Origin of the sequence: Hydrogenophaga sp. (genome assembly GCF_030373245.1) — a bacterium.
Classification (GTDB): domain Bacteria; phylum Pseudomonadota; class Gammaproteobacteria; order Burkholderiales; family Burkholderiaceae_C; genus Hydrogenophaga.
Genome location: NZ_JAUCZF010000009.1, coordinates 1 through 112,631, shown reverse-complemented (window position 1 = coordinate 112,631; position 112,631 = coordinate 1). Strand labels below are relative to the sequence as shown.

The window sequence follows — 112,631 nt, the reverse complement described above, 5'->3', positions numbered from 1 at the left end:
GACCACACTCGGTGAGCACGGCGCTCAGGGTATCGACGTTGGCGATGTCGCGCTCCTGGGTCCAGACGGCTGCCCCCACCGCACCTGTGAGGCGCATGGCCGCAGCGGTGCCGTGGTCCATGTCGGTGGCCACAATGAGCCGCGCGGCCAGATCGGCCGCCACCGGGAAAAAGCGCGGCTGCACCACCAGGGGCAGGCCGAGGGCCTCGCCAAAACGCTGGAGCTCCAGCAACCTGTAGGCCTGGCGTTGCGGCGCGCGCTTGGGCAGCGGCAGGCCGCCCGAAATGGGAAATATCTTGCCGAGGTCCATCGGCAGCACGCGCACGCTGGCGCCCGCCTCCTCGGCCATGCGGGCGAACCGCGCGTGGCCGAGGTAGGTCCAGGGGCTGTTGGGCGCAAAGTAGTAGTCGACTGCGTGACGCATGGGTGTCTCCTCGTGTTGGTCTAATGGTGCGACAACCGGTTGTACCCGGGACCGAACATTTTGGCAGGAGAAAGCCCATGAACACATCGTCTGCAGGTGCGTTGCTGGTCACCGGTGGCAGCCGGGGCATTGGTGCCGCCACCGCCCGGCTGGCCGCCCAGCAAGGCTGGCAGGTGGCGGTGAACTACGCAGCCAACTCGCTGGCAGCCGACGAGGTGGTGCGCGCCATCCGCGCGGCTGGCGGTACCGCGATGGCGGTCAAGGCCGATGTGGCCGACGAGGCGCAGGTGATGGCCATGGTCGGTCAGATCGACGCCAAGTTCGGCCCGTTGCGGGGGTTGGTGAACAACGCCGGCGTGGTCGACGTGACGGCGCGCGTGGACGAGATGAGCGTGGCGCGCTGGCGCCGCATGTTCGACATCAACGTGATGGGCTCGATGCTGTGCGCACGCGAGGCGGTGCGCCGAATGAGCACGCGACACGGCGGGGCAGGCGGGAGCATCGTGAACATCTCCAGCGCGGCGGCGCGCCTGGGCGCTCCGGGGCAGTACGTGGACTACGCCGCTTCCAAGGGCGCCATTGATGCGTTCACGATCGGTCTGGCCAAGGAGGTTGCGGCCGAGGGTGTGCGCGTCAACGCGGTGCGCCCTGGCCTGATCGACACCGAGATCCACGCTTCGGGCGGTCTGCCCGACCGCGTGCAACAGCTGCAGCACCTGGTGCCGATGCAGCGCGGTGGCAGCGCCGACGAAGTGGCCCAGGCCATCGTCTGGCTGCTGTCTGACGCTGCGAGCTACACCACCATGAGCCTGCTCGACGTCTCTGGAGGGCGCTGACATGAAGACCCCCACGCCCCTCCGCTTTGCGGGTTGCTGCCCCCCTAGGGGGATTGTTTCACCTTGGGGCGGCCCGGCGGCGAAACCATGACCGCCACCACCCCCGAACAAAGCCCGCACATCAAAATCTGGTGGGAAGACCTGGCGGTTGGTCAGGTGAAAGACCTGGGCAGCCTGTCGCCCACCGCAGACGAAATCGTGGCCTTTGCACGCCAGTTCGACCCCCAGCCATTTCACCTCGACCCCGAAGCGGCCAAGGCATCGGTGTTCGGCGGCCTGTGCGCCAGTGGCTGGCACACCTGCAGCCTGGCGATGCGCCTGATGGTGACGAACTTCTTGCATGAGTCTTCCAGTCTGGGCTCACCGGGCCTGGAAAACATCAAGTGGCTCAAGCCCGTGTTTCCGGGTGACACCCTGCGACTGCAGCACACCATCACCGAAAAACGGGTCATGGGCAAGCGCCCCGACGTGGGCCTGGTGCGCACCATCTGGGAGATGTTCAACCAGCATGGCGACAAGGTGTTGCACATGGAGGGCTACGGTATGTTCCGGCTGCGCAGCCCTGAGAGATAGCCCCCGCGCTCCGCCGCTGCGCGGGTCGCTGCCCCCGAGGGGGCTGGGCCCGCCTTGGGGGCGGCCCGGCGGCAGGCCCTTTGCCCCCTTGCATCCCACGCCCTTCAGACGTGCTCTGCCGCTCCACCGCTGCGCGGGTCGCTGCCCCCCGAGGGGGCTGAGCCCGCCTTGGGGGCAGCCCGGCGGCGGGCTTATGGCCCCGTCGGACTGGCGCAGTTCATGCGTCAGTAGCTCGCCGAATGCGCCACTGTCCCCCACAATCTCGGCCATGGATTTCAAACCCCTCGTGACCCTGCTGGCCATCGTCAACCCGCTGGCCATCGTGCCGTTCTTCATTCACTACACCCAGGGATTCACCAGCAAACAGCGCCAGCGCACCGTGCTGATCGCCTCGTTCAGCGCGTTCGCCGTGATCGCCATCTGCGCTGTCGTTGGCTTGCAGATCCTGGAATTCTTCAACATCTCGCTGGCCAGCTTCCAGGTCGGCGGCGGCCTGTTGCTGATGACTTCGGCACTGTCGATGCTCAACGCCCAGCCGGCCGAGGCCAAGGCCACGCAGAACGAGATCGATGACACCTCCGCACGCGCCTCGATCGCAGTCGTGCCCCTGACCATCCCCCTGCTCACCGGCCCGGCCACCATGTCCACTGTGGTGATCTACGCCGATCAGGCCAAGACTTTCTTCCAACACGCTGCGCTGGTGGGCTACGGCGTGGTGATCGCGCTGGCCACTGCGGTGTGCTTCACGCTCGCCAAGCCCATCGCCCGCTTCCTTGGCCAGACAGGCATCAACGTGATGACGCGGCTGATGGGCCTGATTCTGGCCGCCCTGTCGGTGGAGGTCATGGCGGCTGGGCTGGTGAAGCTGTTTCCGGCGCTGGCGGGCTGAGCAGGTTCGATCCCTGCTTAACTGCCTCACTCAGGGTAAAGCCCCAGCGTCTGCGCCTGCAAACGGCTCAGGCCGAGCAGCGCGTCGGTGAACGGCGTGGCCACGCCGGTGAGCTGACCCAGCTCGCGCACCGAGGTCACCAGTGCGTCGAGCTCGACCGGTTTTCCAGCGGCCACGTCCTGCAGCATCGAGGTCTTGAAGGCACCGAGCTTGCGCGTGACCGCATGGCGGTCTTCGGGTTGCTGGTCGATGGGGATGCCGATCCGTTCGCCAATCGCCTTGGCTTCCAGCATCACGCTGGAGACGAAGCCCACCACCAGCGGATCGCCCAGGATGCGATCGGTGGTGGCACCGGTCAGCGCACTGATGGGATTGACCGTCATGTTGCCCCAGAGCTTGTACCAGATGTCTTTCTGAATCTGCGGCGACACGGTGGCCTCGAACCCCGCGCTTTGCAGTCGGCTGGCGACAGCCCGCGCCCGTTCCCCGATACCGCCTGCAGGCTCGCCGATGATCAGGCCGTTGCCAAAGTGGTGGCGCACGACACCCGGCGCGTCGACCGAGCAGCTCGCGTGCACCACACAGCCCATCACCTGCTGCGACGGAATGGCCTCGGCCACGGTGCCATCCGGATCCACCGACTTCAAACGACTGCCCGCGAACTCGCCGCCAACCCCATCCAGGAACCACCAAGGCACACCGTTCATGGCGGTCAGGATGATGGTGGTCGGTCCGATCAGTGGCCCGATCTGGCGAGCCACGTCGGCCAGCGCCGGGGCCTTGACCGCGACCACCACCAGGTCTTGCACACCGAGCTGCGAGGCTTCGGCGGTGGCTCGCACCGGCACCACCAGGCGTTCACCGGCCTGGTGCAACTGAAGTCCATCGGTCTGCAGCACCCGCAGCGTATCGCCACGCGCCAGCACGCTGACCTCACCTCCGGCTTGCGCCAGCCTGGCGCCGAGCCAGCCACCGATGGCGCCCGCACCCACAATCGCCACGCGTTTCAACACCGTTTCATTCACGCGTCTGCCCCCTCATGGCACCGGTAGTCGTCGTCGATTCGATCCACCTGGCGCACCAGCGCATCGAACACGTCGCGACCCGCGCCGTGGTTTGGGTTGAACTGCAGTGCATCCCGCGTGCACTTGGCCGCGATCGCCTCGGGAACGGGAATCACCGCGTCCGCACCACCCATCGAAAAAGTGGCCAGCTGGATTTCGCAGGCGCGCTGCAGGGTCCACAGAACGGCAAAGGTCTGCGGCAACGTCTGGCCCCAGGCCAGCAGACCATGGTTGCGCAGAATCACCGCCTGTCTTTTTCCGATGCTGTCGAGCACACGTGGCCCTTCTTCCGCGTGGATGGTGATGCCTTCGAAGTCGTGGTACGCCACCATATCGTGCAATTGCGCACTGTAGAAATTGGTCTGCTGCAAACCACCTTTCAGACAGGCGACCGCCACACCTGCGGTGGTATGGGTGTGCATGACGCAGTGGGCGCCCTCGATGCCGGCGTGGATGGCGGCGTGCACCACAAAGCCCGCCGGGTTGACTGGGCCAACCGATCCGCCCTGCACCTCCCCCTGCAGATTGATCTTCACCAGATTGCGCGCCGTGACTTCGCTGTAGTGCAGCCCAAAGGGGTTGATCAGGAACTGCTTCTCTCCACCCGTCACGCTGTCGGGCAGGCGCAGCGTGATGTGGTTGTAAATCATCTCGGTCCAGCCAAGCATGGCGAAGATGCGGTAGCAGGCCGCGAGCTCGACGCGCGCGGTCCACTCGTCAGGGTGGATCGAGGGTGGCGCCGTCGCGGCAGCGGGCAAATGAGCATTCATGCCGTTTTCTCCCATCAGGTTCAGTACACGCTGCCCTTGGAACGCGCAGGCGCTGGCCCATCGCCTTTGAAGCGAGCGGCCAGCGCACTGGTCTGGCTAGTCAGCATCTGGGTGTCAAGGCCTACCGCCACAAACACCGCGCCCAAAGACAGGTAGTGCCTGGCCTGCGCCTCGTCGGTGGTCAGGATTCCAGGGGCTTTGCCGGCCCGCAGGATGCGGCCGATGGCGTCTTCGATCGCTCGCTGCACGTCTGGATGAGCAGGATCACCCACGTGCCCCAGAGAAGCCGACAAGTCGGCCGGCCCGATGAACACGCCGTGCACGCCGGGTGTAGCCGCGATCGCATCGAGGTTCTTCAGTGCTTCGCGCGTCTCGGCCTGCACCAACAGGCAGACCTGCTCGTTGGCTTCCTTTGCGTACTGGGGATAGCGCCCCCAGCGCGAAGCGCGTGCACCCGCCATGCCGCGAATGCCGCCATCGCCATCATCTTGCGGGTAGCGGGTCGCGCGCACCAGAGCGCTCGCCTGCTCAGCCGTGTCAACCATGGGAACCAGCAGCGTCTGCAAACCCAGGTCGAGGTACTGCTTGATGAGCACGGCGTCGCCCACTGGCACGCGCGCAATGGCATGGGAAGCTGGGTAGGCGGCGATGGCCTGCGCCTGAGACAGCAGGTCCTGCAAGCCGTTGGGCGAGTGTTCGCCGTCGAGCAGCAGCCAGTCGAAGCCGGCACCGGCACAGATTTCAGCGCTGTAGGCGTTGGCAAGACCGAGCCAGAAGCCGATCTGGGGGCGGCGTTTCTGAAGCGCGAGCTTGAAGGCGTTGGTGGGTGTTTTCATGTGGGCACCTGTGGGTTCAGACAAAAGAGAATTTCAGACAACCCAGCGGACCATAGGCGGCCTCGAACCGGTCGCCTGCCTGCGCTGCCACGGGTCGCGTGAACGATCCGGCCAGCACGATCTCGCCCGCTTCGAGGCGCTCGCCCCAGGGCGCGAGCTTGTTGGCCAGCCAGGCAATACCGATCGCTGGATCGCCCTGCACGCCGGCGGCCAGGCCCGTCTCTTCGACCGCGCCGTTCTGCCGCAGGATGGCGCCGCACCAAGGGCGGTTGGTCGCGCGCGGGTCGGCTTTGAAAGCCGGGTCGCCCGCGCCGATGACGATCCCGGCGTTGGCCGCGTTGTCGCTGATAGTGTCGTAGACCTTGCGCATGGCCTTGGTGTGGCGGTCAAACTGTTCGATCCGCGCATCGATGATTTCGATGGCGGGGGTGATGTATTCCGTGGCGGCCAGCACGTCTTCCACCGTCACGTTCGGGCCAGCCAGCGGCGCCTTGAGCACGAAGGCCAGCTCGACCTCCACACGCGGGGCGATGAAGTTTTTCACCGGAATTTCCAGTACCTCATCCGCCTTCGCGACATACAGCATGTCGTCCAGCAGCGTGCCGTAGTCGGGCTCGTCGATCTGGCTGCTGATCTGCATGGCCCGGCTGGTCAGGCCAATCTTGTGGCCAATCACTTTTCGGCCGCGTGCCTTCTGCAGATCCACCCAGGCGCGGCCGATGCGGTAGCCGTCTTCGACGGTCATGCCGGGGTGGCGTTTCGAAAAATGCTCGACCTGGGTTCGGGTCTGCTGGGATTGCTGCAGCTCGGCGGCGAGCTGCTGGATGAGGGCGTCTTCAAACATGGTCTGTTTCTGGTTGTTCAGGGCTTCTGAAACAGGGGGTGCAGAGAACTGTTTTTTGCGTCAAACACCTCGTGGCCCTCGTCCACCTGCACGGTGATGCCGATGGGACGCTTCGCGAGTTGCTCGGCGAAGCGCTCTTTCACGCAGGCGTTCAGCGCCTCGCCCACGCGCTGGTGCACGACTGCGCTGCGACCCTTGGCCATGCGCACGTTCATGTAAACAAAGGCGCAGTCACCGCCCAAGCCCGAGGCGATGCCGGCCGCGCCGCCGTCGGCGATGGCGCTGTGCGCGGCGGGGTAAGCCAGCACGCGCGTACCCCCCGTGGGGAAAACCTGTTTGTCCTGCTCGTCGCGCACCGCGAGCATGGCGTCGCACAGGGCGCGGCACAGGCCAGCCATGTCCACACCGCCCTGCGCGGCGGGTTTGTCGAGGTTGGGGGTGTAAAGAACGACGAGGTGGGGCATGGAGGTTCTTTCGTTCAGAGGCGTGTGGCGACCGAGGTGTAGCCGTCGGCGCGGGAAGCCACGGGCGGCGGAACGGCCGCGCCACTGACCGGCAACACCGGGAACAGCGCGTTGATCTGGCCGGTGCCGCTGGCACCGAAATACGGCGTGATGACCTCGGCCTGGCCGGTGTATTCGCTCCAGCCAAGCACGCCGAGCATCATGGCGGTGTCGTGCATGAAACCTTCGCCGTGGCCCTTGGCGGCGTACTCGGGCAGCATCTCGCAGAAGTCCTTCCACTCGCCGGCCTTCCACATGCGCACCACCTCGTCGTCCAGGTGCTGCAGGAAGGGACTCCAGACCTTGAACGCGAACTCGGGCGCGAGGCCGTTTTGCGCGAAGCGGTGGCTCAGCGAGCCGCTGGCGAGGAAGGCGACGGTACCGTCGTAGTGGTCTTCGACCGCACGGCGCATGGCCCAGCCCAGGCGCGCGCTGTCGTTCAGGTAGTGCGAGGTGCAGAGCGCCGAGACCGAGACCGCCTGGAAGTGCTGGTCGGCGTTCATGTAGCGCATGGGCACGAGGGTGCCGTACTCGGGGCCGAGCGTGGTGGCGTGGTGGGCCAGGGTTTCGACGCCGTGTTCGTTCGCCGCCTTCGCCAGCAGTTGCCCCAGTTCACAGTTGCCAGGAATGGCATAGGGCATGTTGCTGATGAAGTGTGGCAGTTCGTTGCTGGTGTAGGTACCTTTCCAATGCGGGGCGCAGTTGAGGTGGTAGTTGGCGTTGACCAGCCAGTGGGTGTCGAAGACGACGATGGTGTCGACGCCGAGCGCTTTGCAGCGGCGGGCGATTTCCTTGTGGCCGTCGATGGCGTCCTGGCGAGTGCCTTTGCGGGGGCCGTCGAGTTCGCTGAGGTACATCGAGGGGACGTGGGTGATCTTGCCGACCAGTGCTACTTTGCCCATTTGTCTTGTCTCCTGTTGCTTTCTTCTCGGCTGACGTGTTGGGTAGAAGGTGGCGACGCGGGCCTGCCTCCGCGAATGTCCCCCGGTCTTTGCTGCGCAAAGCCCTCCTCCTTTATTTCGCTGCGGCAAACCCGTATCACCGCCTTCTCGCTGCGCATCGGCTCTCTGACATGGCTCGCCACCATCGCTTCTGGATGGCGAGTGTGGGGTGCACGACGCAGCGAAATAAAGGAGGAGAAATGGGCGCAGCCCATTTCGGGGGACATTCGCGGAGTCGTGTACCCCGCGATCGCCATTCCGCACAAACGTCTGAGCGAAACAGGGGAAAGCAAATCACAACCCCCAGTGAGGAATGTGGTGCGAACCCATGGAGACAGCGACGTTCTTGGGCTCCAGGAACACCTCGTAACTCCAGGTCCCGCCCTCGCGCCCAGTGCCCGAGGCCTTGGTACCCCCAAACGGCTGCCGCAGATCCCGCACGTTCTGCGAGTTCACGAAACACATGCCCGCTTCCACCGCAGCGGCCACGCGGTGCGCCTTGCCGATGTTCTCCGACCAGATATAGCTGCTCAGACCGTAGGCGATGTCGTTCGCCAGCTCGATGGCGTGCGCTTCGTCGCGGAACGGAATCAGGCAGGCCACCGGGCCGAAGATCTCTTCCTGCGCGATCCGCATACGGTTGTCCACGTCGGCGAACACGGTGGGCCAGACGTAGTTTCCAGCCGCTACGTGCGAAGGCAATTCCGCTGCATACGAAGGCCGATCCAGCCCGCCGCACAGCATCGTCGCGCCTTCCTTCGGGCCCAGGTCGATGTAGCTGCGCACCTTGGCCAGATGGTCCTTGGAAATCATCGGGCCGATGGTGGTCTTCTCGTCCAGCGGGTCGCCCACCACGATGCGCTTCGCGCGCTCGGCGAACTTGGCGGCGAAGTCGGCGTAGATGCTCTGCTGCACCAGGATGCGCGAGCCGGCGGTGCAGCGCTCGCCGTTGTTGCTGAAGATCATGAAGATCGCGGCGTCGAGCGCGCGGTCCAGATCGGCGTCGTCGAAGACTACGAACGGGCTCTTGCCGCCCAGCTCCATGCTGAACTTCTTCAGGCCCGCGGTCTTGACGATGCGGTTGCCCGTGGCCGTGGAGCCGGTGAAGCTGATGGCGCGCACGTCGGGGTGCGCGCACAGCGGCTCGCCGGCTTCCTTGCCGAAGCCGTGCACCACGTTCAGCACGCCGGCGGGAATACCGGCCTCCAGCGCCAGCTCGCCCAGGCGCGCCGCGGTCATGGGCGAGAGTTCGCTCATCTTCAGCACCGCGGTGTTGCCGAACGCCAGCGCGGGCGCGACCTTCCAGGTGGCGGTCATGAAGGGCACGTTCCACGGGCTGATGAGCGCGCACACACCGACGGGGTGAAACAGGGTGTAGTTCAGGTGCGTGGGCGTGGGGTAGGTGTGGCCGTCCACGCGGGTGCACATCTCGGCGAAGTAATAGAAGTTGTCCGACGCGCGCGGGATGAGCTGCTTGCCGGTCTGCGCGATCACCTGGCCGGTGTCCTTGGTCTCGGTCTGCGCAATCTCGGGCACGTGCTTCGCGATCAGGTCGCCCAGCGCGCGGATCTTCTTCGCGCGCTCGGTGGCGGGCAGGCCGGCCCAGGCGGGGAAGGCATCTTGTGCTGCCTGCACAGCAGCGTTCACTTCGGCCTCGGTGCCCGAGGCAACTTCGGCCAGGACGCCTTGCGTGGCCGGGTTGACGGTTTGAAAGTAGTCGGTGCCGGCGACGGTCTTGCCGTTGATGAGGTGGTCGATTTTCATAAGTGTCCTTCTTCGGCCAGACCGCGAAGGGCGTCAGAGCCTGATGTCGTTCAACGTGGTTTTGATCTGGGGAGGTCACTGTCCTGAATCAGGACCTGACCCCCTTCGCTCTGCGGTGATGTTGTTCGTGAGGGCGCCGATACCGTCGATCTCGGTGATGACCACGTCACCTGGCTGGCAGTCGACCACGCCGTCGGGCGTGCCGGTCAGGATCAAGTCGCCAGGCATGAGCGTCATGAAAGCGCTGAAGTATTCGATCAGCGTGGCCACGTCGAAGATCATGTCGCTGGTGTGGCCCTGCTGGGTGAGTTGCCCGTTGACCGTCGTGCGCAAGGCCAGCGCCTGCGGGTCGGGCACGTCGGCCGCGTCCACCAGCCAGGGGCCGATGGGCGTGCAGGTGTCGCGGTTCTTCACCTTGAGGTTGGGGCGGTACCAGTTCTCCAGGTAGTCACGAATCGCGTAATCGTTGGCCACGGTGTAGCCCGCCACGAAGGACAGCGCATCAGCCTTCTTGACTCGCTTTGCGGGCTGACCGATCACCACCGCGAGTTCACATTCGTAGTGCATGAAGTTCACGCCGTCAGGCCGCACGGTGAAACCGCGGTGACCGATCAGCGAGGCCTGGCCCTTGACGAAGGCCAGAGGTTCTTCGGGGGCCTTGAAGGCGAGTTCCTTCGCGTGATCGGCATAGTTCAGGCCCAGCGCCAGCACGGTGCGAGCGCGTCCCTGCGGCGACAGCGCCGACGAAAACGGCGGTAGCCACACCACCTCGTCATGACCCACGCGGCGCCCCTGAAATGCCGGCGTGAGCAGCTCCAGTTGGCCATCGACCTCGATCGCGTCGTGAAGCCCACCGGCCCAGGCAATGCGCGCTCTTTTCATGCGGATTCCCGGATGAAGTGGTTGACGAGCGGGCTCAGCCCTTGAGTCGTGATCTCCACCGCATCGCCTGCGTGCACGAGCACCCTGGCGCCGTCCCCCAGGCAGTCCGTGCCCAGCATCAGCACATCGCCCGGCTGCAGCGACTGGAAGCCATTCACCTCGGCCCACAGCGCTGCCGCATCGCGCACCAGCTCAGCAAGCGGGCTGCGCTGCCGCATCACGCCATTGACCCGCAACTCCAGCACCAGCGCAGACAGCGCTTCCAGGCCACCCAGCTCGGCCAAGGTTCGCAGGGCATCACCCACGCCCAAGAAGCCGTCGACGCAGCGAAATTTCACGGGGGGACGGTAGTAGCTTTTGTGGGGAACGGTGACATCGTTGAGCAGCACGCAGCTCTCTGGCAGGCCTCCATCGCCCGCCACCAGTCCCAACGTGGCGTTGACTTCGGCCGCTTCGACGCCATCCGGCAGCGCGATTGCATGCCCATGCGGGGTGAAGGTGTTGGCGGTCTTGATGTAGAGCACTGGCGCCTTGGGCGGCGCCTGATAGGGCGCCTCGTTCATGCGCGGTGCCCACAGCGTGTGCTCGCGCTGGAAGTTCAGCAGCGTGCCGTACACCGTGCCCATAGGTCGATAAGGGTTGTGCTTCATGGCATGGGGGCTCATGCATCGGTGCCGTCGGAGGTCACCCCGGCGGGCGCTTCCAGCGCGATCACCTCATCCAGCAAGGCATAGAGCTGGGCCAATCGAGCGGTACCGAGTCGGGACTCGAGCCATTGGTAATGCGCCTCGATCGTTTGTGACAAGGTGCCAACCAGCTTGAGGCCGGCACGCGTGGCGCGCACCACCGTTCGCCGCGCGTCCTGCGGGCAGCGCTCGCGGGCGATCAGACCGTCTCGCTCCATTCGACCGAGCACGCCGGTCAGGCTGGGGCCCAGCAACAGCGCTTCGCGCGCCACGCGGCCGGTCTCCACGCCAGCCGGGTTGTCTGCGTGCTCGCCGAGCACCCGCAGCACGCGCCACTGCTGGTCAGACAGTCCGTGCTCGCGCAAGCTGGGCCGGGTGTGCTGCATCACCGCCTCCCGCGCTTCGAGCAAGAGGCGCGGCAGGTTGCGATGGATGAAGGGGGTGGCGAGGCTCATTTATTTAATATGTTAAATGATTGACCCCGCGCCCGACCCAGGGTTTTCCCGCAAATCGAACGGCGTGTTCACAATCAACCTGTGCAAAACGCTCTGACCACCCTGCTCGGCACCGAGCACCCCTTGATCCAGGCGCCGATGGCCGGTGTGCAAGGCGCATCGCTGGCCGTGGCTGTGTCCAACGCTGGCGCGCTGGGCTCGCTTCCTTGCGCCATGCTCACACCCGAGGCGCTGCAGCGCGAACTCAAGGCGCTCCACGCGGGCACGACGCACCCGGTCAACCTAAATTTTTTTTGCCATGTGCCGCCGCAACCTGACGCAGCGCGTGAGGCGGCGTGGCGCCATGCGCTGGCGCCCTACTACGCCGAAGCCGGGCTCGACATCGCTGCCGTGCCCGCTGGTGCCGGCCGGGTGCCGTTCAGCCACGACACGGCCAACCAGATCGAGGCGTTTCGGCCACCCGTGCTGAGCTTCCACTTTGGACTTCCGGCGCCGGACCTGCTGGCGCGGGTGAAGCGCTGGGGCAGCGTGGTGCTGTCCAGCGCGACCACGGTGGCTGAGGCGCGCTGGCTGGCCGCCCACGGGGCCGACGCCATCATCGCCCAGGGCCTGGAGGCTGGTGGCCATCGCGGCATGTTCCAAAGCGACGACCTGAACAGCCAGATGGGCACGATGGCCTTGCTCCCGCAGCTGGTCGCGGCGGTGAACGTGCCGGTCATCGCTGCTGGCGGCATCGCCGACGCGGCGGGGGTGGCCGCCGCGATGGCGCTGGGGGCTGCGGGTGTGCAGGTGGGCACGACCTACCTGTGCAGCCACGAGGCCACCACCAGCACCCCGCACCGCACCGCCCTGCAAAGCGAGGCCGCACAACTCACAGCGCTGACCACCCTGTTTTCGGGTCGGCCGGCACGCAGCATCGTCAACCGCGTGATGCGCGAACTGGGTCCGCTGAATCCGGCTGCTCCTGCGTTCCCCCTCGCCACGGCGGCCATGGCGCCGCTGCGCGCGCACTGGGAAGCGCTGGGCAGTGGCGACTTTTCGCCGTTGTGGGCGGGACAGAACACGCGCGGCTGCCAGAACCTGCCAGCGGCCGACATCACCCGACAACTCGTCAAAGGGTTTTCACTGGATCTCTAGGATCCTGTCCACACCCGTTTTTGAGCGCGAACTCTGAGCGCGAACAGGACCTAGACAGCGAGTTGTTGTATCACCGCAGCCTGCGCCCTGAGCCAGCGCTTGAAGCCGGCGTCGGTCTGCGCGAGGCGGGCATCTGCCCGCATCAGCTCCAGCACTTGCGCCAGCTTCCAGACCTGTTCCAGCAACACCGATTGCAGCGTCCCGGGTGTGACGCCCATACCCGGCGGCACCTGAAACTCCTGCGCCAGCGCGTCTTGCCGGCCAGCTCGCTCGCGTTCCAGGTCGGCTACCCGCTGTTTGAGCAGCGCCGTCATGGCCGCCAGCTGGCTTTCACCCCACAGGCTTTCGTCCAGCGGGTCGTCCAGCTCGGCGTCTTGCTGCAGCTGCAACAGCGCCAGCAGGTCGCGCCGCGCATGGGCTGCATTGGCTTCGCTCATGAGCGTGGTCTTGCGCTCACGCGCCGCGGGGTCGCTCTCGCGGTCGGGGTGCAGGGCGCTGGCGAGCCGGCGAAAGAGGCTGCGCAACAAGGCACTTCCCTCTGGCAGATCGCCAGCCTGCTGACCTGCTGGGATTTTGGGCGGCTTCTGCTTTTTTGCACGCCGGCGCTCCGCTCGCGCCCGCTTGTCTTCGTCCGCTTGCGCCCGTTGCTCGCGCAGGCGGGCCATGCCCGCGGCCAGGATCTGCTCAGCGTTGGCCTCAAGAGGCAAGTCGCGCATCGGCTGGCCCAGCGCCGCCTCGATGTCGGCACGCATGGCCTCGCTGCGCGCTCGCGCCTGGTCGGCCAGGCTGGTCGGGCTGTGGCGATCGTGAAGCTCCGCCATGGCTTTGTCGCCTTCGCGCGCCAGCGTAGCCGCCATGCCGCACAAGATGGTCACAGCCGCCCGACGCTGCGGCGCCGCCAGCATTTTTCCCTGCAAGCGCTCGTCGATCAGCAGCACCATGGCGCGCAGCTGCTGGCGGTGTTCGATCTGCAAGGGATGGACCTGCTGCTGCAAGGCCTGGCGGTGCGTCTGCGCCAGCGCGTCGAGCTCCAGGAGCTGCTGCTGCAGCTTCTGGATGCGCTTGAGCTGCAGCTGGTAGCCGCGCGATGCGCCCGGCGCTTTGGAGCCGGACGCGCGGGGTTGGGGTACCACCACCACGCCAGCGCCATCGGAGGGGCGGCGAAAACGAGGATCAAAAGCATTCATGGGTCACGGTATTCTCCCTGGATGGCCAAAGAGAAAACCACCTATGCCTGCAACGAGTGCGGCGGCACCAGCCCGAAGTGGCTGGGCAAGTGCCCGCATTGCGGCGCCTGGAACACCCTGGTGGAGTCGATCGCCGAGTCCACCGCCCCAGCCAAGAACCGCTTTGCCTCGCTGGCCAAGACCGCCGAGGTGGCGGTGCTCTCCGACATCGACGCCACCGACGTGCAGCGCACCCCCACCGGCCACGACGAGCTGGACCGGGTGCTGGGCGGCGGCATTGTGGAAGGCGGCGTGGTGCTGATCGGTGGCGACCCGGGCATTGGCAAATCCACCCTGCTGCTGCAGGCGCTGGACTCGCTGCAGCGCGCCGGACTCAAAACGCTCTATGTAACGGGTGAAGAAAGTGGCGCCCAGGTGGCCCTTCGCTCGCGCAGGTTGGGGCTGGACCACTCGCAGGTCAGCGTGCTGGCCGAGATCCAGCTGGAAAAAATGCTGGCCACACTGGAGGCGACCCGCCCGGCCATCGCCGTCATCGACTCGATTCAGACCGTGTATTCCGAGCAGCTCACCAGCGCGCCCGGATCGGTGGCGCAGGTGCGCGAATGCGCGGCGCACCTGACGCGCGCCGCCAAGGCCAGCGGTACGGCCATCGTGCTGGTGGGCCACGTGACCAAGGAAGGCGCGCTGGCCGGCCCGCGCGTGCTGGAACACATGGTGGACACGGTGCTGTACTTCGAAGGCGACACACACAGCAGCTTTCGCCTGATCCGCGCCATCAAGAACCGCTTTGGCGCGGTCAACGAGATCGGCGTATTCGCCATGACCGAGCGCGGCCTCAAAGGCGTGAGCAACCCGAGCGCGATCTTTCTGAGCCAACACAGCGAGCCGGTGCCGGGCAGCTGCGTCATGGTCACGCTGGAAGGCACGCGGCCGATGCTGGTGGAGATTCAGGCGCTGGTGGACAGCGGCGGACCGTCGCCGCGGCGCCTGTCGGTCGGCCTGGACCGCGACCGGCTGGCCATGCTGCTGGCGGTGCTGCACCGCCACGCCGGCGTGGCCTGCATGGACCAGGATGTGTTCGTCAACGCGGTGGGCGGCGTTCGCATCAGTGAGCCGGCGGCAGATCTGGCGGTGATGTTGGCGATCACTTCAAGTCTTCGCGGCAAGGCGCTGCCCAAGGGCTTCATCGCCTTTGGCGAGGTGGGCCTGGCAGGCGAGGTGCGCCCAGCACCACGTGGGCAGGAGCGGCTGAAAGAGGCGGCCAAGCTGGGCTTCAGCGTGGCGGTGGTGCCCAAGGCCAACGCGCCGAAGAAAAACGACAAGGCTTTTGAGGGGCTCACCATCCACCCGGTGGAGCGCATTGAAGAAGCCATGAACCTGGTGCGGGGGCTTTGAGCATGTTCCAACTGCCGCCGATGGTGCGCCGCCTGCTGTTCCCGGCCATGGCCGCTGCCCTGGCTTATGCCGCCTGGCGCAGCTACAGCTGGCCTGGCCTGATCCTGGCGCTGCTCATGCTCAGCTTCTGGCTGCTGCTGCACTTCACCAAGCTCATGCGCTTGCTGCGCACCGTGGCCAACCGACCTTTGGGTCGGGTGCGCGACGCCGGTGCGTTGGCGCAACGCCTCAAACCCGGCATGCCACTGGTCGATGTGATGCGCCTGACGCTGAGCATTGGCGCGCTGCGCAGCGTCCCGGACGCCGATCCAGAAGTGCGCACCTGGTCAGATGACACAGGACACACCGCCATCTGCAGTTTTGAGCAGGGCCGCCTGGTGTCTTTCCGCGTGGAGGCAACACCCCAGCTCGAGCCGCCCGACACACCGGACCTGGCACCGTAAAATCGCGGTTTGTTCACGGCTGGGTCGCCAGGCGATCAGGCTCAGACTTCACCAAACATCCCCACGAGGTACAGCGCATGGCACCGATTCCTTCAATGTCCGACCGCGACGGCAAGATCTGGATGGACGGCCAGCTGGTGGACTGGCGCGACGCCAAGATCCACGTGCTCACGCACACGCTGCACTACGGGTGCGGCGCTTTCGAGGGTGTGCGCGCCTACAAGACCGCCGATGGCGGAACCAGCATCTTCCGCCTGGAAGAACACACCGAGCGCCTGTTCAACAGCGCCAAGATCCTGCGAATGACGATCCCGTTTTCCAAGGCCGAGGTGATGGAAGCGCAGAAGGCCGCTGTGCGCGAAAACAAGCTGGAGAGCGCCTACATCCGACCGCTGACCTGGATCGGCGACAAGAAGCTGGGCGTTTCTCCCAAAGGCAACACCATCCATTTGATGGTGGCAGCGTGGTCCTGGGGCGCCTATCTGGGGGAAGAGGGCCTGAAGCGCGGCATCCGCGTCAAGACCAGCAGCTACACCCGCCACCATGTGAACATCACCATGACGCAGGCCAAGGCGGTGAGCAACTACACCAATTCCATCCTGGCCAACATGGAAGTGACCGACGAAGGCTACGACGAAGCCTTGCTGCTCGACAGCTCGGGCTTCGTGAGCGAAGGCGCGGGCGAAAACATCTTTGTCATCAAGAACGGCGTGATCTACACCCCCGACCTGTCGGCCGGTGCACTCAACGGCATCACGCGCAACACCGTGTTCCACATTGCCAAGGACCTGGGGCTGGAGATCGTGCAAAAGCGCATCACCCGCGACGAGGTCTACATCGCCGACGAAGCCTTCTTCACCGGCACCGCGGCCGAGGTGACCCCCATCCGCGAACTCGACCGCATCGAACTGGGCGCTGGCAGCCGCGGCCCAATCACCGAAAAAATCCAGAGCGCGTTCTTCGACATTGTGGGCGGCAAGAACCCCCAATATGCACACTGGCTCTCGAAGGTCTGAGGCGATCATGAGCAACGCCGTCATCGAACTCGCTGCCAAAGACCTCAACGCCCACGGCGGCGTCTTCTGCCCCAGCCCCAAAGCGCACATGAAACTCTGGAACAGCCACCCCAAAGTGTACCTGGACGTGGCGAAGACAGGTGAAGTGCGCTGCCCGTATTGCGGCACGGTGTACCGGCTGAAGGCGGGCGAGACGGTTTCACACAGTCATTGATGTACTCAGTTTCGGACCACATGCGGCCGCAGCCAACACGACAATCGGCGCAATGACGCCCACCAGAGCGGTCCGGCAGACTTCAGCACAGGAATTCACATGATTTTGGTCACAGGCGGCGCCGGCTTCATCGGTGCGAATTTTGTACTCGACTGGCTGGCCCAGTGCGACGAGCCTGTGGTCAACCTGGACAAGCTCACCTACGCGGGCAATCTGGAGAACCTGACCAGCCTGCAAGGGGATGCACGCCATGTGTTCGTGCAAGGCGACATTGGCGACGCCTCACTGGTCGCGCAGTTGCTGACGCAGCACCGCCCACGCGCGGTGATCAATTTCGCCGCCGAGAGCCATGTGGACCGCTCCATCCACGGCCCGGGAGACTTCATCCAGACCAATATCGTCGGCACCTTCCACCTGCTCGAAGCTGTGCGCGCCTACTGGGGCGGTCTGCAAGGCGCACAGAAAGATGCTTTTCGCCTGCTGCATGTGTCCACGGATGAGGTCTACGGCAGTCTCGGCCCGGGCGATGCGGCGTTCACCGAAACCCACCGCGTCGAACCCAACAGCCCGTATTCGGCGAGCAAGGCCGCCAGCGACCACCTGGTGCGCGCCTACCACCACACCTACGGCCTGCCGGTGCTCACCACCAACTGCAGCAACAACTACGGCCCGTTCCACTTTCCCGAGAAGCTGATTCCGCTGATGATCGTCAACGCGCTGGCCGGCAAGCCGCTGCCGGTGTACGGCGACGGCATGCAGATCCGCGACTGGCTGTACGTGAAAGACCACTGCAGCGCGATCCGCCGCGTGCTCGAAGGCGGTCGGCTGGGTGAGATCTACAACGTAGGCGGCTGGAATGAAAAGCCCAACATCGAAATCGTCAACACCGTCTGTGCACTGCTCGACGAACTGCGACCTCGCGCCGATGGTCAGCCTTATGCGAGTCAGATCAGCTACGTGAAAGACCGTCCGGGCCACGACCGGCGCTACGCCATCGATGCGAGAAAGCTGGAAGCCGAACTGGGCTGGAAGCCAGCCGAGACCTTTGAGAGCGGTATCCGCAAGACCGTGATGTGGTACCTCGATCATGCCGACTGGGTCGAGCATGTGCAAAGCGGGGCCTACCGGGAATGGGTCGGTCTGCAATACGCCAGCCCGAGCGCATGAAAATCCTGCTGCTGGGCAAGAACGGGCAGGTCGGCTGGGAGCTGCAGCGCAGCCTGAGCCCGCTCGGCGAGCTGATGGCACTGGATCGACGCAGCACCGAGGCCGACGGCGGATGCGGTGACCTGACCCAGCCTGAAGCACTGCGCCAGACCGTGATGCGCGTGCGCCCGGATGTGATCGTGAACGCAGCAGCCTACACGGCCGTCGACAAGGCCGAAAGCGAACCTGAACTGGCGCGCACCATCAATGCGGAGGCGCCTGGCGCACTGGCCGAAGCCGCTCACACCCTGGGTGCGTTGCTCGTTCACTACTCCACCGACTACGTGTTTGACGGCCAGGGCAATCAGCCGTGGCGTGAAGACGCAGCCACCGGGCCCCTGAACGTGTATGGGCAGACCAAGCTGGAGGGCGAGCAGCGCATCGCCGCCAGCGGCGCGCGCCACCTGATTTTTCGCACCAGCTGGGTCTATGCCGCACGCGGCGGCAACTTCGCCAAGACCATGCTGCGCCTGGCTGCCGAACGCGAACGCCTGACCGTGATCAACGACCAGCACGGGGCACCGACAGGCGCCGAGCTGATCGCCGACGTCAGCGCCCACACCATCCGGCAGGTGCTTCGCCAGCCACAGGATGCAGGTGTGTACCACCTGGCCGCCGCAGGCGAAGCCACCTGGAACAGCTACGCCCGATTCGTCATCGAGACCGCGCGCGAACTCCGCCCCGAGCTGGTACTCGCTTGCAAAGAGGTGGCGCCCGTGCCCACCAGCGCCTTCCCCACCCCCGCACGCCGCCCGCTGAACTCTCGCCTGGACACGGCGCGCCTGCGCCAGACCTTCGGCCTCACCCTGCCGCCTTGGCAGCTGGGCGTGCGCCGCATGCTGAGCGAAACGCTTTAATCCACAGGGAACTTCCATGACCCAACGCAAAGGCATCATCCTCGCAGGCGGCTCCGGCACCCGGCTGCACCCCGCCACGCTGGCGATCAGCAAACAGCTGCTGCCGGTGTACGACAAGCCGATGATCTACTACCCGCTGAGCACGCTGATGCTGGCGGGCATTCGCGATGTGCTGATCATCAGCACGCCGCAGGACACGCCGCGCTTCCAGCAGCTGCTGGGCGACGGCAGCGCCTGGGGCATGAACCTGCAGTACGCGGTGCAACCCAGCCCGGACGGCCTGGCGCAAGCCTTCCTCATCGGCGCCGACTTTGTGGGCAACCAGCCCAGCGCCCTGGTGTTGGGCGACAACATCTACTACGGCCACGACTTCACCACCCTGCTGTCCGACGCCGATGCCCAGACCGGCGGCGCCACCGTGTTCGCCTACCACGTGCACGACCCCGAGCGCTACGGTGTGGTGGCTTTTGACACAACGGGCAAGGCCAGCAGCATCGAAGAAAAGCCGCTCAAACCCAAGAGCAACTACGCGGTGACTGGCCTGTACTTCTACGACAACCAGGTGGTGGACATCGCGCGCGCCGTTAAGCCCAGCGCCCGCGGCGAACTGGAGATCACCGCAGTCAATCAGGCCTACCTGGACCGAGGCGCACTCAACGTGCAGATCATGCAGCGCGGCTACGCGTGGCTCGACACCGGCACCCACGAAAGCCTGCTCGAAGCCAGCCAATTCATCGCCACGCTGGAACACCGCCAGGGCCTGAAGATCGCCTGCCCGGAAGAAATCGCCTGGCGCCACGGCTGGATCGACAGCGCCGCGCTGGACAAGCTGGCCCAGCCCCTGCTCAAGAATGGCTACGGCCAGTACCTCAAGCGCATCCTGAGCGAGAAGGTGTTTCCGTGAAGGTGACCCCGACCGGCATCCCCGACGTGATGGTCATCGAACCCAAGGTGTTCGGCGATGCGCGTGGCTTCTTCTTCGAGAGCTTCAACCAGAAAGCCTTCAACGACGCCACCGGGCTGGACCTGAACTTTGTGCAGGACAACCACAGCCGCAGTGCCAAGGGCGTGCTGCGCGGCCTGCACTACCAGGTGCAGCAGCCCCAGGGCAAGCTGGTTCGGGTCGTGCGTGGGGCCGTGTTCGACGTGGCGGTGGACATCCGGCCGGGCTCGCCCACGCTGGGGCACTGGGTTGGCGTTGAGCTCACCGAGGACAACCACCGCCAGCTGTGGGTGCCCGCCGGGCTTGCCCACGGCTTTCTGGTGCTCAGCGACACCGCCGACTTCCTCTACAAGACCACCGACTATTACGCGCCCGAGCACGAGCGCTGCATTGCCTGGAACGACCCGCAGCTCGGTATCGAGTGGCCCGACATCGGCATGCCCCCGACCCTGTCGGCCAAGGACCAGGCTGGCGCTTCCTGGTCGGATATCGCTGCAGCATCAGGGCACTGATGCCTCGCCGACCAAAAAAAAGCCACCTTGCGGTGGCTTTGTAAAAGTCCTCGAAAGGACGTCGTTGGGAGACCGGTTGTGAGCGCCGCTTTCGGCGCCTGCCAATGAGGGCTCTGTACTTTTCTTCGTGGTGTTGTGACAGCAACAGCGAAATTGTGCGCTGCCGCACAAAGTTGCACCATCCCCTGTTTGGGGGAATTGCGATGTGAGCTTGGGTAATAAGCCCCAAAACACCTGCGTCACCGTCAGGCAACGGACAGGATGCCCGCCTTATCGACAGTCAAATCGGAAGTTCCACCACGAAGCGGGCGCCGCCGCCCTCGCGAGATTCGCAGCGCACCGAACCACCGTGTCGCTCGACGATGCTGCGCACCAGCGACAGGCCCAGCCCCACACCGCCTTCGCGCTCGCTGGCGCCTGGTAGCCGGTAAAAGGGTTCGAAGATGCGATCACGCAGCTCGTGAGGTACGCCGGGCCCCCGGTCTTCCACCGTGATCAAGGCTGTGGTCGACGTGAACGGGCCAGATCGCGCGGTGGGGCTCTGACGCAGGCCGAGCGTCAGTTGCACCTCCGGCACGGCAGGCCCATCTGAACCGGCCGGCGCCACAGGCTTGCCGTACCGCCGTGCGTTCTCAAGCAGGTTGCGCACCACGCGACGCAGCAGCTTGGCGTGCCCTTGAGCCATCAACGGCGAGGCACCGGGCAGCACATCCAGGTCAGCGCCGGTGCGGGCGCATTCTTCAGCGGCGAGCCCGATCAGGTCCACCTCTTCGGTCGGACCGAGCACGGAGACATCGTTGGCGTCGCGTGCGTCGAGCCGGCTCGCCAGCAGAATTTCGTCGATGAGCTGGTCCAGCTCATCGATGCTTCGAGCCATCTCCTGACGCTGCGCACCGCTCGCGCCGTCGCGGCCGATCAACTCCAGCCCCATGCGGATACGGGCCAACGGTGAACGCAGCTCGTGAGAAGCGTTGGCCAGCAGAGCCTTGTGCGACAGCACCAGGCTCTGCACCCGTTCGGCGGCGGTGTTGAAGCGGGTCGCGAGGAACGCCACTTCGTCTTCACCCTGCACCGGCAAACGCGCCGAGAGGTCACCCTCGCCCCAGCGCTCCACGCCTTTTTGCAAGCCCTCCAGCCGTTTGGTGAGTCGGCGCACGATGGGGTAGGCGCCCAGCGCCACCGCCAGGGCCACCAGGCCAAGCAACCAGGCAAAACCCATCGGCGACTGCAGCCAGGATTGCGTTCGGCGCGTCGGGAGTGTGTCCGAGGACGGGCGATTGCGACGTGGCAGGTTGATGTAGAGCGTCTGCCCGTCTTTCATCGTCACCTGAAACTCCAGCCCCTCACCCGGCAGCCGCACGGCTCGGGCTGGGGCCTGGCCCACCACCTCGCCTGCGCTGTTGCGCAGCACGATTTCGCGTTCGGTGCGGTTGTTGGCCTGCTCGCGCTGCGTGTCCAGCGCCACCTGCCACAACCATCCCACCACCAGCGCCAGCAAACCCACAGCCGCCACGATCGCCAGCCAGATGCGCAGGTACAGGCGCTGACCGAGCAGGCTTTTCATGCGGGCACCTCGGCACCACAACACGTCGAAAAAAGCAGGTCCCCCAGGAATGTCCCTCGCGAGGCATCGTCCCGCGCGAGGTGTCTCACCCCAGGGCGCCGCGGAACCGGCTTTGCCGGGCCGCCGGTGCCGCACCCCCGGGGAGGTGACGCGCTGAAAGCGCGGCGCGGGAGGGAGCCGTCAATCCTGCTGTTTCGCAAACACATACCCCACCCCACGCACCGTGAGGATGCGCTTGGGTTCCTTGCTGTCGGCCTCAATGGCGTTGCGGATGCGACCGATGTGCACGTCGATGCTGCGGTCAAACGCCTCCAGCTCGCGCCCGCGCACCGCCTCCATGATCTGGTCGCGCGTGAGGACGCGCCCGGCGCGCTCGGCCATGGCCACCAGCAAATCAAATTGGTAGGACGTGAGCTCACAGGCCTGCTCGCCCACCTGCACCGTGCGGGCATCGCGGTCGATTTCCAGCGAGCCAAAACGCAGCACCGGCGTGCTGCGGCTCACCGAGGTCGAGCTGATCTCGCCGCGGCGGCGCAAAACAGCGCGAACGCGCGCCAGCAATTCTCGTGGTTCAAACGGTTTGGGCAGGTAATCATCGGCGCCCAATTCAAGGCCGATGATGCGATCCATCGGGTCGCCCTTGGCGGTGAGCATGATGACCGGCACGCGGCCCAGGCTGCCCGGCAGCGCGCGGATGCGCCGGCACACCTCCAGCCCGTCGATGCCAGGCATCATCAGGTCCAGCACCACCAGCTCGGGCATCACCAGCTGCAGCTGTTCCAGCCCTTGCTCGCCGTCTGCTGCGTGCGTCACCGCAAAACCAGATTGCCCCAGGTACTCGACCACCATCTGGGCCAGGCGGCTGTCGTCTTCGATCATCAGCAGGGGTGATGGGGCAGAGCTCATGGTTTCAGTGTAGCGGTCTGTGGACAAGCGGCCCATCGTGACAGTCGCCGATGAACCGGGCTTGTGTTGCACGTAAAGTTGGGTGAAGTGCTCACCTCACCTGTTTCATGACCATGCGCGCCGCACCTCCCACTGCCATCAGTTTCGACGCTGTGCTAACCCATCTGGCTGCGGTGCACCCTGACAAGCCCCTGCTGTGCTGGGCGGACGCGCCAGCCACGCCGTCTGACTGGGCGGCGCTCACCGGCACCAACCTGCAGCAGCGTGTGAGCCAGGTGCAGCACTGGCTGGCACACAGCGCGGGTGTGGTGCCCGGCGCACGGGTGGCGTGGCTGGGCTTGAACCACCCGGCGCAGGTCGTGCTGTTGTTGGCACTCGCGAGGCTGGGCGCCATGCTGGTGCCGCTGAACCATCGGCTCTCGCCCGCCGAATGGGCCAGCGTGCTGCGCGACTGCAGCCCGAAGACCTTGCTTCACGACGCGCATTTTGGCGAACAAAGCCAAGCCTTGGCGCGGACGTTGGATCAGGAAGCCGACCTGAAACTTCGGGTCTGTTCGGTCAGTGCCCTGCTCGACAAGCCTGCGCCAGGCTGGTCGGCCGAGCACCCCATCGTCAACACCAGCCCCGACACGCCGCTGCTGCTGGTCTACACCTCCGGCACCACCGGCGAGCCCAAGGGCGCGGTACACACCCAGGCCCATCTGCTGGCCAACATGGCGATCGCCGCGGCCGCGCAGCGGCTGGGGCCGGAGGATCGCGTGCTCACCGTATTGCCGCTGTTCCATGTGGGGGGCCTGTGCATCCAGACGCTGCCCGCCCTCGGCGTGGGAGCAACGGTGCTTCTGTGCAGCCGGTTCGATGCCAGCGCCACGCTGGCCAGCATCGCCCGCGAGCGCATCACCCTCACCCTGCAGGTGCCGACCACGCTGCAGGCGCTGACGCAACATGCCGACTGGCCGCGCGCCGATCTGTCCAGCCTGCGCGCCATCTGGGCCGGCTCCAGCCTGCTGCCCGCGCCCCTGCTGGAGGCGGTGCATGCGCGCGGCGTGCCGGTGTGCAACGTGTATGGCAGCACCGAGACGGGTCCGTTTTCCATCGCCTTGTCGCCAGAGCATGCACGCAGCCACCTGGGCTCGTGCGGCTGGCCAGCGCCGGGCGTCAGCGTGAGGCTTTGCGATGCGCTCGGCGACGTGGTGGCATCGGGCCAGGTGGGCGAGCTCTGTGTTCGCGCGCCCAATGTGGTGCAACGCTACTGGCCAGACCGGTCAGCGGTGGACGCCGACGGCTTCTTTCATTCGGGGGACCTTGCTCGCCAGGCGGCCGACGGCAGTTTCACCATCGTCGGACGCGCCAAAGACATGATCATCTCCGGCGGCGAGAACATCTACCCCGCCGAAATTGAAAACACGCTGCTCCAACACCCCTGGGTTCGAGAGTGCGCCGTGATCGCTCAGGACGATTCGCGCTGGGGTGAGGTGGCGGTGGCCGTGGTGGTGCTGGATGCCGCGGCTGGCGATGCCTGGGAGCAAACGCTGCAAGCCCATTTGCAAGACCGCCTCGCGCGCTACAAATGGCCACGGCGCTGGCAGCGGCTGCACAGCCTGCCCCGCACCGCGCTGGGCAAGGTGCAGAAAGCCGCGCTCAAGACTCAGCTGGCGGCTGGGCCGCCGCCGATCCCGCCGGACGATTTGCCTCGGGCGTGAGCCGGGTCGCAAGCCACACCAGCAGCAACACGGGCAGTCCGAGGAATGCGGTGACGGTGAAGAAGGTGGCGTAATCGTAAGCGTCAACAAATGCGCCCGAGAAACCCGCCAGCCACTTGGGTGCCAGCAGCATCATGGAGCTGAACAGCGCGTACTGGGTGGCCGAGTACTTCACGTTGGTCAGGCTGGAGAGGTAGGCGATGAACGCGGCCGACGCCACACCCGCGCTGAGGTTGTCGGCGGAAATCACCGCGATCAGCGCGGTCACATCGTGGCCATGCCCGGCCAGCCACGCAAACAGCAGGTTGCTCCCAGCCGACAACACCGCGCCCAGCATCAGCACCCGCATCACGCCCCAGCGCAGCGACAGGGCACCGCCCAGAAAAGCGCCCACCAGGGTCATCACGATGCCGTAAACCTTGGTCACTGCGGCCACTTCATCTTTGGTATAGCCCATGTCCACATAAAACGGGTTGGCCATGATGCCCATCACCACGTCGCTGATGCGGTACACGCCGATGAGCGCAAGGATCAGCAGCGCCTGTTTGCCATAGCGCTTCAGAAAATCGGCGAAGGGTTCGACCAGTGCGCTCTTCAGCCACTCAGCGGCATCGCGAGCGGGTGGCAGCTCCACCCGGGCCGGCTCGCGCGTGAACAGCACCGTGAGCACACCCACCAGCATGCTCGCCGCCATCACCAGGTAGGCCGTGGTCCACGCCGCCTGCTGGTACAGCGCGCCCGGCGCCGCGCCGCTGGCAGGCACCACAGGCCCGATCTCGGCCCGCGCCGCGATCCAGAGTACGCCTGCGCCAGCCCAGATCATGGCCACGCGGTAGCCGGTCTGGTAGGTTGCGGCCAGTGCACCCTGGTGTCGCACGTCGGCCGACTCGATGCGAAAAGCGTCCAGCGCGATGTCTTGCGTGGCCGACGCAAACGCCACCGCCAGCGCACACCACACCACCAGGGTCAGCTCGGTGCGCGGATCGGCCAACGCCATGCCGACCAACGCCGCCATGATGGCGAACTGCGACATCAGCAACCAGCTGCGCCGCCGCCCGAGTGCGCGGGTCAGCAGCGGAATGGGCAAACGGTCCACCAGCGGCGCCCAGCACCATTTGAAGCCATAAGCCAGCCCGACCCAGCTCAGATAGCCGATGGTCGCGCGGTCCAGCCCCGCTTCGCGCAGCCGGAAACTCAGCGTGCCCAGCACCAGCAGCAGCGGCAAGCCGGCCGAAAAGCCCAGCGCCAGCATGCGCAGACTGGCTGGCTCCAGGTACACCCGCAGCGTTTCCCCCCAGCTCGGACGCTGGGAAGAGGTTTCTGGATGCGGAGTCGCGGCGGAAGTATCAGGCGGCATGGCGGTGGTGGTTTGCGCCGAGGCGTGCAGCGCACGGCGGCTTTGTCTATTATTCCCGCATGTGTCTGCTCTGCGATTTCAAAGCCTCCGCGGTGTTCGCGCCCGCGCCCCGCGAAGGTGTGTGGCAAGCGCGGCGTGCGTTTGTACTGGCCGGCGCCGCCACGGCGGGTGTTGCCGCACTGCCCGCCACGGCTCAGGTCGACGTGGGCAACTCGTCATCGCTGCGCAGACTGGTACCTGCAAGCGAGCTGGAGGGTGCCGCCGCCCAGCAATACGATCAGATGATGGCCGAGGCGCGCCAGCAGCGTGTGCTCATGGCCGACGGTCACCCGCAGGTGCGCCGCTTGCGCGCCATGGCCAATAAGCTGATCCCCCACACCACGCCGTGGAACGACCGCGCGCGCGGCTGGCGCTGGGAGGTCAACCTGATCAACAGCCCGCAAATCAACGCCTTCTGCATGCCGGGCGGCAAGATTGCCTTCTACACCGGCATTCTCGACAAGCTCCAGCTCGACGACGATGAGGCCGGCATGATCATGGGCCATGAGATGGCCCACGCGCTGCGCGAACACGCCCGCGAGCGGCTGGCCAAAACCCAGGCCACCGGCATGGGGCTGGGCATCCTCTCGCAGTTGCTGGGCCTGGGCGATCTGGGCAACGTGGCCGCCAACCTAGGCACCCAGCTGCTGAGCCTGCGCTTCAGCCGCGAGGACGAAACCGAAGCCGACTTGGTAGGGCTGGAACTCGCCGCGCGCGCAGCCTACCGGCCGGCCGCCAGCGTGAGCCTCTGGCAAAAAATGGCCCAGGCCGGTGGTGGTCGCGGGCCCAGCTTTCTCTCCACCCACCCCACCGGCCCAGACCGCATCCGCCAGCTGCAGGCGAATGTGCCCAAGGTGCAGGGTTTGTACGAGCAAGCTCGACGCGGCTAAGGCTCGGTTGGGCCTCAGGTCCCGCGCACGTACGGATTGCTCCGCCGCTCTTCGCCAAACGTGCTCTCCGGCCCATGCCCGGGAATGAACACGGTGTCGTCGCCCATGGGCCACAGGCGTTCCTTGATGCTGCTGATGAGCTGCGCGTGGTTGCCTTGCGGGAAGTCGGTGCGGCCGATGCTGCCGGCGAACAGCACGTCGCCCACAAACGCGCGCTTGGCTTGCGGTGAATGGAACACCACATGGCCGGGCGTGTGTCCTGGGCAGTGGCGCACCTGCAGCGTGCAGTGTCCGATTCTCACCGTGTCACCATCAGCGAGCCAGCGCGTGGGCGTGAAATGGCCGGCGGGCGGGAAGCCGAACATGGCGCTTTGCTGCGGCAGGCCATCGATCCAGAACTGGTCGCCCGGGTGCGGGCCGATGATGGGCAAGCTCAATTTCTCGGCCAGCTCTGCCGTGCCACCCGCGTGGTCGATGTGAGCGTGGGTGAGCCAGATGGCCTTGAGGTTCAACCCCAGTTGTTTCACCTCGGCGAGCAGCCGGTCCAGATCGCCGCCGGGGTCGATGATGGCGGCGTCGAGGGTCTCGTCGCACCAGACGATGGAACAGTTCTGAGCGAAGGCGGTGACGGGAACGGTGAGGTACTGCAGCATGGCGGGCATTGTTTGTTGCTAACAAAGATTGAAATTGGCTAACAAAGAATGAGCAAGTGCTAACAAGGATTGAACGGTATTCTCGCGCGAGAATGGGGAAACCTGCGTAGACAACAGGTCACGTCGGAGTTGGATTGAGGCACCAGATTGAGCGGCCGCCCAAGACGCCGTTTGCTCTGTACAAATGTCTTGCGGGACGATTGTGTTGATCGCCGCACGTAACAGTGCACAGTTGCTGGAATGGGTTGCAGATGAGCGCCCTAAGTCGATTTTTTGCGGTCGCGAATTTGGACCGACTTGCTGCTGCAAAGCAGCGGAAGCAGTCTTTCGCGTTGGTCGTTGAAATTGAGAGTTGTCAAGCCAAAGTGCGCTATGCTAATTAGCGACGTTTATCAGCTGCTGGGGGGCGTTTATGGTTTCGAGGAGCTTTCCAACGCGGCAGATAAACACTATCGTTAGGCCGCATGACAGATGCTCCTGCGTTCTCTAGGCACCACCCGGAACTGATCAGGAGACAAAAATGAACTGGCCTACGCAAATGCAGCTGTCTGCGCTCTCCCCTCTTCCGACGGGGTATAGCTACGAGCTTCTTACTGAAAGTTCTATCTCCGAGTTGACCCAAGCGATGACCGCATGGCATCAGTCCTTTTCTGTCGGAGCCGCAAGTGCATATCTGCGGGAGAGCTTTTACCGTGAGAACGCTTATCTCGGAGGATCCGAGCAGAAGAACATTGTTGTGATACTCATCCGCAAGGACTCCGACCTCGCAGGAATGTTCTCGGCAGAGTGTGACCCCGACACCCTGTCACTCTATGCGCGGCTGGCTGTCGTATCGCCTGAGCATCGTGGCGCAGGAATCATGGTGCCAACATCCAAACTTCTCGAACCGATGGCCAAGTCCATGGGGCTGGAGTTCGTTTATGCAATGGCAACGCTGAAGATTCCGCACGTCCAAATGACATTTGAGCGCTTAGGTTACCGTTTGCTCGGGTTTGTTCCCGGATATGACCGGGAAGAGGTGTCTCCCGGGAACATCAAACGCGTGTGTGAAGCCGTTTACGGAAAGGTGCTCGTGCCACCTGACGCGCTACTGCAACCCGACGCAGCGAACCTCACCCCAACCGCGAAGGCCTTGTTTGACATTGTTTTTCCCAAGGGCCTCGGCTCCTGAACTAGGCTTACTAACTCAAACGTTAACTGCCACACATTTTGACTGACTGCTCTCGAAAAATATGTAATACCGCTTACAGCCCTTTCCTGCTATCCCCGTGAGCGACCGCTTTGGAGCGCAAGGAATGTCTCTTAACAGCCTTGAGCTGACCTTGGGCGCGACTGAGTGATCTAAAGCCCTTGGCCGACACCAGTTGGATACGACCGGCGAATGCCTACCAGGTCGCTGCATTCGGACAAACTCGTCGCCCAGCATTTGATGTTGGTCCTTCGGGGTGCACCAGCCTCCCACAACGGTCCAAGGACACGTCGACTGTCCCAGGTCGAATAAACGACGTCGTTTATTTTTCGCGCAACACCTGCGGCCTCGATCACTTGCCTCCTCCTGTTTCCTGCTGCATCATTTCACTTATGTCGCAGCACTTCTCCCTGAAGGCCACCCGTCCCACCGCGTGCATATGCACCCGCTGGGGTGTGCCTCTGCGACCGCGCCTCTAGCGGTCTTGCGTTCGGCCCACCTTGTCACTCACCCAGTGAATCAACAAGGAGCCAGGGCAGAACACACAGCACCGGCCGGGCTCCGCCAAGGAGTCCGACATGCGCAAGTACATTCCCCGCGTCCCGCCCTCTTACGACAAGAAGTTTCCTGACTTCGCCCTCCGGGACGTCGAGTATTTCAACGATGGCGCCGCACGCAGCTTCAAGCTCCTCCTGCCTGCCACCGAGCAGGTGGACCAACTGCTGCTTCAATGCGCTTCGGATGCACGCAACCGGGAGGCCGAATTCGCTGAGGAACGGGCTCGGAAGATCGACGAGGAACGGGCGGCCAGACACGCGAGCAAGCCAGAACCCTCACCGTTCATCTCCCCCCGCAAGAAGGACGCTGACCAGTACGGCGTCATTGATGCCCGCGCCGAGCTGAGGCTTCAGTTCGACTTCCAGCGTGAGCAGGCTGCCGACGCCGAACAGGGCGGAAGCGGCAAGGTACAGGTCTATGCGTGGGACGAGCCGGTCAAGCTTCTGGCGCAGGCGAGTTCAAACCCCGATCGACAGCTTCGTGACCGTGACCGTGTCCTGTTTGATCAGCTGAAGGCGCTGGGGGCCTTCCGGCAGGTGAGCCGATCTCAGGATCTGCAACTCGCGCGGGATAGTCTCAAGGCCCTGCGGGACACGCAGCCGCACTTTGGCGAAGTGATCGACCTGATCGAGGGCCAGGTCCACCTGGCGTTGGAGCTGGGTCATCCGTTGCGCATCCCGCCCATCCTGATCGCCGGGGCACCCGGTGTCGGCAAGACCCACTTCACGCTGGAACTGGCCCGTTGTCTGGCGCGACCCATCCACCGGCACAGCTTCGATGCCGCCCACACGAGCGATGCCCTGACGGGCTCGGACAGGCACTGGGCCAACACGGAAGTGGGTCTGGTCTTCAGGGGTGTCTGCCTGGGCAAGCGCGCCGATCCCGTCATCCTGATGGACGAGATCGACAAGACCAGCAACTACCGCAGCACCAACCCGCTGGCGCCGCTGCACAGCTTGCTGGAGCCGGTCACGGCCTGCGCGGTGGTGGACATCTCCTCCGGCATTCAGTTCGACGCCAGCCATGTGCTGTGGGTGGCCACGGCCAACGACCTGGCCGGGGTGCCCGAGCCCATTCAGTCACGGTTCCGGATCTTCCACATCCAATCTCCCTCGGCGGAACAGGCGATCGTGCTGGCGCAGAACGTGGCCAGTTCCGTTCACCGCCGTTATCCAGGATTCGAGGCCCCGCCCCGGCGCCTCTTCGTGCTGCTGGCCCATGCCACGCCCCGGGAGCAGATCCAGGCGCTGGAGCAGGCTTATGCAAGAGCACTGGTGAATGGGCGCAGGCATCTGACCCGCCAGGACCTGCCAATGGACGTGCTGGGCGGAGATCCTGGCGAGACGTCCGATGACCGCTGTCTGCACTGACCGGGAGGCAATCGCGATGAAGCCCGCACCGATCGTGTTCCTGGACTTCGACGGGGTGACCCACCCCGAGCTGTGCAGGACGGATCAGCTGTTCACCTGTCTGCCGCTGATCGAGTCGGTGCTGCGCTGCCATGCGCCAGCTGAGGTCGTGATCAGCAGTTCCTGGCGCGAGCACCATCCCTTCAAAGAGCTGCGCGAGTTTTTCTCGGAGGACATCGCACCCCGGATGGTGGGCTGCACGCCAGTGGTCCACCACCATCCGGACCTGCCTGCGTCAGCGGGCTTGCGGGAGATCGAGTGTCGGACCTGGCTCGCGGCGAACCGTCCCGACCAACCCTGGATAGCGATCGATGACGTGCCCTGGCTCTTCAGCCCGGGCTGTCCGAACCTGCTGCTGACCCATCACCGCGTTGGCTTCGCACCAGCGAACGCGGCCCACTTTCATTCCATTCTCGAAAGACTTTCATCATGAACAACCCCAAAGAACTCAAGTCCCGCTTCCCTTACCAGTTCGAAATCGAGGCCATCAGCATGAGCCACTCGCGCGGCTGGTTCCGGCTCTTCTCTCGGCTCTGCTCTGACATCGACCAGGCACTGGGTGAAGACAAGCGCGGGTTTCACTGGCTCCAGGTCAAGGAGAAGTTCGGCGCCGCCCGGATGTACTTCCGGCTGCATGAGGGCGTTTACGAACAGGAGCCAGATCTCATGAAGCGGCTGATGGACCTCAAGTTTGCGGCCGAGGCGGCCAGTCAGGACGTGTGCGCGGCATGCGGCCGTCCCGGACGGATTGACCATCGAGCGGGCTACATGCTCGCGCTGTGTGACAAGCACCACCGAGAGCGGCTGGATGACACGCTGGGTTCGGTCTGGTTTGAGGAGGATGAGCTTTGAGTGTCTGGACGAAGGATCGACGGCAGGTCACGCCCGGTGGCAGGGAGTCCAGCGCCTACTGACCTGCCTGCCGTTCCCCTCGTCTCCAGTCCCACGGCGCGACCGGCGCTGGCTCTCGCCAAAGACCTACCCGGCCTGCGCGCGCGTCTTCTTCGGCGCTTGCGTACAGGAGCCTGTCTGAGGGCGCCTGCTCTGTCTGGTACTTCTTGTAGTGCCAGGCCATGCCGGAGGTGACCATGGCCAGGTTGGCATCTCGGCCGTCGATCAGCACCTTGCCGATCTGGCGTCCGTACCGGTCGACCTTCTCGGTTTCGACCTGGACGGTCTTGCCGAACACCAGATCTGAAAGCTGCTCTTTGGCGCGCTGGCCAAATGGCTGCTTTCGCTCGGGTGCATCGATGCCAGCGAGGCGGATCTTGTGCTGGACCTTGGAGTCGTCGAGCACGGTGATCGTGTCTCCATCGGCCACGGACACAACCTTGCCGAAAACATCCGCCGCGAGGGAAGGCAAGGAAAGAAGCAGGAAAACGATTCCAAGCAGAGCAGTTTTGGTGAATGGCATGGGGCGCAGAAGGTCTAGGTACGGCGCAAGATATCATCCGTCGAAACTCTTCTACAGAGATGAGAGGCCAATGCCGTGAGTGCCTTTGTACCCTCTGCGCTTGTCGCTGATCGCCTGGTCGTTCTTGGCCAGCACATTCGGACAGTGCGAACAGACAAAAACATTTCGCTCGCTGACTTGGAGACTAGGTCAGGGGTTAGCCGCGGTGCACTCAAGGCCATCGAGCTCGGTCGCTCGAGTACCCCAGTAGGAGCATATTTCACGGTTCTTTGGGCGCTGGGCTTAGGGCAGACCCTGGACGAGATTTTGAGCCGATACGCTCAATCCTCAGACCGCATCGGATTTGATGGGCCGAGCGCGGCAGATGCGCAGGAGTGATTGGGGTACGAGGGCCGTTGCGATCTCCACGGGTAGCTGATTTCGATGCAGGTCACGAGGGCGCACTGACCGCTGAAGGCTGGTTGCGGTCACTCAATTTCGACGGCGGAGTCTAAAGGCGGCACTGCAACCAGTCGTTCACCGGACAGGATCTCAAACGACCGCTCGACCACCTGGACCGGTCGTTCGGCAGGGACGACAGGTGCAAAGCTCGGGAATAGCCGGTCACGTTGCGGACGAACTGGTGCTCTCGACCCGTTGCAGCCGGTCGGTCTTCAACCGCTGAAGGCCGCTTCTCTCGGGTAGCAGACTTCCAAGTCCCCTTGAAAATTCCAGATCTAAGTCTGCAGCTGTCTCTGCAGCGGTGTCACTTATTGAAGGTGCCCGAGGGTCACCCACTCAGACGACCAAGTGGTGCATTTCCAGCTCGGTGAAAAAAACACTACGCTATCGCCATGCCAAGCACCGCCTCCCTCTCCACCAAGCTCATGCGCATCGGCGCGGGGCTGCTACTGCTGGCGCTCGCATCCATCGGGCTCACGCTGTGGGTGACCTGGCAGCTCGAAGGCGGCGCGGCGGCGGTCAACGAGGCTGGGCGCATGCGCATGCAGACCTGGCGCCTGACCAGCGCGGTGCAGGCGCAGCTGCCGCCGGAGCACATCGCCGCGCTGGTCAACCAGTTCGACCAGAGCCTGGGCCTGCTCCGCAGCGGCGACCCGAGCCGACCGCTCTTCGTGCCCTGGGACGACCAGGTACGTAGCGAATTTGTGGCGGTGGATACCCTATGGCAGCAGGAGCGCAGCCAGTGGATGCAAGGCGGTCGGCTCGACCCGGTCGAAACGCAGCGCATGGCGGGCGAGTTCGTTGATGCCACGAATCGATTCGTGCTGTCGATCGAAAGACAGCTGGCCGGCTACACCGCCGTCCTCAACCTGTTCCAGTTCGTGATGATGGCACTGGCCATCCTGGGGGCGGTGATCATGCTCTACACCGGCTACATGTACGTGATCAATCCGCTGGGCCTCCTGCGGCGTGGTCTGGAGCGCGTCGAGGCGGGCGAGTTCGGTACCCGGGTGGAGGTCGACACACAGGACGAGTTCGGCCAGGTGGCCGCGGGCTTCAACCGCATGGCCGCCACCCTGCAGTCGCTCTACACCGGGCTGGAAGCAAAGGTGAAGGCCAAGACGCAGCGCATCGAGGCCCAGCGCGCGCGGCTTGAGGCGCTGTACGAGGTGAGCGCTTTTCTGGCTCGCGCCAACACCATCGAAGAACTGTCGAGCGGCTTCTCCCAGCGGGTGCGCGCGGTGATGAAGGCCGACGCGGTGGCGGTGCGCTGGTCCGACGAAGCCAACCAGCGCTACCTGATGCTCGCTTCCGACTGCTTTCCGCATGACATGCAGGAAGACGAACGCAGCCTGATCGCGGGTGCCTGCGCCTGCGGCAACCTGCAACCCGATGCGCGCACCCGAGTCATCCCCATCCACAGCATCGATGCCGCGCCCATGAAGCACTGCGCGCGCGTGGGCTATCAGAGCCTGGTGAGCGTGCCGGTTCGCCTGCAGCAGCGGCTGATCGGCGAGATCGATCTGTTTTTCCGCATCGACGTGCATCTGAGCGCCGATGAAACAGAGCTGCTCGATGCCCTGGCCAGCCACTTGGCCAGTTCGCTGGAAGGGCTGCGCGCGGAGGCGCTGGAGCGCGAGGCGGCAGTGGGTGAGGAGCGCGCCCTGCTGGCGCGTGAGCTGCACGATTCCATCGCCCAGTCGCTGTCGTTCCTTAAAATTCAGGCGCAGCTGCTGCGCACCGCCGTCCAGCGCCAGCAGCCCGACAAGGTGCAGAGCACACTGGATGAGCTGGATGAGGGCTTGCGCGAAAGTATTGGTGATGTGCGCGAGCTGCTGGTGCATTTCCGCACCCGGGCCAATGGCGAGGCCATTGACGACGCGCTGCAGGAAACGCTCCAGAAGTTCCAGCACCAGTCAGGCGTGCCCGCCCGCCTGCAGCTGCACGGCGAAGGCTTGCCACTGCCGGCCGACGTGCAGGTGCAGGTGTTGCACGTGGTGCAGGAAGCCTTGTCCAACGTGCGCAAACACGCGCAGGCCAGCCATGTCAGCCTGGAGGTGGAGCGCGGCAAGCGCTGGCGTTTCACCGTGCGCGACAACGGCGTGGGTTTCGACACCCAGGCGCGCCATGGCGAAACTCATGTCGGCATGAAGATCATGCGCGAGCGCGCCGAGAGCATCGGCGGCACCGTCACCCTGAGGTCTGCCCCTCAGCAGGGCACCACCGTCACCCTCGAACTGCCACCTCACCCGGTGGCGGGCATCCCGACCGGCTTGGCTCAGGCAGCCGATTTGAGCCTGCCAGTCGCTCTCTCCACCGCCGACACCCCATGAGTCCTGTCCCCTCTCCCCGCGTCCAGCTGCTGCTGGTGGACGACCACAGTCTGTTTCGCCGCGGTCTGCGTGCCCTGCTGGAGCAGGACGATCGCTTCGAGGTCTGCGGCGAGGCGGGTGACGTGGGCGAGGCCTTGCGCGAACTGGACCGGTTGTCGCCCGACGTGATCCTGCTTGACAACCATCTGCCGGGCGTGCGCGGGGTGGACGCCCTGCCCAGTGTGAAAGACGCCGCCCCGCGTGCGCGCGTGCTGATGCTGACCGTGAGCGAAGACGCGCAGGATCTGGCTGCGGCGCTGCAGGCCGGTGCCGACGGCTACCTGCTCAAGACGGTGGAATCGGACCAGCTGTGCGACGCCATTGTCAAGGTGCTGGACGGCGATTCGGTGGTCAGCCCCGAGATGATGACCAAGCTGGTCTCGGCCTTTCGCACCCTGCCCGCAACCGAGAGCGCGCCCGCGCCCCTGGCCCCGGCGAGCCAGGTTTCCCGCGCTGCGAGCGCGGAGTCGCGCGGTGGTGAATCGCTGCAGACGCTTTCTCCGCGAGAACGCGAGATCCTCGCGCTGATCGCGCGAGGCGACAGCAACAAGCTGATCGCGCGCACGCTGGACATTGCCGAGACCACGGTGAAGATCCATGTGCAGCACATCCTGCGCAAGCTGGAGTTGAGCTCTCGGGTGCAGGCGGCCGTGTACGCCGTCCATAACGGACTCATGAACGGCACCCGCTGAGCGCCAGGGCGGCGCAGGCCGGTCTGGCGCTGGCGGGCTCCAGCTCGCTTGCCCCATATAGTTCTTTTGCCGAAGTTCGCCGCCGCCGTCATCGTTCTTTCGGCGCAGCTCCTGCGTTCCTCGGAAGGATGGGCACCAGGGCCGGGCTGACTCACAGTGCATGGGTGACCTTGGCCGTTGTCTGGCCAGGGCGAATGGAGTCCTCCCATGGAAATCATGCTTGCCTACGACCACTCCCGCAATTCTCGCATTGCGCTTGAAGCCGTCAAACGGCTGTTTGGTCATGAAAAACCCACTGTCATTCTGATTTCGGTCATCGAGGAGCCAGGCAGCGCGACCAGCGCTGGCGACGAGATGTTCCAGGAGCAGTACGACCAGCAAAAGGCCGGCGTCGAGGCGGCCGCCGCCGAGCTGGTGGCAGATGGCTTCACCGCCAAGGTCCTCGTGGCCGAGGGCGACGCCCGCAAGATGATTCTGCGAGCCACCGAAGAGCGCCGACCCGACGTGCTTGTCATGGCGCGCCACTCCTACAAGCCCGACGGCAACTTCATCACCCGCCGGCTCGATGCCCTGGTGGAAGAGTTCGACCACATGACCTTCGGTTCGGTCAGCGCCTTTCTCGCCCGCCGCGTCATGTGCCCCCTGCTCATCGTGCCGACCCATTCGGAATGACACGGCTCCCTTTTTCGACCGAGGTACAACATGCAAGTCAGTGACCTGTTCCGGTTCAAAAACCGGGAAATCAAGGCGCTTCACCTCACGTGGATCGCTTTCTTCATCTGCTTCTACGTCTGGTTCAACATGGCGCCGCTGGCGTCGTCCATTCTGCGCAGCGCAGATTGGCTGACCAAGGACGACCTGCGGCTGTTCGCCATCGCCAACGTGGCGCTCACCATCCCGGCCCGCATCCTGGTGGGCATGGCGCTGGACCGTTTCGGACCACGTCGGGTGTTCTCCCTGCTGATGGTCACCATGGCAGTGCCGACGCTGTTCTTCGCCTTTGGCGACACCAAGGAACAACTGTTCGTCTCGCGCCTGGTGCTCAGTTCCGTGGGCGCCAGCTTTGTGGTCGGCATCCACATGACCGCACTGTGGTTCAAGCCACGCGACATCGGATTTGCCGAGGGCTTCTACGCCGGCTGGGGCAACTTCGGTTCGGCCGCTGCCGCCATGACCATTCCCACCATCGCGCTGACGATCTTCGGCGGCGACAACGGCTGGCGCTATGCGGTCGCCCTGTCGGGCGTGATCATGGGCCTCTATGGCGTCTTCTATTGGTTCGCCATCACCGACGGCCCCACCGCTGACACCCACAAGAAGCCCCGCAAGTCGTCTGCGCTCGAAGTGTCGAGCTATGGCGACCTGATTCTGCTGCTGCTGTTCACGGTGCCGCTGGTGGGCATTCTTTCGGTGCTGGTGTGGCGTGTTGAGCGAACGGGCTTCATAGACCCGCTCACCGCCTGGATCTGCTACGGCTCGATCGGTGTGGTGATCGCCTACCAGCTGGTGCAGGTGCTGCGGGTCAACCTGCCCATCTTGAAGCGCGGCGTGCCTGAAGACGACCGCTACCCCTTCAAGTCGGTGGCGGCGCTCAACACCACCTACTTCGCCAACTTCGGCGCCGAGCTGGCAGTGGTGTCGATGCTGCCCATGTTTTTCGAAGAAACCTGGGGCCTGTCTGCCGCGGTGGCGGGCATGATCGCCGCCTCGTTCGCGATCGTGAACCTGTTTGCCCGCCCCATGGGCGGTCTGGTGTCAGACCGTTTCGGCAACCGCCGCTTCGTGATGCTGGCCTACATGCTGGGCATTGCCATCGGCTTTGCGCTCATGGGGCTGATGAACAGCAGGTGGCCGCTGGTGATCGCGGTGGCCATCACCATTGGCTGCTCTTTCTTCGTGCAGGGTGCCGAGGGCGCCACCTTCGGCATCATCCCGTCGATCAAGCGCCGCCTGACTGGGCAGATCTCCGGCATGGCCGGGGCCTACGGCAACGTGGGCGCGGTGTTCTACCTGTTCCTCTTCATGTACGTCGACTCGTCGCAGTTCTTCCTGATCATTGCTGCAGGTGCCTTGCTGAGCTGGGTCGCCTGCTTCGCCTGGCTCAAGGAGCCCGAAGGCGGCTTCGGTGACGAGTACTTGGTGTCCTCGGTGGACGAGGCGATTGCCCGCGAAACGCACGAGCGCCGTGAAGCCCAGGCCCAGCTGGCCCTGGTGTTCAAGGGCAGCGGGCGGGTGGAGCTGGCCGAGCGTGGTGACGGGCTCACGCTCACCGCCAACTTCGGCAGCCTGGATGAACTCAAGCAGCTGGTCCAACGTTTCGAGCAGCAAGGGCTGATCAACAAGCCGAGCTGAAGCCGCACGCCGCTCCCCCAAGGCCGCACCCGTTGCGGCCTTTTTCTCGTCTGGTGCGCGCCTCGGGATAAACACATGCCTAGTACTTTCGGATGATGGCCGGCGCGTGGGGCATCGGTCGTTCAGCGCCTCAGCCGCGTTCCTCTGAAGGATGTTCAGCTCGCCGGGCACCGCGCAAAGTCAAGGCACTGCTCCGCAATCCCTGACGATGTCCGAAACCCTCCATCACCAACGCCAGGCTTGGTCCACGCTGATCGTGACCACGCTGGCCTTCACCGTGTGCTTCATGGTGTGGATGATGTTTGCCGTCATCGGCGTCCCGCTGAAGCAGACCCTGGGCCTGAACGCCACCGAGTTTGGTCTGCTGACCGCCATGCCGGTGCTCTCCGGCTCGCTGGTGCGGGTGCCGCTGGGCATCTGGACCGACAAGTACGGTGGCCGCATCGTGATGGCCCTGCTGCTGGCCACCACCGTGCCGGCCATCTGGCTCATGGCCTACGCCACGGCCTACTGGCATTTCCTCACAATCGGTCTGGTGCTGGGCCTGGCCGGTGGCTCGTTTTCGGTCGGCACACCATATGTGGCGCGCTGGTTCCCCCAACACCGCCAGGGCATGGCCATGGGCGTGTTTGGCGCGGGCAACGCGGGCGCTGCGGTCAACAAGCTTGTCGCGCCTGCCTTGCTGGTGGCCTTCGGCTGGACCATGGTCCCCAAGGTCTACGCGGCCATCATGCTCGGCACGCTGGTGCTTTTCTGGTTTGGCAGCGCCTCTGACCCCAAGCACCTGGTGCCGTCCAGCACCCGTTTCGTCGACCAGCTCAAGATGCTGAAGGACCCGAAGGTGCTCAGGTACTGCCAGTACTACAGCATCGTGTTCGGCGGCTATGTGGCGCTGTCGCTCTGGATGGTGCAGTACTACGTGGGCGAGTACGGGCTCGACATCCGCATCGCCGCGCTGCTCGCAGCCTGCTTTTCCTTGCCAGGCGGCGTGTTGCGCGCAGCCGGCGGAATCATGTCCGACAAGTGGGGCGCCCACAGCGTGACCTGGTGGGTGATGTGGGTCTGCTGGATCTGCCTGTTCCTGCTGTCCTACCCGCAGACGCAGTTCACCGTGATGACGGTCGACGGCTCCTCCACCTTTCACATCGGCCTGAACGTCTACGCCTTCACGGTGCTGATGTTCACCCTGGGCATCGCGATGGCGTTCGGCAAGGCCAGCGTCTTCAAGTACATCGCCAACGACTACCCCCAGCACATCGGCACCGTCAGCGGCATCGTCGGTCTGGCCGGCGGCCTGGGCGGCTTCGTGCTGCCGATCCTGTTCGGCGTGCTGATGGACCTCACCGGCGTGCGATCCAGCGCCTTCATGTTGATGTACGGCGTGGTCTGGGTCTCGCTGATCTGGATGTACTGGACCGAAGTGCGCCGCTCGCCGGTGCTCGGCTCTGCCAGCCCCCGTTTCTGAATCCGTTTTTTTCACAGGAGATCCTGTTATGGCCACCACCACCCACCACCGCCCGGACAAATCCCCGGCACCAGCTGTGCAGACGCACTCGAGCGCCGACATCACGGACTGGCGCCCCGAAGACGAAGCCTTCTGGGCTTCCACCGGCAAGGGCATCGCCAACCGCAACCTCTGGATCTCGATCCCCAACCTGCTGGTCGCCTTCGCGGTCTGGCTGATGTGGGGAATGATCACGGTGCAGATGCTCAATCTGGGCTTTCCCTTCAAGCCGGCCGAGCTGTTCACGCTGACCGCCATCGCCGGCCTGATGGGTGCCACCTTCCGCATCCCGGCTTCGTTCTTCATCCGCCTGGCGGGTGGCCGCAACACGGTCTTCCTGACCAGCGCACTGCTCATCATCCCCGCGGTGTGGACCGGCATTGCGCTGCAGGACAAGACCACGCCGCTGTGGGTGTTCCAGGCCTGCGCGTTTCTCTCCGGCATCGGCGGCGGCAACTTCTCCGCCTCCATGAGCAACATCAACACCTTCTTCCCGAAGAAACAGCAAGGCCTGGCCCTGGGCCTGAACGCCGGTCTGGGCAACTTCGGCGTCACCACCATGCAGGTCGTGATCCCGCTGGTGATGACCGTGGGCATGTTCGGTGCCTTCGGCGGCGATGCAATGACGCTGACCAAAGACTCGGGCTGGCTGTTCGGCAAGATCGTCGCCGGCACCCCGACCTACATCCAGAACGCCGGCTTCATCTGGGCCGCGGTGCTGATTCCGCTGGTCGTGCTGGCCTGGTTCCGCATGAACAACCTCATGACCATCTCGCCCACCTACGGCGGCACGCTCGCGGCCTTCGGCAAGATTCTTTATCTCTGGGCGATTGCCGGCGGTGTCGGTCTGCTCGGCCTCTACCTCTATCTGCCTGCGCCGGTGGGCCTGGGCCTGCTCAACATGTGGGTGGCCCTGCCGCTGATCATCGTGCTGTGCGTGCTGCTGATCAAAGTCGCCGCCTTCGGTGAGATGAAGGGCAACATCGCTGCGCAGTTTGCGATCTTCAAGAACAAGCACACGTGGTCCATGACCGCGCTGTACATCGTCACCTTCGGCTCGTTCATTGGCTTTTCGATGGCGCTGCCGCTGTCGATCACCGTCATCTTCGGCTTCCAGCACGTGATCGATCCGGCCACTGGCCTGATGGGTCACACCCTGAAGAACCCGAACGCACCATCGGCCCTGACCTACGCCTGGATCGGCCCCTTCGTTGGCGCCCTGATCCGCCCCGTGGGCGGCTGGATTTCCGACAAGGTCGGTGGCTCTATCGTCACGCAGTGGATTTCTGCGGTGATGGTGGTGGCCTCTGCTGCGGTCGGCTACGTGATGTTGCTGGCCTACGGCTCGGCCACGCCGGAGCAGTACTTCATGCCCTTCATGCTGCTCTTCATCTTACTGTTCGCCGCCAGCGGCATTGGCAATGGCTCGACCTTCCGCACCGTCGGCATCATCTTCGACCGTCTGCAAGCCGGCCCCGTGTTGGGCTGGACCGCTGCGGTGGCCGCATACGGCGCCTTCATCGCCCCCGTGGTGATCGGCCAGCAGATCAAGGCCGGCACACCGCAGTACGCCATGTACGGCTTTGCCATCTTCTACGCCGTGTGCCTGGTCATCAACTGGTGGTTCTACCTGCGGGCTGACGCCGAGATCAAGAACCCCTGACCGCCGACGCCTGCGAACCCCTATCTCTGGAGCCCACTCATGAGCCACTTTCTTGACCGCCTCACTCACTTCAGCCTCCCAAAAGAGGCCTTCTCGGGCAACCATGGCCTGACGACCAACGAAGATCGCACCTGGGAAGACGCCTACCGCAACCGCTGGGCCCACGACAAGATCGTGCGCTCCACCCACGGTGTGAACTGCACGGGCAGCTGCTCCTGGAAGATCTACGTCAAGGGCGGCATCGTGACCTGGGAAACTCAGCAGACCGACTACCCGCGTACCCGTTGGGACATGCCCAACCACGAGCCGCGCGGCTGTGCCCGCGGCGCCTCCTACAGCTGGTACCTCTACAGCGCCAACCGGGTCAAGTACCCCATGGTGCGGGGTCGCCTCCTGGAGCGCTGGCGCGCGGCGCTCAAGGTCAGCAAGACACCGGTGGACGCCTGGGCGCTGATCCAGCAGGACGAGGCAGCCCGCCGTGACTACCAGCAAGTGCGCGGCATGGGCGGTTTTGTGCGCTCCAACTGGGACGAGGTCAACCAGCTGATTGCTGCGGCCAACGTCTACACCATCAAGCAGCACGGCGCCGACCGCGTGATCGGCTTCTCCCCCATCCCGGCCATGTCCATGGTCAGCTACGCTGCGGGCAGCCGCTACCTGTCGCTGATTGGCGGCGTGTGCATGAGCTTTTACGACTGGTACTGCGACCTGCCACCGGCCAGCCCGCAAATCTGGGGCGAGCAGACCGACGTGCCCGAGTCGGCCGACTGGTACAACAGCTCGTTCATCATCGCCTGGGGCTCCAACGTGCCACAGACGCGCACCCCCGACGCCCACTTCTTCACCGAGGTGCGCTACAAGGGCGCCAAGACGGTGGCCGTCACGCCCGACTACTCCGAGGTGGCCAAGCTCTCCGATCTCTGGCTGCACCCCAAGCAGGGCACCGATGCCGCGCTGGCCATGGCCATGGGCCATGTGGCGCTCAAGGAGTTCTATTTCCCCGACGGTGACAAGCCGCGCAGCAGCTACTTCGACAACTATGCGCGTCGCTACACCGACCTGCCGTTGCTGGTGATGCTCAAGGAGCACCAGCTGCCCGACGGCACCACTACCCTGGTGCCTGACCGCTACCTGCGCGCCAGCGACTTCAACGGCAAGATGGGTCAGAAGAGCAACCCCGAGTGGAAGACCATTGCGTTCGACACCGATGGCAAGGCGGTTCTGCCCAATGGCTCCATCGGTTTCCGCTGGGGCGAGGCCGGTCGCGAAGACGAAGGCAAGTGGAACCTGGAAGCCAAAGAGGCGCGCAGCAACGAAGAAGTCAAGCTCAAGCTATCGGTGATCGAAGACGGCGAGCAGGAGCATGAGGTGGTCGATGTGGCGCTGCCGTATTTCGGTGGTGTCGAAGCGCCCCACTTCCCAGCCAACGCCCAGACCGGCGACATCAACCACGTGAAGGTGCCAGCCGTGAAGCTGCGCCTGGGCAAGGCCGGCGATGAGCGGTACGCCATGGTGGCCACCGTGTTTGACCTGCAGGTGGCGCAATACGGTATCGACCGCGGTCTGGGCAGTGGTGCCAAGAACTTCGACGACAACGCCGCCTACACCCCGGCCTGGCAGGAAAGCATCACGGGTGTGCCGCGCGACCAGGTCATCACCGTGGCGCGCCAGTTTGCCGACAACGCCGACAAGACCCATGGCAAGTCCATGATCATCATCGGCGCGGCGATGAACCACTGGTACCACGCCGACATGAACTACCGCGGCGTGATCAACCTGTTGATGATGTGCGGTTGCATCGGCCAGAGCGGCGGTGGCTGGGCGCACTACGTGGGTCAGGAAAAACTGCGTCCGCAGACCGGCTGGACCGCGCTGGCCTTCGCGCTGGACTGGATCCGCCCACCGCGTCAGATGAACAGCACCAGCTTCTTTTACGCCCACACCGACCAGTGGCGCTACGAAAAGCTGGGTATGTCCGAAATCGTGTCGCCTACCTTGAGCGAAGCCGACAAGGCGGCCTTCGGCGGCCACATGATCGACTTCAACGTGCGCGCTGAACGCATGGGTTGGTTGCCCAGCGCGCCGCAGCTCAAGACCAACCCGATGCAGGTGGTGAAGGACGCCGCAGCGGCTGGCATGGAGCCCAAGGACTACGTGGTCAAGGCGTTGAAAGACGGAACGCTGTCGATGAGTTGCGAAGACCCGGATGCGCCGCAGAATTGGCCGCGCAACATGTTCGTGTGGCGCTCCAACCTTCTGGGCTCCAGCGGCAAGGGACACGAGTATTTCTGCAAGCACTTGCTGGGCACCGAAAACGGTGTCCAGGGCAAGGACCTCGGCAAAGACGACGCCAAGCCGACCGAAGTGGTGTGGCACAAGAGCGCGCCGCAAGGCAAGCTCGACCTGCTGGTCACGCTCGACTTTCGCATGAGCACCACCTGCATGTACTCCGACATCGTGTTACCCACAGCCAGCTGGTACGAGAAGAACGACCTCAACACCAGCGACATGCATCCCTTCATCCACCCGCTGTCTGCGGCGGTGGACCCGGTGTGGCAGAGCCGCTCCGACTGGGAGATCTACAAAGGCTTTGCCAAGGCCTTCAGCGAGGTCTGTGTTGGCCACTTGGGTGTGGAAAAGGAAGTGGTGCTGACCCCGCTGATGCACGACTCACCGGCCGAACTGGCCCAGCCCTTCGACGTGCAAGAGTGGAAAAAGGGCCAGTGCGAACTGATTCCGGGCAAGACAGCGCCACAGATCGCGGTGGTCGAGCGCGACTACCCGAACGTGTTCAAGCGCTTCACCGCGCTCGGCCCGCTGATGGACAAAATCGGCAACGGCGGCAAAGGCATTGGCTGGAAAACCGGCACCGAAGTCGAACAGCTCGGCCAGCTCAACGGTAAGACGCTGGAAGCTGGTGTCACGCAGGGCATGCCGAGGATCGTGACTGACATCGATGCCTGCGAAGTCATCCTGCAGCTCGCCCCCGAGACCAACGGTCATGTGGCCGTCAAGGCCTGGGAGGCCTTGAGCAAACAGACCGGGCGCGACCACACGCACCTGGCGATACACCGCGAAGATGAAAAGATCCGCTTCCGCGATATTCAGGCACAGCCGCGCAAGATCATCAGCTCGCCCACGTGGAGCGGTATCGAGTCTGAGACGGTGAGCTACAACGCCGGCTACACCAATGTGCATGAGCTGATCCCATGGCGCACCCTCACCGGTCGCCAGCAGTTCTATCAGGATCACCCATGGATGCGCGCTTATGGTGAGGGCTTCAGCAGCTACCGCCCGCCGGTGGACCTGAAGGCCACGTCGGGCATTCACAACATCAAGCCCAACGGCAACAAAGAGATCCAGCTGAACTTCATCACGCCGCACCAGAAGTGGGGCATTCACTCCACTTACAGCGACAACCTGATGATGCTCACGCTGAACCGGGGCGGCACGGTGGTCTGGCTCAGCGAAGACGACGCGAAGTCGGCGGACATTCAAGACAACGACTGGGTCGAGCTGTTCAACATCAACGGCGCGGTGGCGGCGCGCGCGGTGGTGAGCCAGCGCGTGAAAAACGGCATGGTGATGATGTACCACTCTCAGGAGAAGATCATCAACACCCCGGGCTCGGAGATCACCGGCGTGCGCGGCGGTATCCACAACTCGGTGACCCGCATCGTCACCAAACCGACCCACATGATCGGCGGCTACGCGCAGCTGTCCTATGGCTTCAACTACTACGGGACGATCGGCACCAACCGCGACGAGTTCGTGGTGGTTCGCAAGATGGACAAGGTGGACTGGCTCGACACACCAGCTGATGACCATCTGATCCGGGCCTATCAGGCACAGGGCGAGAACCCATGAGCCCGTTACCCAGCCCCGCCGCGCTTTGCGCGACCCACTCAAGGGTGCAACACCATCGGCCCGGCCAAGCCGGTTCCGTGGTTTTCGCTGAGTCAAACCCTTCGCGCCGAAACGTCGGCTGATTAGGACACATCATCATGAAAATACGCGCACAAATCGGCATGGTGCTCAACCTGGACAAGTGCATCGGTTGCCACACGTGTTCGGTCACTTGCAAGAATGTCTGGACCAGCCGGCCCGGCGTGGAATACGCCTGGTTCAACAACGTCGAGTCCAAGCCTGGCATCGGTTACCCCAAGGAATGGGAGAACCAGGACAAGTGGAAGGGCGGCTGGATTCGCAAGGCCGACGGCTCCATCGTGCCCAAGCAGGGTGGTAAATGGTCGCTGCTGATGAAGATCTTCAGCAACCCCAACCTGCCGCAGATCGACGACTACTACGAGCCCTTCACCTTCGACTACGACCACCTGCAGTCGGCGCCCGAAATGAAGCACGCGCCCACCGCGCGCCCACGCTCGCTGATTACCGGCAAGCGCATGGAGAAGATCGAATGGGGTCCGAACTGGGAAGAGATCCTGGGCGGCGAGTTCAGCAAGCGCAGCAAGGACGCCAACCTGGACGGTTTCGAGCAGGCCCAGAAAGACATGATGGGTCAGTTCGAAAACACCTTCATGATGTACCTGCCTCGCCTGTGCGAGCACTGCCTGAATCCGGCCTGTGTCGCCTCTTGCCCGTCGGGCTCGATCTACAAGCGCGAAGAAGACGGCATCGTGCTGATCGATCAGGACAAGTGCCGCGGCTGGCGCATGTGCGTGAGCGGCTGCCCCTACAAGAAGATCTACTACAACTGGAAGAGCGGTAAGGCCGAGAAGTGCACCTTCTGCTATCCGCGCATCGAGGCCGGCCAGCCGACCGTGTGCTCGGAGACCTGCGTCGGTCGCATCCGCTACCTCGGCGTGCTGTTGTACGACGCCGATCGCATTGCGGAAGCCGCCAGCACACCCAACGAGATCGACCTCTACCAGGCGCAGCTCGACATCTTCCTCGACCCCAACGACCCCAAAGTGATCGAGCAGGCGCGCATCGACGGCATCCCCGATGCCTGGATGGTGGCCGCTCGCCAGAGCCCGGTCTACAAGATGGCGGTGGAGTGGAAGGTGGCGCTGCCCCTGCACCCCGAGTACCGCACCCTGCCCATGGTCTGGTACGTGCCACCCCTTTCGCCTATCACGGCGGTGGCCAACACCGGTGCGCTGAGCAGCAACGGCGAAATCCCGGACGTGTCGCAGCTGCGTATCCCCGTGAAGTACCTGGCCAACCTGCTGACCGCCGGCGACACCGGTCCGGTCGTGCGCGCACTCGAACGCATGCTGGCCATGCGCGCCTACCAGCGTGCCAAGCATGTGGACGGAGTGATCAACCAGAACGTGCTGGAGCAAGTGGGTCTCTCCGCGGCCGAGGTCGAGGACATGTACCGCTACATGGCGATCGCCAACTACGAAGACCGTTTCGTGGTCCCCACGACCCACCGTGAATACGCGGAAAACACCTTCAACGTGCGCGGCGGTTGCGGCTTCACATTTGGCAACGGCTGCTCGGAAGGACAGACCGAAACCAGCCTGTTCGGCAGCGAAAAGAAGCGCACCATCCCTATCAAAGTGGAGTCATGACATGAGCCTGTTCACCACCACTCCCCCAGAGGCGCGATACACGCTGCGCGTGTTGGCCCACCTGCTGCGTTATCCCGATGCCGCGTTCCGTGCCCATATTCCCGAGATGCAGGCCGCGCTCAAAGCCGAGGCCGTGCTGGCACCCATGCGGCAGGCCGAGCTGCAGGCCCTGCTGCAACACCTGGCCAAATCGCCTGCGCTGGAGGTCGAGAGCGAGTACGTCGAACTGTTCGACCGCGGGCGGCGCACCGCGCTGCACCTGTTCGAACATGTGCACGGCGATTCGCGCGACCGCGGCCCGGCCATGATCGACCTGATCCAGACCTTTGAGAAGGGCGGCCTGTTCCTCGGCCCCGAAGAGCTGCCGGATCACCTGCCGGTGCTGCTGGAATTCGCCTCGACCCAGCCAGCTCGCGAGACGCGTGATTTTCTGGGCGAGGTCGCCCACATCGTGCGCAACATCTTCAGCGCCCTGCAGGGTCGCAACAGCCCCTACGCCAGTGTGCTGGCCGCCGTGCTGGAGCTGGCAGGCGAAAAGGCCGCCACGGTGGCGGTCGCGCCTGAGCCAACTATGGACGAGAGCTGGGCCGAGCCCGAGGTCTTCGGTGGCTGCTCCACCGAGGGCCAGGCCAGGCCCGGCCAGCCGCAATCCATCCAGATCGTCAGAAAGATCAACCACCCCACCCAAGGAGCGCAGGCATGACCACGCTGCACAACTTTTTCTTCAACGTCTATCCCTACATCTGCCTGGCGGTCTTTTTCATGGGCAGTCTGGCGCGCTTCGACCGCGATCAGTACACGTGGAAAAGCGACTCGTCGCAGCTGCTTCGCAAAGGCCAGCAGCGCTGGGGCAGCAACCTGTTCCACATCGGCATCCTGTTTCTGCTGGGTGGCCACTCGGTGGGTCTGCTCACGCCGCATTTCGTCTATGAAGCATTCATCACCGCGGAAACCAAGCAGCTGGTGGCGGTGACCGCCGGCGGCATCGCCGGGGTGGTGTGTTTCATTGGCCTGTCGCTGCTGCTGCACCGGCGCATCTTTGATGAGCGCATCCGCCTCACCAGCCACCGCACCGATCTGGGCATCCTGATCATCCTGTGGGTGCAGCTGGTGCTGGGCCTGGTCACCTTGCCCTACTCCTACGGCCATCAGGATGCGAGCGTGATGCTGGCCCTGTCTGACTGGGCGCAGCGCATCGTGACATTCCGGCCCGATGCCGCCGGCCTGGTCGCGATCGACTGGCCCTACAAGGTGCACCTGGTGCTGGGCATGACCATCTTCCTGCTCTTCCCCTTCTCGCGCCTGGTCCATGTCTGGAGCGGTTTCGGCACCCTGGCCTATGTGTTTCGCCCTTACCAGGTGGTGCGCAGCCGCAAGCTCGGCCTCACACCCAACGAGCCGCGCCAGCCCGGCGCCTGATCACTGGACCACCCAAGGACTCACCTCATGAACACCGCTTCAACCATGGGCTGCGGCAGCAGCACCTGCGCCTGCGCAGGCCTGACCAGCCCCAAGCTGGCCAGCGTCAACGGCATCACCCTGCACGAGCCCGGTGAGGAACTCGATGAGCAGACCCTGCGCGAGCGCGCTTTCACCGAACTGCTGCGCCAGGAGGCGTTGAAAACAGGGCGCTTGCCGCGCTTTGCTGGTCTGACCTACCGCGAACCCGATGACGCCCATCGCCAGATCATCGAGGTCATGGTGGACGAGGCCGTGACTTCGCCCGCCCCGACCGAAGACGAGTGCCGGCGCCACTACGAGGCGCAGAAAAACCGGCTGATCGTCGGCCAGGCGCTTCAGGTGCGGCACATCCTGTTTGCGGTGACGCCTGGTGTCAACGTGCATGCGCTCTCGCAGCACGCCGAGGCCGCACTGCTGGAGCTCTCGCGCAAGGACGTGGCGCCTGGGCGCTTCGAGCAGCTGGCCTCCGAGCTGTCCAACTGCCCGTCCAGCGCCCAGGGTGGTGATCTGGGCTGGCTGGCGCCGGAAGACTGCGCCCCCGAGCTGGCCAACGAGCTGTTTTTCCAGAGCGATTCGCGCTGGGGCATGGGGGTTCACCCGCGCCTGGTGCACACCCGCTTCGGCCTGCACATCATCGAGGTGCTGGGCCGGAAAAAGGGCACTTTGCCGCCTTATGAGCAGGTGCGCGAGCAGATCGCGGCTCGCCTGACGCTGCAGTCCAGAAGTACCGCGATGCGGCAGTACATGCAGCTGCTTGTGGGGCAGGCGCTGGTGGAGGGTGTGGAGCTGGAGGGAGCCGACACGCCGCTGGTGCAGTAGGCCCACCCCCGCACCGCACCTTCAGCGCGTCACCCCCCCCAAAGCGGGTAGCACCGGCGGAAAGATGGAGCCAGATCTTTGGCGCTCTGTGTTTGGCGCAATCATTTCATGCTGCACCTATTTGAATCGAAAGACTAGACATGGACACACTTCCGAAAAAAGACGAGCTCTTGCTTCGATTGCGCGATTTCCATTCGGACTATTTCCCTCTTCACCAGCAGCGCTTCGAGGATTCAGTCGCTCATCGGCAGCACCCTAAAACACTGTTCATCGGCTGCTCCGATTCACGTCTAGTGCCCTACTTGTTAATCGGTTCTGCACCTGGTGAGCTGTTCTTGGTCCGCAATGTGGGCGCGTTTGTTCCTCCCTACGACGGGTCCCATGGCCTGCATGGCACCATAGCGGCGATCGAGTTCGGCGCGCTGAGCCTCAAGGTAGAGCGCATCATTATTTGTGGTCACAGCCATTGTGACGCCATCATGACCGCCTATGACGGAGCCCCGGAGGAGGCTGTGGCGCTAAGGTCTTGGCTCAAACTGGTGGACGAGGCGTTGCTGCCAATGCAACCCGGGGCAGAAGTATTGAGGCGTACAGAGCAGCGTGCTGTGGTTTTGCAACTTGAACGGCTGATGGACTATCCATTTGTGAGACGCTCTGTTGAGGCAGGCCTGCTGTCGCTGCACGATTGGCACCATGTTATCGATGATGGAGAGGTTCACGTCTTCGATTCAAAAGATGGCACATTCGTGTCTGCATCGTTGGCTTCGCACAGTGGCACTGGTCCCTATCAGCCGTATGTTGAGCACGATGGAAGACTCAATGTCGAGTGAGTCGAACGTGGCTTTGCATCAGCGTCCTTCATCCTTTGAAATTGATGAAGCGTTCATTGATCGTTCGCGGGTGGTTGGCGATGTCATTCAGACGCGTCAGACCGTGCGACCCAAACGTTTGGCAAGACCTGCTCCGGATGCAATCCAACTTCACAACATTTTGACTGCAGCAGGAGCCGCGCCCGACCATGGTCAATTGCTGCCGTGGCGATTTGTCATCGTTCCAGAATCGCAGCGAGCAGAACTTGCAGATACGTTTGTGCAATCTTTGATCGAACGGGATCATTCGGCCACAAATGAACATGTGACCCGTGCACGCGAGAAGGCGTACCGATCACCATTGCTGATATTGGTGGTGGTGGATGTTCAGCGTGGCGATAGTGAGATTGACCTTTTTGAACGTACGCTTTCTGCGGGCTGCGCGGTGCAAAACATGCTGCTAATGGCGACCGCCTTGGGGTTTGGGTCGGCTCTCACCAGCGGTAAGGCGTTGAAAGCAGAAGCACTTAGAGAATTGTTTGGGCTTCAAGATGGTGAGCATGCCCTGTGCTTTATCAATATCGGAACGGTTACATCGCCCACCGTCAGGCGCCGCCGCCCAAGTTTGATCGACTATGTCAGTGTGCTTGGCAAAGCTGTGGACACCACTGAGACGCTGTTGTCCAAACTAACCACGAGGAACGAAATCCCATGAATATTTCCAGCTTTGATGACCTCTTGAGCGTTGCGCGCGCTCAAACACAACGTCAACGTCTGATGTTTGTCTTTGCCGCGATTGAGTTGCCGGATGACGCCAGCCCTGCTGAGCGTGCCGGATTCACCTGCGGCGAGGGCGGGGCGCTAGTTCCACAAATGTGCGTGGACAAGAGCCTTGATGAAGTTGGAAGTTTTCAGCAGTTCACGGATGAAGCTCGCGAAATGGGAAAAGAGTGGGGTATGCTTTTTGCGGCCGCCCTGTCGGGTAGTGCAGACCGCGAACCGACCAGCGAGGAAGCGACAAAGCCTCTCGAAAACATGATCGAGGCCATACGCCTCGGCCGGCCAGAAAATTTCGCCGTGTTCAACAGACAGGGCATCGCCGTACGTCTCGGTACTGAGTCGCTCTGATTATCAAGGAGGAGTGTGGGCTCAAGTTCCAACAGCCGCTTTGTTGGGAGGCTGGTCCACCCCGGAGGACCAACATCAAATGCTGGGCGAAAAATTTGCTCGAATGTCGCTATCTGGTGGGCATGCGCCAGTCGTTTCCAACTGGTATCGGCCAAGAAATCCTGATCTGTCAGTCGCGACCAAGGTCGCATCAAGGCTGACTGCAGCCGGTGGGATTTTTAGGGCGCAGTCAAAGCCGACGCCCGTGACCTGCCATTCCTTGCCGGACTGGCGAACGACAGCTTGACCCCCAGCAGCGGCCGCTCAACAGCGATGAGGCTTTCCATGTCGGTCGAGCGACTGCTACTAGCCAAGGCGACCGGCTCTTCGCGGCCCTATCCGGTCATTTGCGTATGCCGTTCGATTGACTGCTTCGCAGCCCTGACAAGCGGGATCGCCCTTAGCGGAGCCGCCGTTTCACTATCGCCTCCGTATCCTCGCGCCGGGCATCGTGCTCATACGTCCTCACCAAGCCCATGAGTAACTTTGACGCGACGTAAGGGTGGGAGTACTGGAGTGCCTCTGCCCAGCCTCGGTACTTGTCGGCAAGTTCGCGCTCTTGCGCACCGCCTTCTCCTCTCCAGTGGGCGCCGCGAGCGTTGAACTGGCCAGTGTGGACGCCTCGCATCATTGCCTCGGAATGGATTTCGTCGAGCACATCCCGAACGGGCTCGCAGGGCCACACTCCGTCTGTGCCCGTTGGCGCATGAGCGAGGAGTTCCCCAATGCTGACGTCCGCGACTTCGAGACGCCCCAGTCCCTCACAGGCGTCTCGCACGGCCTTTACCCAAGCACGCAGGCGTTCTGTCGCTAGATGTCCTTGTTCATCGCGCCCCGGGAGTGTTTCAATGCCACTCAAGAGCTTGTATCCCTGCTCAGCGAACTTAGGGATCTGTTCATCGGGCACCGAGAACTCAGCCGGGTCTGAGCCGCCGTCCTTTCTCTTGTATACATACACGATCGCCTGCACATAGAGCTCGGGATGGGCTGCAACGTACATCGCTAGATTGGGTATGCCGTACTTGCCACCACGCACGTGCGGCTTCGCAAGAGCATCGATATACAAGTACTCCAGCCCGGCTTTCTGGTCGAGTGTTAACGCCGTACTTTCGTTGATCCGCTCAAACGTTTCTTCGATGTAGTGCTGTTGGAGACGGAACTGACCTTCGGGCTCCTCACTGTCTTTCGCAATCGCGGTCATGAGGTTAAAGAGCAACTCAGGATCGAACTTTTCAAGGTTGAAATGGGCAGCGTGAAAGGCGGCCCGCGGTCGCTTCGCCGCAATCAAGCGGTCAAGCGCCTCCGCAGCCTCTTCTGCGTTCTCGCGAACCCAATCAGGAAACACCTCAGTCCAGTATGTCCGCTGAGTTTGCTCTCGCAGTGCATCGACGCGGAGCCACGTTGAACGCCGGAACGGCGCACTGAGTAGGACGCGCACGAAATCCTCTTCGGAAAGATCGGATGAGAGTCGATCTAGAAGGACCTCGCGCCCAAGTGGATCGCTGCAGCCGTTGATGAGACCGGCAATGAGCAAGCGCCGAGCGTTCGCCATGCTCGGGCGCTCGTGCGCCAGTGCGGCGCGGATCGCGTCACTAACAGCTTGCTGCTCTAGAACACGCTCCGCATACAGGTAGCCAACGACATAGTGCGCGTCCCCGAGATCTGCAAGTTCGGCGACGCCGTAAGGTCCACGCGCGTGATGCACCTCGCGAAGCGCGTCGGTCCTTAGTGCAGCCACCCTTTCATCGCGCTTCTGGTAGTCATACCTGTCATCCGCGAGTTCCTCGGCGGACTCTTCAACCCAGTGACTTCGAAACAACCACTCGTGCTTCTGCAGAAGATCGGTGGGTTCGAGTGCTTCTCGGGCTCGCTTTGCCGAGGCTGTGAGGACTACTAAGTCGTCATTGTTTGCTTGTTGCTTTGCGCGTCGGGTGAGCAGCCGCTTGCGAAGCTGTTCGCGGACGATTGCCTTGTCACTGTCCGACGCACTCGCGCTCCACCCATCAATGATCGTCCAGACGCGCTCACGATCTGCGGTTGCCAAGCTAGGAAGGCAGTTCACCAGGTCACAGGCCATGCTGGTGGTGTAACTATGTTTCCAGCCGAGTACCAACTCGACCATTTCGCGCACGAACTTGATGATCGGGCCCCAAGTAGGCAAGGGTTCGCCGTACCCGTGACCATCGTTCCGCCACTTGGGCTTGTGGCTATAGCTACCGTGCTGAGTCCGTGTACCTACTTGATTGACGCACAACTTCCAAGCGACCTCTGGGAAACGAACTGCAAGTCGCTGCATAACTCTGAGGCGTACGTCATGGCTGGCTGCCGTCTGCGGCATCCAAGACCGAAAGATTGCTTCGAGCGAGTTGATGGGTCGGTTCACCCAGTTGTCATCGATCTCAATCTGTGAGAGCTGAGCAAGGATGAAAGCTGCTCGCGGCATCGTCGCTGGGCTCCACGATAGCCCTTCAAGAGCCCAAAGAAGACCCGTACGCGGACACCTGCCTCCGAACAAGCCCGCGCCTGCCGGGCGCATAAGCCCGTATGTTTCCGGGCGAGCTTGCCGTAGGTCAGCCTCGATGATGTCTAGGAACTCCTCCGGGGCAGCCTCGGCGTACGCCGTGAGATCGTTGTCGTTCGCCTCCAGCAGGCGAGTGTTGAGCGGTGTGAGGAGATCTCGGACGAGCTTTCGCACCGCGACCTCACAGTCAAAGCCAAGACGATCGAAGAACAGGTGGTGTCCGTGAATTGAGAGCAGCACTAGCGTCTCAGCAATGCTTCCCCTGAGCGTTCCCGAGAACTCTCGCGACTTTCCGTGAATCGCGGCTGCCCACTGCTCTTCGTCAGGCAGATCGAGTTTCGGATCATCTTCACCGAGCACAATGTGTGCGACGGTGAAGAATCGCTCTAGGTCTGCTCGTGTCACTGCCCCTGCGATCGCGAACAGCGTGTCAATCTTTGATGCAACGCCGCGGTAGTGGCCTGCCGACCACATCGCAGGGTCATTGCCCTGCGCGAGCCGCTGACATGTCCGCTCAAGGGGCTCATACGGTACATCGCCGGCGAGAAGCGAGAGTACTGTCTGATCGGGGGGGCGGGTCGCGTTCCATGCGCCGACAAGAAGAAAGGGGACGAGCGATGACGCGGTCTGCGCATCTGATGCCCATTCTGGTAGCCTAACGCCGGGCGTCCTCGCAAGTCGACGCCGGAGGACCGTGAGTGAGCGTCCGGATTCGTTGTCGAGCCGATTTACTTCATCTCGCGTGTACCCAACCGCTTCGAGCGGAGCCTTGAAATGCTCGGAATTCAATGGTTCAAGTACGACATGAGGCTCGATGTTCGCCGCATTCCGAGGGTGCACAACGATGCACCTAACCGTCTGCGTTAGCGATGCGAGGTCGCGCTCGACGGCTCGACTGTGCACGACAGCGACAAATTGCGAGGTGCCCTGTGCCAGTTTCTTCGCGGTGCCGGGCTCGTCGAACACTAGCACGCGGTCACGGAGCTTGACGACCCTTGGGTCATCTACTGTCTCGAAGAAGTGCGCAACGAAGGCGAGTGCTTCGTCGGTCGAATCGGCCATTACCACGACCGGGTCACCAGAGTCTTGCGCAAGGCGTGCCAGCAGATTCTTCTTTGCTCCTTCGATTGCGTGCGAAAAAAGGGAACCCGGCAATGGGGGCTCCGCGACGTTGGCCCAGTCGGTCCAGCATTGCGGCAGTGTTCGGACACCTTGGGTATGGAGCCCCACTTCGTGCGCAAACCACACCTGCGCAGCGATCGACTGTTCGATCCACTGCTCCAGGTCGCTTGAGTCGTAGGCTCGAACGTCGCGCCACTCGCGTTTGCCTCGCTTCAGGACAGACCACTCGTTCTTGCCCGGCCAAGCTCGGGGCGTCACGAACACGAACGTGAGTGCAGCGCGATCCTCCTTGCTTGTCGCCTTCGTGCTCTTCGCATAGTCGCCCCCCGCCTTCGCCTTCGGGTCTTCGTTTGTTCCGAACTCCCAGCCCGATAAGCCGGCTGGAATCCACGGTGTCGCCTCATTGGCCTCAAGCCGGCCATCCCACCCAGGGCGCTCAGCATCGTCATTACCCGGGAAATCAATGCTCGTGATGCCACGTCCGGTTGAGTTCACCAGTGTCCGAAGAAGGACTGCAAAGCGGCTTCGCGCTGGGATGTTTCTAGAAGCCCATGCTTCGATGTCTCGCGCTTTGATACCGAGGAACGGAACTGCGTACGGAGTCACCCCCGCCGCGACGTTCGCGGTACTTGTGGTCGCCGCATCAAATACGGCTTGCATGTCCAGGAGCCTAGCCGCAGGGAGCCCGAACGCCGCTTCGATGCGAGTTGCCATTTCGGACGTAGTCGCAACATGCCCATTGAGGAAGTTGTTCAGCGCTGGGCGACCGATCCCCACGAGCTTTGCTGCACGGACGACGCTCAAGCCTCTGGGCTTCAGTACTTCTGTACGTACGAACTCGCCGGGGTGAATGGGCGATGGTTCATGCCTACCGGCGGCGTCGAACTCGGTGCGAGATGGCTTCCTCATTTGGATAGCGTAGCGTGTCGCGCTACACAGCACAAATCCAGAGCCATACATGGGGCGAAGCCGGACGTTACGTGCCAATCTCGAGCCGCCATTCCGCAATGTCTCCGCCAACAGCCGCTTCTGGCCGAGTCCGGATGTGCAAGGGGAAGCCGCAAGCCGACGTTGGCCGGGAGGGTCATCGTGTCGATGGTCCGCGCCTAGAAGGCACACGAGCTCACTCTGTCGGCCAGGAGCTGCCCTTGCTCAGCAGGTACCGCTGTCGCTCGAACGAAGGCCCCACTCGGTATTGATGACTCGCAAGTTCGGATAACAGCTCAAACCTACCAGGCCTATCAACGGGTACTGGACCCAAATCTTGGAAATGGCTCGTATGGATTTCAAATAGTAGGTTCGACGCGGTCGGAAGCTTTCGTGCGACCGGCAACTGAGCCTTGATTTAGCTTTGCCTCGATGTTCCTTACTGCTTGCCTAAGGTCAACCAAGATCAAAGCTGGACCTGTGAACATGGCCAAGACCAAGAAAGTGAAAACTGAAAAAACTAGGGCTCCCAGTAGCCGCCATCCGAGTTCGGGGGTGGCAACTGCACCGGCTGCACTTATGGCTGGAATCGTGACCAAATACCCCACAACCGCTGACGCGACAATCGTGATCCATAGAGCGGCCTCAACGAGCCAGACATAAGATGAGACGATTAGTCTAGTCAGCATATTTACTCCTGAGCATAAGATCGGGTGATTGCTTCGCAAGACCTACCGTTTGAGCTAACCGGCACATTGTGGTGAGACGGCATTTGACCCAGAATGAAATGGCGGGGCAAATAACGGTACGCCGCAATGTGTCCAATTGAGCTGATAGTTAGCCATCGGCTATTTGTCGTGCCCGAGTCATGACATCTTTAAAGATATCGTCGTATGAGACATCAAATATTTGATCTTGTACAATCAATTTGCCTTTAGCCTTTAGTCTGTTTAGCAGCTTTACTGCCAGCTCTTGTGATAGCGGTAAAGGTAGACGACCAGCATCATCTAATGTCGCCGCCAAACCTAACCCTGCAACATAGTCTGGCAATATCAGTGCTGGCTCTGCAATGTCAGTGGTAACGACGACCGACTCAGTGACCATTTCAAATCCGAACGCAGCCAAGCGCCTCTTCGGAATATTTTGTTCACTCCAAAATGAAGTGAAAACTTCAAGGTTCTCCTCACCTTCAACTTCCTGATCGCAAATGACATTGGTCTCGATCAATTGAAGCCCTTTCGCACTTACTATTCGCCTTCGTCTATCACTGCCAAGTGCATGGCCAGTTGCCGCTGCGCATGCTGAGCTAAGCAGAAGAAACTTCAGGATATTCGCCGGCTTTGCCCAACCCGCGATTTTCCTTGATGTTTTAATAATTGCTTCGTGAAATACAAGTGCGTCTTTTTCGAAACGTCTCCAAAAATCGGTGTCACGATCGACGCTTACTACTGCCACTGCAATTGCTTGCGATCCCAAAATATCTACTACGTGTTCAGCCGTATCGTAGTCACAAGACCCCCATTTCGGTAGTCCTCGCATTTCGAGACGAACCCCGTTTAGTTGGGTTGAATCGACGGTTACCGCTCCGCCTACGGTTCTTGGGCTTCCTGTCGTTGACAGCATTGCTCTTCCGGAAATGTCAGCGAGTATGCAGAGGCGGTTCATCCGATGGCTAACGTAATGTATCCCGCAGAACCTGCAGGATATTCTGGACGGTGAGGGATATTCTGGACACGTCAATCTCCCAAAAATGCAATCAGATCAAAGGGTTGGACGACCAAGACCTGATTTTTATACAGGTATAAGTAAACCACGAAACCCGGCACCCACTGCTACCCAGTGACCGCTTTGCCTTGGGTCCGTGTAGGACCGCTACGGGTCGGAACCGCCAGTCCAAGTGAAACAGAAGCGGTCGGTAAAGCTGCGCAAGCCATGTTGCGGAGGTCCTATTGACTGGAGTACCTCTCACAGCTGCCACTTGGCCCAACGTACTTCGCCAAACTGTACAGCCGCTTCGTGTGAACCAGCGTGAGCCTCCTTGGCTGCGTCCACCGACGGCTGTCGCTGCAAAGGCGAAATCGGAAACTTGAAGGTCGCTTCAGGCTGACTGCAGCCGGTCAGGTTTTGCAGCCCAATGACAGCCGCCGCCGGAACCTCCCATTCGTCAGCCTGCGAGGCGGCCGACCGCTGTACCTTCAGCAGCGGCCACTCAACAGCGATGGGCCACGCGAGGTGCCGAGCTTCTCCTACACGCCAAGGCGACCGGCTCTTCGCGACCCGTTGCAGACATCAGGCCATGTGGGTTGATAGCGGCCATCGCAGTTGTACTAGTCGGTAGGCTGGTTGGTGCCAGCCGGGAAGGCCAACGTAGACTCTTTAACGAATGGAGGAAGTGTTATCCGCCGCTTTGCGGGATAAATGACAAGTTGGGTCGCACAATGGATCTACACACGGGCACACGAACTAAGGAGGCGAAAAGTGGCTGACCAAGATGGACCGCGAAAGACAGCGCTGGCAATCATCGCTGCCTACCCCGATACCGACAGGCATCTGCTCCTGTACTGGGCACAGCAGGTGTTGGCCGTGCGGACTCTTCCTATTTCAGTCTCACGAAAGTTGCTGCGCATAGCGCGCATTACCAAAGAACTAGGAATCAGCAAGTCCCTGGTCACACACGTTGCGGCCGAGATCAAGAGGGTCGGTTGGACCGAGCGCAGCAAGCCTATGCGCGGTGTGATCGGAGGAGCGGGTATCGGTTTGCTCGCGTCGGTAGCTTCGCCGATGGCGGGTGTTGCAGCTTTCGGCGGAGCTATTGCCGTACCAGTCATCCTTCTTGGCGCTGGAGCAGGCGCAGTACTCATGGCGCTGGTGGATGAACTCGACAAGAAGGAATGAGCGTGCTCCGGCCTGCTGAGGACTACAAGGAGCTATCCACGTTCTCTGAGGCTGCTGAAGCCGCCAAGCAGGCGTCAGCTGCGCTTTGCGAAGAAGTGGCGGTCAAGCCTTCGGCTCACGGATGGCTGGTGTTGCTTCCTCCCGGTGGACGCTATGAACTTAGTCGAATAGCAGCATCAACAGACTTGCCAGCACCCTATGTGCCGGACCTCGAGACATTGACATCAGAGTTCTCAAGTGATCAAGACGACTATCACTCACCGCTCAGATGAAGATGGATGGTTCTACGAAGACTGAGCGACTCATCGCCAGTGCGCCCTCTCGCCCCGCATCACCTCGAACGTTGAGCGACCGCTTCACCGGCTCGACCTGGAGCGGATCTGCGCGCGGGTTGCAACCGCAATTTGCGATTGCATACTTGAGCAAACTAAATTAGGGTTTTTCCTTTGAAATTACCTCCCGATCTGTCACCAATCGATGCGTGACTGAATAAAATCAGTCCATGCCTCCCAGCCGCCATGAAAGCACCCATACGGTCCTTCGCACGGGATCCCAGGCGCTTGCTGACTTCAGAAGCAATGGCCAAGTGATCTCAAGATCGGCGCGCTCCAGAGGCTTCAACCCGCGCCTCGTTTATCAGGTGTTGACTAGAAACTGGATATGCCTACGCGGCGAGTCCTTTGAGATTGCAAAAGCCCTAGGTATGAAGTACCCCGATACCTTCATGCCGTCTGGTGGGTGCACGTGGCCCACAAGAACAGAAGCCGCAACGACTGCAATCGCGCGGCTTTGTCTCTCTGCCTGCATTGAGCAAGTTTCGGTATCACAAGCGCGATGTTCCTATCTCCATGGGAGATGGGTCAAGGCTTGCTCTGTGCATTCTTGTAGACAACTCAACAGCGTAGATCTGCCAAGCCGTGCAGATCACGCAATGCACAGGGGACCCCATGTCCGACCCGGAGTACTTCTGTCGTCGTGGTGATTCGCCCGATGTGAATTCAGTCTACGTTTCTCAACTTGCCGACTCACTCTTTCGATCACCCTCGCGCTTCGAAAACACGACAACAATCGGGCCTTGGTGGAGACGACCGCTTTGCTCTCGCCGGGGTTGCAGTGTTTGCTGGATCGCGACAGCGGCACATTGCACCCCGAACTATCGGCCAACTACACACGGTCCTCAAGAGGTCCTCCCGACATCTCGTCATGGGAGATTTGCATGGCGGGAGTGATGACGGAGAAGAAGCTGGCCAAGGCGATCGCGGAGGGATACGGATCAGGGCGCGACGAGCGCTACCAATCGTGGATTCGAATACGCAGGAACTTGCATTCACCGGTCTCCAACCTGCATTCGCTTTGTGTACCTTTGTACCATCGTCCCTTGCAGCTGCTATCGGGCTTGGAGTTCGGTGCCGCCAATGTCGCGCTTTGGCTCGGCGCTGCCGAGATTCGGGAACAGCACCCACTATGGCCTTTTACACACGACCACCCCGCAAAAGGCCGACACCCTGATCTTGATCGCAGCCTTGGGCGGGCGCCAGGGTTGCTTGAGATTGCCAAACACGGCGGGATAGATCATGGGGTCTACCCCGGGACGCAGATTCCCTTCGTGGCGACGATCGACTTCACTCTAAGCATCCCACCTTGGCATCGCGCCCCTTTGGTTCACTGGAGCTGTAAACCAAGGGCGCTTCTGGACTCAGCACACAACCGCTCGCGCATGCAAGAGCGCATTCAAATGGAACGCCTATACAGTGCGGCCGTCGGCGCGTCCCATGTGCTTATCGACGGCACGCAGTTCACCTCACTGCTCGTATCGAACCTCGACTGGCTCCGACCCTTGCGTAGCGAGCTACAGACCTTGAGCAGAGCACGCCTACAGGACTTTGGGGGATATCTGATGGAGGAGGCAGAGACCGATTCACTCGGTCATGCAGTGGATCACGCTGGTCGCTTGGTCCGATTGAATTCAGATGGCGCGAACCGCCACTTTCGCGCAGCGGCTTGGCTCGGGATCATTGACATCGATCCATCCAGTCATATCGTGATGAGCAAGCCGCTCAAAAGGGACTCCGCAGGACTAAGGCTGCGCTTACAAAGAGAGCTACTTGGAGAACCGAGATGACCAAACAGCTGGTAGGAAAGGTGCTGCGTTATCACACCGTGCAAGGCTACGTCGATAGTGCCCGTATCGTGCATCAAAGTCGTGACGGCCACTACGTATGGATCGTCCCGTTGCCTGGTGACAATCCAAAAGGCAAAGGCGGCAAGGTGTTTCACATCAAAGCACCGCGCCGCCGTGTAACCGCTGAGATCGAAGATCAGGAAGATAGGTGCACGCTCTCGCTGGTGGAGTTCGTGCCACCAACATCTTGGCTTCTCCCCGATCATGAGCTCGAAGAAGGCGCTACAGCCTCAGACCTGGGCCGAACAGTACGCAAGAACCTGGCGCGTTGGTTCCAGCAACGAGAAGAGCAGAAGTCATGGATTGAACCCATCCTGGATGAGGTTGGCCCACGCGAGCTCCTGGAATGCGGCCGTCTCAATGAATTGGTGCGTGCGCGAGCCAAGGCCCTTGGCCACAAGGGAAATCAGAAGGTTGCCCGTGCCATGCGCCTTTACTTGTTGGGATGTGGAAATCCCAACGCGCTGTTGCCCGCGTGGGGGAACAGCGGCGCAAGAGGACAGTCGAAGTTCGCCTCCAAAAAGGCAGGGCGCCCGCGTCGAGAAGTGGCGCGAGGAAATTCGCTCGATACGGGTTTCATCTGCACAAAAGAAGATCGACAAAAGCTCACTGACGGTTGGCGCAAGTACAAGAAGCGACGAGACTCGGTGTACGACGCCTACCTACTTACTTGCAACGAGTACTGGCCTGGTGAATGCAGGGTCAAATCGAAATCCGGAGTCGTCGCAACTCTCCTTCCTCCGAATGAGAGACCTACGCTCGCGCAGTTTAAGTGGGCCGCCAAGGTGTCCGCCCTGTCGGCGTCCAGGGTGAACATGGGCGAACGCGTCCACGAATTGAGCAGGCGCGCCTTGCGAGGACTCGCCACCGATGGCGTCGTAGCAGTCGGTCAGCTGGGACTGATAGACAGCACGAGCGAGGATCAGACGCCGGTTTCATCCATATCCAGATTGAAGGTCCTGCCCTCGTCGTGGCGCTCTGTGCTCCTGGAAGTGAAAACGGGATACATCCTGGGCCTTCATTGCGGATTCGAGTGTCCAAGCGCCCTCACTTCCTTGCTCTGCATTCTCAGCAGTGCCTCATCAAAGGTCGAGCTGTGCGCGCGATATGGAGTCGTCATTGAAGAAGATGAATGGCACCACCGCATGTGCAAACGCATCCGCGGGGACAACGGAGAGACCAAGAACGAACTAAACCTTAAAACCATGTGCGCCTCGGAAGTCTCCTTGGAGTTTGTTCGCTCCTACCGGGGAGACCTCAAGGGACAGGTCGAAGGGAGCCATCACAGCGTGCATCGTAGAGCCGATCACAAGAGCGCAGGTTCGACCAAAGGGGAGCAGCGAAAGCGTGGCGAAGTGCGTCGAGAAGATGACGCCTGTAGAACGCTCGGGGAGAACATGAAGTTCGTCATAAAAGCCATCCTCCGACACAACAACGAAGAGCCGGTAGAAGACCTGCTCACATTGGACATGCGGAGAGATGGGGTCAAGCCAACGCGCAAGGAAGTCTATGAGTGGTACCTGAAAAACGGCTACGTTGCCAGCGAACCGTGGAACCTCGACTTGCTGCGCGCGCAATGTCTTCCCCGTCTTGCAGCCAAGATCCACAGAGATGGGATCCACATATTTGATCCGCTTGATGCGACCCGACTGATACCCAATCTTAGGTACGCGAGTGATTGGTTGTTTGAGTCCGGTCTGTGCGAGAAGGCCGGTCGGTCCAGTATCGATTGCGAAGTTCAGCTGGATCCAAACGACCTTAGCCACTGCTATTTTCTGTATGACGGCCTCAAGCGGCTTGAGCGAAAAACATCAGACCCCCTTGCCAACGAAATCTCGCTGTGCGAGCACCTTGAGATGACTTACGACGACAAGGAGAGGGCGGAGTCTACTCGCGCAGACTGTGAATCCAATGATGCTGCCACTTTGGTAGCCAACAGAAAGATGAACAAGGAGGCGCGTGCTGCCAAGCGGGCAGAACAGGCCTCTGAAAAGAATTGCTCCTCAGAAGCGAACAAGAAGGGCTACGGCAAACGGCAAAACAAACGGGACGAGCTCAAGATAGAACAACTCAGGAAACTGGGCTTGCCTCTCGAACGAGAGCTGCAACACAGCGACAAGATTATCGCAAGTGAAATGGCGGCTCCATGCGCGTCACCTTCCCTCACAGCGACTGAAGCGCTGATGCAAAAGCTTCGGCAAGCCAGGGAGGCTCAATGAACGAAACGATGGACCTTTTCGCTTGGGATGTAGGTAATCCTCTCCTTGTCAAATTACCTGAGGAGAAGAGCTTTCTGGAATGGGGAGCCAGCCTTCGCTACGACCCCAGAGAGAAGTGGCGAAGAAGCCGCCAGGTTCCCAGAGAGAGTCATTTCCACACCATTGAGGAAGTAAACATACCCACTGAACGCTCGATCAGATTCTCACTATCGGCCTATTCCATGCTCTTGGTTTCGCTGCGTCGCCGAGATCCCAGGCTGCCACAGAACCGACGGCGCATTTACGAGCTTGCAGAGTTGAACCGGGAGAGGCTTGGAAAAGAGTTGGAGTCGATGGTGTGGTTTTCGGATGGCGCGACGGGCCTGATCCTTCAAGGGCCAACAGGCTGCTCGAAGTCTCACTCGCTCGATGCATTTCTTCGCTTACTTCCACAAGTCGTTGAACACGGGCCCAACCCGGACTGTGGATGGATGGCGCTCAAACAGCTCGTCTATCTGAAGATTCCAATGCCGCCTGATGCGAGTCGCAGCACCTTGCTATACACGATGGTCAAGGAGATTGATCGCTTGCTAGAGACAAGCTATGCAGCTGACGTCGCCAAAAGAAAAACTGTGGGGGAAAAGATAGTTGACGTGCTCCAGATTCTCATGGTCCACCGGTGTGGAATGCTCATCCTGGAGGAGGTCCAGGTTCGCAACGTGGCACCTGTTGTTCTGGGCTCGGATTTCGTCGCACTTTTTCTGCGCATCTTGAACTGCGGCATCCCGTTGGTTCTGGTTGGAAACCCTATCGCCTTTGGGCACGTACTTGATTTCTCGCAGGACCTGCGTCGACTGACATCGGCTGGCATGTTCAACTTCGGTCCCGTTTTCGATGAAGAAGATCCTGAGTGGAAGAGCGACCTTGTGCCAGGAATATGGAGCTGGACCTTGCTTCCAAAGGAGGATGAATACATCCCCGACTTGGAGAGTCTTCTCTATCAGCGCACAGGCGGTGCTCATGACTTTCTCGTTAAGTACAGAAGAGAGAGTCTCATCGAGGCGCACCGGTCTGGCGCTGACAGCGTTTCACTGGCTCACATGAACGCAGCCTTCTATTCCCCCTCAATGATTGGCCTGCACAAGCTCATTGCTTGCTACGTCAACAAGGACGACGCTTTGCTCAGCTCGATCAGCGATCAACCAGTTGGCTATCTGGCAGACATGTGGGCTCGTGAACGAGCGAGAAGGGTCGCTACAGCCGATCAAAAAAGAAATCAAACACCATAAGGGCAAGACAATGAGCGGCGTCCGTCAGATCCAACGCCCATGCCGCTTGCCGTTTGTTGACGCTTGGCTGGAAGACGAGTCCCTATATTCATGGTGTAGTAGACACCATAGGTTGACACCACATGTGACGAGATCGACAGGGATGGCACTGTTCGGAGTGCCTAGTGCCGCAAAGAGCAAGTACACCATCGCAAACCTCCCTTACTTTGAGAAAGTGACGGACGGCCGACTTGGAACCAGTCACGAGATATTGCGCACCCGGACACCGATGGGGGCGTATATGTCGCTGATTGAGCGATCGTCAAATTGGCGCGAGTCGGGTAGGCTGCCCTTTTCAAGATGGGCCGGGATGAAGATTGGGGCGCTTTGCTCGCTCAGATACTGCGAGGCCTGTCATCGCCAACACAGAAGCATGTTTGGCACGGGCCTTTGGCGTATGGCGCATCAACTACCCGGTGTAGCTGTCTGCGGAGAGCACTTTGTCGGCTTGCGTGAAGTGACGCATCATGGCCAGACTTGGGTACTTCCTGGCGACTGCCCTGACACAGGTTTGCATGTCACGAAATCACGAGAGCTGGAAGTACTGACGGGAGTGGCAACCGCAGCGACATTGATTTTCCAAAGTGCCCACCTCGACGTCGAGTTTCTCAAGGTGCGCGCCACGGCCGTCTTGTGTGATGTGTATGGAGCCATTGATGCGAAGCACCTAGATCCTGTCAGAGTGCAGAAGGACTGGGAGTCATCGAATTTAGCGGGTTGGCTAAACAGAGAGGCGCCACGCTTGATTTGCTGTGCCCGTGGATGGATATTGGACATGCTGCGAGGACGAAGCTCTGTCAGCAACCCGATGCGCTGGGCTCTCCTGGCTGGCTACTTGAAAGAGCTCGGCTTTGCGGCCCCCGACACTTTGTTCTCACCTCCCGAGGAACTCGCAGGACAGATGGACTTCTGGGACGACATCGAGCAAATCCCCCCAAAGGTGGTCCAAGCGTTTGTTTGTTCCGGAAGCTGCATCGAGGTCGCGCATCGACTCGGAGTTGCTGCCATAACTGTGCGGCGGTGGAAACGAAGAAGGCCGGCTCTAGCGTTACTTTGCAAGAGCTGGACTCGTGCCTCCTCAACGCCACCGGCGCAAATAGTCAAAGCGCTCGAGACACCAGGTGACCGCTCGCAAATGTCTTGCATCTCTCCTGCATCTCCGACCTAGCAGTACGCGCACCAGCATGGTTCCCTTCGCCCCACCGGGAGTTTGCATAGGCTCCATCAGTCACATCATGCGCCTGCTAAGTGTCGGCCGATACTCTGAGCAAGTACGACGCGACACGTCTGTGCGCATGGCGCTCGGTCAACATGCGACCCGTGTGGCAGCGAGCGTTAGAGCTTGCTTTCCCGTAGATGCAATTCTGAAGGATCATTCAGTAGCGCCCTTGATTTGCGCTCTGCTTGATCATGAGACGGTGTCCGATCTGTCCACGCGAATTCGTTCCGGTGCTCCATACGAAAATCTTAAGAAGTACGTCGGCAGAGGCACCATAGTTGCGCGGTGCATCCGACGCTGTCCTATTTGTGTGGTGGAGGATGAGGCCAAGTACGGAGTCGCGTTTTGGCGCGTTGCGCATCAACTTTTCCCCATCCACTACTGCTCCAAGCACCACGTCATCCTGGAAGAGATGTGTGGCAACTGCGGTATGCCATACGCCGTGCGATCGACTGCTGCCCGAACGTCGCTCGTGCGCTGTAGTCGTTGCGGATCTTCCACAGGTATGGCCCCACCCGATTGGTCAAAGAAGCGGCCTGCGGCATATCAATCCTTCGAGTCTCTTGTGGAAAGGTCTCTGCGCGGTGAAACACAAGAGCTGCGACCACCCAATCGGCTCGCGATCATAACGGCGGCCGTCAAATCCTCCGATGGCTCAATCGCCCAACTAATCGATCTGTTCTGCAGGTGGTGGGACGTCGACCGACCAGAAGAGCTGCGTAGCTGGTTTGGAGCTTCGGTTACGCAAGAGATCCTGAGCGAAATTCTTCTCGGGCGCAGATGGGTTGATCCGCCCTTTGCCGTGATTGCAGTGATTTCGTTCGCACAAGAGTGGTTGCGTCAGAGGAACACTGAAGTTCAAGAACCGCTGCAATTTTCAGCGGCAACCCTCTGCGGGGAATCAGGCCTTGATACCGACGTTGAGTCGCAGCTTTTGGAGCGTGCAACGGTGGCCGGCATCCCCGAGTGGCAAGCCCTACAAATTGCCGCCGGAAATGCTATCAGGGTGCAAGGGATACGCCGAGCTGAAGGTATTGACATACGGCGCTTCCTTGACTCCCTTCCGCAAGCGTTGCGCGAAGCGGTTGCCGAGCGACACGCGCTTGCACGAGCAAAACGGAAAAGCTCAGTGCCTGGGGAGTTCGATGCAGACAGATGGACACTAGTGAAACACCGTCGTGCCGCTGTTCTAGATCTGCTTAGCTCGGGTTCAATGACAAGAAATGAGCTGTGGCGAAATCATGGTTCATTGATGACTTGGGTCACTCGCCATGACAGGACCTGGCTACAAGCACATCTTCCTGATCGACTGTTCCGCCCGCATCTTTGGAAAGACAAAGAGGTAGCCCGGGCGGAGTTCTTGTCGACCATCGATGCACTTTTGGCTCGCTGCCCGAGTGCGGGCCTCATGGACTTGATTCGTTCAAACGTGCAGCTTCATGCCTTCCTAGAGCGCCACGATCCTGCATGGCTTAAGACCCAGAAGGAGACATTCAACCAGACTAACGGTACGAAAAGGCGTCTCAATAACGTATCACAACGACGTACCGAGTTTCTTGCAGCTGTGCACGATCCCTCTCTAGCGTCAACCGCGCTTTCTTTACGCGCACCAGCTGCACATGCTTGGCTTAGGCTTAACGACCGAGCATGGTTGAGAGAACAGACACGACATATTGAGGAGCAGAAGCAAGATCAAAAGACTCGGGAGAAGCGTGATGCCGTCATCCACTACATTGAACAGGGCATTCGAAGTCGCGGAGATTTTGCAAAAGCCCACTGGGGTCTGTACTACTGGATGTTGAAGAACGACCGGAAGTGGTTCGATACAAATCTACCCTCGTCGCAGGCGTTCGTTCGTAAGCGTGCGGTCATCCCACCCTTGAGGGCGGCGGCGTAAGCGGCAACGATGGTGTCCACCAAACGAGATAGGTGGACACCATGACCGAAGCCAAGACCAAGACCCGTCGGCGGCACAGCGCCGAGCGTGAGCAGCAGATCCTGGCCGAGTGCACCAGCCCGACGCCTCGGTGGCCAGCGTGGCGCTCTCGCACGGCATCAACGCCAACGTCGTGCATAAGTGCCGCCGCCTGGCCCATGCCCCCAGCACAGATGTGCAAGTCCCGACCTTCGTGCCTGTGGCGCTGCCTGCACCCAACTGCGTACCGGCCCCAGACATCCGCATAGAGCTTCGCCGTGGCGCCACCAGCGTGTCGCTGACCTGGCCGGTTTCGGCCGCCGAGCACTGCGCGGCCTGGATGCGGGACTTGCTCAAGTGATCCGCATCGACGCCCTGTGGCTGGCTACCGAGCCGCTGGACATGCGTGCCGGCACAGACACCGCGCTGGCCCGCGTGGTGGCCGTCTTCGGTGCTGCACGCCCGCACACGCCTACCTGTTTGCCAACCGGCGGGCCAACCGCATGAAGGTGCTGGTGCACGACGGCATTGGGGTGTGGCTGGCGGCGCGCCGCCTGAACAGCGGCAAGTTCGTCTGGCCGCGTGAGGGCGTCGCCTCGGCTGGCTCAGTCGCCCACAGTTCGATGCACTGGTGCTGGGCCTGCCCTGGCAGCACCTGGGCAATGGTGGCGTCATTACCGTGCTCTGAATCTGATCGCAGACATGCTGCCTGCCAATCGGTGCTAACGCGACAGTACCCATCGAAGCTGATGTTCTCAGGTAAAGGCTACTACGCGGTCTTCAGCCCCGCAAGCACAGCTTGAAAGCTCAAAACACCTGTTCAATCTTTGTTAGAGAGCTTGAAAACATCCGAGCTTCGTTGAATCTTTGCAGCGAACGAACGATCAACCAACAGCACCGAAAGCCACGTCTGCCGACGTCGATCGTTCAGTCTTTGTTAGCAAGAAACAGGCATCCGGACCGCCGAACTGTAACCCAGCCACCGGCCTTCCCGGCCACCGAGCGCCTCAGGCGGCGCGCGCCATCGGCCAGTCGTTCATCGGGCGCAGCATCTGACGCTGCAATCCCCAATGTTCTACAACGGCGTTGAGCACCAGGGACTCACCGTCCGCCACCTCGCCATCGGCCTCGGCGATCTGCACGCAGATCTGCAGCACGCGCTGGCGCAAGACAGGCTGGGTGATCTGCGCCATGAGCTGAGTCACCTCACGCTCGTCCAGCGGACAGTCGTGAGACCAGGCAGAGGGCGGGCTGCTGAGTGCTTCACGGCAGAAATCGCGCATCACATCGAACATCTCGTCGCGCGCGAGGTCGAGCTGTTCGTGCACGTTCATGCTGTCGAGCAGCGCGAGTTCATCGTGACCGATCTCGCCGTCTGCCACCAGAGCCAATGCCACCACCTGCGCGGCAGCTTGCGGGCTGTTGATCTCAAAGCTCTGCATGAATGTCTCCTGAAAAGTCCTCACCAGGGAGGACGGTCTGCACATGACGAGGCGGGCCATGTTTGCTCGCTGCGCCGCGGATCGCTTAGCGCTTTGCACCTTAGGTGCCCCCCAGGAGCCAGCCAAGCAGGCAGACGCGAAAAGTGACATCGAAAAACCGGGATCGATGTGCTTTCATCGCCCTGGAAAACAAGAGATTGACGAAATATTTATGCAGTCTTTTTCGATGTGTAAATTCGCAATTGGCTGCTTTTTAAAGAACATGGTGTCGCGCACATTGCATCTTCCGAGACACAACCTGGAGTTCACATGGACATGCATTTCCGCTCCCCCGATCCTGAAGGCGCACTCTGGCATCAGCGCTCCCTGGCGCGCATGCGCCGGGCGCTTCGCCGTTTGCACGGCTCTGTGGCGCAGGTGCGCGTTCAGCTGGAGGACATCAACGGGCCCGATGGCGGCGTGGACAAACGCTGCCGGGTCGAAGTCGCGGTGCCTGGTCAAGAGCCAGTGGCCGTGACAGCCACCGCGCGTTCGTGGCAGGCCTCCATCGAAGCCGCTGCCACGGTGCTGCGCCAGCGCCTGATCAGTCGCAGCGCACGGGCGGAGAACACTTCACCCATCACGGCGCGTCAACGCTCAGACAGGGCCAAACGCGCACCGTTGCACCTTCAGCCAGCAGGCTGATCGCGTCGGAAACGGCAGCGCTTCGCCATGGATATCGCTCTCTGGATGCTTGCGGGTGCCAGCGTTCTGCTCGGCCTGGCCGGGCTGGTGCTGCCGCTGCTGCCGGGTACGCCATTGCTGCTGGGTGGTTTGTGGCTGGCCGCCTGGCTGGGTGACTACACGCAGGTGAGCGTCTCGGTTTTGCTGGTGCTGGCGCTGATGGCGGCACTGGCCTGGCCAGTGGACTACCTCGCGGCGTTGATCGGGGTGAGGCGCGCAGGCGCGAGCGGGCAGGCTGTGGCTGGCGCGGGCGCCGGGGCGGTGCTGGGTCTGTTCGGGGGGCTCCCCGGCCTGCTGCTGGGGCCGATTGCGGGCGCCATGACCGGCGAATGGGTGGCCAAGCGCGACCGTGCTCAAGCCGCCCGCGCGGGTCTCGCGGCCGGCCTGGGCTTCCTGATCGCGGCGGTGGTGAAGCTCGGGATCGGTCTGTCCATGGTGCTGGTGTTTGGCGTGGCGTACCTGGTCTGAACTGCTGAGCGCTTTCTTCGCCGGGGCGCGCCCACGTCGAGACATCAACCGCGCCGCAACACCTCAGCCTCGGGCCGCTGCAGCAACGCCTTGAGCCAGGGCGGCTCGAAATGGCGCTGCACCGTGATGGCATAAAAACTCTCTTGAAGGTCGGGCACCACCGCGTATTCGACCAGCGCCCCGCTCTTCAGTTCGTCCTGAACCACCACCGTGGGCAACAGGGCCACACCACCCGAGTCCCGTGCCAGCAGGCGCAACAGCGCCATGTCATCCACCTCTGCGCGCAGCGTGTAGCGAATACCAAGCTGATCACACAACAGATCAAAGCTGGCTCGGATGTCGCTCGCTGGGCCGGGCAACAGCAGCGGAACCGATGCCAGGTCGGCGGGAAACCGGAAGGCGCGGCGGCTCTTGCGCGGCGGCCCGACCAGGCTGATGGGCTGACGCGCGATGCGTCGGCAGCGCCAGGGGTCGTCGGCGCTGCTGTGCACCCGCTGGTTGGACAGCACGATATCCAGCGTGTGCACCCGCAAGCGCGACAGCAGTTCGGAGAGGCTGCCTGACTGCAGCACCAGCTCGACATCGCTGCGAGCCAGGAGAGGTGTCAGAAAGTTCTCCTGGAAGTTGCGCGACAGCGTGGCGACCGCGCCGATGCGCATCACCTCGCGCTCCAGGCGGCGTCCGTCGCGAAGCAGCGCCATGAGCTCGGTGCCAGAGGTGAAGATGGATTCGGCGTAGCTCAGTGCAAGCTGGCCAGCAGCGGTCAGCACGAGTGCACGACCATGGCGTTCGAACAGCGCCTGGCCGAGCTGATCTTCGAGCTGCTTGATCTGGGTCGAGAGCGCCGATTGCGACACGTGAAGGCGCGCGGCGGCGCGGGTGAGGTTGCCTTCCTTGGCAACCGCCCAGAAGTAGTGAAGGTGGTGGTAGTTGAGGCGTTGCACGGCTTGATCGTTCTTTATTAAAGAACATTTTGTCAACAACAATGAATTTTACGGAAAGCAAGAACCTGGGCACAGTCTGGCTGTTGCGTTTTCTTGCCTGCCCAGTGGGCCGACTGCCCCGCCTGCAGGCATCCACCACCAAGCTGCCCACCATGACCTCAGATATTCTGCCGACGCTGCCCATCTCACAGGCTTTTCTGCTGCTGGCCCCGATTGCCACGCTGATGCTGGCGGCCCTTGTAGCGAACCGCCGTGCGTCACCCGCCTGGAGCCTGGCGCGCGGCGCCAGCTCGGCCGCGCTGCTGCTCAGCCTGGCCAATGCGCTGATGTTGCTGTTTGCACCAGCCGGGCAGGCCTGGGGCCTGCGCATCGACGCTATCGGTGCCACCGTGCTGCTGCTCGTGAGCTTTGTCGGCTGGTGCATCGTGCGCTACTCGCAGACCTACCTGAACGCCGAGCGCGGCGAAGCGCGTTACGTGGCCTGGCTGCTGGCCACGCTGGCCGCGGTGCAGGTGGTCGTCACCAGCAACCATCTGCTGCTGGCCCTGGCCTGGCTGGCAACCAGCTTCGCCCTGCACCGCCTGCTCACCTTTTTTGCAGCACGGCCCGCTGCCCAGGTGGCGGCCCACAAGAAGTTCATCGTTGGTCGGGCGGCCGATGCGTGCATGTTGGCCGCCGCCGGCCTGCTGTATGCCGCCTTTGGCACCCTGCAGATCGACCAGTTGCTGCGAGCCGCCACCCAGGCCCCGACACTGCCGGTGACCGCGCAGATCGCCACGCTGTTGGTGGTGGTCGCGGTGCTGCTCAAGACCGCCCAGCTGCCGTTTCACGGCTGGTTGATCCAGGTGATGGAGGCACCGACACCGGTGTCCGCCCTGCTGCACGCTGGCGTGGTCAACCTGGGCGGCTATGTGCTGATCCGGCTCTCGCCGCTGGTCGCCGAGATGCCGCTGGCCATGGGCTTGATGGTGCTCGCTGGCACGCTCACCGCGGTAGTCGCCGCGCTGGTGATGACCACGCGCATCAGCATCAAGGTGATGCTGGCCTGGTCCACCACTGCGCAAATGGGGTTCATGGTGATGCAGTGTGGTCTGGGACTGTGGGAGATGGCGCTGCTGCACCTGGTCGCGCACTCGCTCTACAAAGCCCACTGCTTCCTGGCTGCGGGTGGCACCGTGCGCCAGAACCAGGTGCGCCAGCTGGCGCCCGCCGGCGTACCGCCCAGCGCCTCAAACTTGTTGTTGGGCGCATTCGCCAGCTTCGTGATGACAGGAGCTGCGGCGCTCGCCTTGCAGGCCGGGGGCGTGCAAGGCACCGAAACTCCTGCCCTCTGGGTGATGGGCGGCATCCTCACGCTGGCGCTGGTGCCGCTGCTGCAATCCACCGCCCAGGGTACCGCAGGTGTGTTGAAGGTGGCTGGCGGCGCGTTCGCACTCGCAGTCATCTACTTCGGTCTGCACGCCTGGCTGGTCACCTGGGCCAGTCCCCCCGCGCAAGCGCCTGGCCCGATCGGCGCGGTTTTCGTGGCCACCGCGTTCGCCGCGCTGTTCGGACTGCAATGTGCGCTGACCACGCAGCCCCAGGGTGCGCTCGCTACGCGGCTCTACCCGGCGTTTTATGGCGGCCTTTTCCTGGACGAACGGTTCAGCCGCGCCGTGTTCCGCCTCTGGCCGCTGCGCCCTGCCGAGACTCGACCATCGCCCACGTCCCCGCCGCTTGCCACCGCCCGCTCCTGAAACCCCATCTCGAATCTCATCATGAATGCCCCCGTGGACCTTCCCCTGAACACCATCTCGGTCTCCAACGCCATCGCCCAGGCCTGCGACCGCATCGCACCCACCTGGCCGCTCGACCAGTTCATTGCGGTCAACCCCTACTGGGGCTGGCTCAGCAGCCCCGCGCCCCAGGCAGCGGCAGCGCTCGGCGCCCTCGCCGGCACCCGCCTCACGCACTCACGCGCCGACTTCAAGCGGTACTGGGCCGCCGGCCATCTGACCGTTGACCACCTGCATGCCGCGATCACTCGCCAGGGTAGCCAGGCCACAGCCGACGAACTCATCCGTGCCATGCAATCGCCCGAGCCGTCTCTGCGCGCGCTGCCACTGCTCACCGAGCGCATGCAGTCGCTGCTGCCCGCCTCGCCACTGCCCTGGCGCGACCTCGTGACCCAACAGATCAGCCAGCACTGCGCCGCGTTTTTCGATGCCGGCCAGGCCCGCTGGGGAATGGACCGGCGCGCCGGCCTGCTCGCCACCTGGCAGCGGCAGATCGCCGCCGACCGCGGTCTGCCCTGGCACCAGGCGCATCGCGACGCAGCCGTGCACATCAGGGCCCTGCCCAGCAATCCGCTGGCACTGATCACCCATGCACTTGACGCCCTGGAGGTGCCCGCGAGCGCCCACGTCCACTACCTCAGCGCGTTGCTGCTGAGCATCAACGGCTGGGCCGCCTGGTGCGCCTTCGAGCGCTGGCAGGCGCGTCTGGGTGGCCGTGATGATGACCAGATCGTGCACCTGCTGGCCATCCGGCTGGCGTGGGAACTGCTGCTGCGCGACGACGCCGCGGTGGCGGGCGTGCCCGCACCCACAGGCGACGGCTGGGTCAAACAATGGGCACATGCCGACGCCGAAATCGCCCGACACCACGCAGAGCAAAGCACCGACTGGCTGCTGCAAACCGCGCTGGAAATCGCCTATCAGCAGCCGCTGAGCGATGGCCTGCTGGCCGCTCTGCAGCGGCCAGCGCCGGCAGCGCCCAAGCCCGAGGTGCAGGCGGTCTTCTGCATCGACGTGCGCTCCGAGGTGTTTCGCCGCGCCCTCGAATCTGCCTCTCCTGGCATCGACACGCGCGGTTTCGCAGGCTTCTTTGGTCTGCCCATCGCCTACCGCCCGGCCGGCAGCGCGCTGACCCGGCCTCAGCTGCCTGGTCTGCTCGCGCCCGCCATCACGGTCAGCGAGCACCTCACCGAAGAAAAAGGCCTCGGGCAGGCGCTGACCGAGCGGCGCCAGGGCGCGCTCGCCTGGCGCCAGCGCTGGGCCGATCTGCGCGCAGCCGCTGCTTCGGGCTTCAGTTTCGTGGAGACCTGCGGCCTCGCCTACGGCCCCAAGCTGCTGAAAGACACCTTGCCCAGCGAAGGCCAGCCCGCCCGCTGGGAAGACGCAGGTCTCGACACCACCGAATCTGCTCACCGCCCACGCCTGCCGCAGGCCTGCACCGACCCGGCCGCCGCCGCCAGCCTGGCGGCCGGCATCCTCAATGCCATGGGCATCGTGAAAGACTTTGCTCCGCTGGTGATGCTGGTCGGCCACGGCAGCCAGACCACCAACAACCCGCACGCCGCGAGTCTGGACTGCGGCGCCTGCGGTGGCCAGACCGGCGAAGTCAACGCCCGCGCGCTGGCCGATCTGCTCAACACACCGGCAGTGCGCGCCGAGCTCGCCGCGCTGGGCGTGTTCATTCCCGAGGCGACCCACTTCCTGCCCGCGCTGCACAACACCACGACCGACGAGGTGCAGCTTTTCGACACCGACGCCGTGCCGCCCGGCCTGCACAACGCGCTCGCCGCGTTGCGCACCGCATTGCAAACCGCTGGTCAGCGCGCCCGCGCCGAACGTGCGCCCGCGCTCGGCCTGGCGCATCTGGCCGGCGACGCGCCGGGTCTGGAACGCTCGCTGCGCGAACGCGCCAACGACTGGGCCCAGGTGCGACCCGAGTGGGGCCTGGCCGACAACGCCGCCTTCATCGTAGCGCCGCGCGCACGCACGAAGGGCATGAACCTGGGTGGCCGCAGTTTTCTGCACGACTACGACTGGCGGCAGGACAAGGGCTTTGGCGTGCTCACGCTGATCATGACCGCACCCATGGTGGTCACCAACTGGATCAACCTGCAGTACCACGCCAGCGCGCTGGACCAGCGGCGTTACGGCAGCGGCAACAAGTTGCTGCACAACGTGGTGGGCGCTCGCCTGGGCGTGTTCGAGGGCAACGGCGGGGACCTGCGCATCGGCCTGCCCCTGCAATCGCTGCACGACGGCGACCGCCTGCGCCACACACCGCTGCGCCTCTCGGTCTTCATTGAAGCGCCGCGCGCCGCCATCGACGCCATCATCGAGCAGCACGCGGTGGTGCGCGATCTGGTCGGCAACGGCTGGCTGCACCTGTTTCGGCTCGATGGCGAGCAGCCTGCGGTGGAGCGTCGCGCTGGCGGCGGCTGGCAAGCGGTGCACTGATCGGTGAGGCAGCGGCGCACCTTGCCGCTGTCACCCATGCACGAGCCGAGAGAGTCCAGGGCGTTCAGAATGTTTCAAGTGCCGCCGACTGCGGCGCCGAAAATATGCCCAGAACTCGGAGACTAGCCATGGAACACCGCGCCACCTTCACCCGCATGGAAGACAGCACCGCCGCCGACTGGCAAACCATTGGCGGAGAGTTCATGCGGTTCGCAGCCCAGCTGCCCGACCGCATCATCACCCACCTGCGCCTGCTGGAAAACGACTACGGCGGCTTTCCGGTGGACCGCTACACCCACTGCCTGCAGACCGCCACGCGCGCGCTCAAGGACGGCCGTGACGAGGAGTACGTGGTTTGCGCACTGCTGCACGACATCGGCGACACCCTGGGCAGCCACAACCACGCCGACATCGGTGCCGCCATCCTCCAGCCTTTTGTGAGCGAGGAAAACCACTGGATGGTCAAGCACCACGCGATCTTTCAAGGCTATTACTTCTTCCAGCACATCGGCCTGAACCGAGACCTGCGCGACAACTTCAAGGCCCATCTGGCCTACGAGCGCACCGCCGAGTTCTGCGCGCTGTACGACAACCCGGCGTTTGACCCGAAGGGCGAGACACTGCCGCTGGCCGAGTTTGAGCCCCTGCTGCGCCGCGTGATGGCAAGTCCCAAGCAGTCGATCTACAAGTCGGCTTCGGTGCTGCAAACGGCCTGAGTGGTCGACAACCGCGCCGCGCACGCCACCATGGACACCCCTGCTCATCGCGCTGCACAGTTGCTGTGGCAACACCGCTGCGCCGGTACCACGGTGGGCAGCCTGCCCGAAGTCCTGCGACCCGAGCATGCGGCGCAAGGTCATGCGGTCCAGGCCGCGTGGCCAGTAGTCAGCGGGCAGGCGGTGGTCGGCTGGAAGATCGCTGCGACCAGCGCCGCCGGGCAGGCGCACATCAACGTCGGCGGTCCTTTGCCGGGGCGCATCCTGGCGAGCTATGTGCATGCAACCGGAGATACCGTGTCTTTGACGGGCAATCGCATGCGGGTGGTCGAGCCCGAATTCGCGTTCCGGCTCGGGGCCGATCTCGCGCCGCGCGCCACACCGCGCAGCCAGCCCGAGGTACTGGCCGCGCTGGCATCACTGCACCCCGCCTTTGAGGTGCCCGATTCGCGCTACACCGACTTCACCGCGGCGGGCGAAGCGCAGCTGCTGGCCGACAACGCCTGCTGCGGCCCATTCGTATTCGGCGCGGCGGCGGCCGTTGGCTGGCGCGAGCACGACCTGCGCCAGACCCAGGTACACGCCACCGTCTTCGATGCGGCTGGCGAACCGCGCTTCAAGCGCGTCGGCGACGGGCGGGCCGCGCTGGGCGACCCCTACACGGCACTGACCTGGCTGGTCAACGAGCTGTCGTCGCGCGGCGTCGCGCTGCAGGCGGGCCAGTATGTGTCAACCGGCACCTGCATGGTGCCGCTTTCGGTCGAGCCAGGTGACCGGGTCTGCGCGGATTTCGGACCTTTCGGGGCGCTGGAGGTGCGGCTCGCGGCTTGACCCCAGGCGCGACGCGGTAGCGGCTGTCTGCTGGGCCAGGCCGTGCGATGCCTGCCGAAGCAAATCGATGCCAGCCCCGGCATGACCGGCCAGTGTTCAGAGTTTGAAGCTGTATTCGATCGTCAGCGGCGCATGGTCGCTGAACTTTTCTTCCTTGTAGACCGCTTCGCGCTTCGCCTGTGCGGCCAGCGTTGGCGTGGCCAGGTGGTAATCCAGCCGCCACCCCACGTTGTTGGCGTAGGCCTGGCCGCGGTTGCTCCACCAGGTGTAGGCAGTCTCGGTGGCCTCGGGCTGCAGCTGGCGGTACACGTCGACCAGGCCGCCATCGGTCAGCAGCGTGGTCATCCAGGCTCGCTCTTCGGGCAGGAAGCCGCTGTTCTTCTGGTTGCTGCGCCAGTTTTTCAGGTCGATGTTCTGGTGAGCGATATTGATGTCGCCACACAGGATGAATTCGCGCTGCTGCCTCAAGGCCTTGAGGTGTGGGGCCATCAGGTCCAGGAATCGGTACTTGGCGAGCTGGCGCTCTTCGCCCGACGAACCGCTGGGAAAGTAGGCGCTGATGAGCGAGAGCTTTCGCTGGGGCGTGTCAAAACGCAGTTCAACCCAACGGCCTTCGGCATCGAACTCGCCCCCGTCAAAACCGGCGACCACCTCGCTCGGCTCGTGGCGGGTGTAGACGCCCACACCCGAGTAGCCTTTCTTCTCAGCAAAGTGGAAGTGCCCCTGAAGACCGGCCAGCGCCTCGAAGCGGCCGCTCACATCGGGAGCCTGGGCCTTGACCTCCTGCACGCAAATACAATCGGGCCGGTGTGTGGCCAGCCAGCCCTCCAGCCCCTTGCTGGTGGCGGAGCGGATGCCGTTGAGGTTGAGGCTGGTCAGTTTGAACAAGGAATTTCCCATGGTGTTGGAGACGGGCACGGCCCAAGGCGGTGCCGAAGGCGGCGTGCTGGCGCAGGACTTTGTGCAGTTCTGCGTGGACGCCGGCGTGTTGCGCTTTGGCGAATTCAAGACCAAGGCCGGGCGGCTGTCGCCGTATTTCTTCAACGCCGGCCTGTTCGACGACGGCGCCAAGCTCGGGCGCCTTGCCCAATTTTATGCACAGGCCCTCATCGCCCACGGGGTCCAGTTCGACATGGTCTTCGGCCCGGCCTACAAGGGCATTCCGCTGGGCGCTGCGGTGGTGATCGAGCTCGCGCGGCTGGGCCGCAATGTGCCGTTTGCCTACAACCGCAAGGAGGCGAAGGACCACGGCGAGGGCGGCTCGCTGGTCGGTGCGCCGCTCCGGGGCCGCGTGCTGATCGTGGACGATGTGATGTCGGCCGGTACCGCGGTGCGCGAGTCGATCGCGCTGATCCGGGCCGCCGGTGCGACGCCCCACGCGGTGGCAATTGCGCTGGACCGCCAGGAAAAGGCCACCGAGGCCGGCCCCGATGGCGTGATGCGGGATGTGGATCACAGTGCGGTGCAGTACGTGAAACGCGAGCTGGGTCTGCAGGTCTGTGCCATTGCGACGCTGGACGATTTGCTGCAGTATCTGAACTTACACGCCAACCAGGCGCTCCAAAGCGAGCGAGACCGGGTGCTGGCCTACCGCCTGCGCTACGGTGTGGCATGAGGAATTGTCTGTGCTGAGAGTTTTTCCGGTTTCACGATCCACCCCTTGCGCGGCGCTCGGAGCCTTGATGGCTTGTGCCCTCGCTGGCGGCGCCTGGGCTCAGGCCGGACAAGGCATCTACACCTGCATCGACAGCAAGGGCCGGCGCATCACGTCGGATCGCCCCATCATGGAGTGCCTGGACCGCGAACAGCGCGAGTTGGGCCGCACCGGCGTCACCAAGCGGGTACTGCCACCGAGCTACACGGCCGACGAGCGCGCCAAGCTGGACGCCCAGCGCCGCGCCGAAGAAGAGGTGCAGGCGCGCATCGCTGAAGAAAAGCGCCGCGACCGGGCGCTGCTGATCCGTTACCCCAATCAGAGCGTGCACGACAAGGAGCGCGCCGAGGCCTTGGTGCAGATCGACGAGGTGGTCAACGCGGTGAAGCGGCGGGTGGACTCGCTGGCCAAACAGCGCAAGGAAGTCGACACCGAGCTGGAGTTTTACCAGGGCGACATCAACAAGGCGCCGAGCTGGCTCAAGCGCAAGCTGGAAGACAACGAAAGCCAGGCCTTGGTGCAGAAGCGATTTCTCGACGAGCAGGCGCTGGAAAAGGCCCGCATCAACGCCCGCTTTGACGAAGAACTGGTCAAGCTGCGCCAGCTCTGGCGCGGCCTGACCACTGGCGGCTCGGCCATCACCACTCGCTGAGCTGGCCCCGCAGCGCACGAGCGCTGCACACCTTCACTGAAGTTTCTGCTTCAGCACGTCATTGACCTGCTGCGGGTTCGCCTTGCCTTTGCTGGCTTTCATGACCAGGCCCACCAGGGCGTTGAAGGCCTTGTCCTTGCCGGCGCGGTACTGCTCGACCATGGGTACGTTGTCCGCCATCACCTTGTCGATGATTTTCTCCAGCGCGCCGCTGTCGTTCATCTGCTTGAGGCCTTTGGCCTCGATGATGGCGTCGACCTCATGACCCTCGCCCGCCCAAAGCGCATCCATCACCTGCTTAGCGGCGTTGTTGGACAACGTACCGTCGGCGATGCGCCGGAGCAGCGCAGCGAGCGTGTCGGCACTCACAGGCACCTGTGTGATGTCCTTGTCTTCGTTGTTCAGGCGGCGCGATACCTCGCCCATGATCCAGTTGCTGGCCATCTTGGGCTGCTCACTGAGGCGTGTGACGTCCAAGAAGTACTTGGAAACCGCCTGGCTCTGGGTGAGTTGCGATGCGTCGTACTCAGGGAGCCCATATTGGTTAACGAAGGTGTCCGCTAGCACGCGAGGAAGAACCGGCATCGTCGCCTTCACCTCTTCCACCCAGCTGCGCGAAACCACCAGCGGCGGCAGATCCGGGTCGGGGAAGTAGCGGTAGTCGGCCGCGTCTTCCTTGGTGCGCATGGCGCGCGTCTCGCCCGTGTCGGGGTCGAACAGCACCGTGGCCTGCTGGATGTCGTGGCCGTCTTCGATCTGCTCGATCTGCCAGCGAATCTCGTAGTCGATCGCCTGCTGCATGAACTTGAAGCTGTTCAAATTCTTGATTTCGCGGCGCGTGCCCAGCGGCGCACCCGGCTTGCGCACCGACACGTTGGCGTCGCAGCGGAACGAACCTTCCTGCATGTTGCCGTCGCAGACGCCAATCCAGGTCACGATCTTGTGCAGCTCCTTCGCGTAGGCCACAGCCTCAGCGGTCGAGCGCATGTCGGGTTCGGTCACGATTTCCAACAATGGCGTACCCGCGCGGTTGAGGTCGATGCCGCTCATGCCGTGGAATTCTTCGTGCAGCGATTTGCCTGCGTCCTCTTCCAGGTGGGCGCGCACCAGGCGCACCGTCTTCTTCTCGTCACCCAGCAGGAACGACACTTCGCCGCCCTGCACCACCGGGATCTCGAACTGGCTGATCTGGTAGCCCTTGGGAAGGTCTGGGTAGAAGTAGTTTTTGCGCGCAAAGACGCTCTGCTCGGCGATGTGTGAGCCCAGCGCCAGACCCAGGCGAATCGCATGCGCCACCGCTTCGCGGTTCATCACCGGCAGCGTGCCCGGCAGGGCCAGGTCCACCGCGCAGGCCTGCGTGTTGGGCTCAGCACCAAAGGCGATCGGCGCGCGGCTGAAGATCTTGGATTGCGTGGCGAGCTGGGCGTGCGTCTCGAAGCCGATCACGACTTCATAGCCACGCACGAGGAGCGGGTTTGAGGAACTCATGGTCAGAAGCCCTGCGCGGTGCGCAAGTGCCAGTCGGTGGCCTGCTGGAAGGCGTATGCGGTCTGCAACAGCTCACCCTCCTTGAAGTAATTGCCCACGAGCTGCAGACCCACGGGCATGCCGCCCGCGCCGAACCCGGCCGGCACGCTCATGCCGGGCAGGCCCGCCAGCGAGGTGGAGAGGGTGTAGATATCAGCCAGGTAGTTGGCCAGCGGGTCTTCGCTCTTTTCGCCGATTTTCCACGCCACGGTCGGCGCCACCGGACCAGCGATCACATCGCATTGCGTGAAGGCCTGCTGGAAATCTTGCGCGATCAGGCGGCGGATCTGCTGCGCCTTGAGGTAATACGCGTCGTAGTAGCCGTGGCTCAGCACATAGGTACCGATCATGATGCGGCGCTGCACCTCGGGGCCAAAGCCCTCGCTGCGCGTTTTCTGGTACATGTCGGCCAGATCCGTGTACTGCGCAGCACGGTGACCAAACTTCACGCCATCAAAGCGGCTGAGGTTGCTTGAGGCTTCGGCCGGCGCGATGATGTAGTAGACAGGAATGGACAGCTCGGTTCTCGGCAGCGAGATGTCGACCAAGGTGGCGCCAAGTTTCTGGTATTCGGCAAGCGCGGCGCGCACAGCATTGATCACGTCCGGCGCGCAGCCGGCGCCAAAAAACTCAGTCGGCAAGCCGATGCGCAAACCCTTGAGCGGCTGGCTGGCGGTGGCGCCTTCGCGCGGCTGGTTCAGCGCAGCGGTGTAGTCTTCTGCCGGGTGGTCCAGGCTGGTGGAATCGCGGTCGATGTCCGGCCCAGCCATGGTGGAGAGCAGGACAGCGCAGTCGGCTGCGCTGCGAGCCATGGGGCCAGCCTGGTCGAGGCTGGAGGCGAAGGCCACCATGCCGTAACGCGAACAGCGTCCGTAGGTCGGCTTGATGCCGGTGATGCCGGTGAAGCTCGCGGGCTGGCGGATCGACCCGCCGGTGTCGGTGCCGGTGGCTGCCGGCACCAGGCGCGCGGCCACGGCGGCCGCGCTGCCACCCGAGGAGCCGCCAGGCACTCGGCTCACGTCCCAAGGATTGTGAGCAGGCGCGTAGGCCGAGTTGTCGTTGCCCGAGCCCATGGCGAACTCGTCGCAATTGAGCTTGCCCAGGCTCACCGCACCGGCATCGGCCAGGCGCTGCACCACGGTGGCGTTGAACGGGCTCTGGTAACCCTGCAGCATCTTCGAGCCGGCGGTGGTGGGGAAATCGGTGGTGACGAAGATGTCTTTGTGCGCCAGCGGTACGCCCAGCAGCGGGCCGCGCTCGCCAGCAGCGAGTCGCGCATCGGCCGCACGCGCCTGCGCCAGGGTCGCGTCTTTGTTGAACGCGAGGTATGCGCCGAGTCCTTCGTGCTGCCGGGCGCGGACCAGGAGATGCTGCGCGGCTTCCACGGCGGAGGTCTGCCTGGCGGCGATGGCGGCAGCCAGCTCGGTCACGCCCATGTCGTGAAGATCCCTCATTCGATCACCCTGGGCACAAGGAACAGGCCTCGCTCGACCGCGGGTGCACTCTTCTGGTTCGCCTCGCGGTTATTCGGTTCGCTGGCGACATCGGGACGCAGCCGCAGGCTCACGTGGTCGATCACGGCCGTGGGGTGGGCCAGGGGCTCGACGCCGGTGGTATCGACTGCATTCATCTGCTCGACGATGTCGAAAAAGCCGTTGAGTTGGCCCAGCAAGCGTTCGCTGTGCTGGCCATCGAGCTCCAGGCGCGCCAGCTTGGCGATGCGCCCGATATCGGTAAGGGTCAGGGACATGACGGATTGAAAAAAACAAAAGACACCGGCCCGGGGTGCGAAAACACCCCTGAAACGGGTTGTAACTGGGCGGCTGACCCCCTCGGAACGCAGCGGTTGTGCACAGGGGATACGGTATTATCCAAGGTTTGGTGGCAAAACTCGGCATGCTGCGCTTTTTGCCATGGAATCAAACACTTAGAACCGACTGCCGGCCTGCTTGCCGGCCCACACCCGGGCGATGGGCGCAAACGGCTGCGCGCGTGCCCCACAGGACTTTTGCGTATGTTTGAAGCGTTCCGTCGGCAATTCTCGACCGACCTGGCCATCGACCTGGGTACGGCCAACACACTGATCTATGTGCGCGGCAAGGGGATTGTGCTCGACGAACCCTCGGTGGTGTCGATCCGCCACGAAGGCGGTCCCCAGGGCAAAAAGACCATCCAGGCGGTGGGCCACGAAGCCAAGGCCATGCTGGGCAAAGTGCCTGGCAACATCGAGGCGATCCGCCCGATGAAAGACGGCGTGATCGCCGACTTCACTGTCACCGAGCAGATGCTCAAGCAGTTCATCAAGATGGTGCACCCGCGCTCGATGTTCAAGCCGAGCCCGCGCATCATCATCTGCGTGCCCTGCGGTTCGACCCAGGTCGAGCGCCGGGCCATCCGCGAGTCGGCCCTGGGCGCTGGCGCCTCCGAGGTGTACCTGATCGAAGAACCGATGGCCGCAGCCATCGGAGCCGGACTGCCGGTGTCCGACGCATCCGGCTCCATGGTGGTGGACATTGGCGGCGGCACCACCGAGGTCGGCGTGATTTCGCTCGGCGGCATGGTCTACAAGGGCAGTGTGCGTGTGGGCGGTGACCGCTTCGACGACGCCATCATTGCCTACATCCGCCGCAACTACGGCATGCTGATCGGAGAACCCACGGCCGAGGCGATCAAGAAGCACATCGGCTCGGCCTTCCCGGGCAGCGAAGTCAAAGAGATGGAAGTCAAAGGTCGCAACCTGTCCGAAGGCGTTCCGCGCAGCTTCACCATCTCCAGCAACGAGATCCTCGAAGCCCTGACCGATCCGCTGAACAACATAGTCTCGGCGGTCAAGATGGGACTGGAGCACACGCCGCCCGAGCTGGGTGCAGACATTGCCGAGCGCGGCATGATGCTGACCGGCGGTGGCGCGCTGCTGCGAGACCTGGACCGCCTGCTGGCCGAAGAAACCGGCCTGCCGGTGCTGGTGGCCGAAGAGCCGCTGACCTGCGTGGTGCGCGGTTGTGGCATGGCCCTGGAGCGCATGGAGCGCCTGGGCACCATCTTCACCAGCGAATAAGCGCTGCGGGCGTTTGCCAGCCCGCTCCCGACCAGCGCACGCGCCCACCCCGACATGCCACTGGGCACCCTCGACCGGACACCGCCTCCCTTCTTCAAGCAGGGTCCGTCGGCCCTGTCGAAACTGGTGGTGTTCAGCGCCCTGGCGCTGCTCCTGATGGTGGCCGACGTGCGCTTCAAGCTCACCGCGCCGATCCGCGCAGCCATTGCCACGGTGCTGTATCCGGTCCAGTGGCTGGTCCTGCAGCCGGTGAACGCTGCTGGCGAGGTCGGCCACTACTTCCACTCGCTGCACGCTGCCCAGACCGGCGAGGCCGAGGCCTTGCGGCGGCTCGCGGTGCAGGCTGAGCGCAGCCTGCAAGTGGAACAGCTGGACCTCGAAAACCGGCGCCTGCGCGAGCTGCTGGCCATGCGAGAGCGCATCACCACGCCCGCCACCGGCGCGCAAGTGCTCTACGACTCGGCTGATCCCTATTCGCGCAAGGTGGTGATCGACCGCGGCCAGACCCACGGCATCGTGCCAGGCTCTCCCGTGATCGATGAAAGCGGTGTGCTGGGCCAGGTGACGCGGGTCTACCCGCTGTTATCCGAAGTCACGCTGCTGATCGACCGCGACCAGGCGATTCCGGTGCTCAACGCACGCACGGGCGTGCGCGGCGTGGCCTACGGACAGCCATCGGCCAGCGGCGACGGCCTGGAGCTGCGCTACACGCTGGCCAATGCCGACATCAACCCAGGCGATCTGCTGACCACCAGTGGCGTGGATGGCGTGTACCCGCCGGGCCTGCCGGTGGCCCAGGTGCGCGAGGTCGAGCGCCGCGCCGAGTCGTCATTCAACCGCATTGGCTGCGCGCCGCTGGCTCGCGTCCAGGGTGCGCTGCACGTGCTCGTGCTGGCGCCCGTTGGGGCGACACTGCCGCCCTCACCGCTGCCCACAACACCAGCGCGCGGACAGCGGTCCGCCTCCGATGCGCCCGCTGGCCCCAGGAGCGCGCCATGATCATGCGCCCTGGTCAGCAGCTGCTGCTGCCTGCCAACCCGGCCTTCATCTGGTTCAGCCTGATGGCGGCGCTGGTGATCAACATGACCATGAACATGGGCCTGTGGGGTCGATCGGCCTGGGTGCCCGATCTGCTGGCGGTGGTGCTGGTGTTCTGGGGCGTGCACCAGCCTCTGCGCGTCGGCGTGGGCGTGGCGTTCTTCTTTGGTCTCATGATGGACCTGCACCAGGGCGCCCTGCTTGGCCAGCATGCGATGGCGTACACCATGTTGGGCTTTTTTGCGGTCTCCATGCACCGGCGACTGCTCTGGTTTCCGGTACCGACCCAGGCGGTGCAGATCTTCCCGCTGCTGCTGGCCATGCACCTGCTGCAGCTCGCGGTGCGCATGATTGCGGGCGGCACGCTGCCGGGATGGTCTTACTTGCTCTCACCGGTGATCGAGGCCATGCTGTGGCCGGTGGTCAGCGTGCTGCTGCTCGCCCCGCAACGCCGTGCACCCAATCCGGATGACAACAGACCGCTCTAGATATGCCCCCCCGCGCAGGCTGCGCGGGGGAGGGGCAAGATCATGACCGAAATTCGCAACGTCGAAGCCGAGCTGAGCCATTTCCGCACCCGCGTGCTGGTGGCGGGGCTGCTGGTGCTCATTGCGTTTGGGCTGGTGGCGGCGCGCATGGTGTACCTGCAGGTGCTGCGGCATGACGATCTGCTGGCTCAGGCAGAGAGCAATCGCACGGCGGTGCTGCCGGTGGTGCCCAACCGAGGTCAGATCCTGGACCGCAAGGGCCGGGTGCTGGCCACCAACTTCTCCGCTTACACACTCGAAATCACGCCCTCCCAGGTGGACGATCTCGACACCACTATCGACGAGCTGACCCAGGTGGTGGAAATCCACCCGCGTGACAAGCGCCGTTTTCGCAAGCTGCTGGAAGAGTCGCGCAGCTTCGACTCGCTGCCCATCCGCACCCGGCTCAGTGACGACGAAGTGGCGCGTTTTGCTGCGCAGCGCTACCGATTCCCCGGAGTCGACGTGCGTGCCCGCCTGATCCGCCACTACCCCAACGGCGATGTTGCCAGCCACGTGGTGGGCTACATTGGCCGCATCAACCAGCGCGAGAAAGAGGCCATCGAAGACTGGCCCGAAGAAGAGCAGGCCAACTACCGCGGCACCGACCACATCGGCAAGCTCGGCGCAGAGCAGCAGTACGAGCGGGAGCTGCACGGTGTGACCGGCTTCGAGCAGGTCGAGACGTCAGCCGGTGGTCGTGCGGTGCGCTCGCTGGCCAACACACCGGCCTCGCCCGGCAACACGGTGGTGCTGGCCATCGATGTCCAGCTGCAAAAGCTCGTCGAGGACATGTTTGGCCAGCGCCGGGGCGCACTGGTGGCGATCGATCCACGCAGCGGCGAGGTGCTGGCTTTTGTGAGCAAGCCCACCTTCGACCCCAACCTGTTCGTCGAAGGCATCGACGTGGAAAACTGGAAAGCGCTCAACGAGTCGCTGGATAAGCCACTGCTCAACCGCGCGCTGCGTGGCACCTACCCGCCGGGCTCGACCTACAAGCCGTTCATGGCGCTGGCCGCACTGGAAACCGGCACCCGCACCGCCAGCACCGTCATCAACGACCCGGGGTTCTGGATGTTCGGCAACCACCGTTTCCGCAGCCACGGCGACGGCGGGCTGGGGCCAGTCGACATGGCGCGCAGCATCATCAAGTCAAGCAACGTGTACTACTACTCGCTGGCCAACGAGATGGGCGTGGAAGCCATGCACGACTTCATGGCGCCGCTGGGCTTCGGACAGATCACCGGTATCGACCTACGCGGCGAGTTGCGCGGCGTGCTGCCCAACCAGGAATGGAAGCGCAACGCCTTCAAACGCCCCGAGCAGAAGAAGTGGTACGCCGGTGAAACCATTTCGCTGGGCATCGGCCAGGGCTACAACACCTTCACCATGCTGCAAGTGGCCCACGCCATGGCCACCCTGGCCAATGGTGGCTACAAGTACACGCCACAACTCACGCTGGCCACGGAAAATGTGTTGACACGCGAACGCACGCTGCAAGTCGACCAGACGCCGGTGAATCTGGGCTACAAGCCCGAGCATGTGAAAACCATTTTGCAGGCGATGCACGGCGTGACCACCGAGGGCACGGCGGCGCGCGTGTTTTCGGGCGCGGGCTACCTCAGCGGCGGCAAGACCGGCACCGCCCAGGCGGTGACCATCGGCCAGAAAGACAAGTACGATGCCCGCAAGCTCGAGGAACACCAGCGCGACCATTCGCTTTACGTGGCCTTCGCACCGCTGGACCAGCCGCGCGTGGCGCTGGCGGTGGTGGTGGAAAACGCCGGCTTCGGCTCCGCCCACGCCGCGCCCATCGCGCGCCGAGTGTTCGACTTCCTGCTGATGGATCAGTACCCCAACGCACAAGACCTGGCCGCGGTGCAAAAGGGCGAGGCAGCAGCACCCATCGGGACACCGCTCAAAGCCAGCGAGATGCCCTGGCCGCCAGAGGAGCCGGCGATCCCCGCCGCGCTGCGCGCAGCGCCTTGACGGCACCCCCCCGCGCCGCCTGCGGCGTCACCCCCAGGGGGCGGCACTGGCGGCCCGGCAAAGCCGGTCCCGCGGTGCCCTGGAACGACTTCCCCTCCGGCGTGCAATGCCTTCACTCAGGATACCGCGGAACTGGCTTTGCCAGGCCGCAGGCATCGCCCCCTGGGGGGGTGACGCCGCAGGCGGCGCGGGGGGAGAACATCACACCCAGGCGTCGTAACCCGTCTTCAGAATCAACGCGCCGACCACGATGATGAAGGCCCCACGCACGAAGCCGCTGCCATGCTTGAGCGCCAGCCGCGTGCCAATCAGGCTGCCCACCACGTTGGCCACCGCCATCGCCAGCGCCAGGTGCCACCACACATGGCCCTTGGCGGCGAACAGCAGCAAGGCTGCCAGGTTGGACGTGGTGTTGAGCAGCTTGGCGCTGGCACTGGCGTGCAGAAAGTCGTAGCCCAGCCAGCGCACGAACAGGAAGACGAAAAAGCTGCCGGTGCCAGGGCCGAAAAAGCCGTCGTAAAACCCGATGGTCACACCCAGCGTGGCAGCCGCCATGGCCTCGCGGCGCCCGGCGAAGCGCGGCGCGTGGTTGCGCCCCATGTCTTTGCGCGCCAGCGTGTAGATCAACACGCCGAGCAGGATCAGCGGCAGCAGGCGGCGCAGGAAATCGGGCGAAATCTGGGTGACCGTCCAGGCGCCGAACATGGAGCCGGCAAAACACACGATCGCCGCAGGCCACAGCGCGCGCCAAGGCATTTGCACCCGGCGGGCATATTGCACTGTGGCGGCTGCAGTGCCCCAGATGGAGGCGCTCTTGTTCACGCCGAACAGCGTGGCCGGGTGCGCATTGGGAAAGACCGCGAACAGCGCGGGCACCAGAATGAGCCCGCCACCGCCGACGATGGAATCGACAAAGCCGGCAAAAAACGAGGCGGTGGAGACCAGCAGCAATTCCATGCGTTGAATTGTCGCCGCGCAATAGGCTCGCAACCGGCGTGACTGTCACCCCCGGGCGTACCGCCCAAAACAAAACCGACCCTTGTGGGGTCGGTCGTGGTGGTTTGCATCTCTTGGGACGCGGCGGCTGGGGTGGCGCCTGGACAGGGTTGTCTCCTCGGTCCTCCCGCGGTCGTCAGCGCGGTGCGCTGGTGCGAGTCCTGCTCAATGTAACGGCGCGCACCAGGCTTGTGCACCCGGGCTTTCCCTTGGTGAACGGTGGTTCGCCAGCGATGAGCGGCGGGTTCGAGGGGGCGCCTGTCAGCGGCCTTCCACCATCCAGCGCGCCGCCTTCTCCGCAATCATCAACGTGGGGCTGTTGGTGTTGCCGCTGGTGATGGTGGGCATGACGCCGGCATCGACCACGCGCAGCCCCGCCACGCCGCGGACCTTCAGGTGGCTGTCCACCACGGCCATCGGGTCATCCGCACGGCCCATTTTTGTGGTGCCCACCGGGTGGAAGATGGTGCTGGCGATGTCACCCGCCAGACGGGCCAGTTCCTCGTCGGTCTGGAACTGCACGCCAGGTTTGAATTCTTCCGGTTGGTATTTCGCCAGCGCCGGCTGGGCCACGATGCGCCGCGTCACGCGCAGGCTGTCGGCCGCGACCTGCCGATCCTCCGGCGTGCTCAGGTACTGCGGCGCGATCGCAGGCGGATGTTCAAAACTCGGGCTCTGGATGCGCACATGGCCGCGGCTGGTCGGATTGAGGTTGCACACGCTGGCAGTGAAGGCGGGGAAGCTGTGCAGCGGCTCGCCAAACGCATCCAGGCTCAGCGGCTGCACGTGGTATTCGATGTTCGGATGCGGCTGGTCCGGGCTGCTGCGAGTGAACGCGCCGAGCTGGCTGGGCGCCATGCTCATGGGGCCGGTCCGCTTGAGTGCGTACTCCAGCCCGATCATCGCCTTGCCCCAAAGCGAGTTCGCCAGCGTGTTGAGCGTCTTGGCCCCGGTCACCTTGAACACGGTGCGGATCTGCAAATGGTCTTGCAGGTTTTCACCCACGCCCGGCAGATCGTGCTGAACGTCGACACCGTGTTGGCGCAGCAGGCTCGCCGGGCCAATGCCCGAGAGCTGCAGAATCTGCGGCGAGTTCACGCTGCCCGCGCTCAACACCAGCTCGCGCGCACAGGATACAGTGACGTTTTGCCCGCCGCGCACCAGCTCGGCCCCGGTGCAGCGCAGCGCACCCGCGCCATCGCGCGCCAGCGTCAGCCGCTTCACGCGAGTCTGTGTCCACACCGTCAGGTTGGACCGCTGCGCAATCGGGCGCAGAAACGCCTTGCTTGCGTTCCAGCGCCAGCCTGACTTCTGGTTCACTTCGAAGTAGCCCACACCTTCGTTGTCGCCGGTGTTGAAGTCGCTGCTCGCGGGCAAGCCGGCTTGCTGCGCGGCCTGTGCAAAAGCCTCGAGCACGTCCCAGCGCAGGCGCTGCTTTTCGATGCGCCATTCACCTGTGCTGCCGCGTCGGCCGTTACCGTGCAGCGCGGCGAAAGCTGGATCGGCCTGGGCATCGAGCCGGTGGTGGTCTTCGTGGGCTTTGAAGTCGGGCAATGCGTTGGCCCAGGTCCAGGCTTCGTCGCCGGTGAGCTGTGCCCAGCCGTCGTAGTCGCGCGCCTGGCCGCGCATGTAAATCATGCCGTTGATGCTGGAGCAGCCGCCCAGCCCCAGGCCTCGCGGGTAGCGCAGGCGCCGACCGTTGAGCCCGGCATCGGGCTCGGTCTGGTAGAGCCAGTCGGTGCGCGGGTTGCCGATGCAATACAGATAGCCCACGGGGATGTGGATCCAGTGGTAGTCGTCCCGGCGGCCGGCCTCGATCAGCAACACGCGTTGGCTGGGGTTGGCGCTGAGCCGGTTGGCCAGCAGGCAGCCTGCGGTGCCAGCGCCGACCACGATGAAGTCAAACGTGAGGTCGTTCGTGGCGGTGGTCATTCATGCACCTCGTCTTCGCTCAGCCCATAGTCGCCGCGCTCGAAAGCCGCCAGCACCTGCTTGCCCTGGTCCATGCGCTGCTCCGGCACCTGGACCCGCACCGGAATCGCCGGCGCGAGCAGGCCATGGGCTTGCACCAGGTGCGCATCGGCCACCGAAGCCGGCACACCAGCCGCTTGCAGCACCCCGCGCAACAGGTAGGCCTCGGTGGGGCTGAACACAGTGATCAGCGTTTTCCAGTCACCCAAATCAGGGTCATACGCGCTGTTGCCATCGGTCACGGCGCTACTCAATCAGCCCAACGCTGAACGCCAGCATGAAGGCACCCGCCAGCGCTGCTGCCAAGCCCATCAGCGGGGAGGCCGACAAGAAGCCTCCGAATCGGTTGCGCAGATACACCCGCCCGTCCTGATTTGCCTCATTAGGTAGGGCAGATGGCAGTCCGATCACAGCGTCCTGCTGATCCACGGGGAGACGCTTCCACCAGTTGCCTCCTCGAAAGGTATCCCAGCCGATCCAGACCAACAGGGCACCCAGCCCGCCCCAAAACAAATTGGCAAACATGATCACTTCGCCGTCGGCATCACGAACTCGGCGCCCTTCGCGATCGATTCCGGCCAGCGCTGCATGATCGATTTCTGCTTGGTGTAGAAGCGCACACCCTCTTCGCCATAGGCGTGCATGTCGCCGAACAGGCTCTTCTTCCAGCCACCAAAACCCTGCCAGGCCATGGGCACGGGGATGGGCACGTTGATGCCGACCATGCCCACCTGGATGCGGCGGGCGAACTCGCGCGCCACGTTGCCGTCGCGGGTGAAGCAGCTGGTGCCGTTGCCGAACTCGTGGTCGTTGATGAGCTGCACCGCTTCAGCAAAGTCTTTGGCTCGCACGCAGCTCAGCACAGGGCCAAAGATTTCTTCCTTGTAGATTTTCATGTCGGCCGTCACGTGGTCGAACAGCGTGCCGCCCATCCAGAAGCCGGCCTCACATCCCGCACCGGCGGCCTTGCCCTGGAAGCTCCGGCCATCGACCAGCAGCTTCGCCCCTTCCTTCTCCCCGGCTTCGATGTAGCCAGTGATGCGCTCGTAAGCCACACGGGTCACGATGGGGCCCATCTCGGCGTCGAGCTCCAGACCATTCTTGATCTTGAGCGCCTCGGCCCGCTTCTTGAGCATCGGCATGATCTTGTCGCCCACGTCGCCCACCAGCACCGCCACCGAGATCGCCATGCAGCGCTCGCCGGCCGAGCCGTAGGCCGCGCCGATCAGTGCGTCCACGGCCTGGTCGAGGTCGGCATCGGGCATCACGACCATGTGGTTCTTGGCGCCGCCCAGCGCCTGCACGCGCTTGCCATGGTGGGCGCCGGTCTCGTAGATGTAGTTGGCAATCGGCGTGGAGCCGACGAAGCTGATGGCCTTCACATCGGGGTGCACCAGCAGCGCGTCCACCGCTTCCTTGTCGCCCTGCACCACGTTGTAGACGCCATCGGGCAGCCCGGCCTGCTTCAGCAGCTCGCCCATGAAGAGCGAGGGTGAAGGATCGATCGGGCTGGGTTTCAGCACAAAGCTGTTGCCCGCAGCGATCGCCACCGGGAACATCCACATGGGCACCATCACCGGAAAGTTGAACGGCGTGATGCCGGCCACCACGCCCAGCGGCTGGCGGATGGTCCAGTTGTCCATGCCGGTGGAGACCTGGTCGGTGAAGTCGCCCTTGAGAAGCTGTGGGATGCCGCAGGCGAATTCGATGATGTCGATGCCGCGCGCCACCTCTCCCTGCGCATCGGTGAACACCTTGCCGTGCTCCAGCGTGATCAGGCGCGCCAGCTCGTCCTTGTGCTGGTTGACCAGTTCGAGAAACTTGAACATGACCCGCGCACGGCGGATGGGTGGCGTGTCGGCCCAGGCGGGAAACGCCGCCTGCGCAGCGGCCACCGCCGCGTCGACATCGGCGGCGTTGGCCAGCGCCACGCGCGCGCTGACGGCCCCGGTGGCGGGGTTGAAAACGTCCTGGGCGCGCTGGGCGCTGCCCGCCGCGGTCTGGCCGTTGATGAAGTGGTGAATATTTGAAACGCTCATGAGGAATCTCCGTACTAACCGCCAGTGTGCGCAAATTTTGAGCAGAAATCCAATCAAATGCTGCAAAACGCCGTATAAGCTGCGCAAATATGAAACCTGCCGTCCTCACCACCTTGCCCGCCCGCATCGATCCGCAAACCCTGCGCGCCTTCGCGGCGGTGGCGCGCGAAGGCAGCGTGTCACGGGCTGCAGCCCGGCTGCACCTGAGCCAGCCTGCGGTCAGCCTGCAGCTCAAGACCCTGGCTGAAGCCACCGGTCTGCCGCTCTTCACGCGCACCCCACAAGGCATGGCGCTCACCGCCGATGGTGCAGCCCTGCTGCCACTGGCCGACAAGGCGCTCAGTGCCCTCGCCGACTTTGGCCACGCCGCTGCGGGCCTGCACACCACGGTTCGCGGCACGCTGCGCATCGGCACCATCCTCGACCCCGAGTTCATCCGCCTGGGCGCATTTCTCAAGCAGCTGGTCGAGACCAGCCCGCAGGTGGGCACTGAACTGCGCCAGGGCATGAGCGGCAACGTGCTGGCGCAAATTGACCGCGGAGACCTGGACGTGGGCTTTTTCCTCGACCTGCCGCAAGACCCGATCCACGCCGCGCCGGGAGCCACGCACCGGCTGCGCCCACTCACCCGTTTCACCTACCGCGTGCTCGCCCCGGCAGGCTGGGGTCCGCAGGTGAGAGGCAAGGACTGGAAAGCGCTGGCCGCGCTGCCCTGGCTGGCCACGCCGGCAGCCAGTGCGCACCATCGCCTGCAGCGGCGGCTGTTCGGACCGGGCTCGCTCACCGGGGTCGAGCCGCGGCGGGTGGCGCTGGTCGACCAGGAAGCTTCGATGCTCGACCTGGTGCGAAGCGGCGTGGGCCTGTCGCTGGTGCGCGATTCGATCGCGATCCGAGAAGCGCAGGCCCGCGGGCTGGTGATTGCCGATCAGGTGGCGCTGGAGTGCGACTTGAGCTTCGTCTGTCTCGCCTCACGCGCCGAAGAGCCGGTGGTGGCTCGCGCCTGGGACGCGCTCGATGCCGTGTGGGGCTGATACCTCGCCCGCCAGCGCGCTGTTTCGAGAGAAACCCGAGGCTCCGCCCAGTCTGTTCAGTTGGGCAGAATGATTGGCTTGGAATTTCACCGAAAGGCCCCCGTGAGCGCCAGCGTCCCCTACCGTGTGCTTTTTGTCTGCATGGGAAACATCTGTCGCAGCCCGACCGCGCAAGGCGTGTTCGAAGCGCAGGTGCGCGCGGCGGGGTTGAGCGAGCTGGTGCAGGTGGACTCGGCTGGCACCCACGGCTTTCATGTCGGCCACCCGCCCGACACGCGCACCCAGGCCCACGCGCTGCAACGCGGCTACGACCTCTCGGCTCAGCGCTCACGCCAGCTCACCGCGCAGGACTTTGCCGACTTCGACCTCGTGCTGGCGATGGATTGGGACAACCTCGCCCTGGCCGGGCAGCTGTGCCCACCACCTCACCAGCGCAAGCTGCGCCGCCTGGCCGAGTTTTTCCAGCAGCACGACAGCCCCGTGGTACCCGATCCCTACCAGGGCGGCGCGAGCGGGTTCGAAGTGGTGCTGGACCTGGTGGAAGACGGCTGTGCAGGGCTCCTGCAGCACGTGCAGCAGCGGCTGAGCCGCCGCCACTGAGTCGGCTCACGCCGACCGCTCACCAGGCGTCGGGAAAATCGTAGTTCGGGTCCAGTACGCGCGCAGCCATGGTGGGCAGCATATGGGCCAGAAAGACTTCGCCCACCCACTGGCGCAATGCAGCGGGATCGGTGGCGTTGAGATTGAGGCTGCTGAAATGGGTGATGCCGGCGTCAGCGCTCAGGCCCTCAGGCACAAACGCCGTGGCCTGCAGACCATCGGCACGCACCGCGGTCTCCAGTTGCCAGGCGCTCAGAAACCGTTCGAAGGAACCCACCGTGCCCTCACGCCAGACTTCGGCCACATACACGGACCACCCGTCGTCGGACTCGGTGACAAAGCCCCAGGGAAACTCGTAAACAGTGTCGGGCGGGTCGGCGAACACCCCGATCGCCTGCACGTCCTGGCGTGCTGCGTACTCCGCGTAAAGCGGCCCCGGGCCGCTGGGGACGCCGTCGACAAAGCGGCGGATGTCGACAACGTCGGCCTGGTACAGCGGCGCGGGCTCGCGCCAGGCAGGCTTGACGCGGTTGAGCAACCGGGCGGTGGCGTCCGCGCTTTTCTGCGCGTGGATGCACCAGTCCATGAACAGCTGGCGGCCCTCTGGCGTGGCCACCTGGATCAGCAGTTTGTCGAACGCAGCGTCTTCTTGTAGGTATCCATCTTCCCGCAAGCGCAGGATGAGGTCGAGCATGGCACTGCGCGAGGTGTGCTCGATGCTGTAGGCGAGGTCGCCGCCTTCGAAGTCGGCCATGGCGCGCTCGAGCCAGGCCACGGACTCTTCACTGGAGAGCCCCTGCGGTGGGCGCGGCAGGTCGCCAAAAAGGGCACGCAAAGTGCGCACCGTGTCCAGATCGCTCGCCATGAATTCGGGTGTCTGCAGGTGGGGTGGTGAAGGGGCTGGGCCTGCGGCGCAGGCCATGGGTTTTTGAGCATAGTGGGGAATTCCCCGCCTGGGGGGATTTCGCTGGGATTGCGGCTGCGCCTGGCGTGAGCAAGTTGGCGGACTTGACCTGCATCAGTGCCTTTTCCCGTTCGCGCAATAGCATGGATTGAGGTGGCCCCTGATTGGCGGGCCGCCGTTGTCCAAACCAAAGGAGATCCCCATGCGCCAAGCTTTGCTCACCCTCGCCCTGGCCACCGCCCTGCCTGTGATGGCCCAGACCCAGGCTCCGACCTTCCAGATCAAGACCCTCACGCCAGAGACCGCGCTGATCGCTGCCCAGGCCGCGCTGGCAAGCTGCCGCGCCCAGGGTTTTCAGATCGGCGTGGCGGTGGTTGATCGCTCCGGCCTGACCCAGGTGTTCCTGCGCGACCGGTTCGCTGGCGCACACACATTGCAGGTGGCCACCGACAAAGCCTGGACCGCCGCGAGCTTTCGCACCTCGACCCTGGACCTGGCCAACGAAACCCAGGCTGGCAAGCCCATGAGCGGCATCCGCAACACGCCGCGCATGCTGGCCATCGGCGGTGGGGTGGTGATCGAGGGCGGCGGCTCCATTTTTGGTGCGATTGGCGTTTCAGGCGCACCGGGTGGCGAGGCCGACGATGCCTGTGCCCGAGCTGGCATCAAAGCGATTGCCGACAAGATCGAGTTCTGATCGGTGGCTCACGGCCGATGCGGCCAGCAGCCAACAAAAAAGGCGCCCAAGGGCGCCTTTTTTCTTGTGCCTGCCAGACGGGCAGGCGAAGCATCAGACCTTGGCGGCCTTCTTGCCCATGGCGGCGGCCTGCTTGGACGCTGCCGCGAAATTGGCTTGTGCCGACTCGGCGGCCTTCTTGATCGTGGCCTGGGCCGACTCGATCGCCTTCTGGCTGTTGCTCAGCGCGCTCTGGAAAGCGGCCACAGCGGCTTCGGAGCCAGCCGGTGCGTTTTTGGCCATCTGGTCCACAGAAGCGCCAAACGCCTTCTGGGCTTCTGCCAGGTTGGCTTCGACCTGCTGCGTGAAGCCGGCGCTGCCCTCGGTGGCGATGCTCTGCACGTGCTGGAAGTAGGCGACCGACTTTTCAGCCAGTGGCTGGAAGAAGCCGGTTTGCAGCGTCATGAATTCCTGGGGTGTCTTGACCGACATCACGGCCTTGGCGTGGCCAAAGGACTCGCCCAGGGCAGCCTTGGTGGCGGCCATGTTGAGCTCGACCAGCTTTTCCATGCCAGCGTATGCCTGACCGAGGGCGCCTTCAAAGGCTTCCATGTTGGCCTTGTTGGTGGCGACGAATTGTTCAGCGGGGTTTTTCATTTCGGTTTCCTTAAAGGGTTTGCAGAAGGGTGGGGACAGAAGAACTGCCCGGGCAACAAGCATCAGATCGATGATCTATGTTGCAGTGCAGCATGGTTGGATTCTACGGGTAATCGCCAACTTGGCAAGGCTTTTTGTTGCGGTGCAACAAATCTAGGGAGCTGCCCCCAACAGCCCGGCTGGGTAGGCACTGCATCAGGCGAATGACAGGCGCGCGAGTTCGGCGAGCAGGCGCGATCGAACCGCTGTCATGCCCCGGTAGGCCACCACGGCCTCGCTCATGGATTCGAGCGCGGCCAGCATTTCGGAGGCACGGTCTGGCGTCACCCTCAGCGTTTCGGTCAGCGGCGCCACCATCACCCGGATCAGGAAAACCGCGCGCTGATACTGGGGCAGCGGCAGCGTGGTGTGGCGCTCCACGCGGAAGAACACCTGGTCAATCAGGTCACCGCCTCTTGCGTCGGCCTGCCGCAACGCGTCGTCCCAGCGCAAGCGGCGGGTCTGGGGATGCTGTGCCAGGTCGCCGCTGGGGGTGAGCAGCCAGACATGACGCAGCATCGGCGCCTGGCGAAAGGCCAAGTGCACAATGCCGCGCGCACCGGCTTGCAGCAGCACGTTGTCGGCCACCGGGACATGGATGGCGGTGAAGTCCAGGCCGAGCTTCTCGACCGGCGCCCAGTTGGAAGGAAAACACACCGAGAGAAAGCGGGTGCACAAATCGGGACCGGCCTGCCCTGGCTCGTCGTGCAGGATCACAAAATCTTCCTGCATGCCCAGCGCCAGTGCGTCGGCCTCGGGCGCCAGCCGCACACCCGTTTGGGCCGCATAGGCTTCGGCGATCGCAGCAAGCACCGTCGGATCGGCCTCGCCGACCTGGGCAATCTCTCGGTGCCCGCGCAGCACTGCCTGCTTCTGGGCTGCATACGCAGGCGCGAGGCCATCGCGCAGAAACAAGGTTGGGGTCTGGGCCGCTTCCAGTCGGGTCAGACCCGGGCGCATGCGAAACGGGCTGCTCACCGGCCAGGGCATCGCTGCCACTGGCGTGCAGGTGTGCTCGGTGGCCATGCGGCTCAGGCGGGCGTGGCTTTCAGCAGGCTTTGCACCAGCGGGTGCTGCACCTTTCGCGCAGTGCCGATGGCGTAGTAGTGCTCCTGCACACCGTCACACGGCGCGACCCAGCGCAGGCCATAACCTTGCGACAGCTTTTCGCGCATCAGCTCCGAGGCGGGAAACACCCCCATGCCCGACGAACCAAAGGTGGCGAGCAGCGCGCTGTCTTCGAACTCACCCACCAGGTTGGGCAACACACCGTGCTGCTCGAACCACTGGTCGATGGACAGCCGCACCGAGGCCTGCGCACTGGGCAGCAGCACCGGTACCCGCGCCAGACTGTGCGGGAAATCGCGCCGCACATCGGCCAGCAGCGCCTTGGGCGCGTACCAACCCAGCGGTGACGAACCCAGCGCGTGGCTGTAGAGCTTGAGGTTGGGGTTGGCGGGCGCAGGCCGGTCGGACAGCACCACGTCGAGCCGATGCAGCGCCAGGTCGGCCAGCAGGTCTTCAAAGTCGTCCTCGTGGCACACCAGCCGCAGCCGCGGCTCAGCCAGCGCCGGCGCGAGCAGGTCACGCACCGCCAGCTTGGCCAGGCCATCGGAGATGCCCACCACCAAACGCACACCGGTCTGACTGGTGGCGTCACGCACGGCAGTGTGCAGGTGTTCGCCCAGGTGAAAAATCTGCTCGGCCACCTGGAGTGCGGCCTGACCGGCTTCGGTCAGCGCCAGACCACGCCCAGCGGGCTTGAACAGCGCATGGCCCAGCGACTGCTCCAGCAAACGCACCTGGGCACTCACGGTCTGCACCGCCATGCCCAGGCGCGCGGCGGCGTGCGACATGCCGCCCTCCTTGGCCGTGACCCAGAAGTAATAGAGGTGCTTGTAGTTGAGTTCCTGATTCATATTCCACTTTTTAAGGATGAAACGTCTTTGATTATCTGCTTTCACGGGATGCTTCCGCACCCTATCGTTGCGTTTCCCTCCCGGTGCCGCCCCTTTGTCTCACAAGGAGTTCTCCCATGCAAATCCTGATCGAATCCCCCCGCGGACCAGAAGCTTCTGCCGACATCGCCCAGTGGCGCGCTGTCGCGGAACGCCGGCTGCGCTTCGTGATGCGCCGCCTGCGCGGCGAGCTGCTGCAGGCGCAGGTGCGGCTGGAAGACGTGAACGGACCGCGCGGCGGCATCGATCAGCGCTGCCAGATCCACCTGACCACCGACGGTCTGGGCACGGTGGTGGTGCACGCCACCCGCCGCCACGCCACGCAGGCGCTGGACGCCGCGCTCAAACGCGCGGCCCATGCCCTGGTCCGCCTCTGGCAGAAGCAGCGCCGGCCCGCGCGGCAGCCGCTGCGCGCAGTCACCACCGCTGCATCCCTCTGACTCTTTTCAGTTCCTCTTTTCCGGAGCACCCCATGAACGACACCCCCCGCGTCATCGCCATCCCGCGCGACCAGCGCCTGCCCGGCACGGGCGGCGGCTCACTCGAAACCGACCGCCCAGAGGTTGCGCGAGTCCTGAAAAACACCTACGCCCTGCTCTCGCTCACCCTGCTGTTCAGCGCGGGTGTGGCCGCGGCCGGTGTGGCCTTCCAGTGGCCTGCACCCGGGCTGGTGCTCACGCTGGTGGGCTTCTTCGGCCTGCTGTTCGCCGTGCACAAGTTCCAGAACAGCGCCTGGGCGCTGCCACTGGTGTTCGCCCTCACGGGCTTCATGGGCTACACCCTGGGCCCGTTGCTGAGCCACACCTTGGCCCTGCCCGGCGGTGCGCAAACCATCGTGATCGCGCTCGCGGCCACCGGCGCGACCTTTGTGGCGCTGTCTGCGTACGTGCTGACCACGCGCCGCGACTTCAGCTTCATGGGTGGCTTCCTGTTTGCCGGCATCGTGGTCGCGCTGATGTTGATGCTGGCCGCGTACTTCTTCCAGATGCCCGCGCTGGCACTGGCGGTGTCCGGACTGGTGGCGCTGCTGTCGGTGGGTCTGATCCTGTTCGAAACCAGCCGCATCGTCAGCGGCGGCGAGACCAACTACGTGCTGGCGACCGTCGGCCTTTTCGTCTCGGTATTCAACCTGTTCACCAGCTTGCTGAGCCTGCTCGGCATGGGTGGCGACGAATAACGCTGCGCCCAGAGCACAGCCCCACTTTTTCAGGAGATCTCCATGCGCAGCTATCCCATCAACAGCCCGGAAGCAGCGGCCCGACTCGTGGCGATGGCCCTGGTCGCCGACGGTCACTACGCCACCGCCGAAATCCGCGCCCTCGACCGCCTCAGCGCACCGTCGCGCCTGGGGCTTGCACCCGAGGCCTTCAAGTTGGTCATGGACCACTTCTGCGAAGACCTGCTGCTCGCCTCGCACGGTGAATGGATGGGCTCGGCTGCGATCGACAGCGCCACCCGGCGCCGCCTGTTTGCCGAGGTGCAAGACCCGGCGCTGGGCGCTGAAGTGCGGGCGCTGTGCGAAGCGGTGATGCTGTGCGACAGCCACCTGGCCGACGGCGAAACGGAACTGCTGGACGACATGGCGCGCGCCTGGCCGATGCCCCTCAATCCGACCCACCGCACCAGCTCCATGGAACAGCTGGCGGCCTGACAAGGCCTTCCATTTCCCTATCCGACTCTGGAACACCCCATGAAGATCGCGCTCTGGATCGTTTTCGCGCTGGTCGCTGCGCTGTGGACCGGTACCGTGCTGGTGTCGGTCGAGCTCACCGGCTGGCTGGCCACAACGGTGGCCTCCGGCCAGGCCGGCGATGTCATCACCAACATAGGGCAGTGGCCGGTGCCGGCCTGGTTGGCGCTGTGGATCGATCCGGTCTGGATTCAAGGTCTGCAGGCTGCCTGGGTGCAGGTGATGAACTGGCTGGGGCAGACTGGCCCAGCGCTGGGCAGCGTGGTGAGCTGGCTGATCCCGTTGATGTGGGTGGTCTGGGCCGTGGTCTTGCTGGTCATGCTGGCAGCTACCGTGGCAGGTCACTTTCTGATTGGCAAATTTTCCAGGCCAAGTGGTTTGAAACGCGTGTCCGCATGAACAGGGCGCTGGCGCAGACCCTGCGCGACGCCGCCCAGTACAACCCCAGGTCCGCCGGTACTTCTGTGCCGGCGGACCTGCGTTTGAGTGTGGCCGACCTGGTGAACCTGCATGGCGCGTCCTCAGGCCCGGTGCTGCTGATGCTGATGGCGGTGCTGGCCACTCTGCCCGTGGCGGGCGCCGGCATGGTGCTCAGCCTGGGCATTTTTTTGCTGGCCTGGACGTGGCTGCGCGGTCACGACCAGATGCCCCTGCCCCCACGCCTGGGCCGACTCACGCTCAATCCCACCTGGACCCGACGCTGCCTGCGGGGTCTGGCCTGGGTGTACGAACAGGCCGAGCGCTGGTTGCGCCCACGCTGGGCGCTGGGCACGCACCGCCGCTGGCGACCGCTCTGGGGCGCCTGGATGGCCCTGATGGCCCTGCTCATCTTCATCCCGCTGCCTTTTGGTAACGTATTGCCCGCGATCAGCCTGGTGCTGCTCAGCCTGGGCTGGATGTTCCGCGATGGTCTGGCTTTGCTGCTGGCGGGCACCTTCGGCTTCGCGGCCATGGTCTACGCCGTCTCGCTGTCCCACCTGCTCACTGCACTCGCGCAGCAGGCCTGGGCCCGGTTGCCGGCATGATCCAGGCCTCTGCGTTCACCGTTCACCACAACAACATCTCATCACCGCCCGAGGAAGACCATGAAAAGCGACATCCCGTTTGACACCGCGCACTGCCCCTGGATATCCACCTACAGCAGCGTCGGCATCACGCCCGAGCTGCCGGCGCCAGCCCATGCCTCGATCGCCGAGCTGGTGCAGGAGCGCTGCACTCACTTTGCCGCAGAGCAGAGCGCCAAGCGCCTCAAACACCCGGCCTTCAGCTGCGTCATGCCCAATGGCATGAATGGGCGACTGAGCTTCGCGCAGGTCAACGAGCTCTCCGACGCGTTCGCCGGCTACCTGCGTCAAACGCTCAAGCTGCAGGCTGGCGACCGGGTGGCGGTGCAGATGCCCAACTGCCTTGCCTACCCGGTGGTGGCGTTTGGCGTGCTCAAGGCCGGCTGCGTGCTCGTCAACACCAACCCGCTCTACACCGAGAGCGAGATGGTTCACCAGTTCAACGACGCCGGCGCGCGCGCCCTGGTGGTGATGGACATGTTTGCCGACAAGTTGCCAGACGTGCTCAAGCGCAGCGGCATCGAGCACGTGGTGCTGGCCAAAGTGAGCGAGTTTTTCCCTGTCGTGCCCGGCGCGGTGATCCGCGGCGTGCAAAAGGTCTGGAGCAAAGTGCTGCCACCGGTGACGGTGCCGCATGTGCGCCTGAAGCAGGCGCTGGCCCAAGGCCGGGCCACGCTGGCCACCTCGCCGGCCAAGACCTACTGGCAAGGCCTCAACCACAACAGCCTGGCCGCGCTGCAGTACACCGGCGGCACCACCGGCGTGAGCAAGGGCGCCATGCTCAGCCACGGCAACCTGCTCAACAACGTCAACCAGATGCTGGCCATGGGCGCCACCCACATGGCGCCTGGTCGTGAGTGTGTGCTCACCGCCTTGCCGCTTTATCACATCTTCGCCTTCACGGCGAACCTGCTGGGTTTCCTGTCCATCGGCGCACACAACGTGCTGGTACCCAGCCCGCGCCCGGTGCAGAACCTGCAGCGTGCAGTGGAAAACTTCCCCATCACCTGGATGACCGGGGTCAATACCCTGTTCAACGGCCTGCTGAACGAAGAGTGGTTCACCGCCTACCCGCCCAAGCAGCTCAAGGCGTCGATTGCTGGCGGCACCGCCCTGCACAGTGCGGTGGCGCAGCGCTGGACCGAGGTCACGCGCACACCCATCGCCGAAGGCTACGGGCTGACCGAAACCTCGCCGGTGGTCAGCTTCAACCCGCTTCGCGGTACGCCGCGCCTAGGCAGCATCGGTATCCCGGCGCCCGGCACCGAACTGCGCCTGATGGGAGACGATGGCAGGCCGGTGGCGCCGGGCGAGCCAGGCGAGATCTGTGTGCGCGGTCCGCAGGTGATGGGCGGTTACTGGAACAACGAAGCCGAGTCCGCGGGAGTGCTCAACGACGGCTGGCTGGCCACTGGCGACGTGGCAGTGATGGAGCCCGACGGCTTTCTGCGCATCGTCGACCGCAAGAAAGACCTGGTGCTGGTCTCCGGCTTCAACGTTTATCCCAACGAAGTCGAAGACACCATCGCGCAGCTCGACACGGTGCTCGAAGTGGCGGTGATCGGTGTGCCGGATGACAAGACCGGCGAGGCGGTGCGCGCCTATGTGGTGCCGCACCCAGACCACGCCGGCGCGCTCACGACCGAGCAGGTGATCGCCCATTGTCGGCAGCAGCTCACCGCCTACAAGGTGCCGCGAATCGTGGTGCTGCGCGACGAGCTGCCCAAGAGCCCGATCGGCAAGGTGCTGCGAAAGGTGCTCAAGGCCGAAGTGCAGTCCGAAGCGAACGCCAAGGCCTGATTCCAGAACAACATCAAGAGACAAACACCATGATCACCGAATTCGAAACCCGCCTGCTCGGCATCATGATGATGGTCATCATGCTGGGCATGGGCGCCTCGCTCACCTGGCGCGATTTCCTCATCGCATTTCGCAAGCCCAAGGGCGTGCTGGTCGGCATGCTGTGCCAGTTCGGCATCATGCCGCTGCTGGGCTTTGCGCTGGCGATGGCGCTGGACCTGTCGCCCGGCCTCACCGTGGGCCTGATCCTCATGGCCTGCATGCCGGGCGGCACCACCTCCAACATCTTCAGCTACTTCAGCAAGGGCGTGCTCGCGTTGTCCATCCTGATGACCACGGTCTGCACACTGCTCGCGCTGGTCATGGTGCCGTTGCTGCTGGAGTTCTATTCCTCGCTGGCTGGCCTCTCCAGCGAGTTCAAGATCCCGGCGTCCAATGTGGCGCAGGTGCTGGTGGTGCTGCTGGTGCCGACGGTGCTGGGCATGGTGCTGCGCAAGCTCAATCCCAACATCGGCGCCACCATCGAGCTGCTCGGCGGCTTCATGGGCATCGTCGTCATCGTTTTCCTGGTCGCCACCTGGGTGCCACGCAACCACCAGCTGCTGGCCGACACGCCCTGGCCGGTGTACTTCGCTGCCATTGGCCTGGGCCTGATCGGCATGGCGCTGGGTTATGCGATGGCGCGCCTGCTGCGCCAGGACAACAACCGCAGCCGCACGATTGCGCTGGAGACCGGTATCCAGAACGGGCCCCTGGCGGTGCTCATCGTCACGCTCAGCATCGCCACCACCATTCAGCAAGAGGTGTTGCTGATCCCGGTGCTGTACTCGCTGTTCATCGTGCTCAGCAGCAGCGTGGTCACACTCTTCTTCCGCCGCTGGGCGACCCGGGAAGCCCTGGCCCGCGACCGCATGAAGGCGGGCGCGCTGGTCTCGGGTTAAGCGCCTGGGCCGATTCGGTTTCAAATAAAGCGCAAGGCGAGAGCAGCAAGGCAGCGCTCCGGCACCACCAGGCCGAACCACGCTGCGATCGCCTTGAAGCTTGATTGAATAGGCATCGGCCGCAGGAGCTGCGGGCGAAGAACAGCGCGGTCATCTCCAGGCCCGCCCCGATCACGCCCCGATCACGCCCCAAGCACACCCGCTGCACCGGCGCTCGCTTGGATCAGCAGACGCCGAAGCAGTAGCCTGCGGCGGCGGCCCGCAACATCACCAAGCCCTCCTTCCCGGCGAATGCACTGGCCACCACGAGAGCGGCCACGCACCACAGGGCAAAGGGCAGCGCGGGGTAGAGGGGGCGTGCGCTTTGGGCAGAGGGTGCCAGGGCGAAGCCGCGATGACGGCAGGGACCCTAGAATCCTCTCACTCCCTACCCCGATCGCATTCACCGCTTGACCACGCCCCTCGCCACCGCCGCGCCACGTCCCTGCCCGCTGTATGTGGACCTGGACGGTACGCTCACGCTGAGCGACACGCTGTACGAGTCGGTGATGCTGTTCATCCGGCGCAGCCCCCTCAACCTATTGAGGCTGTTGGGCTGGTTGCTGCTCGGCAAAGCGGGTTTCAAGCAGCGACTGGCCGGCGCGGTGCGACCCGATCCGGCTCGCTTGCCTTACGACGAGCGCTTTGTGCAATACCTTCGCGACGAACACGCTCGGGGCCGACCGCTGGTGCTGGCCAGTGCGGCCGACGCCCGCATCGTGCGCGAGGTCGCCGCCTACCTGCGCCTGTTCGACGACACCCTGGGCACCGAAGGCGGCCCCAACCTCAGCCGGGATCACAAGCGCGACGCCATTGAGGCCCACGCCCAGGCGGGTGGCCACCGGCAATGGGCTTACGCGGGCAACAGCAAGGACGACCTCGCGGTGTGGCAGGCCAGCGCGCAGGCGGTGGCGGTGAACACACCACCCGCCGTGCTCAATCGACTGCAGCAACAGCACCCCGATGCGCGCGTCTTTGAGCGCAAGCCGCTGACCCTGGGTACCGTGTTTCGCGCCATCCGCCTCAAGCAGTGGGCCAAAAACGCGTTGCTGTTCGTGCCGCTGCTGGCGGCGCACTCGCTGAATCCCCAGGCCTGGTTCGATGTCGCGCTGGCGTTTGTGGCGTTTGGTCTCTGCGCCTCGGCGACCTACCTGTTCAACGACCTGCTTGATCTGCCCAGCGACCGGGTGCACCGGCTCAAGCGCCTGCGCCCGCTGGCCTCGGGCGCCATCGCCATCCCCACCGCGGTGGCACTGGGTACTGCGATGATGGCGCTGGCCTATGTGCTGGCGTTCGCCGTCTCGGAGGGTTTTGCGGCCATGCTCCTGCTCTACACCGCGATCACGCTGGCCTATTCGCTGCGGCTCAAGCGCCTGCCGCTGGTGGATGTGCTGGTGCTGGCTTCGCTTTACACGCTGCGCGTGGGCGCGGGCGCGGTGGCGGCGCAGGTCATGCTGTCCAACTGGCTGCTGGGCATCTCGATGTTTCTGTTCCTGAGCCTGGCCCTGGTCAAGCGCTGCGCCGAGCTGGAAGAGCTGGACGACGACAGCGCCAAACCCGCGCCTGGGCGCGGCTACCAGGCACGCGACCTCGCCTCGCTGCGCGCCATGGGCATGGCCAGTGGCTTTCTGGCGGTGATGGTGCTCACGCTCTACATCGACAGCCAGCATGGCCGCGAGCAATACGCGCAGCCCGAATGGCTCTGGGCCGCCACACCGCTGCTGTTGCTGTGGATCATGCGCATCTGGCTCAAGACCGGGCGGCGCGAGCTGCACGGCGAAGACCCGCTTCAGTTCGCTCTCCGCGACCGCTTCAGCTGGCTCACCGTGGGGCTGCTGGGCGGCATCGGCCTGCTGGCCATCAACGGAGTGGGTGCATGAAATCGCTGGCGCTGGGCCTGGCCCTGTTCTGTGTGCTGCTGTCTTCGGCGGCGCAGATCGCGATGAAGCGCGGCATGTCCGCGCCCGTGGGCGGCGACCTCGGCGCCACCTATGGCCACGCGCTCACCAGCCCGCTGGTGTGGCTGGGTCTCGTGCTGTATGGCGCGAGTGCGGTGCTGTGGTTGTGGGTGTTGTCGCGGCTGGACGTGAGCGTGGCCTACCCGCTGGTGAGCCTGGGCTTTGTGGTCACGCTGGGCGTGGGTGTGGTCTGGCTGGGTGAGCCATTTTCCTGGGTCCGCGTGGCGGGCTGCACACTGATCGTGATCGGGGTGAGCCTGCTCGCTCTGGAAGCTTGACCGGTTGCCCCCACCTCCGCGCCTGCGGCGTCACCCTCCAAAGGGTGGCACTGGCGGCCTGGCGGCGCCAGACCTGCGGAGCCCAGAATCTGGGCACTTCGCGCCGGGCACCATGCGCAGCTCAAGCCGCTTTGTTTTCACCATTTGATGCTTCATGAAGTCTCCTGATTTCTCCATCGCCGCGTCCAGGCGCGTGTTCTGGCTCACCTTCGCGGGCACGCTGCTGCTCAAGATCGTGATCGCGGCGGGCTTTCCCATCACGGGCGATGAGGCGTTTTTTTACCAGTGGGGCGTGTTCCTGGCCTGGGGTTATTCGGACCACCCGCCCATGGTGGGCTGGCTGCTGGCGGTCTTGCACGCCATCAGCGACGCGCCGCTGGTGCTGCGCAGCGTGACGCTGCTGGTCACCAGCGTGATCGCGCTGGGCCTGGTCGACGCGCTGATGCGCATCCTGCCGGCTGAGCGTGAGGCCAGCGCCTGGATGGCTGGCGCGGTCTACCTGGCCCTGCCCTGGTCCTGGATGTTCGTGCTGGTCACCACCGACACGCTTCTGCTGCTGTTCATGGCGGTATCGGCCTGGTGTTATGTGCGGGCCAATGCGGCTGCGGACCGCGGCGCAGGCTGGTACGCACTGGCCGGCGGCTTCATCGGTCTGGCCTTTCTCTCGAAGTACTTTGCCGTTTTGCTGGGCATGGCCTACACGGTGCACATCCTGGGCTGGCGGCGCGACCGCTGGTGGGCGCTGGCGCTCATGTTCGCCGCGGCCTTGCCTTCGGTCGCGGTCAACGTGGTGTTCAACGCCACGCACGGCTGGACCAATGTGATGTTCAACGTGTTCAACCGCAACGAAGGCAGCCACTGGAATCTGGAGACGCCGCTCACCTACGCAGCCATGGCGCTTTACCTGCTCACGCCCTGGCTGCTCTGGCAATCCGTGCGCGCGCCACGGGCCGAAGGGGTGGCGCCGGCCACGCGGCGGGCGCTGGCCGTGCTCTGGCTGTTTCCCATCCTGTTGTTCGCGGTCATCAGTCTGCGCCGCACCATCGGCCTGCACTGGGTGCTGGGCTTTGTGCCATTTTTCGTGGCCTGGGCCGCGCTTTTCCTCGATGCGCGAGCGCTGCACCGCTCGTTGCGCTGGACGCTGCTGCTGTCGCTCCCGCACCTGCTGCTGGTGGGAGCGCTGGCCTGGGCGCCACTGTCCCTGTGGCAGCCTGCCAAGCTCTACGAGCGCCTGGTCTTCACCCGCGAAACGCCGGCCCTGGCTGCCGCCCTCAAGGCCGACCTGCCCACCGGCGCCACCCTCATGGCACGCACCTACAACCCCGCCGCCATGCTGGCGTTCCCGCACGGCCAGTACGTGCCGGTGTTCGGCGTGGGCCGCCACCACGCGCGGCAAGACGACCAGATCGTTGACTTCCGCACCTACGACGGTCAGCCCCTTCGCATCTTCGACTACACCGAGCCCGACCTGGCCGACTTCCAGCCCTTCTTTGCGCAGGTCAGCAAGCAAAAGGTGGTGATCGAAGGCGTGGACTTCTGGATGGTGGACGGCACAGGTTTTCGCTTTGAGCCCTACCGCGAACAGGTGCTCGCCAAGATCGCGCAGGATTTCCACGACATCCCGCGCTGGCTGCCCCTGCTGGGCAATCCGTTCTGCGAGCGGTATGGGTTTGCGGCATGTTCGCCGCAGGGTCGGTGACGACTGACGCTACCGCTGCTCACCGGAGCGATGAAAGAGGTAGGTAGGTCGCCGTTGGTGATGCGGACTTCCGCTGTCGGCCATGAACCGCCGTTGCCACATCGGCGAAGCAGTCGTTCAACGTTCGAGTTAGGCGGCAACTCGGCGGCTGGTGCGTTCAGCCCACGTTCACTGCGTAGAGTCCATACGAAAGTTACCAGCCATCCACCAGAAGGCGACTATAGCGACAGCGAGCATCAAGTGCACAACATGCGGAACTTCGCATTCCAGCGCTGCGTCAGTTGGGGAGGCCGGATTCACACGCACATATACAGTGCTCCCAACTCGATATTGGACAACCTTACGTGCTGCATAGTTGCCAGATGTGGCGAGGGTACCACTCGGCAGTATGCGAGTACCAACATAGTCGTGACCATTTACGGTGTAGCTGTATCGAACGATCGGCACAGAGTTGCTGTCAGCGTCAGTGTCAACTCTCGATTCAAGAACCTTGCCGACAACGGTGGGCCATGAGCGAGCTGACCTTGTACGAAAAATCACGTAGGCAAGCCATAGAAGGGCAACTAGGGCTAAACCGCGAAAGATGAAGATTGCCGTGCCGGTACTTAGCATGATGAATCTTGAGATGGTGCGGGGGAAGAGATCGGCTTTGCCGCCTAACGTTTGAGCTAACCGGACCGTTGCGGTATGTGGCTAAAGGCCCAGAATGAAATGGCGGGCCTTTAGCCGCATGCCGCAATGGGTCCGGTTGAGCGAATGGTTAGGCGTCATCGCGCGAGAATTTCTGAGAACGTCTCACCAGACTTAAGCCTTGCGAGGCGTGAGTAAAGCGTATCACTGCCAACAACTGAGAGCCACTTCGAGACCTCGTACTTGGCAAAAGAATAGTTCTGTGTGAGCGCCTTATCATCGGAAACAAAGAACTTGGATGAAGTGGTCAACTCACGCACACGATCTGCTTCTGCGGCTTTATCTTCGCGGAGAGCGTAACGTGAGCGAAAGTCCACTTGCATTGCTACGCCTTCATCGAACCAAGTTGGCACCTTCAGGAAGTACTTTAGCGAGCCTACGCGATGATGCAGTTCGGCATGCATGAGCTCGTGTGCAACGATATCAACGGATCTGCCCTTAGGTCCGATCATTACGCAGGTCCTATGTCCTACGAACTGCGTGCTTCCGTAAGCGTTGAGGCTGAAGGGTCCAATGCGGCTAGTGCTGCCTAGAAAGACGATTGTTGGTCTTGCAGCGGGTTTTCCGAAGGTCGCTTCAATTCGTCTTCTAGCTTCGTCGACGAGCTGCGATGTGCCTGATTGACTTGTTGTTGAATCATCGGCTGAAAGCGGAGTGGCTGTCTGGTTGCCTAGGTTAGATGCACCGACAAGAAGACAAGATGTTGGGCCGGGAAAAGCTACGGCGAATGCGGTGAAAGGCAATGCTGCGAACACAATAAAGAGTGCCAGATATTTCTTCGTCATTGGTGAGATGCTGAGGTTGGGTTTATGACGCCTAACGTCTTGCTCAATTGCGCAGCGGTTGTAGTGGATTTTTGTGCGACAATGAGCAAAGCGAATGCACAAAAAGGAGCGTAGACCGCTGTGTCAATTGGAGCAATTTGTTATGTGCTGGTTTCATTTTGCTACTGGCTTTTTCTTCTTATCTACCAAAACATCCTGTTGCCATCTACTAGGCTTTTTATCAGTGCGATGTATACACCCAACCCAGCAACAAGGCCGCTTTTTTCCTTCTAAAAGTTCTTCAGTAGCTCTACCGATCCGTTTTACTCTAGTTTTCTCTTGTTTGGCGTCTTCAATCCAACAAATGAATTCATTGCGGCCAATAGCTGACAAGGCTTCCCAAGCATTAGAAAGGTCTTCTTCGGCTAATGCTTCCGCCAAGTCAATGGGTAATTCATGCACTAAGCCTCCGGAAAGTTTTGACTTCATATCTAATTACCTAAAATCTGGTATTGATGGCTAACGATCAAAACACATAACGTTTGACATGAGGGGCGGCCGAGGGCGATAGCCCTTGGACGTCCCCCTCGATGGAAGGGTTAGGGCTCATTTTGCAGGCTTCGCCTTGCGCCCGGCAGGCACCAAGGCTCAGTGCCGCCGTGACTGACCTTCTCGCCATTCTTGCGGACCCACCTGGCAATGGATGTGAACCAAACATCAAAGGCTGCGCGGTCGTAGGTAACTTCTTCTGACTGAAGGAGAGCAGGTTTGGCCCAATAGAGCCTCCCACCGGCCTGCGGATTCGGGGCGTAAATGGGATGGCGTGAATACTCAAGCAACGGTGCATGCAGAGTGCGCAAGCGAAAGTATGTTCCCGCTGCACCACCAGTAGTCTTGTTTTCGTAGTTGACGCGCTCGAAGGATGCCTGCCAAGGGAAGGCCAGGTTGTGAACCCAGAACGGGGATGCCGAAGTGTCTTGCGTAAAGCCTTCTACTGGCTCTGGGCTCGGTGACCATGAGCGGTACAGCACGACATTGGCCGTGCTGGCGAGGAAGGCGAGGAAGGACTCTTCGTCTTCCTGCTGCATAGCGATGGCAATCTGGCGACCCATGAGCCCTAACGTTTGACATGAGGGGCGGCCGAGGGCGATAGCCCTTGGACGTCCCCCTCGATGGAAGGGTTAGGGCTCATTTTGCAGGCTTCGCCTTGCGCCCGGCAGGCACCAAGGCTCAGTGCCGCCGTGACTGACCTTCTCGCCATTCTTGCGGACCCACCTGGCAATGGATGTGAACCAAACATCAAAGGCTGCGCGGTCGTAGGTAACTTCTTCTGACTGAAGGAGAGCAGGTTTGGCCCAATAGAGCCTCCCACCGGCCTGCGGATTCGGGGCGTAAATGGGATGGCGTGAATACTCAAGCAACGGTGCATGCAGAGTGCGCAAGCGAAAGTATGTTCCCGCTGCACCACCAGTAGTCTTGTTTTCGTAGTTGACGCGCTCGAAGGATGCCTGCCAAGGGAAGGCCAGGTTGTGAACCCAGAACGGGGATGCCGAAGTGTCTTGCGTAAAGCCTTCTACTGGCTCTGGGCTCGGTGACCATGAGCGGTACAGCACGACATTGGCCGTGCTGGCGAGGAAGGCGAGGAAGGACTCTTCGTCTTCCTGCTGCATAGCGATGGCAATCTGGCGACCCATGAGCCCTAACGTTCAAAATCAACGGCCTGCGCGGCTTTTCGCGCAGGTCCGGTGCATTGCAGGGTTGGGCGTCGACGGCTACTTTGCATGCTGTTTGCGATTAACTCCGCTTGATTGAAGGTCGGACGCTCACAACTCGGCTACGTGCCATTGAAAGACCACTAGATCTCCGGATTCCAAAAGGAAGTCGCGCCATTCTGCCGGCGATTGCAAGCTAAACGTCCAAACGTCCACCTCTCCGGGACCACGTGGTCGGCGGACGGCTATCGGGCCAGCGGGCCAACGTGTTGGTGTTTGTTCCAGCCCGCCGGCGGCGGCTAACGCGCGAAGAATTGTCCTCGGGGTCTCGACAACGTGAGGGCCCGGGGCCGAGACGGCTCCAGTAACGACAATAGTCGAAGGTGTCTGCGGCATGTCTATCAAGACGCCCAACGTCTTGCTCAATTGCGCAGCGGTTGTAGTGGATTTTTGTGCAACAATGAGCAAAGCGAATGCACAAAAAGGAGCGTAGACCGCTGTGTCAATTGGAGCAATTTGTTATGTGCTGGTTTCATTTTGCTACTGGCTTTTTCTTCTTATCTACCAAAACATCCTGTTGCCATCTACTAGGCTTTTTATCAGTGCGATGTATACACCCAACCCAGCAACAAGGCCGCTTTTTTCCTTCTAAAAGTTCTTCAGTAGCTCTACCGATCCGTTTTACTCTAGTTTTCTCTTGTTTGGCGTCTTCAATCCAACAAATGAATTCATTGCGGCCAATAGCTGACAAGGCTTCCCAAGCATTAGAAAGGTCTTCTTCGGCTAATGCTTCCGCCAAGTCAATGGGTAATTCATGCACTAAGCCTCCGGAAAGTTTTGACTTCATATCTAATTACCTAAAATCTGGTATTGATGGCTAACGATCAAAACACATAACTTTGATGTAGTTCGTGTTTTACCGAATACCCACAGTACCCGCGAGATAACATGGCCCGACACATCCCCAAAATGTGTTTGATTTCATACAGTTATCTCGCGATACTGTATGCATGAACAGGTATAACAGATCTGACAAAGTCCGTGAGCTGGCGGCCGTCCCTTTGGTATCCCAACGCTTGCTGGATCAGGTCCGCGAGCGCATTCGGTACTTGCACTATAGCCTTCAGACGGAGAAGGCATATGTCTATTGGGTCCGCTTTTTCGTGCGGTGGTCCGGGACCCAAGGCGGCATGCGGCATCCCCGGGAACTGGGCTCGGCTGAGGTCGAGGCATTTCTGACCTTGCTGGCCAACGAACGCCAGGTGTCACCGGCCACCCATCGACAGGCGCTCAATGCCTTGTTGTTCCTGTATCGCCAGGTGCTGGGTATGGATTTGCCCTGGATGCAACAGATCGGTCGACCACCGGAGCGCAAGCGCATCCCAGTTGTGCTGACCCAGGACGAGATTCAGCGGGTGCTGAGCATGATGGCCGGTGAGGAGGCTGTGCTGGCCAGGCTGTTGTATGGCGCAGGTTTGCGCCTGAATGAAGGCCTGTCTCTGCGAGTGAAAGACCTGGACTTCGACCGCCACGCGGTGGTGGTGCGCAGCGGCAAGGGCGACAAGGACCGGGTGGTGATGTTGCCCCGATCACTGGTGGCACCACTGCGTGAACAGTTGGCTCGGTCGAAGGCGCTGTGGACCCGTGATCGGGCAACGGAAGTGGCGGGTGTCTTTCTGCCCCATGCGCTGGAGCGCAAATATCCACGGGCCGGGCAAAGCTGGGCCTGGCACTGGGTTTTCCCCTCGCCCACTCTCTCGGTAGATCCTCAAACCGGGGTGGTGCGGCGCCACCACCTGTTTCCCGAGCGGATCTCCAAGCGACTCAAGCAGGCCTGTGTGGCTGCGAGCATTGCAAAACCGGTTTCGGTTCACACGCTGCGCCATTCGTTTGCCACGCATTTGCTGCAAGCAGGCACCGACATTCGCACGGTGCAGGAGCTGTTGGGTCACTCGGATGTGTCCACCACCATGATCTACACCCATGTGCTCAAGGTGGCGGCGGGTGGCACGACCAGTCCACTGGATGCCTTGGCTCTGGAGCGTTGAGTGACCGGTTTGTGGACTGTGCGTGACCGACCGCTACGGGTCTATTCCGTTGAAAAACTCGGTTTTGGCCGTGATCCAGATACCGCGCTGAACTTG

Annotated in this window: 107 protein-coding genes and 1 pseudogene (1 of these 108 running past the window's edge); 68 read left to right on the top strand and 40 right to left on the bottom strand. The window is 63.1% G+C overall.

Annotated elements, in window-relative coordinates; all coding sequences use genetic code 11:
- Nucleotides 1-424 carry the 5' portion of a 2-hydroxychromene-2-carboxylate isomerase gene (locus QUV25_RS17755; RefSeq protein ID WP_300865955.1) on the bottom strand. It extends 176 nt beyond the left edge of the window, so the window shows 424 of its 600 coding nt (coding positions 1-424); it begins with the start codon at nt 422-424; the stop codon falls past the left edge of the window.
- Nucleotides 425-501: 77 nt separating this feature from the next.
- Between QUV25_RS17755 and QUV25_RS17750 the strand changes: the two genes are divergently transcribed.
- The 3 genes from QUV25_RS17750 to QUV25_RS17740 all read left to right on the top strand — a co-directional run bounded on the left by QUV25_RS17750 (nt 502) and on the right by QUV25_RS17740 (nt 2,722).
- The gene (locus QUV25_RS17750) at nt 502-1,260 is read left to right on the top strand and encodes an SDR family oxidoreductase (protein WP_300865954.1); all 759 of its coding nucleotides are present in this window, start codon (nt 502-504) and stop codon (nt 1,258-1,260) included.
- Between the two features lie 87 nt (nt 1,261-1,347).
- Nucleotides 1,348-1,833: a MaoC family dehydratase gene (locus QUV25_RS17745; protein WP_300865951.1), complete on the top strand. Its 486-nt coding sequence runs from the start codon at nt 1,348-1,350 to the stop codon at nt 1,831-1,833.
- A 268-nt stretch (nt 1,834-2,101) separates the two neighbouring features.
- The gene (locus QUV25_RS17740; protein WP_300865949.1) at nt 2,102-2,722 is read left to right on the top strand and encodes a MarC family protein; all 621 of its coding nucleotides are present in this window, start codon (nt 2,102-2,104) and stop codon (nt 2,720-2,722) included.
- 26 nt (nt 2,723-2,748) lie between these two features.
- On the opposite strand, the gene QUV25_RS17735 is transcribed toward QUV25_RS17740, so the two are convergent.
- The 10 genes from QUV25_RS17735 to hpaR form a co-directional block, all read right to left on the bottom strand.
- Nucleotides 2,749-3,747 carry a 2-dehydropantoate 2-reductase gene (locus tag QUV25_RS17735; RefSeq protein ID WP_300865946.1) on the bottom strand — a complete coding sequence of 333 codons (999 nt, stop codon included), beginning with the start codon at nt 3,745-3,747 and terminating at the stop codon, nt 2,749-2,751.
- Complete coding sequence (locus tag QUV25_RS17730) at nt 3,744-4,556, bottom strand: class II aldolase/adducin family protein (protein WP_300865945.1); 813 nt, start codon at nt 4,554-4,556, stop codon at nt 3,744-3,746. The genes QUV25_RS17735 and QUV25_RS17730 overlap by 4 nt, the downstream gene beginning before the upstream one ends.
- Before the next feature lie 20 nt (nt 4,557-4,576).
- On the bottom strand, nt 4,577-5,392 hold the full coding sequence (locus tag QUV25_RS17725; protein WP_300865943.1) for an aldolase/citrate lyase family protein: 816 nt from the start codon (nt 5,390-5,392) through the stop codon (nt 4,577-4,579).
- Nucleotides 5,393-5,408: 16 nt separating this feature from the next.
- Nucleotides 5,409-6,236, bottom strand: coding sequence for a 2-oxo-hept-4-ene-1,7-dioate hydratase (gene hpaH, locus QUV25_RS17720; RefSeq protein ID WP_300865941.1), 828 nt, complete (start codon nt 6,234-6,236; stop codon nt 5,409-5,411).
- 17 nt (nt 6,237-6,253) lie between these two features.
- On the bottom strand, nt 6,254-6,700 hold the full coding sequence (locus QUV25_RS17715; RefSeq protein ID WP_300865939.1) for a 5-carboxymethyl-2-hydroxymuconate isomerase: 447 nt from the start codon (nt 6,698-6,700) through the stop codon (nt 6,254-6,256).
- 14 nt (nt 6,701-6,714) lie between these two features.
- Nucleotides 6,715-7,641 carry a 3,4-dihydroxyphenylacetate 2,3-dioxygenase gene (gene hpaD, locus QUV25_RS17710; protein WP_300865936.1) on the bottom strand — a complete coding sequence of 309 codons (927 nt, stop codon included), beginning with the start codon at nt 7,639-7,641 and terminating at the stop codon, nt 6,715-6,717.
- A gap of 333 nt (nt 7,642-7,974) precedes the next feature.
- Complete coding sequence (hpaE, locus tag QUV25_RS17705) at nt 7,975-9,444, bottom strand: 5-carboxymethyl-2-hydroxymuconate semialdehyde dehydrogenase (protein ID WP_300865935.1); 1,470 nt, start codon at nt 9,442-9,444, stop codon at nt 7,975-7,977.
- A 75-nt stretch (nt 9,445-9,519) separates the two neighbouring features.
- Nucleotides 9,520-10,326, bottom strand: coding sequence for a fumarylacetoacetate hydrolase family protein (locus QUV25_RS17700; RefSeq protein WP_300865934.1), 807 nt, complete (start codon nt 10,324-10,326; stop codon nt 9,520-9,522).
- On the bottom strand, nt 10,323-10,976 hold the full coding sequence (locus QUV25_RS17695; protein ID WP_300865932.1) for a fumarylacetoacetate hydrolase family protein: 654 nt from the start codon (nt 10,974-10,976) through the stop codon (nt 10,323-10,325). Before QUV25_RS17695 ends, QUV25_RS17700 begins: the two co-directional genes overlap by 4 nt.
- An 11-nt stretch (nt 10,977-10,987) precedes the next feature.
- The gene (gene hpaR / locus QUV25_RS17690; protein WP_300865929.1) at nt 10,988-11,467 is read right to left on the bottom strand and encodes a homoprotocatechuate degradation operon regulator HpaR; all 480 of its coding nucleotides are present in this window, start codon (nt 11,465-11,467) and stop codon (nt 10,988-10,990) included.
- 81 nt (nt 11,468-11,548) lie between these two features.
- On the opposite strand from hpaR, the gene QUV25_RS17685 reads away from it, so the two are divergent.
- Nucleotides 11,549-12,604, top strand: a complete 1,056-nt coding sequence (locus tag QUV25_RS17685) for a DUF561 domain-containing protein (RefSeq protein WP_300865928.1) — start codon at nt 11,549-11,551, stop codon at nt 12,602-12,604.
- A gap of 50 nt (nt 12,605-12,654) precedes the next feature.
- Here QUV25_RS17685 and QUV25_RS17680 read toward each other — a convergent pair whose 3' ends face one another.
- A complete protein-coding gene (locus QUV25_RS17680; RefSeq protein WP_300865926.1) occupies nt 12,655-13,791 on the bottom strand; it encodes a hypothetical protein in 1,137 nt (378 codons plus the stop codon).
- 21 nt (nt 13,792-13,812) lie between these two features.
- On the opposite strand from QUV25_RS17680, the gene radA reads away from it, so the two are divergent.
- From radA to rfbC, 8 genes are all read left to right on the top strand, one after another.
- Entirely contained in the window at nt 13,813-15,186 is a 1,374-nt protein-coding gene (gene radA / locus QUV25_RS17675; RefSeq protein ID WP_300865924.1) for a DNA repair protein RadA, read from the top strand.
- Between the two features lie 2 nt (nt 15,187-15,188).
- Nucleotides 15,189-15,629 (top strand): glycerate kinase, encoded by a 441-nt coding sequence (locus tag QUV25_RS17670; RefSeq protein ID WP_300865922.1) that lies wholly within the window; start codon nt 15,189-15,191, stop codon nt 15,627-15,629.
- Between the two features lie 77 nt (nt 15,630-15,706).
- On the top strand, nt 15,707-16,645 hold the full coding sequence (locus QUV25_RS17665) for a branched-chain amino acid transaminase (RefSeq protein ID WP_300865919.1): 939 nt from the start codon (nt 15,707-15,709) through the stop codon (nt 16,643-16,645).
- A 7-nt stretch (nt 16,646-16,652) separates the two neighbouring features.
- The gene (locus QUV25_RS17660; RefSeq protein WP_300865916.1) at nt 16,653-16,859 is read left to right on the top strand and encodes a zinc-finger domain-containing protein; all 207 of its coding nucleotides are present in this window, start codon (nt 16,653-16,655) and stop codon (nt 16,857-16,859) included.
- Between the two features lie 99 nt (nt 16,860-16,958).
- The gene (rfbB, locus tag QUV25_RS17655) at nt 16,959-18,026 is read left to right on the top strand and encodes a dTDP-glucose 4,6-dehydratase (protein WP_300865914.1); all 1,068 of its coding nucleotides are present in this window, start codon (nt 16,959-16,961) and stop codon (nt 18,024-18,026) included.
- Nucleotides 18,023-18,922: a dTDP-4-dehydrorhamnose reductase gene (gene rfbD, locus QUV25_RS17650; protein WP_300865911.1), complete on the top strand. Its 900-nt coding sequence runs from the start codon at nt 18,023-18,025 to the stop codon at nt 18,920-18,922. The genes rfbB and rfbD overlap by 4 nt, the downstream gene beginning before the upstream one ends.
- 16 nt (nt 18,923-18,938) lie before the next feature.
- On the top strand, nt 18,939-19,826 hold the full coding sequence (gene rfbA, locus QUV25_RS17645; protein WP_300865910.1) for a glucose-1-phosphate thymidylyltransferase RfbA: 888 nt from the start codon (nt 18,939-18,941) through the stop codon (nt 19,824-19,826).
- Nucleotides 19,823-20,377, top strand: coding sequence for a dTDP-4-dehydrorhamnose 3,5-epimerase (gene rfbC / locus QUV25_RS17640; protein WP_300865909.1), 555 nt, complete (start codon nt 19,823-19,825; stop codon nt 20,375-20,377). Before rfbA ends, rfbC begins: the two co-directional genes overlap by 4 nt.
- Nucleotides 20,378-20,657: 280 nt before the next feature.
- Here rfbC and QUV25_RS17635 read toward each other — a convergent pair whose 3' ends face one another.
- Both QUV25_RS17635 and QUV25_RS17630 read right to left on the bottom strand, forming a co-directional pair.
- Nucleotides 20,658-21,941 (bottom strand): ATP-binding protein, encoded by a 1,284-nt coding sequence (locus QUV25_RS17635; RefSeq protein WP_300865907.1) that lies wholly within the window; start codon nt 21,939-21,941, stop codon nt 20,658-20,660.
- 180 nt (nt 21,942-22,121) lie between these two features.
- On the bottom strand, nt 22,122-22,847 hold the full coding sequence (locus QUV25_RS17630) for a response regulator transcription factor (RefSeq protein ID WP_300865905.1): 726 nt from the start codon (nt 22,845-22,847) through the stop codon (nt 22,122-22,124).
- Nucleotides 22,848-22,954: 107 nt separating this feature from the next.
- Between QUV25_RS17630 and QUV25_RS17625 the strand changes: the two genes are divergently transcribed.
- Nucleotides 22,955-24,550 (top strand): AMP-binding protein, encoded by a 1,596-nt coding sequence (locus tag QUV25_RS17625; RefSeq protein ID WP_300865904.1) that lies wholly within the window; start codon nt 22,955-22,957, stop codon nt 24,548-24,550.
- Here QUV25_RS17625 and QUV25_RS17620 read toward each other — a convergent pair.
- Nucleotides 24,489-25,907: an MFS transporter gene (locus QUV25_RS17620; RefSeq protein ID WP_300865901.1), complete on the bottom strand. Its 1,419-nt coding sequence runs from the start codon at nt 25,905-25,907 to the stop codon at nt 24,489-24,491. The genes QUV25_RS17625 and QUV25_RS17620 overlap by 62 nt on opposite strands.
- A 59-nt stretch (nt 25,908-25,966) precedes the next feature.
- Here QUV25_RS17620 and QUV25_RS17615 point away from each other — a divergent pair, with 59 nt between their 5' ends.
- Complete coding sequence (locus QUV25_RS17615) at nt 25,967-26,836, top strand: M48 family metallopeptidase (protein WP_300865899.1); 870 nt, start codon at nt 25,967-25,969, stop codon at nt 26,834-26,836.
- A gap of 14 nt (nt 26,837-26,850) precedes the next feature.
- On the opposite strand, the gene QUV25_RS17610 is transcribed toward QUV25_RS17615, so the two are convergent.
- Nucleotides 26,851-27,489, bottom strand: coding sequence for an MBL fold metallo-hydrolase (locus QUV25_RS17610; protein WP_300865896.1), 639 nt, complete (start codon nt 27,487-27,489; stop codon nt 26,851-26,853).
- Nucleotides 27,490-28,009: 520 nt separating this feature from the next.
- On the opposite strand from QUV25_RS17610, the gene QUV25_RS17605 reads away from it, so the two are divergent.
- The 4 genes from QUV25_RS17605 (at nt 28,010) to QUV25_RS17590 (ending at nt 31,497) form a co-directional block, all read left to right on the top strand.
- Nucleotides 28,010-28,660 carry a GNAT family N-acetyltransferase gene (locus QUV25_RS17605; RefSeq protein WP_300865894.1) on the top strand — a complete coding sequence of 217 codons (651 nt, stop codon included), beginning with the start codon at nt 28,010-28,012 and terminating at the stop codon, nt 28,658-28,660.
- Between the two features lie 596 nt (nt 28,661-29,256).
- Nucleotides 29,257-30,606, top strand: a complete 1,350-nt coding sequence (locus QUV25_RS17600) for an AAA family ATPase (protein ID WP_300865892.1) — start codon at nt 29,257-29,259, stop codon at nt 30,604-30,606.
- Nucleotides 30,587-31,078, top strand: a complete 492-nt coding sequence (locus QUV25_RS17595; RefSeq protein WP_300865890.1) for an HAD domain-containing protein — start codon at nt 30,587-30,589, stop codon at nt 31,076-31,078. Before QUV25_RS17600 ends, QUV25_RS17595 begins: the two co-directional genes overlap by 20 nt.
- Entirely contained in the window at nt 31,075-31,497 is a 423-nt protein-coding gene (locus QUV25_RS17590; RefSeq protein WP_300865889.1) for a hypothetical protein, read from the top strand. The genes QUV25_RS17595 and QUV25_RS17590 overlap by 4 nt, the downstream gene beginning before the upstream one ends.
- Before the next feature lie 55 nt (nt 31,498-31,552).
- Here QUV25_RS17590 and QUV25_RS17585 read toward each other — a convergent pair whose 3' ends face one another.
- Entirely contained in the window at nt 31,553-31,966 is a 414-nt protein-coding gene (locus tag QUV25_RS17585; protein WP_300865887.1) for a thermonuclease family protein, read from the bottom strand.
- Nucleotides 31,967-32,892: 926 nt separating this feature from the next.
- Between QUV25_RS17585 and QUV25_RS17580 the strand changes: the two genes are divergently transcribed.
- From QUV25_RS17580 to QUV25_RS17515, 14 genes are all read left to right on the top strand, one after another.
- Nucleotides 32,893-34,833, top strand: a complete 1,941-nt coding sequence (locus QUV25_RS17580) for a type IV pili methyl-accepting chemotaxis transducer N-terminal domain-containing protein (RefSeq protein ID WP_300865885.1) — start codon at nt 32,893-32,895, stop codon at nt 34,831-34,833.
- Nucleotides 34,830-35,564: a response regulator transcription factor gene (locus tag QUV25_RS17575; RefSeq protein ID WP_300865882.1), complete on the top strand. Its 735-nt coding sequence runs from the start codon at nt 34,830-34,832 to the stop codon at nt 35,562-35,564. The genes QUV25_RS17580 and QUV25_RS17575 overlap by 4 nt, the downstream gene beginning before the upstream one ends.
- A 207-nt stretch (nt 35,565-35,771) precedes the next feature.
- Entirely contained in the window at nt 35,772-36,236 is a 465-nt protein-coding gene (locus QUV25_RS17570; RefSeq protein ID WP_300865880.1) for a universal stress protein, read from the top strand.
- A 30-nt stretch (nt 36,237-36,266) separates the two neighbouring features.
- Complete coding sequence (locus QUV25_RS17565) at nt 36,267-37,916, top strand: MFS transporter (RefSeq protein WP_300865878.1); 1,650 nt, start codon at nt 36,267-36,269, stop codon at nt 37,914-37,916.
- Nucleotides 37,917-38,124: 208 nt separating this feature from the next.
- Entirely contained in the window at nt 38,125-39,381 is a 1,257-nt protein-coding gene (locus tag QUV25_RS17560; protein WP_300865877.1) for a nitrate/nitrite transporter, read from the top strand.
- A gap of 28 nt (nt 39,382-39,409) precedes the next feature.
- Nucleotides 39,410-41,083: an antiporter gene (locus tag QUV25_RS17555; RefSeq protein WP_300865874.1), complete on the top strand. Its 1,674-nt coding sequence runs from the start codon at nt 39,410-39,412 to the stop codon at nt 41,081-41,083.
- Between the two features lie 39 nt (nt 41,084-41,122).
- Complete coding sequence (locus QUV25_RS17550) at nt 41,123-44,950, top strand: nitrate reductase subunit alpha (RefSeq protein WP_300865873.1); 3,828 nt, start codon at nt 41,123-41,125, stop codon at nt 44,948-44,950.
- Nucleotides 44,951-45,087: 137 nt separating this feature from the next.
- On the top strand, nt 45,088-46,620 hold the full coding sequence (gene narH, locus QUV25_RS17545) for a nitrate reductase subunit beta (protein ID WP_300865871.1): 1,533 nt from the start codon (nt 45,088-45,090) through the stop codon (nt 46,618-46,620).
- 1 nt (nt 46,621) lies between these two features.
- Nucleotides 46,622-47,323 (top strand): nitrate reductase molybdenum cofactor assembly chaperone, encoded by a 702-nt coding sequence (gene narJ / locus QUV25_RS17540; RefSeq protein ID WP_300865869.1) that lies wholly within the window; start codon nt 46,622-46,624, stop codon nt 47,321-47,323.
- Nucleotides 47,320-48,039, top strand: a complete 720-nt coding sequence (gene narI, locus QUV25_RS17535; protein WP_300865868.1) for a respiratory nitrate reductase subunit gamma — start codon at nt 47,320-47,322, stop codon at nt 48,037-48,039. Before narJ ends, narI begins: the two co-directional genes overlap by 4 nt.
- Nucleotides 48,040-48,066: 27 nt before the next feature.
- Nucleotides 48,067-48,900, top strand: a complete 834-nt coding sequence (locus QUV25_RS17530; RefSeq protein WP_300865866.1) for a peptidylprolyl isomerase — start codon at nt 48,067-48,069, stop codon at nt 48,898-48,900.
- A gap of 140 nt (nt 48,901-49,040) precedes the next feature.
- Nucleotides 49,041-49,730, top strand: coding sequence for a carbonic anhydrase (locus QUV25_RS17525; RefSeq protein WP_300865864.1), 690 nt, complete (start codon nt 49,041-49,043; stop codon nt 49,728-49,730).
- Nucleotides 49,731-49,770: 40 nt separating this feature from the next.
- The gene (locus QUV25_RS17520) at nt 49,771-50,424 is read left to right on the top strand and encodes a nitroreductase (RefSeq protein WP_300866094.1); all 654 of its coding nucleotides are present in this window, start codon (nt 49,771-49,773) and stop codon (nt 50,422-50,424) included.
- Nucleotides 50,421-50,837, top strand: a complete 417-nt coding sequence (locus QUV25_RS17515; RefSeq protein ID WP_300865861.1) for a ribonucleotide reductase subunit alpha — start codon at nt 50,421-50,423, stop codon at nt 50,835-50,837. The genes QUV25_RS17520 and QUV25_RS17515 overlap by 4 nt, the downstream gene beginning before the upstream one ends.
- Nucleotides 50,838-51,276: 439 nt before the next feature.
- On the opposite strand, the gene QUV25_RS17510 is transcribed toward QUV25_RS17515, so the two are convergent.
- A complete protein-coding gene (locus QUV25_RS17510) occupies nt 51,277-55,428 on the bottom strand; it encodes a HigA family addiction module antitoxin (RefSeq protein WP_300865858.1) in 4,152 nt (1,383 codons plus the stop codon).
- A gap of 855 nt (nt 55,429-56,283) precedes the next feature.
- Nucleotides 56,284-57,111: a hypothetical protein gene (locus QUV25_RS17505; protein ID WP_300865855.1), complete on the bottom strand. Its 828-nt coding sequence runs from the start codon at nt 57,109-57,111 to the stop codon at nt 56,284-56,286.
- Nucleotides 57,112-57,924: 813 nt separating this feature from the next.
- Here QUV25_RS17505 and QUV25_RS17500 point away from each other — a divergent pair.
- The 10 genes and pseudogenes from QUV25_RS17500 to tnpB all read left to right on the top strand — a co-directional run bounded on the left by QUV25_RS17500 (nt 57,925) and on the right by tnpB (nt 67,986).
- Nucleotides 57,925-58,341: a hypothetical protein gene (locus QUV25_RS17500; protein ID WP_300865854.1), complete on the top strand. Its 417-nt coding sequence runs from the start codon at nt 57,925-57,927 to the stop codon at nt 58,339-58,341.
- 502 nt (nt 58,342-58,843) lie between these two features.
- Nucleotides 58,844-59,323, top strand: coding sequence for a hypothetical protein (locus QUV25_RS18315; RefSeq protein ID WP_366945693.1), 480 nt, complete (start codon nt 58,844-58,846; stop codon nt 59,321-59,323).
- 234 nt (nt 59,324-59,557) lie between these two features.
- Nucleotides 59,558-60,463, top strand: a complete 906-nt coding sequence (locus QUV25_RS17495; protein ID WP_300865852.1) for a TnsA endonuclease N-terminal domain-containing protein — start codon at nt 59,558-59,560, stop codon at nt 60,461-60,463.
- Complete coding sequence (locus QUV25_RS17490) at nt 60,460-62,742, top strand: hypothetical protein (protein ID WP_300865849.1); 2,283 nt, start codon at nt 60,460-60,462, stop codon at nt 62,740-62,742. Before QUV25_RS17495 ends, QUV25_RS17490 begins: the two co-directional genes overlap by 4 nt.
- Nucleotides 62,739-64,010 (top strand): ATP-binding protein, encoded by a 1,272-nt coding sequence (locus tag QUV25_RS17485; RefSeq protein ID WP_300865847.1) that lies wholly within the window; start codon nt 62,739-62,741, stop codon nt 64,008-64,010. The genes QUV25_RS17490 and QUV25_RS17485 overlap by 4 nt, the downstream gene beginning before the upstream one ends.
- Nucleotides 64,011-64,020: 10 nt before the next feature.
- A complete protein-coding gene (locus tag QUV25_RS18310; RefSeq protein ID WP_366945694.1) occupies nt 64,021-65,217 on the top strand; it encodes a TniQ family protein in 1,197 nt (398 codons plus the stop codon).
- A 16-nt stretch (nt 65,218-65,233) separates the two neighbouring features.
- Nucleotides 65,234-65,662, top strand: a pseudogene (locus QUV25_RS18305) (TniQ family protein); the annotation flags it as partial.
- Between the two features lie 111 nt (nt 65,663-65,773).
- Complete coding sequence (locus QUV25_RS17480) at nt 65,774-67,165, top strand: hypothetical protein (protein WP_300865845.1); 1,392 nt, start codon at nt 65,774-65,776, stop codon at nt 67,163-67,165.
- A 109-nt stretch (nt 67,166-67,274) separates the two neighbouring features.
- Nucleotides 67,275-67,544, top strand: coding sequence for an IS66 family insertion sequence element accessory protein TnpB (locus tag QUV25_RS17475; RefSeq protein ID WP_300865844.1), 270 nt, complete (start codon nt 67,275-67,277; stop codon nt 67,542-67,544).
- Between the two features lie 16 nt (nt 67,545-67,560).
- Nucleotides 67,561-67,986: an IS66 family insertion sequence element accessory protein TnpB gene (gene tnpB / locus QUV25_RS18300; RefSeq protein ID WP_366945692.1), complete on the top strand. Its 426-nt coding sequence runs from the start codon at nt 67,561-67,563 to the stop codon at nt 67,984-67,986.
- A 204-nt stretch (nt 67,987-68,190) separates the two neighbouring features.
- On the opposite strand, the gene QUV25_RS17470 is transcribed toward tnpB, so the two are convergent.
- The gene (locus QUV25_RS17470) at nt 68,191-68,625 is read right to left on the bottom strand and encodes a TerB family tellurite resistance protein (protein WP_300865842.1); all 435 of its coding nucleotides are present in this window, start codon (nt 68,623-68,625) and stop codon (nt 68,191-68,193) included.
- Between the two features lie 309 nt (nt 68,626-68,934).
- Between QUV25_RS17470 and QUV25_RS17465 the strand changes: the two genes are divergently transcribed.
- Nucleotides 68,935-69,309: a hypothetical protein gene (locus tag QUV25_RS17465; protein WP_300865840.1), complete on the top strand. Its 375-nt coding sequence runs from the start codon at nt 68,935-68,937 to the stop codon at nt 69,307-69,309.
- 27 nt (nt 69,310-69,336) lie between these two features.
- Entirely contained in the window at nt 69,337-69,816 is a 480-nt protein-coding gene (locus QUV25_RS17460; protein ID WP_300865838.1) for a DUF456 family protein, read from the top strand.
- Nucleotides 69,817-69,860: 44 nt separating this feature from the next.
- Here QUV25_RS17460 and QUV25_RS17455 read toward each other — a convergent pair whose 3' ends face one another.
- Nucleotides 69,861-70,760, bottom strand: coding sequence for a LysR family transcriptional regulator (locus QUV25_RS17455; RefSeq protein ID WP_300865837.1), 900 nt, complete (start codon nt 70,758-70,760; stop codon nt 69,861-69,863).
- Nucleotides 70,761-70,801: 41 nt separating this feature from the next.
- Between QUV25_RS17455 and QUV25_RS17450 the strand changes: the two genes are divergently transcribed.
- The 4 genes from QUV25_RS17450 (at nt 70,802) to QUV25_RS17435 (ending at nt 76,536) form a co-directional block, all read left to right on the top strand.
- Nucleotides 70,802-72,496, top strand: coding sequence for an NADH-quinone oxidoreductase subunit L (locus QUV25_RS17450; RefSeq protein WP_300865835.1), 1,695 nt, complete (start codon nt 70,802-70,804; stop codon nt 72,494-72,496).
- Nucleotides 72,497-72,517: 21 nt separating this feature from the next.
- Nucleotides 72,518-74,989, top strand: coding sequence for a YbcC family protein (locus tag QUV25_RS17445; RefSeq protein ID WP_300865833.1), 2,472 nt, complete (start codon nt 72,518-72,520; stop codon nt 74,987-74,989).
- A 128-nt stretch (nt 74,990-75,117) separates the two neighbouring features.
- Entirely contained in the window at nt 75,118-75,705 is a 588-nt protein-coding gene (locus tag QUV25_RS17440) for an HD domain-containing protein (RefSeq protein WP_300865831.1), read from the top strand.
- A 30-nt stretch (nt 75,706-75,735) separates the two neighbouring features.
- Nucleotides 75,736-76,536, top strand: a complete 801-nt coding sequence (locus QUV25_RS17435) for a hydratase (RefSeq protein ID WP_300865829.1) — start codon at nt 75,736-75,738, stop codon at nt 76,534-76,536.
- Nucleotides 76,537-76,632: 96 nt separating this feature from the next.
- Here the strand turns inward: QUV25_RS17435 and QUV25_RS17430 are convergent, their stop codons facing one another.
- A complete protein-coding gene (locus QUV25_RS17430) occupies nt 76,633-77,424 on the bottom strand; it encodes an exodeoxyribonuclease III (RefSeq protein ID WP_300865828.1) in 792 nt (263 codons plus the stop codon).
- Nucleotides 77,425-77,434: 10 nt separating this feature from the next.
- Between QUV25_RS17430 and pyrE the strand changes: the two genes are divergently transcribed.
- Both pyrE and QUV25_RS17420 read left to right on the top strand, forming a co-directional pair.
- A complete protein-coding gene (pyrE, locus tag QUV25_RS17425; protein ID WP_300865826.1) occupies nt 77,435-78,151 on the top strand; it encodes an orotate phosphoribosyltransferase in 717 nt (238 codons plus the stop codon).
- A gap of 67 nt (nt 78,152-78,218) precedes the next feature.
- Complete coding sequence (locus QUV25_RS17420; RefSeq protein ID WP_300865824.1) at nt 78,219-78,842, top strand: DUF4124 domain-containing protein; 624 nt, start codon at nt 78,219-78,221, stop codon at nt 78,840-78,842.
- A gap of 33 nt (nt 78,843-78,875) precedes the next feature.
- On the opposite strand, the gene gatB is transcribed toward QUV25_RS17420, so the two are convergent.
- The 3 genes from gatB to gatC are packed head-to-tail and all read right to left on the bottom strand — an operon-like array spanning nt 78,876 to nt 82,119.
- Nucleotides 78,876-80,330 (bottom strand): Asp-tRNA(Asn)/Glu-tRNA(Gln) amidotransferase subunit GatB, encoded by a 1,455-nt coding sequence (gatB, locus tag QUV25_RS17415; RefSeq protein ID WP_300865822.1) that lies wholly within the window; start codon nt 80,328-80,330, stop codon nt 78,876-78,878.
- Between the two features lie 2 nt (nt 80,331-80,332).
- Nucleotides 80,333-81,823, bottom strand: a complete 1,491-nt coding sequence (gene gatA / locus QUV25_RS17410; RefSeq protein WP_300865820.1) for an Asp-tRNA(Asn)/Glu-tRNA(Gln) amidotransferase subunit GatA — start codon at nt 81,821-81,823, stop codon at nt 80,333-80,335.
- Nucleotides 81,820-82,119, bottom strand: a complete 300-nt coding sequence (gatC, locus tag QUV25_RS17405; protein ID WP_300865819.1) for an Asp-tRNA(Asn)/Glu-tRNA(Gln) amidotransferase subunit GatC — start codon at nt 82,117-82,119, stop codon at nt 81,820-81,822. The genes gatA and gatC overlap by 4 nt, the downstream gene beginning before the upstream one ends.
- Before the next feature lie 264 nt (nt 82,120-82,383).
- Between gatC and QUV25_RS17400 the strand changes: the two genes are divergently transcribed.
- The 4 genes from QUV25_RS17400 to mrdA are packed head-to-tail and all read left to right on the top strand — an operon-like array spanning nt 82,384 to nt 86,981.
- Nucleotides 82,384-83,427 carry a rod shape-determining protein gene (locus tag QUV25_RS17400; protein WP_300865817.1) on the top strand — a complete coding sequence of 348 codons (1,044 nt, stop codon included), beginning with the start codon at nt 82,384-82,386 and terminating at the stop codon, nt 83,425-83,427.
- A 54-nt stretch (nt 83,428-83,481) separates the two neighbouring features.
- Complete coding sequence (mreC, locus tag QUV25_RS17395) at nt 83,482-84,426, top strand: rod shape-determining protein MreC (RefSeq protein ID WP_300865815.1); 945 nt, start codon at nt 83,482-83,484, stop codon at nt 84,424-84,426.
- Nucleotides 84,423-84,953 (top strand): rod shape-determining protein MreD, encoded by a 531-nt coding sequence (gene mreD, locus QUV25_RS17390; RefSeq protein ID WP_300865813.1) that lies wholly within the window; start codon nt 84,423-84,425, stop codon nt 84,951-84,953. The genes mreC and mreD overlap by 4 nt, the downstream gene beginning before the upstream one ends.
- Nucleotides 84,954-84,995: 42 nt before the next feature.
- Entirely contained in the window at nt 84,996-86,981 is a 1,986-nt protein-coding gene (gene mrdA / locus QUV25_RS17385) for a penicillin-binding protein 2 (RefSeq protein WP_300865811.1), read from the top strand.
- A gap of 201 nt (nt 86,982-87,182) precedes the next feature.
- Here mrdA and QUV25_RS17380 read toward each other — a convergent pair whose 3' ends face one another.
- The 5 genes from QUV25_RS17380 to QUV25_RS17360 form a co-directional block, all read right to left on the bottom strand.
- Nucleotides 87,183-87,938, bottom strand: coding sequence for a TSUP family transporter (locus tag QUV25_RS17380; protein WP_300865809.1), 756 nt, complete (start codon nt 87,936-87,938; stop codon nt 87,183-87,185).
- 300 nt (nt 87,939-88,238) lie between these two features.
- Entirely contained in the window at nt 88,239-89,909 is a 1,671-nt protein-coding gene (locus QUV25_RS17375) for a GMC family oxidoreductase N-terminal domain-containing protein (RefSeq protein WP_300865807.1), read from the bottom strand.
- A complete protein-coding gene (locus tag QUV25_RS17370) occupies nt 89,906-90,190 on the bottom strand; it encodes a DUF2007 domain-containing protein (RefSeq protein WP_300865804.1) in 285 nt (94 codons plus the stop codon). Before QUV25_RS17370 ends, QUV25_RS17375 begins: the two co-directional genes overlap by 4 nt.
- Nucleotides 90,191-90,194: 4 nt before the next feature.
- Nucleotides 90,195-90,473, bottom strand: a complete 279-nt coding sequence (locus QUV25_RS17365; RefSeq protein ID WP_300865803.1) for a hypothetical protein — start codon at nt 90,471-90,473, stop codon at nt 90,195-90,197.
- A gap of 2 nt (nt 90,474-90,475) precedes the next feature.
- Nucleotides 90,476-91,987, bottom strand: a complete 1,512-nt coding sequence (locus QUV25_RS17360; RefSeq protein ID WP_300865801.1) for a CoA-acylating methylmalonate-semialdehyde dehydrogenase — start codon at nt 91,985-91,987, stop codon at nt 90,476-90,478.
- Nucleotides 91,988-92,076: 89 nt separating this feature from the next.
- On the opposite strand from QUV25_RS17360, the gene QUV25_RS17355 reads away from it, so the two are divergent.
- A complete protein-coding gene (locus QUV25_RS17355) occupies nt 92,077-93,018 on the top strand; it encodes a LysR family transcriptional regulator (protein ID WP_300865799.1) in 942 nt (313 codons plus the stop codon).
- A gap of 102 nt (nt 93,019-93,120) precedes the next feature.
- Complete coding sequence (locus QUV25_RS17350; RefSeq protein WP_300865796.1) at nt 93,121-93,618, top strand: low molecular weight protein-tyrosine-phosphatase; 498 nt, start codon at nt 93,121-93,123, stop codon at nt 93,616-93,618.
- 19 nt (nt 93,619-93,637) lie between these two features.
- Here QUV25_RS17350 and QUV25_RS17345 read toward each other — a convergent pair whose 3' ends face one another.
- Nucleotides 93,638-94,540 carry a hypothetical protein gene (locus QUV25_RS17345; RefSeq protein ID WP_300865795.1) on the bottom strand — a complete coding sequence of 301 codons (903 nt, stop codon included), beginning with the start codon at nt 94,538-94,540 and terminating at the stop codon, nt 93,638-93,640.
- 184 nt (nt 94,541-94,724) lie between these two features.
- Between QUV25_RS17345 and QUV25_RS17340 the strand changes: the two genes are divergently transcribed.
- Complete coding sequence (locus tag QUV25_RS17340; protein WP_300865793.1) at nt 94,725-95,219, top strand: heme-binding protein; 495 nt, start codon at nt 94,725-94,727, stop codon at nt 95,217-95,219.
- A 93-nt stretch (nt 95,220-95,312) separates the two neighbouring features.
- Here QUV25_RS17340 and QUV25_RS17335 read toward each other — a convergent pair whose 3' ends face one another.
- From QUV25_RS17335 to QUV25_RS17325, 3 genes are all read right to left on the bottom strand, one after another.
- On the bottom strand, nt 95,313-95,855 hold the full coding sequence (locus QUV25_RS17335) for a phasin family protein (RefSeq protein WP_300865791.1): 543 nt from the start codon (nt 95,853-95,855) through the stop codon (nt 95,313-95,315).
- Between the two features lie 195 nt (nt 95,856-96,050).
- On the bottom strand, nt 96,051-96,920 hold the full coding sequence (locus QUV25_RS17330) for a heme-dependent oxidative N-demethylase subunit alpha family protein (RefSeq protein WP_300865789.1): 870 nt from the start codon (nt 96,918-96,920) through the stop codon (nt 96,051-96,053).
- A 5-nt stretch (nt 96,921-96,925) separates the two neighbouring features.
- Nucleotides 96,926-97,813, bottom strand: coding sequence for a LysR family transcriptional regulator (locus QUV25_RS17325; protein WP_300865786.1), 888 nt, complete (start codon nt 97,811-97,813; stop codon nt 96,926-96,928).
- A 116-nt stretch (nt 97,814-97,929) separates the two neighbouring features.
- On the opposite strand from QUV25_RS17325, the gene QUV25_RS17320 reads away from it, so the two are divergent.
- The 10 genes from QUV25_RS17320 (at nt 97,930) to QUV25_RS17275 (ending at nt 107,321) form a co-directional block, all read left to right on the top strand.
- Nucleotides 97,930-98,292: an HPF/RaiA family ribosome-associated protein gene (locus QUV25_RS17320; RefSeq protein WP_300865784.1), complete on the top strand. Its 363-nt coding sequence runs from the start codon at nt 97,930-97,932 to the stop codon at nt 98,290-98,292.
- Between the two features lie 32 nt (nt 98,293-98,324).
- A complete protein-coding gene (locus tag QUV25_RS17315) occupies nt 98,325-99,029 on the top strand; it encodes a Bax inhibitor-1/YccA family protein (RefSeq protein ID WP_300865783.1) in 705 nt (234 codons plus the stop codon).
- 42 nt (nt 99,030-99,071) lie between these two features.
- A complete protein-coding gene (locus QUV25_RS17310) occupies nt 99,072-99,503 on the top strand; it encodes a TerB family tellurite resistance protein (RefSeq protein ID WP_300865781.1) in 432 nt (143 codons plus the stop codon).
- Nucleotides 99,504-99,542: 39 nt separating this feature from the next.
- On the top strand, nt 99,543-99,941 hold the full coding sequence (locus QUV25_RS17305) for a hypothetical protein (protein WP_300865780.1): 399 nt from the start codon (nt 99,543-99,545) through the stop codon (nt 99,939-99,941).
- Nucleotides 99,938-100,567, top strand: coding sequence for an exopolysaccharide biosynthesis protein (locus tag QUV25_RS17300; protein ID WP_300865778.1), 630 nt, complete (start codon nt 99,938-99,940; stop codon nt 100,565-100,567). Before QUV25_RS17305 ends, QUV25_RS17300 begins: the two co-directional genes overlap by 4 nt.
- Nucleotides 100,568-100,627: 60 nt before the next feature.
- A complete protein-coding gene (locus QUV25_RS17295; protein WP_300865777.1) occupies nt 100,628-102,406 on the top strand; it encodes an AMP-binding protein in 1,779 nt (592 codons plus the stop codon).
- A gap of 29 nt (nt 102,407-102,435) precedes the next feature.
- Complete coding sequence (locus tag QUV25_RS17290; RefSeq protein ID WP_300865775.1) at nt 102,436-103,347, top strand: bile acid:sodium symporter; 912 nt, start codon at nt 102,436-102,438, stop codon at nt 103,345-103,347.
- A 449-nt stretch (nt 103,348-103,796) separates the two neighbouring features.
- Entirely contained in the window at nt 103,797-105,266 is a 1,470-nt protein-coding gene (locus QUV25_RS17285) for a UbiA family prenyltransferase (RefSeq protein ID WP_300865774.1), read from the top strand.
- Entirely contained in the window at nt 105,263-105,622 is a 360-nt protein-coding gene (locus tag QUV25_RS17280; RefSeq protein ID WP_300865773.1) for an SMR family transporter, read from the top strand. The genes QUV25_RS17285 and QUV25_RS17280 overlap by 4 nt, the downstream gene beginning before the upstream one ends.
- A 154-nt stretch (nt 105,623-105,776) precedes the next feature.
- The gene (locus tag QUV25_RS17275; protein ID WP_300865771.1) at nt 105,777-107,321 is read left to right on the top strand and encodes a glycosyltransferase family 39 protein; all 1,545 of its coding nucleotides are present in this window, start codon (nt 105,777-105,779) and stop codon (nt 107,319-107,321) included.
- Nucleotides 107,322-107,489: 168 nt separating this feature from the next.
- Here the strand turns inward: QUV25_RS17275 and QUV25_RS18295 are convergent, their stop codons facing one another.
- The 6 genes from QUV25_RS18295 to QUV25_RS17250 form a co-directional block, all read right to left on the bottom strand.
- Nucleotides 107,490-107,933, bottom strand: a complete 444-nt coding sequence (locus QUV25_RS18295) for a DUF3592 domain-containing protein (protein ID WP_366945691.1) — start codon at nt 107,931-107,933, stop codon at nt 107,490-107,492.
- Between the two features lie 155 nt (nt 107,934-108,088).
- Nucleotides 108,089-108,796 (bottom strand): hypothetical protein, encoded by a 708-nt coding sequence (locus tag QUV25_RS17270; RefSeq protein WP_300865770.1) that lies wholly within the window; start codon nt 108,794-108,796, stop codon nt 108,089-108,091.
- Between the two features lie 153 nt (nt 108,797-108,949).
- Nucleotides 108,950-109,264, bottom strand: coding sequence for a YdeI/OmpD-associated family protein (locus tag QUV25_RS17265; RefSeq protein WP_300865766.1), 315 nt, complete (start codon nt 109,262-109,264; stop codon nt 108,950-108,952).
- A 110-nt stretch (nt 109,265-109,374) separates the two neighbouring features.
- On the bottom strand, nt 109,375-109,887 hold the full coding sequence (locus QUV25_RS17260) for a hypothetical protein (RefSeq protein WP_300865768.1): 513 nt from the start codon (nt 109,885-109,887) through the stop codon (nt 109,375-109,377).
- A 69-nt stretch (nt 109,888-109,956) separates the two neighbouring features.
- The gene (locus tag QUV25_RS17255) at nt 109,957-110,469 is read right to left on the bottom strand and encodes a hypothetical protein (protein WP_300865768.1); all 513 of its coding nucleotides are present in this window, start codon (nt 110,467-110,469) and stop codon (nt 109,957-109,959) included.
- A gap of 550 nt (nt 110,470-111,019) precedes the next feature.
- Nucleotides 111,020-111,334, bottom strand: a complete 315-nt coding sequence (locus QUV25_RS17250; RefSeq protein WP_300865766.1) for a YdeI/OmpD-associated family protein — start codon at nt 111,332-111,334, stop codon at nt 111,020-111,022.
- A 163-nt stretch (nt 111,335-111,497) separates the two neighbouring features.
- On the opposite strand from QUV25_RS17250, the gene QUV25_RS17245 reads away from it, so the two are divergent.
- Nucleotides 111,498-112,535, top strand: coding sequence for an integron integrase (locus QUV25_RS17245; RefSeq protein ID WP_300866092.1), 1,038 nt, complete (start codon nt 111,498-111,500; stop codon nt 112,533-112,535).
- Nucleotides 112,536-112,631: the final 96 nt, after the last annotated feature.

What these genes read in the sequence shown, in the direction of transcription:
- QUV25_RS17750 (WP_300865954.1), top strand. Translation starts at nt 502, where the DNA reads ATGAACACATCGTCTGCAGGTGCGTTGCTGGTCACCGGTGGCAGCCGG.
- QUV25_RS17745 (WP_300865951.1), top strand. Translation starts at nt 1,348, where the DNA reads ATGACCGCCACCACCCCCGAACAAAGCCCGCACATCAAAATCTGGTGG.
- QUV25_RS17740 (WP_300865949.1), top strand. Translation starts at nt 2,102, where the DNA reads ATGGATTTCAAACCCCTCGTGACCCTGCTGGCCATCGTCAACCCGCTG.
- QUV25_RS17730 (WP_300865945.1), bottom strand. Translation starts at nt 4,556, where the DNA reads ATGAATGCTCATTTGCCCGCTGCCGCGACGGCGCCACCCTCGATCCAC.
- QUV25_RS17725 (WP_300865943.1), bottom strand. Translation starts at nt 5,392, where the DNA reads ATGAAAACACCCACCAACGCCTTCAAGCTCGCGCTTCAGAAACGCCGC.
- hpaH (WP_300865941.1), bottom strand. Translation starts at nt 6,236, where the DNA reads ATGTTTGAAGACGCCCTCATCCAGCAGCTCGCCGCCGAGCTGCAGCAA.
- QUV25_RS17715 (WP_300865939.1), bottom strand. Translation starts at nt 6,700, where the DNA reads ATGCCCCACCTCGTCGTTCTTTACACCCCCAACCTCGACAAACCCGCC.
- hpaD (WP_300865936.1), bottom strand. Translation starts at nt 7,641, where the DNA reads ATGGGCAAAGTAGCACTGGTCGGCAAGATCACCCACGTCCCCTCGATG.
- hpaE (WP_300865935.1), bottom strand. Translation starts at nt 9,444, where the DNA reads ATGAAAATCGACCACCTCATCAACGGCAAGACCGTCGCCGGCACCGAC.
- QUV25_RS17700 (WP_300865934.1), bottom strand. Translation starts at nt 10,326, where the DNA reads ATGAAAAGAGCGCGCATTGCCTGGGCCGGTGGGCTTCACGACGCGATC.
- QUV25_RS17695 (WP_300865932.1), bottom strand. Translation starts at nt 10,976, where the DNA reads ATGAAGCACAACCCTTATCGACCTATGGGCACGGTGTACGGCACGCTG.
- hpaR (WP_300865929.1), bottom strand. Translation starts at nt 11,467, where the DNA reads ATGAGCCTCGCCACCCCCTTCATCCATCGCAACCTGCCGCGCCTCTTG.
- QUV25_RS17680 (WP_300865926.1), bottom strand. Translation starts at nt 13,791, where the DNA reads ATGAATGCTTTTGATCCTCGTTTTCGCCGCCCCTCCGATGGCGCTGGC.
- radA (WP_300865924.1), top strand. Translation starts at nt 13,813, where the DNA reads ATGGCCAAAGAGAAAACCACCTATGCCTGCAACGAGTGCGGCGGCACC.
- QUV25_RS17670 (WP_300865922.1), top strand. Translation starts at nt 15,189, where the DNA reads ATGTTCCAACTGCCGCCGATGGTGCGCCGCCTGCTGTTCCCGGCCATG.
- QUV25_RS17665 (WP_300865919.1), top strand. Translation starts at nt 15,707, where the DNA reads ATGGCACCGATTCCTTCAATGTCCGACCGCGACGGCAAGATCTGGATG.
- QUV25_RS17660 (WP_300865916.1), top strand. Translation starts at nt 16,653, where the DNA reads ATGAGCAACGCCGTCATCGAACTCGCTGCCAAAGACCTCAACGCCCAC.
- rfbB (WP_300865914.1), top strand. Translation starts at nt 16,959, where the DNA reads ATGATTTTGGTCACAGGCGGCGCCGGCTTCATCGGTGCGAATTTTGTA.
- rfbD (WP_300865911.1), top strand. Translation starts at nt 18,023, where the DNA reads ATGAAAATCCTGCTGCTGGGCAAGAACGGGCAGGTCGGCTGGGAGCTG.
- rfbA (WP_300865910.1), top strand. Translation starts at nt 18,939, where the DNA reads ATGACCCAACGCAAAGGCATCATCCTCGCAGGCGGCTCCGGCACCCGG.
- QUV25_RS17635 (WP_300865907.1), bottom strand. Translation starts at nt 21,941, where the DNA reads ATGAAAAGCCTGCTCGGTCAGCGCCTGTACCTGCGCATCTGGCTGGCG.
- QUV25_RS17630 (WP_300865905.1), bottom strand. Translation starts at nt 22,847, where the DNA reads ATGAGCTCTGCCCCATCACCCCTGCTGATGATCGAAGACGACAGCCGC.
- QUV25_RS17625 (WP_300865904.1), top strand. Translation starts at nt 22,955, where the DNA reads ATGACCATGCGCGCCGCACCTCCCACTGCCATCAGTTTCGACGCTGTG.
- QUV25_RS17620 (WP_300865901.1), bottom strand. Translation starts at nt 25,907, where the DNA reads ATGCCGCCTGATACTTCCGCCGCGACTCCGCATCCAGAAACCTCTTCC.
- QUV25_RS17615 (WP_300865899.1), top strand. Translation starts at nt 25,967, where the DNA reads ATGTGTCTGCTCTGCGATTTCAAAGCCTCCGCGGTGTTCGCGCCCGCG.
- QUV25_RS17610 (WP_300865896.1), bottom strand. Translation starts at nt 27,489, where the DNA reads ATGCTGCAGTACCTCACCGTTCCCGTCACCGCCTTCGCTCAGAACTGT.
- QUV25_RS17605 (WP_300865894.1), top strand. Translation starts at nt 28,010, where the DNA reads ATGAACTGGCCTACGCAAATGCAGCTGTCTGCGCTCTCCCCTCTTCCG.
- QUV25_RS17600 (WP_300865892.1), top strand. Translation starts at nt 29,257, where the DNA reads ATGCGCAAGTACATTCCCCGCGTCCCGCCCTCTTACGACAAGAAGTTT.
- QUV25_RS17595 (WP_300865890.1), top strand. Translation starts at nt 30,587, where the DNA reads ATGACCGCTGTCTGCACTGACCGGGAGGCAATCGCGATGAAGCCCGCA.
- QUV25_RS17590 (WP_300865889.1), top strand. Translation starts at nt 31,075, where the DNA reads ATGAACAACCCCAAAGAACTCAAGTCCCGCTTCCCTTACCAGTTCGAA.
- QUV25_RS17580 (WP_300865885.1), top strand. Translation starts at nt 32,893, where the DNA reads ATGCCAAGCACCGCCTCCCTCTCCACCAAGCTCATGCGCATCGGCGCG.
- QUV25_RS17575 (WP_300865882.1), top strand. Translation starts at nt 34,830, where the DNA reads ATGAGTCCTGTCCCCTCTCCCCGCGTCCAGCTGCTGCTGGTGGACGAC.
- QUV25_RS17570 (WP_300865880.1), top strand. Translation starts at nt 35,772, where the DNA reads ATGGAAATCATGCTTGCCTACGACCACTCCCGCAATTCTCGCATTGCG.
- QUV25_RS17565 (WP_300865878.1), top strand. Translation starts at nt 36,267, where the DNA reads ATGCAAGTCAGTGACCTGTTCCGGTTCAAAAACCGGGAAATCAAGGCG.
- QUV25_RS17560 (WP_300865877.1), top strand. Translation starts at nt 38,125, where the DNA reads ATGTCCGAAACCCTCCATCACCAACGCCAGGCTTGGTCCACGCTGATC.
- QUV25_RS17555 (WP_300865874.1), top strand. Translation starts at nt 39,410, where the DNA reads ATGGCCACCACCACCCACCACCGCCCGGACAAATCCCCGGCACCAGCT.
- QUV25_RS17550 (WP_300865873.1), top strand. Translation starts at nt 41,123, where the DNA reads ATGAGCCACTTTCTTGACCGCCTCACTCACTTCAGCCTCCCAAAAGAG.
- narH (WP_300865871.1), top strand. Translation starts at nt 45,088, where the DNA reads ATGAAAATACGCGCACAAATCGGCATGGTGCTCAACCTGGACAAGTGC.
- narJ (WP_300865869.1), top strand. Translation starts at nt 46,622, where the DNA reads ATGAGCCTGTTCACCACCACTCCCCCAGAGGCGCGATACACGCTGCGC.
- narI (WP_300865868.1), top strand. Translation starts at nt 47,320, where the DNA reads ATGACCACGCTGCACAACTTTTTCTTCAACGTCTATCCCTACATCTGC.
- QUV25_RS17530 (WP_300865866.1), top strand. Translation starts at nt 48,067, where the DNA reads ATGAACACCGCTTCAACCATGGGCTGCGGCAGCAGCACCTGCGCCTGC.
- QUV25_RS17525 (WP_300865864.1), top strand. Translation starts at nt 49,041, where the DNA reads ATGGACACACTTCCGAAAAAAGACGAGCTCTTGCTTCGATTGCGCGAT.
- QUV25_RS17515 (WP_300865861.1), top strand. Translation starts at nt 50,421, where the DNA reads ATGAATATTTCCAGCTTTGATGACCTCTTGAGCGTTGCGCGCGCTCAA.
- QUV25_RS17510 (WP_300865858.1), bottom strand. Translation starts at nt 55,428, where the DNA reads ATGAGGAAGCCATCTCGCACCGAGTTCGACGCCGCCGGTAGGCATGAA.
- QUV25_RS17505 (WP_300865855.1), bottom strand. Translation starts at nt 57,111, where the DNA reads ATGAACCGCCTCTGCATACTCGCTGACATTTCCGGAAGAGCAATGCTG.
- QUV25_RS18315 (WP_366945693.1), top strand. Translation starts at nt 58,844, where the DNA reads ATGCCTCCCAGCCGCCATGAAAGCACCCATACGGTCCTTCGCACGGGA.
- QUV25_RS17495 (WP_300865852.1), top strand. Translation starts at nt 59,558, where the DNA reads ATGGCGGGAGTGATGACGGAGAAGAAGCTGGCCAAGGCGATCGCGGAG.
- QUV25_RS17490 (WP_300865849.1), top strand. Translation starts at nt 60,460, where the DNA reads ATGACCAAACAGCTGGTAGGAAAGGTGCTGCGTTATCACACCGTGCAA.
- QUV25_RS17485 (WP_300865847.1), top strand. Translation starts at nt 62,739, where the DNA reads ATGAACGAAACGATGGACCTTTTCGCTTGGGATGTAGGTAATCCTCTC.
- QUV25_RS18310 (WP_366945694.1), top strand. Translation starts at nt 64,021, where the DNA reads ATGAGCGGCGTCCGTCAGATCCAACGCCCATGCCGCTTGCCGTTTGTT.
- QUV25_RS17480 (WP_300865845.1), top strand. Translation starts at nt 65,774, where the DNA reads ATGGCCCCACCCGATTGGTCAAAGAAGCGGCCTGCGGCATATCAATCC.
- QUV25_RS17470 (WP_300865842.1), bottom strand. Translation starts at nt 68,625, where the DNA reads ATGCAGAGCTTTGAGATCAACAGCCCGCAAGCTGCCGCGCAGGTGGTG.
- QUV25_RS17465 (WP_300865840.1), top strand. Translation starts at nt 68,935, where the DNA reads ATGGACATGCATTTCCGCTCCCCCGATCCTGAAGGCGCACTCTGGCAT.
- QUV25_RS17460 (WP_300865838.1), top strand. Translation starts at nt 69,337, where the DNA reads ATGGATATCGCTCTCTGGATGCTTGCGGGTGCCAGCGTTCTGCTCGGC.
- QUV25_RS17450 (WP_300865835.1), top strand. Translation starts at nt 70,802, where the DNA reads ATGAATTTTACGGAAAGCAAGAACCTGGGCACAGTCTGGCTGTTGCGT.
- QUV25_RS17445 (WP_300865833.1), top strand. Translation starts at nt 72,518, where the DNA reads ATGAATGCCCCCGTGGACCTTCCCCTGAACACCATCTCGGTCTCCAAC.
- QUV25_RS17440 (WP_300865831.1), top strand. Translation starts at nt 75,118, where the DNA reads ATGGAACACCGCGCCACCTTCACCCGCATGGAAGACAGCACCGCCGCC.
- QUV25_RS17435 (WP_300865829.1), top strand. Translation starts at nt 75,736, where the DNA reads ATGGACACCCCTGCTCATCGCGCTGCACAGTTGCTGTGGCAACACCGC.
- pyrE (WP_300865826.1), top strand. Translation starts at nt 77,435, where the DNA reads ATGGTGTTGGAGACGGGCACGGCCCAAGGCGGTGCCGAAGGCGGCGTG.
- QUV25_RS17420 (WP_300865824.1), top strand. Translation starts at nt 78,219, where the DNA reads ATGGCTTGTGCCCTCGCTGGCGGCGCCTGGGCTCAGGCCGGACAAGGC.
- gatB (WP_300865822.1), bottom strand. Translation starts at nt 80,330, where the DNA reads ATGAGTTCCTCAAACCCGCTCCTCGTGCGTGGCTATGAAGTCGTGATC.
- gatA (WP_300865820.1), bottom strand. Translation starts at nt 81,823, where the DNA reads ATGAGGGATCTTCACGACATGGGCGTGACCGAGCTGGCTGCCGCCATC.
- gatC (WP_300865819.1), bottom strand. Translation starts at nt 82,119, where the DNA reads ATGTCCCTGACCCTTACCGATATCGGGCGCATCGCCAAGCTGGCGCGC.
- QUV25_RS17400 (WP_300865817.1), top strand. Translation starts at nt 82,384, where the DNA reads ATGTTTGAAGCGTTCCGTCGGCAATTCTCGACCGACCTGGCCATCGAC.
- mreC (WP_300865815.1), top strand. Translation starts at nt 83,482, where the DNA reads ATGCCACTGGGCACCCTCGACCGGACACCGCCTCCCTTCTTCAAGCAG.
- mreD (WP_300865813.1), top strand. Translation starts at nt 84,423, where the DNA reads ATGATCATGCGCCCTGGTCAGCAGCTGCTGCTGCCTGCCAACCCGGCC.
- mrdA (WP_300865811.1), top strand. Translation starts at nt 84,996, where the DNA reads ATGACCGAAATTCGCAACGTCGAAGCCGAGCTGAGCCATTTCCGCACC.
- QUV25_RS17380 (WP_300865809.1), bottom strand. Translation starts at nt 87,938, where the DNA reads ATGGAATTGCTGCTGGTCTCCACCGCCTCGTTTTTTGCCGGCTTTGTC.
- QUV25_RS17375 (WP_300865807.1), bottom strand. Translation starts at nt 89,909, where the DNA reads ATGACCACCGCCACGAACGACCTCACGTTTGACTTCATCGTGGTCGGC.
- QUV25_RS17365 (WP_300865803.1), bottom strand. Translation starts at nt 90,473, where the DNA reads ATGTTTGCCAATTTGTTTTGGGGCGGGCTGGGTGCCCTGTTGGTCTGG.
- QUV25_RS17360 (WP_300865801.1), bottom strand. Translation starts at nt 91,987, where the DNA reads ATGAGCGTTTCAAATATTCACCACTTCATCAACGGCCAGACCGCGGCG.
- QUV25_RS17355 (WP_300865799.1), top strand. Translation starts at nt 92,077, where the DNA reads ATGAAACCTGCCGTCCTCACCACCTTGCCCGCCCGCATCGATCCGCAA.
- QUV25_RS17345 (WP_300865795.1), bottom strand. Translation starts at nt 94,540, where the DNA reads ATGGCCTGCGCCGCAGGCCCAGCCCCTTCACCACCCCACCTGCAGACA.
- QUV25_RS17340 (WP_300865793.1), top strand. Translation starts at nt 94,725, where the DNA reads ATGCGCCAAGCTTTGCTCACCCTCGCCCTGGCCACCGCCCTGCCTGTG.
- QUV25_RS17335 (WP_300865791.1), bottom strand. Translation starts at nt 95,855, where the DNA reads ATGAAAAACCCCGCTGAACAATTCGTCGCCACCAACAAGGCCAACATG.
- QUV25_RS17330 (WP_300865789.1), bottom strand. Translation starts at nt 96,920, where the DNA reads ATGGCCACCGAGCACACCTGCACGCCAGTGGCAGCGATGCCCTGGCCG.
- QUV25_RS17325 (WP_300865786.1), bottom strand. Translation starts at nt 97,813, where the DNA reads ATGAATCAGGAACTCAACTACAAGCACCTCTATTACTTCTGGGTCACG.
- QUV25_RS17320 (WP_300865784.1), top strand. Translation starts at nt 97,930, where the DNA reads ATGCAAATCCTGATCGAATCCCCCCGCGGACCAGAAGCTTCTGCCGAC.
- QUV25_RS17315 (WP_300865783.1), top strand. Translation starts at nt 98,325, where the DNA reads ATGAACGACACCCCCCGCGTCATCGCCATCCCGCGCGACCAGCGCCTG.
- QUV25_RS17310 (WP_300865781.1), top strand. Translation starts at nt 99,072, where the DNA reads ATGCGCAGCTATCCCATCAACAGCCCGGAAGCAGCGGCCCGACTCGTG.
- QUV25_RS17305 (WP_300865780.1), top strand. Translation starts at nt 99,543, where the DNA reads ATGAAGATCGCGCTCTGGATCGTTTTCGCGCTGGTCGCTGCGCTGTGG.
- QUV25_RS17300 (WP_300865778.1), top strand. Translation starts at nt 99,938, where the DNA reads ATGAACAGGGCGCTGGCGCAGACCCTGCGCGACGCCGCCCAGTACAAC.
- QUV25_RS17295 (WP_300865777.1), top strand. Translation starts at nt 100,628, where the DNA reads ATGAAAAGCGACATCCCGTTTGACACCGCGCACTGCCCCTGGATATCC.
- QUV25_RS17290 (WP_300865775.1), top strand. Translation starts at nt 102,436, where the DNA reads ATGATCACCGAATTCGAAACCCGCCTGCTCGGCATCATGATGATGGTC.
- QUV25_RS17280 (WP_300865773.1), top strand. Translation starts at nt 105,263, where the DNA reads ATGAAATCGCTGGCGCTGGGCCTGGCCCTGTTCTGTGTGCTGCTGTCT.
- QUV25_RS17275 (WP_300865771.1), top strand. Translation starts at nt 105,777, where the DNA reads ATGAAGTCTCCTGATTTCTCCATCGCCGCGTCCAGGCGCGTGTTCTGG.
- QUV25_RS18295 (WP_366945691.1), bottom strand. Translation starts at nt 107,933, where the DNA reads ATGCTAAGTACCGGCACGGCAATCTTCATCTTTCGCGGTTTAGCCCTA.
- QUV25_RS17270 (WP_300865770.1), bottom strand. Translation starts at nt 108,796, where the DNA reads ATGACGAAGAAATATCTGGCACTCTTTATTGTGTTCGCAGCATTGCCT.
- QUV25_RS17265 (WP_300865766.1), bottom strand. Translation starts at nt 109,264, where the DNA reads ATGAAGTCAAAACTTTCCGGAGGCTTAGTGCATGAATTACCCATTGAC.
- QUV25_RS17260 (WP_300865768.1), bottom strand. Translation starts at nt 109,887, where the DNA reads ATGGGTCGCCAGATTGCCATCGCTATGCAGCAGGAAGACGAAGAGTCC.
- QUV25_RS17255 (WP_300865768.1), bottom strand. Translation starts at nt 110,469, where the DNA reads ATGGGTCGCCAGATTGCCATCGCTATGCAGCAGGAAGACGAAGAGTCC.
- QUV25_RS17250 (WP_300865766.1), bottom strand. Translation starts at nt 111,334, where the DNA reads ATGAAGTCAAAACTTTCCGGAGGCTTAGTGCATGAATTACCCATTGAC.
- QUV25_RS17245 (WP_300866092.1), top strand. Translation starts at nt 111,498, where the DNA reads ATGAACAGGTATAACAGATCTGACAAAGTCCGTGAGCTGGCGGCCGTC.